Below are 115343 nucleotides of genomic sequence, written 5' to 3'. Positions count from 1 at the left end.
GTCACAAGTGCTGACCTCAGCTGCAAAAATAGCGGAAAGAGCCAGTGCCGAAATGCCAAAGGGCATCATTTCCTTCATCGCCTTGGGCAGAGCCAGTTCCTGGTTGGAAAGATCCGGAAACGCCGCAAAAGCGCACATGCCGATGAGCATCGGGAAAAAAGCAAAAAAGAGCTGCACAATTCCGTTAAGGAGCGTCCCCTTGCGGATGGCCGGTTCATCCTTGGCACTGTAAACCTTGCCAATAAGACCGGGGGAAATGCAAAAGGCCGGCGTCAGCATAAGGAAATAGCCCAAGATCGTTGAATTTCCCATCCCGTTCCAGGAAAAATAAGAAGCCGTTTTTGCCGTATTGCCTAGGTTTGCCGCAATTTTTGTCTCCAGACCGTTCCAGCCGCCGACATAGTTTAACGCATAAGGTGCAGCCACAATAAAGCCCACGAGGATCACGGCAAGTTCAATGATGTTCACCACAGCAGCCGATTTCAGGCCCCCCGATGAAAAATAAAGGGTCACCACAATCGCCGCCATCATGATGCCATAAAGTTTCGGCATACCTGCGACCACATTAAGGATCCAAGCAATGCCCAACAGCTGCCCCGAAAAAAGGGCCAAGGTCCCGATGGCCATCATGGTCGATGTCACGCCGCGAAAAGCATGGGAATAGCGATGATCCAAATAGTCGCCCATGGTAAAAAGATTATATCTTTTCGCCACGCGCCACACGGCAGGGCCGACCACATAAGCAAGGATGAGGGACCCCAACCCGCTGCAGCCAATCCACCACCAGCTCGATACACCATGCCGGTAGGCAAGCCCCGTCACGCCCACCGTCGAACCAGCGCCGATGTTGGCCGCAATGAGTGTCGTAAAGAGCAGCTTCCAGGAAAAGCTCCGGCCGCCGACAAAAAAGTCCGATGCCCCCTTGACGTGCTTTCCAATACCGTAGCCGAGCAGAATCAAGAAAAGAGCATAACCAACAATGACAACAAGATAGGAGTTCACAACGTCACCTTCCCGAGGTAAATTCATACTGCATACAATTTTACTGTACTTACTGCAACTTGTAAAGTTAGGTTGTCCTTTTAGCGCCTCAAACGGCTTAACCTTCCTCTTACCCATCCCAACCCTTCCCTTTTCCTTTCGCCGAAGATGCGCTACAATAGAGAAAATACCTGGGTTTCATGCCCTAAAGGAGGAGTTTCCATGACCGTCCTGCATTATATCCATCATGCGGCCTTTAGCCTCAACGATGGCAAGACAACATTGCTTTTTGACCCCTATCTTGAAAATAATCCCGAAGGCTTATCGTCTGGTGACCTCAAAGCCGATTATATCTTTATCAGCCACTTCCACGGCGACCACGTAGGAGAAGCCTATGCCATTGCCAAAAGAACGGAGGCGCTAATCATCACGACTGCTGAAATCGCAAACGACGCCAAAGCCCATGGCCTTAACGCCCACGCCATGCATATCGGCGGCAGCCATGAATTCCCTTTTGGCAAAGTCAAACTCACCTTGGCCTTCCATGGCAGCGGCATTGCAGGCGGCCACGCCTGCGGCTTCATCGTCCACTTTGACGGCAGCGTCTTTTATTTTGCCGGTGACACAGGGCTTTTTGCGGATATGGAACTCATCGGCAAACGCAATGCCATCGACTACGCCTTCCTCCCCATTGGCGATAACTTCACCATGGGCCCTGATGACGCCGCCTATGCCGCCGGGCTCCTTAAGGCCAAGACCGTCATCCCCATCCACTACAACACGTGGCCCCTCATCGATCAGGATCCAGAAGAATTCAAGAACGTTGTGGAGAAGGAGACAAGTTCGAAGGTATTAATTGTTCCTTGTGGCACTAGAGTAGACTTGTAGGTTATTGCTCAGCGCATAATCGCTCCGGTAAAGCGGTTGTGAGCAAAAAAACTGTGACGCTTTGATGCTAAAACCTGTAATGCCGCCCAAACCGCCCCTTGCGGGGAACAGATCCGAAAGAATTCGCCAGAAAACATGTACCTGCGCCCTTCCGCTAAAATTTAAAGGCCCTGACCCGAACCTGCGTCTACGTTCGGGTTAGGGCTTCTCTTATGATTTTTTGCCCTGGAGCTCGATTTCTTTGATATCGACCAGCCTTACCAAAGCGGGGATATCCACCAAGCAGGCCTGGTGGGTGGTAGATGAGGAGGGGTGTTTTTTGTCAGGCGTCTTCGAATCAGCGAGTGCGAGAAACATTTTTCGATGGGTCAAAGCCTCTAATCATAAGATGCTGTCAAAGCGATTCATCTGCTGGACCGTTTAATCGAAAAATCAATTCGGCGCCCTCCCGTAGGGCGGTTTGACGCCGTGCGTTCAGCCTCTTAAGACCTTCATAGGCAGCTGTAAGGCGCACCTATTTTCCACCACAACTTCCCTCCATTGCCTTATTTTTTTTTCGGATGCCATGGAGGGACGTCTGTTCGTACGATGTTTCGTTCCTGATTGGGAATAGCTATCGTCTAGGCGCCTTCATGCCTCCTCTTATTCTTCGCTGAATATTCTTACATTTTATTTAATTTTATTATGATAAACTTATCATATATAGGTAGATGACTGTTTATAATAATATATAAAAATTGTAGATAACAGCACTTACCATAAAATATAATGATCTATATCACTCTGGTGAGAAAGAGGAGAAAACCATGAAAAACTCACTTAAACGCACTACTTTACTCGTCACCTTAGCCTTAATGTCTTCAGCGTTAGCGCGGCCCGTCATTTCTATGACAGCCATACCGCCATCAACGGCGTCATGCCACGCTACAGGGAAAAAGGCAGCACCGACAGGAAGAGCTTTTCTGAGCCGGAAAGCAGCATTACCTTGGATTGGTCCAATCGGGGAACAGATACAGGGCTTCCTCGCCCTACCGGTATTTCACTAATTTTTAACACACCGGAAATCACAGCTAAAAAAATTACGGTCATTGCCAACCAAAAAGGAAACCAGTGGAACGATAAAGGCATCATTTATGACCAGAAAGATGTTTCACACGGCAAAATCACTGCAGCGGGAATCATTTTCGTTGAAACCTATGATGACTGCATCTACATGAACTCTCCCGCCCACACAGTAGATATTACAGGCTTCAAAAAGCTCATTTTCAAATCGGCAGGAACGCCGCTTAAAGGCAGTTCCGGTTACGCCATCATGAACAATGGAATCGATAACTACCTCAATATCATTGGCAGTGAAAATAGCGAAATTGAAATGACCAACACGGAGCAAAGAGCCGTTATTGCCGATAACAGCAGTACAGCGAGGTCCACGAAAACGACCCCCACAGCAAACGCCATCCATCTTCATGCCAATGCTTCTTCTTACGCTATTGTACAGACGAAAGCGCACCATTCCTTTACAGGCGGCCAGATTGAAATCAACGGCATCGATAAAACAATCATCACAAATGAAAAAGATGGCGGGACCGCTGTTAGCGCCCAGGCGTCAGGGGAAGGAAAAGGTCTCATTGAAATTAATAAAAAGACCTCTGGCGTCGTTGAAATCACAGGTGCTGTCACTGCCAGCAACGGTACGGCCGATATTGATTTTGCCGGGGACCCATCCTTCCTTAAAGGCAACATGACGTCTTCTGGTGAAAAGGGAAAAATCTTGGCAGACTTCAAGGACGCTGATTCCCAGATGACCGGGGATATGAAGACGAGCAGTACAGCAGCCATCGATGCCACATTCTCCGGTGAAAATGCCGTCTTAACAGGCAATATCAATACGATGGAAACAAGTTATCAGTGGGGATATGGCTATGTGCCTAACCGGTCGACCGTAACGGTCACCTTCTCCGGCAAGAACGCTTCCTTTGCAGGAAATATTGATACGACACAAACGTCTAGAACCGGTACCTGGGGAAATTATGTTGATTCCCCCAATCATAGTACTGTTACGGCCAGTTTTTCGGGCCTTGGCGCTTCTTTTACTGGCGACCTTGCCTCGGCCGGTACGAGCAAAGCCAATATCGCCCTTACAAAATCAGGGTCTCTGGAAAGGCAAAGCTACAACGACGGAAGACGCCACGACGGCACCGGGAGTTCCTTTATAGTCCAGCCCACGGACATTGCCTCCGTCGACGCCATGAAATTCGGTGATAAGCTCTACTTTGCTCAGGTAAAAGAAAGGGCTGCCGCTTTCAAAGTAGATCATGACATCAAGCTCCAAAACAAAAACAGCCTCTTTGACAACACCCTTTCCATCAATAAAGAAAGGGATACAGAAAAGGCCGACTATGAAGACTGGTTCATCACCCCTGTCGGTGACGGCAAGACGCCGAACTCGAACGCCTTTACGCCCGGTTCCGCCCACCATGCCGCCATCTCCATTTGGCGTGAATCAGATACGCTTTTGAAACGCTTGGGCGAGCTCCGCTACAACCAGGAAGACCAAGGCCTCTGGGCACGCTACATCAATAGCAAGCTTACTTGGGACGGAAAAATAACTTTGATACGACCATGAAGACCCTGCAAGTGGGATATGATAAAAAAGACACGGGCACGAAATGCGACTGGTACTACGGCGGTGCCATTGAGCACACCTGAGGCAGCAGTGAATACGCAGGCAACGGGGACGGCAATCAGCACCTCACCAACATGGCCTTTTACGCAACACAGATTGGTAATAAAGGACACTACCTTGACCTTGTCACCAAAGTAGGCTACCTCAGCTCCAACTATCAGACGACCTACGGCGACAGCGCTGACTTTGACAACTGGGCTTTCAGTGCCGGTGCTGAATATGGCCGCAAGAAAGCCCTGGGAAATGAATGGTTCGTCGAACCTCAGGCCCAGCTCACCTACTACTTCCTCAAAGGCGACAACTATACGACGAAAAACGGCGCCACCGTAAACCAAGACAACACGGATAACCTCGTTGGCCGCCTCGGTGCCGTCCTTACCAAGGAATACGACAAAGAAACAAAGAATCCGAAACGCTTCTACGTCAAAGCCTCTGTCCAGCACGACTTTCTGGGAGGCAGAAGCCAGCATCTCCAGCAAAACGGCATGTCCTACTATGACAGCAACGACTTTAGAGATACGTGGTACACCGTGGGGATCGGTACGAACGTCCATTCTGACGACAAATATGCCTTCTACTTCGACGCAGAAAAGAACTTTGGTGCCGACTTCAAATCAAAATACCGCGTGAAAGTGGGATTGAGATATGAGTTTTAAAGGCTGAAGGTGGGACGCTTTGAGGCTGCAAAACTAGTCTCAAAGCGCATCGCTGAGGCGGTTATGAATTTTGAGTAAGACATACGGCCGTTTCTGCCAAAATCATTTATTTCTAGACCCAGATCTGATAAGAATATGACTAAAAGATAATATGGAAAAATGAGGAAAAACCTTAACCCGAATTTGCGAATTGATTCAGGTTAAAGCTTGATTTATATGCGGTTGGGTAGGGTTGATGCAGAGGCTTGAATCTAAAGAAACGAAGGAAAAAAATAACACCAGCAGCACAAAATCCTTGGTAGTAGAAAAAAGATTTGTCCTTAAAAGCCAAAACGAGCAATCTGCAAGGAGAAGGCAACCCACCAGCTCTTTTTCCTTAGGGCTCAATGCTTTGCCGGCTCTAAGGCGTAACGAAGAAGGCAGAAGACCTGAAATCAAAAGATTTGATTGCCTCATTTATCGTGAAATTTTCGGCGACTTTTTTAAGCGTCCAATCACGATCTTTCACTTTTCTATTCCAAGGTACAGGGAGCTTACGAATCATTTGGCGATGAACGTACCGCCTTGGTAAGAAAAATTGACTCTACGAGTCAAGTTCTAAGAAAAAAGACCGTAAGGGAAAAGATTACCACAGCCTAAACTTAAGTACGAGTTCAGGCTACGGCAGTTAGATTGCGTCCATTTGACGCATGCACCTTCAGCTTATCGGTAAGCAGCGTTTTTAGTTAGGAGTCTTACCTATGAAGTTATTGGAATCGATGCTGCTTGTCGAATCCTTAGACGAAACGCCTGGGGAAAAGATCTAAAAAACACAATAATCCAAAATTCCATAAGGAAACCTTGCCTTATGCTGCGCTTGCGTCGGCATGATAAGGGAAAAAGTACCTCCAGTTGGCTGAGATGATACGGTCATAACGGATACTTTTGCTTTTTTGTTTGAAGGTAAATGGCAATCAGGCGCCAGCTAGGTGCGTTTTTCTTTTTTTCTAGTCCCTGCTGCATTTTTCGGCGTCCACGGCAAGGACAAACATGAGGACGTAGAGGGCGTCAGCAGGGGTTGCTACATCAAGGACATAGGCATCGGTGAAATTGAGCAGTTCTTTACTGATGCTTGCAATACGGTTCCCTTTTCTATCGCGAATGGTGTAGTCCCATTCAAAGATATTGCCTTTTGCTTTCCAGCCCAAAAAATCAAGGGAGTAGCTTGGCGAAAAGAGGCTGAAGTTCTTTTTAACGCTGCCCAAGTGGCGACCGTCTGCAAATAGTTCAAATTTGGGCAGGAATGTGACTATCTTTTCTTTGACTTTACCCACTTCTTCTCCAAAGGCGTCGTAAATCTTAAGACAGTGACCCCAGGATAACTGGCCCCTTACGACAAAAAGGGTTTCTCCCTTTTCGTTATAGATGTCATAGCTATCGAGCCAGGAAAAGATGCGCTGACGGAACAGTAGTTTCATGGGGTTCTCCTTCTAATAATCAGATTGCATGTACGAGTTCACGGATTTCATCAAGTTTTTGTTCGCTCTCGGGATTTTGGGAATGAAAGTCCAGGAGCTTGGCATAGTTTCCTTCCTCCCAGGCAATCTTCCGGCTGATGGGAAAGTTCAGGTCAAAATAAAAACACAGGGCCCCGACGTAAAAGTCCATAAAAGTCGCTTTGCTTTGCGTCTTGACAAGGCGCCTTGCCCTCGCCTGCGCCATGACGGAGTCGGAGATGGACTGCTTTTCAAGGTCCGACCAGTCGACGTTCCAAACGTTGATGTTCTTTTCCCTGTACATGACATAGACGCGAAAGATATCAAGCTTGTCGGCGTCCCGGATGAGGCGGGCAAAATGAAGTTCCCGTTTGGATAAATCCCCTCTCACTTCATAGACGTTATGTTCCCCAATGGCAGCCCGGATGACGTCATTTTCCTCAGAGGACGCAATAAAATCCTTGATATGGCCTTCCTCAAAAAGAACATGGACGCCGTATTTCGCATGATCCATGGAACGATAATCGAAAAATGTCTGGTAGCGCCGCAGCTGTTCAAAGCGGCCAATATCATGAAGGATGCCAATGAGCCAGGCCAAATCAATGTCCTCTTTTTCCATGGAAAGGCTTTGGGCAATCCGTTCAGAAAGCGCTGCCACGCGCAGGGAATGGGCATATTTGAGGTTCACCCCCGGCCCAATGCCGCAAAATCCATCCACATAGGATTTAAAGGTATCCAGGATGTTTTTTCTTAAGATTTCCATCGTCATACTCCTATTAGGTTGGGGCACGCCCCCACTCTTGTAGTATACCCGTTTTCATGGATTTGAGCAAAAAAGAACCCCCAAAGCAGTTAGGGCTCTGGAGGAATTGCGTAATCAGCCGGGAAGGTGATCAATGATGAGCATCATGACGGGCGCCACGCCGGCAAAAAGGAGGGTACTAAAGGCAACGAGACTGGTTGCATAATGAACGTCGCCCTTCCCTTCATGGGCAAGGACGGGCAGGACCGTAAGTGCGGGAACGGCGGACTGCATGATAAAGGTGCCTTTTTCTGTCGCGTCAAGGGTCACACCGCCCTGTGCGGTAGCCATCAGGACAAGAATCATGGCAAAGGGCGCAACGGCAAACTTTCCCACAAGGGCAAGGGCCGTATCCCGATCCATCCGCAGGGAAGCAAGTCCTGCATGATAAAGGACGATGCCGATATAAAGAAGCGCCAAGGGCGTCACAAGACTGCCCAGATACTGGGTGGTCGTCAGCACCGCAACAGGTATCCCAACATTCCCAAGGATGAGCAAAAGGGCTGCAAAAAACGCCAATAGTGGCGGAGATAGGACCTGTTTCAAGGTGCTTTTAGGATTCCTCTCCTGAAGGCTTCCTGCCTCCGTGGGGTCTCCTGTAATGAGGAAGGAGCCAAAGGCCCATGTCGATAAGGTATTAAGGACGTAATACGCAAGAAAGGTGCTTTCCCCTTGAGGGCCAAATAAAGCAAGGTTCAGGGGCATACCAATGAAAATGGTATTGGCATTAGCAAAGGTATTGATGAAGGTGCCCCGCCTGCCATGCCGCACCTTAAAGAGCCGGCACAAAAGGAATCCCGCCGCGTAACTGAGGAGGATCGCGGCTCCGCCGAGCACCAGACCGCCGCCAAAAGAAGCAAGTTTTGACGCGTCAAGCTGACGGATGACGGAGGTAAAGATGGATGCTGGCAGGGCAATCTTCATGATAAGCCTTGAAAGCTCCGCCGAAAAGGAGGTGCTGAACCAATGAGCGCCTTGGAGCTTGTAGCCAATCCCGATGATGGCAAAGATGGGGAATATACTTAGTAGGACTTCCATGAAAATTTGCAGCATTTTCCCCACCTCTTTTCTGATTATTTATATTGCGGTTCCCATTTATAGGCCTTAATGCACGCGTCAGGATCATTGACTTCATTCCGGTTGAGGCCTTCCTTTTTAGCTTCCGCCGCCACAGCGGCCGCCACGGTTTCAGAAAAACGGTCCAATTGGGTCACCGGCGGAAGGACGGCTGCACCCGGTTTGGTCGGATCGACAATGCCGCCAATGGAATGGGCTGCAACAGAAATCATGCGGTCTGTCAAAAGCTTTGCCCCGGACGCAATGACGCCAAGACCAAGGCCCGGATAGATGAGGGCGTTATTAGCCTGCCCGATTTCGTACGTCACGCCCTTATATTCCACCGGCTTGGAAGGAATCCCCGTAGCGACAAGGGCACGGCCTTCGGTCCAGGCAATGAGGTCACTGGCCCTAGCTTCGGCAAGTTCCGTCGGGTTGCTAAGCGGAAAGATGATGGGCCGCTTCGTATGGGAAGCCATTTCCTTGACAATCGTTTCTGTAAAGGCCCCTGATTGTGTCGATGTCCCAACAAGGATAGTCGGATGAATGACTTTTACTGCGGCTTCTAAGGTCGTCAGATGAGACGCATCGGCAAATTCACTGCGTTTCCGGGCAAAGGGCTTTTGCTCTGGTGTCAGGTCATCCATATCTTCAAAAAGCAGGCCCTGCCGATCAACAAGGTAGAATTTCTGACGGGCTTCCTTTTCCGTAAGACCCTGGTCGAGCATTTCCTGGTAAATCCGATGGGCAATGCCGCAGCCGGCCGTCCCAGCGCCAAAGCACAGATAGGTCTGGTCCTTGAGGGCCTCACCGGAAATCCGGAGGGCGCCCAAGATACCGGCAAGGGAAATAATGCCGGTTCCTTCAATGTCGTCATTAAAGACGGGATAGCGATCCACATATCGGTTCAGGATCTTGGCAGCATGTGACCGTCCAAAATCTTCAAAGTGCAGATAAAGGTGCGGGAACATCCCTTCCACAAGGGCAACAAAGCGATCAACAAAATCATCATAGGCGGTGCCGGTGACGCGTTTTTCGTGAAGTCCTAGGTAGAGTGGATCTTGAAGGAGGCTTTCCCGATTGGTTCCGGCATCGAGGACAACGGGCAGGACGCGGGCTGGATCAAGACCGGCCGCGGCTGTATAGACCATGAGCTTTCCCACGGAAATACTCACGCCATTGGTGCCCCAGTCCCCAATACCGAGGATGGCTTCCGCGTCCGTGACGACAATAAGGTCAATGTCACGGCCTTCCGCGGCATTTCGGATTGCCGTTTCCATCTGTTCTGGATGGACAATGGAAAGATAGGCCGCGTTTTGCGGCGTTACAAAAAATTCACTGTATCCGCGGATGCTTTCAGCAATGCCCGGATCATAGACAATGGGCATGAATTCCGCAATATGCTCTTTAAAGACACGGAAGAACAAGGTCCGATTACGGCTGAATATATTCATCAGATAATGCCGTTTTTCCGTCACATTCGGCTTTTTTTCGACATTGGCATACACCTGACTAGCCTGTTCTTCCAGGGACTGGACGGTTGGAGGGAGGATACCTACCAGCCCGTACTGCTCGCGTTCGGTTTCTGTAAAGGCCGTTCCTTTGTTAAGAAATGGATCGTTTAATAAGGCATATCCTTTTTTCATGTTATCCTCTCCTTTTCCGTTTCCCTTCTCTTTTAAACTACTTCAATAAAGAAAATGACCCATACCAAAACTCATATACGGGAAAGTAAGTCCAAGGCGGGCCTATCTTCCAAGAGCTTCCGCCATGAGGGAAAACGCCTTTCAGGATGTTTCCCTCATGGCGGAAGCTCTTCCCTTATGGGGATGAGATCCTTTCCTTATTTTTATATTATATCAAAAGAAACTTTTTTGATGAAGTCTCATTCTGACACCTCTTCTCTTTCAAATTGACATATCCTCTAGCTTTCAATCTATGATATAGTTGGAAGTAGTCTGATCACAATCAGATTCGCTTTATTGACCGATCAGGAGGAAAGCCCTATGGTGACTTATGATTATTACCGCATCTTCTATTACGCCGCCCTTTTCAAAAGTTTTTCCAAAGCGGCGGAAGTCCTTACCAGCAATCAACCCAATATTGCCCGAACCATTACCCGCCTGGAAAGTGAACTGAGCTGCAAACTCTTCATCCGCTCCCATCGCGGGGTCACACTGACGCCAGAAGGAGAAGCCCTCTTCAAGCATGTAGCCATTGCCTGTGAACAGCTTGACCTGGGAAGAGAAGTCATTTCTGAAATGCGAGGACTCAAGACGGGCATCGTTTCCATCGGAGCCAGTGAAACGGCCCTGCGCCTTTTTCTCTTGGACCGCATCGTATCATTCCACAAGGCCTATCCCGGCGTCCATCTCAAGATCCGCAACAGCCAAACGCCCGATACCCTTGAAGCCCTTGAGTGCGGACAAGTGGAAATGGCGATCATTTCCGCTCCTTTCAAGATTGGGAAGGAATACCACGATGAGACCATCTATCAGTTTGAGGATATCCTGATTGCAAGCGCTGAGGCGCTGCCGGTTGTAAAGAACATTCATTCCCTCAAGGATCTTGCCGCGCTCCCCCTCATTTCTCTGCCAAGAAACAGCAGCAGCTATGAATTTTATGTGTCCTATTTCTTTAAAGAGCAGCTGAAATACCAACCCATGATTGAAACAGAAACGGCCGACCAGGTTCTGTCCCTTGTGGAACATAATCTGGGCGTTGGCTTTTTCCCGGCCTCTGCGGCGCAGGAATTCATTGATGCCGGCCGGATTGTCAAGGTTCCGCTTGACCTATCCCCCATCCTGCGTAAAACGCATCTTGTCTATCACCCGCAACGGGTTCGGGGTCTTGCCGCCTTAAAAGCCATCGAATTCATCACAAACCCGGCCACCTTTTAAAAGCCGTGGGAAAGGGAAAAATCCTCGCGGTTTTCTCGTTTTCCCAATTTAAAAAACAGCCCACACCAGGATGATCTGGCAATGGGCTGTTTCTTTTTTCGTAAAGGGCTCACTTTTTTTCACGGGGACAGGAAATATCGACGAGCATTTCAATCATATGGTGAAGAAGACGGGAAGCCTCTCCGTCTGCCGCCGTATAATACATTTCCTTACCGACGCGACGGCTTTTGATGAGCCCCTGCGCTTTAAGGACTTTTAAATGATGGGAAAGGGCCGGACTGCTCATCCCCATCAGGGCAGACAGGTTGATGACACATTCTTCATAGTGGCAAAGAAGCCAAAAGAGTTTCAGCCTTTTGGGATCCGACACACTGTGAAAGATTTCCGATACAGCGGAAAAGTCGCCGTCCTTGGGCATATCTTCAAGAACATAGCTTGGGTTCTTCCCATGCTGATGCGGCAGTTGGACCATCAGCATCGCTCCTTTCGATGTTCACACATAAATCAGCGGTTGTTGGGGATGATTTCCAGCCAATAATGGTCGGGGTCTTCGATAAAATAGATGCCCATCTGCGGGTTTTCGAAACAGATGCAGCCCATTTCCTCATGTTTCTTGTGGAAGGCTTCAAAATCATCCACGCCAAAGGCGAGATGGAATTCATTATCTCCCAGATTATAGGGTTCTTTGCGGTCCTTGAGATACGTCAGTTCCAATTCATGGCTCGTTTGTCCATCTGTCAGGTAAACAAGGATGAAGCCCGGCGTTTCAAGGCGGCGTTTTTCCGTAAGACCCAGGGCCTCCTTGTAAAAAGCAAGGCTCTTATCAAGATCAAGGACGTTAAAGTTATTATGCAGAAATTTTGCTTTCATGGAAGTCACTCCTTATTTTGCCTTCAATTTAGGATAGAGGTTCGTCAGGGAACCAATAAGAATCAGCCCTACGCCAACAAGCATATTGGGCATCACAGTTTCCCCTAGGAACATGGCAGCAAAGAAAGTCGCAAGAATCGGTTTGATGAAAAAGGCCAAAGAAGCCGTCAAGGGATTCGTCAGCTCGATGGCCATAAAATACGAAGCGTAGCCTGCCCCAGTGACAGCAAAGGCAATGTAGCAAAGGGCAGGAAGGTGTGACGGAGTAAGCGTTTCAAGAAGCGGGACGTCAGCAAAGACGGAAAGACCGGCAGAAGTCAATAGATGGCCTATAGGCGCAGTACGTCCCAAAAGGACAAGGACAAGCAGTTCTGCCGCGCCAAAGATAAAGGAATAGCTCGTTACCGTCACTCCGCCCAGTCGCTGGCAGGCCGGCCGCCCCATTACGCTGTAGAGGCCAAAGGTGACAGCGGCGAGCATGATGAGGATGACGCTGAGATAAGTCCCACGAAAATGAAAGGGATTGACGATGGAAAGGGTACCCACGGCACAGAGGACAAGGGATGATATGACATAGCGGTCAATGGTCTCGTGGAGAAGAAAATGGGCCCACACGGCCACAAAAATAGGGTTGCAGCTAAAAAGGACCCCACTGACAGCGGCTTTTCCATAAACCACGGCCAGCTGATAAAAGATCATACTCACAAAAACACCAATAAAGCCGGCTTTGGCAAAGAAAAGGTAATCCTTTTTGGTAAGCACGGCACCGTGCGTTTTTAGGGCTGCCCGGGCAAGGGGCAGGAGCATGAAGCCGCCAATGAAAAAGCGCAGCACGGTGATTTGGATGGGATGGAAAAGGCTGCCAAAAAATTTCAGGGCCGTCTCCATAGTTCCAAACAAAAAAGCCGTGGTAAGGATGAAGAGATATCCTTTGTTCACGATGGCCTCCCCTTTCTATATGTCTTCGCCGATGATCATGACTTCCGGTTCGAGGCGGACGCCGCTTTTGGCAAAGACCTTGTCCTCTATGGATCTCATGAGCAGCAAGGTATCGCTGGCCGTTGCCTTCCCGCAATTGATGACAAAGCCAGCGTGCTTTGGGGAAACCATGGCATCCCCCACACGCATACCCTTGAGTCCTGCCTCGTCGATAAGGGCCGCTGCATAGTGTCCAAAGGGCCTTTTGAAGGTGCTACCGGCACTGGGGTAGTCAAGAGGCTGTTTGGTACGGCGCCGCCGGGAAAAGTCCGCCATCTTCGCTTCAATGATCTGCTGCTCTTCTGGCTTTAGGACAAAGGAAACGGACAGGACGACTAGATCCTGATCCTGCAGCGCACTATGACGGTAGGAGAAATTAAGGTCCTTTTGGGTAAGCCTTACGATTTCCCCGGTTCCATTGAGAGCCGTCACGCTTTTGACGACATGCCCCATATCACCATCATAGGCGCCGGCATTCATGATGACGGCACCGCCGAGACTGCCGGGGATGCCAACAGCAAATTCAAGGCCAGAAAGGCCTGATTCCGCGGCAAAGCGGGCGGCTTGGGCAAGGGATACGCCGGCACCGGCTTCCATCGTGACGCCGCAGGCAGACAGTCCCTTCAAGTGATTGCCGAGCTTGATGACAAGACCCCGAATCCCGCCATCCCGGACAAGGAGATTGGAGCCGTTTCCCAAGATAAAGGTCGGAACAGCGTATTTTTTTGCTTCCTTGAGGAGCCCTTGGAGCTCGTCCACGCTTTCCGGCGCCACCAACAAATCGGCAGGGCCGCCAATGTGAAAGGAAGTATACTGGGCCATGGGGACCTTTTCCCCATAGCGATTTGGGAAGTGTTCCCGTACATAGGCTAGGAGCGCTTCGATGTTCATCATTCCACGGCTTCCTTAATGGTATCCCCCAAAGTCTTGGACAGATCCCCGATCATCATCTGAAACCGGATATAGTTTTGGATATACTCATTGGCTACAGGGTTCAGCTGAAGGACTTCATAAAGTTTCTGCATCTTTTTCACCGCTTCTTCGTCCGGTTTCTTGCCCTGGTACTGGAGCAGTTCAAGCTGGGACTTTTGCTGCAGGAAATCCTTGACCATGGCTTCTGCGTCTTTATCGGCGGATAGTTTCTTTTTGGCTTCCTGGATCTTGGTGAATTCGTGGGTTTCTTTGATGCCTTCACAAAGTTTATTCATTTCATCGTATACGTTCATGGATGATTCCTCCCTACTATATGCTTATCTTGTTATTTTATCATAGTTTTCAGCCGCTTCCAATAACAGGAAAGGCACGCAAAAAATCGGCCCGGACTTCATATCCTGACCGATCTTGCTGATTCTTATCTTTTTTGAAGAAGCCTTGCGTATTCCTTTTTGAGGACGGCGAAGGTCTCATCACTGATATCATGCTCCATCTTACAGGCGTCCTCGGTCGCGTGTTTTTCAGAAACACCGAGTGCCATCAGGACATGGGAGATGACTTGATGCCGTTCATAAATCTTTTCGGCAATATCCCGACCTTCTTCCGTCAGATTGATGAAGCCTTGATCGTCCATGGAGACCAGCCCATCTTCGCGGTACTTTTTCATGGCAACGCTGATGGTGGGTTTGGAAAACCCCATTTCATTGGCAATATCGATGGAGCGCACAAGACCGAGGCGATTTTTGAGGACCAGGATGGTCTCCAGGTACATTTCACCTGATTCGTGTAATTCCATAAGCTTTCACCTTTTTTCGGCCGCATTTACGGCATTTAATAATCATATGTACTTTATTTTACTACAAATCCTCAAGGGATGCAAACAAGTAGAGATTCCTGCTATAAAGATAGGGTAACAGCATCGAAAAAAGAAGCTGCGAGGTTGTCGCAGCTTCTATCAGTCAAGGCATCATTCAACTGTAACGGATTTTGCCAAATTTCTCGGTTTATCCACATCGCATCCACGGGCAAGAGCTGCATAGTAAGCAAGGAGCTGCAGGGGGATAACGGCGAGGATCGGCGCCAGTTCCTGATCTGCTCTTGGGATGGTAATCACGCTGTTGGCGTGCTTTGCCAGCTCCGTATCACCATCCATGCCAATGCCGATGACGATGGCACCGCGGCTCTTGACTTCCTGCAGGTTGCTGATGGTCTTTTCGTAGACATGCGCCTGGGTAGCAAGAACAATAACAGGTACCCCCTCTTCAATCAGGGCAAGGGTCCCGTGCTTTAGTTCACCTGCCGCATAGGCTTCTGCATGGATATAGGAAATCTCCTTGAGTTTCAGGGCGCCTTCAAGGGCGACGGCATAATCAAGGGAGCGGCCCAAGAAGAACGCGTCTTCACAGTTGCCATAGTTAGTGGCAAAAACCTTGATGGGATCTACGTGATCCAAAATCACATGCATCTGTTCCGGAATGGTCCGTACCCCATCGATGAGTTCTTTGATGCGTTCCGGCGTCAAAGTTCTCGTAAGCTGGGAAATATACAGGGAAAGGAGCAGCATGACAATAAGCTGCGTCGTATAGGCTTTCGTTGAAGCCACGGCGATTTCCGGACCGGCATAGGTATAGACGACCTGATCTGCTTCGCGGGCAATAGAAGAACCTACTACGTTCGTAACGGCCATGGTCTTGGCCCCGCGCCGTTTGGCTTCTTTGAGGGCTTCCAGAGTATCGCTGGTTTCACCGGACTGACTGACGACAATGAGCAGGCAGTCTTCCCCGATGATAGGGTCACGATAGCGGAACTCGCTGGCAATGTCGACTTCCACAGGAATGCGAGCCATCTTTTCGATGTAGTACTTACCGACCAGACCGGCGTGATAAGCCGTTCCGCAGGCGACGATGAAGATTTTCTTAAACTTCTTGAATTCTTCCGGCGTCCAGGAAAGTTCCGGCAGGACAATCTTTGTTCCATCTTCGCTGATGCGGCCCCGCAGGGTATCCTGGACAGATTTGGGCTGTTCATAGATTTCCTTCAGCATGAAGTGCTCAAACCCGCCCTTTTCTGCAGCTTCGGCGTCCCAAGTAACACGGAAGACCTTTTTATCAATAGTGTGACCTTCAAGATCCTTGACAACCACGCTGTCAGCTTTGACGATAGCCATTTCCCCATCGGAAAGGATATACGTATCCCGCGTCTTGCTGATGATGGCCGGAATATCGGAGGCAATATAGTTTTCCCCTTTACCAAGGCCAATAACAAGGGGATTGTTCTTTTTGGCACAGATAATCTCGTCCGGTTCCTTGGCGCACAGGAAGACCAAGGAGTAGGAACCTTGGATGATATGAAGGACCTTGCGCACGGTCTCTTCAAAGTTGCCATTATACTGGTCCGCCATAAGATGGGCGACCACTTCTGTGTCAGTTTCGGATTTGAATTGATGGCCCTTCTTCAAAAGATCCAGTTTGAGGGGCATGTAATTTTCGATGATGCCATTATGGACAACCGCAAATTCACCGCTGTCATCCGTATGGGGATGGGCATTGACGTCGGACGGTTTTCCGTGAGTGGCCCAGCGCGTATGGCCAATGCCGACCACTCCTTCCGGTTCATGGCCGATGAGTTTTTGACGCAGGGCATCAAGACGGCCCACACATTTTTCCACATCGATCTTACCGTCATGATAAACGGCGATACCGCTGGAATCATACCCGCGATATTCCAATTTACTCAGTCCATCAATCAAAAACGGGGCAGCCTGATGGCGCCCAATATATCCAACAATTCCGCACATAGCTTGTGCCTCCTCATGAAGTGATTTGCCGTCTGCCCCAGACTCTCTGTTCTTCCCGTTACCGGAAAGGTTTGTCATCTGTTTACGGTTGCAGCACACCGAGAGGTATCCGCTGACGGTTCGATAAGCCTCTTCCTCGTCTGCCTATCAGGATAGGCACTTGCGCTCTAGGCCTTGCAATCCCTTTAAAGGGCCCTCCCTGCCCTTTTGGTGTCCCGGCTCGGCACGCAGGAACACTTGTTGCTTTAGCTCCCTAATCATACTATGTTTGGGGTGGGACGTCAAGCGTCCCTTTTCCTATAACTCAGCCCGAAAATCGAACTGAATTGATGCAGAACGCGAAGCCGGAGCCAAACCGCCTCCCCATCACTCGTAGGCACCGAATTGATTTTTCGACCGAAGAACCATCAAAAAGGGTTCCTCATTTTACGTAAACCAAGAGGCAGTGAAGATGAATTCTCATCTTCACTGCCTCTTGCTGTTTCAAGTCCCGTTCTATTTCAGATTATAGAATACGGCTTTGCCGTTATACTGGGCTGCCGCGCCAAGGTCTTCCTCAATGCGCAGGAGCTGGTTATATTTAGCGACACGGTCCGTACGGCACGGAGCCCCGGACTTGATCTGACCGGCGTTGGTGCCAACAACGACATCAGCAATGGTCGTATCTTCCGTTTCCCCGCTGCGGTGGGAAACAATGGCCGTATAGCCAGCGCGTTTTGCCATTTCAATGGCGGAAAGGGTTTCTGTCAAGGTCCCAATCTGGTTCAGTTTGATCAGAATGGCGTTAGCTACCCCCATTTCAATCCCTTTGGCAAGGCGTTCCACATTCGTGACAAAAAGGTCATCGCCCACGATCTGGACTTTCTTGCCCAGGCGATCCGTAAGAAGCTTCCAGCCATCCCAATCATCTTCACCAAGGCCATCTTCGATGGAGATGATGGGGTATTTTTCGCAAAGGGCTTCATACCAGTCAACCATCTCAGCGCTGGTCTTTGCCACACCTTCTCCTTTGAGGACGTATCTGCCATCTTCAAGAAGACCGGAAGCAGCCGTATCGATGGCAAGGACAACCTCCTTGCCCGGTTTGTAGCCGGCTTTTTTGATGGCGTCGACAATGACGGCAAGGGCTTCTTCGTTGCTGTCAAGGTTCGGGGCAAAACCGCCTTCATCACCCACAGCGGTTGCAAGGCCTTTTTCCTTGAGGACCGCTTTCAGGGCATGGTAGATTTCAGCGTTCATGCGCAGGGCTTCGGCAAAGTTCACGGCCCCAATCGGCATGACCATGAATTCCTGGATATCAACGTTGTTATCGGCATGGGCACCGCCATTAAGGATATTCATCATAGGAACAGGCAGTTCCTTGGCGTTGACACCGCCCAGGTATTGGTACAGGGGCAGGCCGGCGTCTTCGGCGGCTGCTTTGGCGCAGGCAAGGCTGACGCCCAGGATGGCATTGGCACCAAGTTTGCCTTTATTTTCGGTTCCATCAAGGCTCAGGAGCGCTTGGTCAATCTCGATTTGACGAGACGGTTCAAGGCCAATGAGGGCATCGCAGATGACGTCGTTGACGTTATCCACAGCCTTCAAGACGCCTTTACCGAGGTAACGGTTCTTATCCCCGTCACGCAGTTCCACGGCTTCATGAACACCTGTGGAAGCACCGCTCGGAACAGCAGCGCGGCCGATGATGCCGTTATCAAGGAGGACTTCCACTTCAACGGTGGGGTTGCCGCGGGAATCCAGGATTTCTCTTGCACAGATATTTTCAATAAGTCCCATTGTTATGCACCTCTTCTTTTTGCTGGGATCAGTCAGGATTTTTTACAAGCAGGCTGTGTCCTGTCATGGCTTCCGGTTTTTCAAGGCCCATGAGGGAAAGGAGGGTCGGCGCGATGTCCGACAGTCCGCCATCCATGACGGCCGTTCCCGCCTCGGCTCCAATGACCAGGAAAGGAACAGGGTTTGTCGTATGGGCCGTCATGGGCATGTGGCTTACAGGGTCCTCCATTTCTTCCAAGTTGCCATGGTCTGCCGTAATGCAGACGGCACCGCCTTTTTGAAGGATCTTGTCCACGAGGCCGCCGACACATTCATCTACGGCTTCCATTGCTGCTACGGCGGCTTTCATGACCCCCGTATGCCCCACCATGTCAGGGTTTGCAAAATTCAGTATGATGAGATCATAAAGGTCCTGATCCAATGCTTCCTGAAGTTTTTCCGTGACAATATAGGCACTCATCTCAGGCTGTAGGTCATAGGTCGCGACATGCGGCGACGGAACAAGGATGCGGTCTTCCCCAGGGAAAACTTCTTCCCGCCCACCATTGAAGAAAAACGTAACGTGGGCGTATTTTTCCGTTTCTGCAATATGTAGCTGGCGAAGGCCCTTTTTGGAAACCGTTTCTGCCAGCGTATCGGCAATATGTTCCGGTGGAAAAGCCACGGGAATGGGCAGCGTGGCATCGTATTCCGTCATGGACGCCACCGTCACAGGAAGCTCCCCGTCGCGGCGCGTCACTTCCGTAAAGGAAGGATCGGCAAAGGCACGGGTGATTTCCCGAGCCCTGTCGGGACGGAAGTTAAAGCACACAAGGCTATCGCCAGAAGCAATGGATCCTTCTTTTCCCAAGATGGAAAAAGGTTCGACAAATTCGTCGGTTACGCCCCGCTCATAAGCGGCTTGGAGCCCTTCCAAGGCGGACGGCGCCGTAAGGCTCTCCGCCCCGGTCATGGCATCATAGGCTTTTTGGATCCGTTCCCAGCGTTTATCGCGGTCCATGGCATAATAGCGTCCGCTCACGGTAGCAATCTTTCCAATGCCAATCTCCTTGATAGCATCCTGAAGGGCTTTCAGGTACGTACCGGCACTTTGGGGCGGCGTATCTCGCCCGTCCAGGAAGGCATGGATATACACTTCGGAAAGGCCTTCTTTTTTCGCTAAGCGCAGCAGGCCCAGCAGATGATCCATATGGCTGTGGACGCCGCCATCACTCAAAAGTCCCATGACATGGAACTTATGGCCTGTTTCCTTGGCTTTGTTCATGGCTTCAAGAAGCACGGTATTTTGCTCAAAGGATCCATCTTTGATGGCCCGAGTGATGCGCGTCAGGTTTTGATAGATAACGCGTCCGGAACCAATGGTCAGATGACCCACTTCAGAGTTTCCCATCTGCCCAGTCGGCAGGCCAACAGCTTCACCGCTTGGCTGGAGCTTACCATGGGGATAGCGATGGAAATAGAAATCCAGATGGGGTGTTTGGGCTTTGGTCGCCGCGTTCGTAGATGAAGGCGGTGCAATCCCCCACCCATCAAGGATCATAAGTACAACAGGTTTCTTCATGATGCGCCTCAAAACGTATTGCAGATGGCGGCAAAGGATTCAGCCGAGAGGCTGGCCCCGCCAACAAGAACGCCATCAATGCCAGGCTGATGGAAGGCATGCGCATTTTCGGCCGTTACGGAACCGCCATAAAGGACACGGACACGGCGGCTTGTTTCATGATTGAACCGTTCTTCAACGGCGCGGCGAATGATGGCACTGACAGCAAGAGCATCTTCTACGGATGCCGTCTTGCCCGTGCCAATGGCCCAGAGCGGTTCATAAGCAACGACGAGTCGGCGTGCCTCGTCGTCAGTCAAGACGGCAAGAACCGGTAGGAGCTGGCTTAAGATTGTACTTTCCGTACGGCCTTCCGTCCGTTCCTCTTCGTTCTCGCCAACGCAGAGAACAGGATCGAGACCATTTCGATAGCAGGCCTGGACCTTCTTGACCACAATCGCATCTGTATCCCCAAAGTAAGTTCTCCGTTCGGAATGGCCTACGATGGAATATTCGGAACCAATTTCGGCAATCATCGGGCCGGAAACTGCGCCAGTGAAAGCGCCTTGATCCATGTAGAACAGGTCCTGGGAACCATATCCCAGATGGGATCCTTCCACCGTTGCCGCTACAGATTCAAGAGCCGTAAAGGGCGGGAAAAGAACGATTTCACAATTTGCCTGTTCCGTGGTATGCATCAAGGTATGGGCCAATTCCATGGCCTCTTCCACGGTCTTATTACATTTCCAGTTTCCGGCCACCATAGGGTCCCGGAGATCATCCAAGGCAGCAACGCCAGGAAGCACCTTCCCTTCAAGATATTCAAGGGAAGCACCGCCGCCTGTCGACACATGCTTCATCCGGCTGTCAAGACCCATGTGCTTGACAGCAGCCGCACTGTCACCGCCGCCGACGATAGTGATGCCTTCGTTATCGGCCATAGCTTCGGCTACACGGCGCGTACCGGCAGCGAAAGGCGCCATTTCAAAGACACCCATCGGTCCGTTCCAGACGATGGTCTTGCAGTTCTTCAAGGTATCGGCATACAGCTGTGCTGTCTTGGGTCCAATATCAAGGGCCATCCATTCCGGATTGAGCTGATCCAAGGTCTGGGAAGCATGTTCACTGTCGGCCGAGAAAGAAGCCGCCATTTCAAGGTCAATCGGAAGCAGCATCTTCTTATTTTTTTCCTTGGCAAGGGCGATGAGCTCTTTGGCCACGTCAATGCTTTCTTTTTCGACAAGGGATTTTCCCAAGTCGTACCCTTGGGCAGCCAGGAAGGTATTGGCCATCCCGCCGCCAATAAGGATGATATCCGCTTTTTCAATAAGGCTGCGGATGACACCGATCTTATCTGCCACCTTAGCACCGCCGACGATGGCGGCAAAAGGACGGACCGGATGATCGACGGCATTGCCGAGGTACTTGATTTCTTTTTCCAGAAGGAAACCCGATACAGCCGGCAAATAGTGGGCAACCCCTTCTACGGAAGCGTGGGCCCGGTGGGACACACCAAAGCCGTTGTTGACATAAATGTCGGCTAAGGAAGCCAGGGATGCGGCAAAAGCCATATCGTTCTTTTCTTCTTCCGGATGGAACCGCAGGTTTTCCAGCATGAGGATTTCGCCGGGCTGCAGTTCACGGGCAGCTTCGGTTGCTTCGGGACCAATGCAGTCCGGAGCAAACTTCACTTCTTTTTTCATGACCTGGGACAGGTATTCCGCGCAGGGTTTGAGGCTCATGGACGGAACAACCTTCCCTTTTGGACGGCCCAGGTGCGCCATCAAGATGATGGCGGCCCCTTGGTCTAGGAGGTAGTTCAGCGTCGGCAGGGTAGCATCGATGCGAATGGTATCGGTGATTTCCCCCTTGTCATTCATAGGGACGTTATAGTCCACGCGGACGAGGACCTTTTTCCCTTTGACATTGATATCTCTTACGGTTTTCTTTTCCATGAAGGCATGCTCCTTTGATCTTAGAGGCCTTTTTCAGCAACAAAGAGGGCCAGTTCAACAAGGCGGTTGGAATAACCCCATTCGTTATCATACCAAGCAACGACTTTAGCCATCTTCGGGCCAACCATCATGGTGGAAAGGCCATCAACAATGGAGCTCAGCGGGCAGCCTTTATAGTCGCTGGAAACAAGGGGCAGTTCGCTGTAACCGAGGATGCCTTTCATGGTCGTTTCGGAAGCAACGCGCATAGCTTCGTTGATTTCTTCCTTCGTTGTTTCTTTCTTGAGGGTAACCACAAGATCGGTCAAAGAAACATCCGGAGTCGGGACGCGGACACTCATGCCGTTCAGTTTACCGGCAAGTTCCGGAAGGACAAGACCCGTAGCCTTGGCTGCACCAGTCGTGGTCGGAATGATGGAGCAGGCACCGGCACGAGCGCGTCTCAGGTCTTTATGGGCAGCATCAAGGATCTTCTGGTCATTCGTGTAGGAATGAACCGTCGTCATGAGGCCCGTTTCAATCCCGAAGTTGTCCAGAAGGACTTTAGTGAAAGGAGCCAGGCAGTTTGTCGTGCAGGAAGCATTGGAAATGATATTGTGTTTCTTTGGATCGTACATATCATCATTGACACCAAGCACGATGGTCAGGTCTTCGCCTTTAGCCGGAGCCGCGATAAGGACCTTTTTGGCCCCGTTATCCAGATGCGGCTGGACCTGTTCACGGTTCTTGAACTTCCCCGTCGTTTCAAGGACAACATCAACACCCAGTTCACCCCAAGGAATTTCCTTCGGTTCGGTGAAGCGGGTAAACTTGATGCGGCGATCGCCAACAATCATGACATCGCCGTCAACGCGGACATCCTCATCAAACGTCCCATGAAGGGTATCGTATTTGAGCAGATGAGCATAGGTGTCGATGCCGGAACGGGCGTTTACTGCAACAACTTCGACTTCCGGATTCTTCACAGCAATGCGGAGTGCACAGCGACCGATACGACCAAAACCATTGATACCAACTTTTACCATTTTACTACCTCCCAAAGATACCATTAGAAAATCATTTTGATTTTGCAAGCAACGTTAAGATTTCGCGGGCAGCGGCCTCGTCCGTAACCAGGATCTGGTCATGACCGCTGCGCAGGACGGACAAGATGGCGCGGCCTTTGGAAGCACCGCCGGCAATCCCCATGACCGTAGGGATTGTCGCAAGGTCATTGGCCATAAGGCCTAGGGAATCTGTACTGTAGACAACCTTCCCGTCAAGGTCGAAGTATTGTCCCAGGGCTTCCCCTTCAGCACCGGCTTCCTTGAGCTTTTGGATCAGCGTCTCCGAAACACCGCGCTTTTTGGCCATGACAAAGGCCTCACCCATACCATGAATCAGGATATCAGCACTTTTGATGGTGTTGATGACATGCTTGACACCGGCGTCCTCTTCAAGAATGCGGTCCAAGACGGATTCACTCACACTATCGGGCACGTAGAGCTGAAGGTACTTGGTCTTCAGTCTGCGTGCAAGAACCGTAGCAATCGTATTGGCCTGGAGCTCGATGCGATCCCCCAGCCCACCACGGGCCGGGACAATGGTCGCTTCCGGTTCCTTGCCATAGATGTTTTCTGCCATGGCCGCCACGGTCGTGCCGCCTGTCACTGCCACCGTATGAGGTTTCTTATCCGCGAGGAGACGAAGCAGGATTCCGGCGGCTACGCGGCCAATCTCCTGGACAACAACGGGATTATCATCCGCATTGCCAGGGATCACGTAAACCTTTCGGAGCTTCAGTTTCTGGACGAGGATTGCTTCCAAGGAAGATAGATTCTGGAGACGATTGACATAGTCCCGCAGTTCCTGCAAAAGATGGTTGCCTTCTTCGGTGAGCGTCATGCCCGTCAGGCCAAACTCCAAGAGCCCAGCTTCTTTTAGGAAATCGACATGGCTTCGCAGTACCCGCTCGCTCAGCGAGAGTTTGCGTGCGAGGCTCCTCCGTCCAATGGGCTGATCATGACTGATCTGACGCAGGATGCTATAGCGTTCCGTGAGCAGCTGGACCATTTCTGGAACAAGTTTGTTTTGTAGGTTGATTACCTTACCCAAATCAATGCTTTCCATTTTGTCCCACGTGGTACGTTTTGCGTCCCACCCTCCTCGTAAAAAAATAGCAACGATGGCTACTCGTATTATACCATATTGTGAAGAAGATGGGGAACATTTTTGTTTTTGTGCGGTAGAAAAATGGACGGAGGAATAGGAAACAAACGGTTTTGGACGTTTCTAGGTTGAAAGGGATTTGACCGTGGCGCATGGCGCCAAACCGTCTGCCTATCGGCCATGGACGCCGAATTGATTTTTCGATTACACGGTCCTGCAAGCAGCTAGGAAACAAGCTGCTTCCTGCGCAGCGGTTTTGGCCCATCGAAAAATGTTCCTTGCTCTAGCTCGTAATGAGACGTCGGGCCCCTTTTATTTTTACTCGGAGCAAAAATCGCTCCGCTTCGATGGAGCTACGCGTCATCATTGGCCTTTAAAAGATTGATTTGATGCCAATGATGGCATGCTCCGCCGCAAGAAGGTGCGTACCACAATCTCATTTTTAAGATGTCCGAAAAAATGCTTTCGGCGGGCGAGCCACTTCTTGGAATTTTTTCGGTTTTTAGAGGAAACATGATTCGCCTGAGGCCCATATCGTCCCCATCTGCGTTGTCTAAAAGACGTAATAACGGGAAATTCCGCCGTCGTCGGTAGAAGCGGAGGCTCCTGGCAACTGAACCCATCTGAGCTAAATTCGCAAAAAACAAATAGAAGAAAGACCGGAAGGGATAAGACAACAGAGCATGACCTAAACCGAAGGTAAGCGCAGGTTCGAGTGAGGACTCTTAGTGTCTATTTGGCTTTTGCGGGTGGTTAATCTTTTGATTAGAAAGAACACGATACCTCCCGGAACAACCTGTGTTCGCTTTTTTCCTCTGAGCTCGACTCTACGAGTCGAGCTCAGAGGGCATAAAACCACAAGGCAAAGGGATGGTAAGGCAAGCTGAAAAAGGATGGCAAAAACCTTGTTTAAGAGTGCTATCGATTACGGCTGGCTTGTCCACGACCAATAAATAGGCCCTGGCTTCGCAGCTCTTTCTAGACAGCATGCTGCTTTTCTTTATGACCAACGATGATGGTACCGGACAGGTCACCTAAGCAATTGATCATGGTCATGCCCATGTCATTAAAAGCATGGACGCCAGCAACAAGGCCTACGATTTCAAGTGGAAAGCCCAGGCTCTCCAATAAAATCGCCAGGATGACGAGCATGCCGCTCGGTACTGCACCGCTCCCCGTTGTTAGGATCAGGCCAATTACAAGGACTTTGAGCATCAGACCAACGTCGACCGATACACCAATAGCCTGAGCAGTCATAATGAAAACCGTGGTCAGACACACGCAGGTCCCGTCTTTATTGATTTGGGCACCCAGCGGAATAGTAAAGGAGTAGACCTTTTTCGGGGCGCCCAAGCTTTCGGCGCATTCCATGTTGATTGGAATGGAACTGGTGCTCGAACAGGTGCTGAAAGCCGTAACCATGATACGTGAGGCCTTGCGGAAAAATTCACCTGGCCGAATGCCCGTAAAAACAAAGACCATGAGGGCATAGAGGCAGCACATGATGAAGATTCCCAAATAGACGCTGCCAATGTATTTGGCAAGTGTTCCAAAGATAGCACTGCCGTATTTACCCACAGATTGGGCAACAAGGGCAAAAATTCCGTAAGGCGCAAGGATCATGATGATATGGACAAGCTGGTTCATCAGATCCGACAGGTCTTGAAAGAGCGTTGTCAGGCGTTTTCTTGGAGCGTCAGGCATCATAAGAAGGGACACGCCCGTAACTGCACTGACAATAACAACCTGGTCAAATCGGCCTTCCATCATGGCTTTAAAAATGTTGCTTGGCACGAGGGCAAGGAGCGTTGAACCAATGGTGGGGATTTCCCCAACGACGCCTTTGTAGGTGCCCGTCAAAGGTAGATTTATTCCCGGTTTGATGAGGGTCGCAATGCCAAAACCAACGATCATGGCGGCGGCACTTGTAAGGATATAGTAGAGGATGATCCGTATGCCAATCCGGCCAAAGGATTCCGGGTTATCTAGGTTTGAGATTCCCGCAATGAGGTTTACGATGACAAGCGGCATGGCAATACATTTGAGACAGGTCAGGAAAAACTTGCCAAGGGGAGCAAAAAGTTCTGTCCCCGCCCCCATGAGCCAGCCAGCAAAAATCCCTGCAAGCATCCCCGCAATCATCTTATAGATGAGCGGAATGGACTGGTATTTTTTCCACATCATCAATCATCCTTCCCTTTATGAATTTTACAAAATGTTCATATTAAGTTTTTTCATTATATCACGAAATAGGGAGGAAAGGACTATGCAAGGATTTCATGAATGAAAAAGTGCCTTTGAGGAAAATCTATGGATTGGAAGGGATGGCAATAAAGGTATGCTGCATCGTAACATATTGCGGTACACAATTTCATCGTCGTTGGTGGAAGCGGAAGTTCCTGGCAACTGAACCCATCTGCGCCAAATTCGCAAAAAGCAAATAGAAGAAAGACCGGAAGAGATAAGACAACAAAGCAAGCCCTAAACCGAACGTAAGCGCAGGTTCGGTTTAGAGCTATCATCTTATATTCGGTTTCTGTAAAAGGGCAGTCTTCTGGAATATTCGTATTTCCTTTTGTGCTCGATAAAACGCATCATTCTGATAGACCATGAGCCCCTTGTGCACTCCAATCTTTTCTAGAGCAAAGGGCTCACATTCTCAATCAAACAGGTTGTTATCATAACAGCCCTATATGCCGCTTTATTTTTCCACGTCCATTTTGTCTTTGAGAAAAGTACCTGTTTCAAGTTCCTGAAAAGCAGTGAGCAGGCCTTCACGAGTATCCATGACAATGGGGCCGCCCCAATGGATGGGGTCATCAAGTTCCAGGGAACTCATGAACATGAATTCCACAGGATCCTTCCCAGCCGTGATGGTGACTGTATCGCCTTCCGTAAAGCGAACGGCAGTCTTTTCAGGAATAACATTTCCGGCTACAATGACTTCACCTTGAAGGGTAAAGCCCATTGCTGCCCGCTCCCTGTCAACTTTCCAAGTCAAAGATGCCCCTGGGTCCAGATGGATATCGTAGTAGTCAAGAGGCAGATGATGTGATTGATAGCCCTGGGTTCCCTCGTAGTTTCCCATGAGGACGCGGACTTTGCCATGAATAAGAGGGACTTCCGGGATTTCATTCTTTTTGATGGCCTTGTAACTCGGCTTTGTCATTTTATCCTTGGCCGGAAGGTTCAGCCAAAGCTGAAGGCCGCACATCCGCGGTGACGCGGGGATGGTTTCTTCGTGAAGGATGCCCGATCCAGCGGACATGTACTGCACTTCCCCATCCTGAACGATATCTTCAAAGCCCATGCTGTCCTTGTGCCGCATGTTCCCATGAGCCACGAAGGTGATGGTCTCGATGCCGCGGTGGGGATGCATGGGAAAGCCAGCCACATAATCCTCGGGGTTTGTTGAGTCAAACGAGTCCAGCATGAGGAAAGGATTGAATGCCTTTACCGTCGTATTGCCGAGCACCCGCACGAGATGAACGCCGCCCCCATCAATGGCGTGGAATCCTTTAACCTGTGTTTCTATTTTTCTTTCCATTATTCATTCCTCCTTAATCCAGTTCCAGCAGGGAAAGGAGCCGAAGCACGGCTTTTCTTTCCTCATGGTTCCATTTTCCAAAAATCGCGTCGAGCATCGCTTCATTTTCTGGATAGACTTTGGCAATGAGAGCGCGGCCCTTATCGGTCAGCGTCATAATGGTCCGGCGCCTATCCTTGGGGTCTGTTGTCCCTACTATAAGCCCCTGCTGCTTGAGATGCCGTGTCACCACGGGAATGGTCCCATCTGTTGACAGAACGCTTTCTTTCAGTTCTCCCACGGATAGGTCCCCTTTATGGTAAAGAGCCTCGAGCACGGCAAACTGAGGTAAGGTTAGCCCGTATTTACGGGCAATGGCCGCCGTCCGCCTATCCAATTCATTGACAATTCGATGCATGGCAATCAGTTCCACTTGTTTTTTCATAGGGCTCCCCCGCTTTTACCTCTAGTTAGTTATATTATACTCTAGTTAGATGATTTGTCAACTTTTCCCCTGGATTCGCGTCCGGGCAGAAAAAAACAGCCCCTTTCTTCATGAAAAGAGCTGGAACAGATGCTCATCTAAAATAGGTCACAATGCCATAAACGACAAGGAACCCGACGATACAGGGCAGGATATATTTAAAGTACCATTGGAATTTTCTAGCTACAGAAAGTCCCTGCCCTTCGTTTGCTTCTTCGATAAAGCGGTCGAACCCCCACCCCAACTTCCAAGTACAGAAAAGGGTAATGATAAAGGAACCTACAGGAAGACAAATATTGCTGACAAAGAAGTCTTCCATGTCCATGACCGTATTGCCAGGCCGCAGGGGCTGGAAAGAAGCCCATAGGTTAAAGCCCAGGGCGCAGGGAATGGAACCGATGGCAATGATAATTCCATTTACAAGCCCCGCCGCCTTCCGGCTCGCACCTTTAAGGTCAATGGCAAAGGCCTGAAGATTTTCGAAAACGCCAATCATGGTCGAAAGGGCGGCAAAGGACAGGAAGATGAAAAAGAGCGATCCCCAGACCACACCGCCGGCCATGGAACTAAAAACTCGCGGCAAAGTAAGGAAAATCAGCTTGGGACCTGCGTCTGGTGCAATGCCGTAGGCAAAACAGGCAGGGAAAATAATGAGGCCTGCTGTAATGGCAACAAAGGTATCAAGGGCCGTCACGGTGACGGCTTCTCCCATAAGGCGCTTATCTTTATCAATGTAGCTGCCAAAAATTTCCATTCCGCCCATGCCGATGCTGAGGGTAAAGAAGCTCTGGTTGAGGGCTGCATAGACCGCGTTCCAGATGCCGTCCTTTTCCATATTAGCAAGATTGGGTTTGAGATAGAAGGAAATGCCTTCCATGGCACCGGGAAGGAGCAGGCTCCGGATACCCAGAATGACCATAAGAGCCAGAAGGGCCATCATCATGAACTTGGTTATGCTTTCAACGCCTTTTTTGAGTCCCATACTGCAGATGACGGCCGTGAGGACAACCACGACGAGCATGACCGATACGAGAATCCGCGGGGACCCCATCATCCCGCCGTAGATGGCCTCAACCTGAGCCGTATCAAGTCCCAGGAAGGTGCCTTTCATCATGAGATAAGCGTAGTAAAAGATCCACGCCGAAACCACGGAATAATACATGAGCAGGACATAGTTGCCTGCCATGGATAGATATCCCATGAGGTGCCAGTGACTGCCTTTCGGTTCAAGCAGGCGGTACGCCGGCAGGATACTGCGCTTTGTGGCCCGCCCCATGGCGTATTCCATGGTCATGATGGGAATTCCCAAGATGGCAAGGAAAAGCACATAGACGAGAACGAAGAAGCCGCCTCCATACTGTCCTGTAATGTAAGGGAAACGCCACACATTGCCAACGCCAATGGCGCATCCTGCACTCAGTAAAATAAAGCCAAGCCGTGATCCAAGAGTTTCTCTTTCCTTCATAACTGCTGCCCTCCTACAATACTGCTGAATCAGTCTCTTAGTGCAATTTTTTCCACAATCATGCTTTCAAGTATAACGGATTGTACGGGAGAAAGCAAAACTTTTCCGTTTTTTGGGAGTCCGTTCCGCCCCATTTGAACCGTTTTCGTAAAAGACGTGAGAAAACTGTAAAATCACGGTAAATCGCTTGCTATTTATTTTGCTGTGAATGATAATAAAAACAAAATCACAAAGGAGGGTCAATATGAGAGATCTTGAAATCATTCGTTCCAAACATGGCTTTATCAGCGATATGGATGGTGTCATTTACCAAGGTTCCCAGCTTCTTCCTGGTGTCAAGGAATTTGTGGACTGGCTCAGGAAGGAAAAAAAGCAGTTTCTCTTCCTCACCAACTCCAGCGAACGCACACCTCTTGAACTCCACAAAAAGCTCCTTGCCATGGGGATTGACATCGATGAATCCCACTTTTACACAAGCGCCCTGGCAACAGCTCAATTCCTAAAGACACAGGCACCCGGTTCCAGCGCTTATATCATCGGTGCCCACGGACTCATGAACGCGCTCTACGATGCAGGGATCCCCTTTAATGATGTGAACCCTGATTATGTCGTTGTGGGTGAAACGACAGGGTATAATTATGAAATGATCATTAAGGCAACGCAGCTCATCAATCAAGGAGCCAAGCTCATTGCCACAAACTCCGATCTTACGGGGCCCAGCGACCGAGGCATCATCCCCGCCTGCCGCGCCCTCGTTGCCCCGATTGAACTAGCAACCGGGGTAGCTGCCTACTTCATCGGCAAGCCAAATCCTCTTATGATGCGGACAGGTCTAAAAAAATTGGGGGTCCATTCCGGAGATGCCGTCATGATTGGTGACCGCATGGATACGGACATCATCGCCGGTGTAGAAACAGGGATGGAAACGGCACTCGTCCTTTCAGGCGTGACAACGCGGAGCACAATGAAGCACTACTCCTACCAGCCCCATTATGTCCTTAATGGAATTGGGGACATCGTCCCCAAAAAATGAAAAAGAAACCTGCAGAAAAGGAGGACTCCTCTTGCTGCAGGTTTTCTATTTGCGGGGAAATTATTTGGCAGCAGCCAGCGCTTTTTCCACAGCTTCGCAGATGACTTCATACGTATCGCCGGGATGCGCCTCGTAACTCTTATCGTGATCCACAAAAAGGGTCGGTACATAGTAATACGCACCGGCATAAGGTTTTACTTTGTCGGCTTCACTTGTTTCATCGACAAGTTCCACCTGGACATCTCGATAGGCTGCCTCTTTCTGAAGGGCTGCCAGTGCCTTTTTGGCATTAGCGCAGTAGGGACAGCCCGGCATGACGATCATTGTTACTTTTTTCATGGAAATTCCTCCTTTTACCAAGCGGCGACAGTGCCGTCCGCCCGGGGTTCTGTGGCTCCAGCAAGGGACCCGTTTTTTTGACGCATGATCATTTGACCTCGGCCAAAGCTGGTAAAATCCTCTTTGACCGTCACTTCATGGCCGCGGCGTCTCAGGTCTTCAATCACAGCAGGGCCAAAGCCCGGCTCAATTTCAATCTTTTTGTCGCCCATCCACTGCCAGCGCGGTGCATCAAGGGCTTCCTGCTCATTAAGGCCAAAATCGATATAGTTCATCATGACCTGGAGATGACCCTGGGGCTGCATATAGCCGCCCATGACGCCGAAAGGGCCAAGGGGTTCTCCCTGTTTCATGAGGAAACCAGGGATAATGGTGTGGTAAGGCTTTTTACCCGGTACGAGGACATTGGCCGCCTTCTCATCAAGACGGAAGGAACTTGCACGATCGTTAAAGGAAATGCCATACCCAGGAATGACGATTCCGCTGCCAAAGCCACGGAAGTTGCTCTGAATAAAGGACACCATATTACCTTCCCCATCGGCCGCGCAGAGATAGACTGTACCGCCGCAGTCCGGATCGATGGCGCGCGGCATTTCGGCGTCTTCCGTAAGACCTTGGACACGACGATCAGCATAAGCATCGCTTAAAAGATCGTTCACGTCCACTTTCATGTAACGGGGATCGGTAATATATTCCATACCGTCCACAAAAGCACGCTTCATGGCTTCAATGGCATAATGAACGCTCCGCGGCTCCGCCCGGTTCTTGATGGGAAGACGGCTTGCAAGGGCAAGGGCCATGAGGGCCACAATGCCATGCCCATTGGGCGGGATTTCGCAGATTTCAAAGCCGTGATAAGAACGGGATACAGGCGTCACCCATTCCGCTTCATAGGTAGCCAGGTCTTCTGCGCGAAGATAGCCGCCCGTCTTTTTGGAAAAGTCATCGATAGCCCGAGCAATCTCACCGCGGTAATAGCTTTCGCAGTGGCTTTCAGCAAGAAGGCGCAGGGTCTTTGCGTGATCTTGAAGGCGGACCAAATCGCCAGGGCCAGGGGCCCCGTTCTTGAAGAAAGTTTCAAACAGCGGGGCAAACACTTCGTCCTTCTTTAAAGGCGCAAAGGTTTGGACGCTCCGGTTCCAGAGGAGACTTGTCACAGGCTGGACAGGATACCCTTCTTCGGCGTAGGACAGCGCCGGCTCGAAAAGACGCTTGAAGGGCAGCCTGCCAAAACGACGATGTAGGACGGACCATGCTGAAACAGCACCTGGAACGGTCACGGAAGCCCAGCCCCGCTCCGGCATAGCAGCAACGCCTTTTTCGCGCATGGCCTCAAGCGTCAGTGCCTGGGGCGCCCATCCGCTGCCATTAAGGCCAAAAAGCTGATGATCTTTTGCGCTCCAATAAAGAGCAAAAGCGTCACTTCCCAGGCCGTTACTCGTTGGTTCAAGAACGGTCATGGCAATCGCCGTGGCGATAATGGCATCGGCCGCGTTCCCGCCCTGTTTCAGCATGGCAAGACCCGCCTGCGCCGCAAGGGTTTGGCTGGTAGCCACCATGCCGCGTCTGCCGTAGGTCACGCTGCGGCGCGAAGGATAAGGATGCCTTATTTGCGAAAAGTCCATGAAAGGACCTCCTTTACGTATCATGAAGCAAGTCCATGGAATCTGACAGCACATTCTTGCTCTTCATTATATCATGAAGGACACTGGAAAACACAGCATCTTCATCAAGATTCATTTTTTTCGATTTCCTTGTTCACGCATAGCTAAAAAGGTCGAAGAAACGCCTTTTTTCAACGAGTTCAATTGTCAAATTTATTACATCTTTTACTTTTATCTCTTGAGCTCTCCCTTTTGTCATTGTGTCTCCCTAGGCGCTTTGCTATAATAAAAAGCAAGGAAGCACCCATAGAATTTTCTTAAGCTTTCCGTGGAGCAAACTTGAACGAGGGGGGTCCTTATGTATTTACGGAGATTATCTCAACCTGCAAAGGAAGTTTTTATTGATATTGCCAAATATTTGTGCAATGCCGATGGAATTGTCGATAAGCGGGAAGAAAAACTGCTCGCAGCCTATGGCGAGGAACTGCAGATGACCATTTCCCTTGACGCGCCTCAGAAATCCCTGGAAGCCCTAGCGACGGACCTCAATGCCGCAACGGACCGCATTCAAAAACGTATTGTTGTCTTCGAACTGATGGGGCTTGCCCTTGTGGATGGAACCTATGCCGATGAAGAAAAGGCCTTCTTCAAGCTTCTTGGCGAAAAACTCGACCTGCGCCCCACCTTCACGGAGCGGTGTGAAGCCTCCATTCGGGAGTATATGGCCGTGCAGAAAGAGATTGATGAAGTCATTTTTGGGTAAGGAAATAACTATCCACCCGCATAGCGGGTGGTTTTTCATTTTCGGGCATAGCCATCATATTACTGGCGACGTACAAGTACGTTAAAAAATTGGCCTATCAGCCATGCACGGGGTTACTTGCTATCCGTAAACGGGTCTCGTGAATCGAATATACTCAGTTGATTCCCTTCCCGGTCGCGTTTTAGCGGATTGGCTATATCATGTTTTATTGCAGTAGTGTTTTTACCTATTGTATCGACAGCGTATCCCTTGCACCAAAATTCGCGATTTCGGTAGGCAAATTTCATATTTCCAAACTGCTGGAAAATCAACAAAAGACGAAACGCTAATTTTTGGTGGGATACTTACCAACAGATGTACATGATCAGGGCAAATTTCACCTTCAAGAATTTCTACGCCCTTCCATTCACAAAGCTGTCGCTAGATGTCTCTTATTGCTAACCGTTTTTTCTCATAGAAAACTTTTCTACGATACTTTGGTGCAAACACAATATGATACTTACAATTCCACTTTGTGTGTACTAAACTATGAACGACATGACTCTGCCCACTTGGCATGGCAGTGCACCTCCTAATGTTTTACTTTGCTTGACTGACAGGTCGACTGCATGGTACTTCATTAGGAGGTCTTTTATAGCTATAGGCTTTCCGGAACCACGCCACTATGGCGCGGTTTTCAAAAGATACAAGAAAACACTTCCCGCAAGAGCGGGGGTGTTTTTTTAAGATAAAAAGCTCGTTCAAAGACGACTCACCGAAACGCCCTGATAGGACGCTTGCTTTCCCCTTTATAAAAAACTGCAGATTGGGAATTGATCGGTGAAAAACAGTAAGGCATAAGACCCGTAAGGTATGATTCCAAAAGTAACCCCTGCCCCGAACGCAGTCACTGGTTCGGGACAGGGCTCTTCGTTTTTATTTGGGTTCTGAAAAAAAGATCTTTTTATAGAAAGATAACAATAGCACCCGGAACAATCCGCTTTCGCGATTTCCCTTTGAGATCGACTCGTAGTGTCGATTCGCCTTTACCTAGGCAAAACACGGAGGCAAAAGATTATAACCCAAAAGATCGTGAGAAATAACCCCAAACGAATATAAACAAGGATCCCGTTTAGGGTTCTTAACGTTTATGTGAGTTCTGAAAAAAGGATTGTCTTTTGAAAATATAGAAACCACGATAGTGCTTGGAACGACCCGTGTTCGTATTTTCCCTTTGTACTCGATGCGCAACATCGATCCGCTTTTGCAAAGGAGGGGACCGAAACCGGTAAATTTCTACAAGCATTTATCATGATCATTTCCCGATTTTGGTGGTGGATGAGAAGCAAAGCGCCGTTTCCCTGCAAACGGTAGTGAGGAACCTTCGCCCGGAGTTTCGAAGGACGCTTTTGATGCGTCATCGTAAGTCCGAGAAAAATGTTTGAGAGCAAATCATTTCGGGCCCCTTCCCCCGCAAGGGGGCGGTTTAGGTCCGCGCCTCATCCCGTATTATTACTCGGAGCAAAAATCGATCCGATTCGAAGCAAGTACTTCCTACTATGCTTGATTCTTTATTTTATGGATGCAATGGAGGCACAGTATTCTGGAATTTGAGCCCGATTTTTGCGCTCCCCCATCAATCTATTTCAAACTCAGCATCACCACCGTCCCTACAATACACACAACGCCCAAATAGTCCGGCAGGGCAAGGAAGGTTCCTAAAAAGGCGACAGAAAACAAGACGGAACAAAGAGGTTCACTGCAGCTGATGAGAGATGCCTTGACGGGGCCAATGACCTTGAGGCCGTTAAAGTACATGAGAAATGGCACAACCGTCCCAAAGACAATGATATAGCCCATGGCTCCTATGCTAAAAAACGTCCAGCTTTCCACCCCGGAATGAAAGGGATTGCATAAAGGAAGAAGGATGAATCCTGAAAGGAGCTGCCCCCACCCCATCAGGTAAGGACTGCTGTATTCTTTAAGGATATGCGCTGGCGCCACCGTGTAAAGGGTCATGGCAATGGCAGACAAAATGGACCAAAAAAGAGCAGCCGGCGAAATGACAAGGCTAGTCGGGTTGCCATGGGTGGAAACAAGAAAGACACCCATAAGAGCCGTAAAGATTCCCACGGCTTCCTTTTTTTCCACAGGTCGATGCTGCATCAGCACTTGCTGGAGCACGACAAAGACAGGCGCTGTGTAAATGAGGACCGTTGCTGTAGGAGCGTTTGAGAGCTTGATGGCATAATAAAAACCATACTGGGACCCCAGAAGGCCCAAGGTAAAAAAGAGCATTTCCCAAAGGGTTTGCCGCTGAGCGCGAAAAATAGCAAATAGCGGTTCCTTTCCCCTTTGGACTATTACCATCATGTACATGAGACCGGCAAGGATCTGCCGCACAGCAATCAGCCAAGTCGAATCAATCTGCGTGTGTTCAAACAGATACTGGCCGCACACGCCAGAGATGCCCCACATGCCTGTCGATAAAAGGACAATGAGGGTTCCCATGGTTTGGGTCATTTTTTTCTCCTATTTTTCATGATGGTGCCCCGTCAACCAGTTCCGCCGGCCTTGCCTTTTCTGCTGAAAGGCTGCGGCAAAAGTCCTTGACTTCATCCATGCGGAGCACGCCGTAGGCAAATCCTTTCTTTACAAGTTCCTCGGGCAAATATTCATCATATTTATCAAATAAAGGGACCTCGTTTGGGTACACCAGATCCATCGGATTATTGAGCTTTTCCCCCTCTTCCCGCAGGACGGCATAAAAGGTAGGCGCATCCGCTTCCATGGTAAACTGCATGAAAAAGGGCCGGAAGGGGTCCAAATTCTTTAGGCCAAGCTTATCTCCGCATTTAAGGCGCAGGAAACGCTCCATGGCAAGAAATCCATAGGTCCCAAGCCAGGGAATGAAGCACCACATCTTGCCGCCCAAAAAAATCAGATTCTCATCAGCAGCACCGCTTTGGGTTGCCGTGCAGCGCGCCTGCGTAAGGCGGCTGACAGCATTTTTCATGAGATAGGGATAAAGGGTATCTTCCCGCAGGACCTGGCGCATCCGTTTCAGGACCTTTGTATGAAGGTCACCTGGGCATTCACCAAAGTAAGCCGGTACTTTGCCCTTTACCATTTCACAGTAGATCAGATGCCGTTTGCGGTCCACTTCAAGGACGCGCCATACATGGCCGGCTAGGGCAATCTTTTCACCCGGCGGCGGGGGTGCAACAACCGTACCCAGTTCCTGGGATTCGCTGCGGACAGTATATTCCTCGCTTTCCTGAAAGACGCCATAGAACTTAAAGGAATTGATGACCCGCTCCCCCGCAAGACCGACAATGAGGCCGCCTTTTTCCGTCAACTGGATGTGGTCCGTTTGGATAAGATGATGCAGGAGGACGCGGTAGTCATCAGGGGTGATGCGGTGAAAATAATTGAGTGTCAGTACGCGGGAGGCAAGCTCAGCAGGGCTCATCTCCCCGCAGGAAGCAAGGACACTCATGGTCTGGTGATAAAGAAGGCTGAAAGGCAGCCGGTCAAGCCGCGGCGGTTCCACCCAGCGCTCTTCCAGGTAAAGCTGGATTAAGGCACAGGCTTGAAGGAGCTTCCAAGGGATGGTCGCTGGCAGCAGGGCCCGGATTTCCGGTTCGTCTTCCCTGATGACATACCACATTTCCTGCGGCAGGGCGCGCCGTCCTGTGCGTCCCATACGCTGCAGGAAGCTCGAGACCGTCCAGGGCGCGTCGATTTGGAAGGCTCGTTCCAGACGACCAATGTCGATTCCTAGTTCAAGGGTCGACGTCGTAACCGTCGTTAAGGGTTTGCTTTCATCCTTCATAAGCATTTCCGCCGTTTCCCGGTAACTTGCGCTGAGATTTCCGTGGTGGATCAGGAAGCGGTCCGCCTCATGGTTCAATTCGCAGTATTGGCGCAGGCTTGTCGTCACTCCTTCACACTCTTCGCGGGAATTGACAAAAACAAGGCACTTCTTTCCCCGCGTATGTTCAAAGATGTAACCAAGACCGGGATCCGCCTCACGAGGAGCCGTATCGGTCTTTTCATCGAGAACGGGCAGGGCTTTGATATCGGTCCGCCCTTCCCCGGCCTGGGTATCCTTGACATAAAAATGCTCAAGGGAAAGACGCCAGCGGCTTCCTTTTGACTGTATACGGGGAATGATGGTGCGCCGCCCCGTGCCGAGGGACAAAAAAGCCCCTGTTCGTTCAGGGTCCCCCATCGTAGCTGACAGCCCAATGCGGCGGGGATTGACGCCAGCAAGGCGGCTGACTCGCTCGATAAGGCACAAGGTCTGTCCGCCCCTGTCACCGCGCAGCAGGGAATGGACCTCATCAATGACAACAAAGCGCAAATCCCCAAAGAGCCTAGGAACGGCCATATGCTTATGAAGCAGAATGGCTTCCAGGGATTCCGGGGTCAACTGCAGGATGCCCGACGGATGGCGCATGAGCTTTGCTTTGTGAGACTGGGAAACATCACCATGCCAGTGCCAGATAGGGATATTCCCATCGGAACAAAGGTCTGTCAGGCGCTGGAATTGATCATTGATGAGGGCTTTTAACGGTCCGATGTAGATACAGCCCACAGACTTGGGCGGATTGGCATCAAAAAGGCTCAGGATGGGAAAAAAGGCGGCTTCCGTCTTGCCTGACGCCGTCGATGCCGTGAGGAGCAGGTTATCATCGGTATGGAAGATGGCGTCCCCTGCGGCCACTTGGATGGGGCGCAGTTCGTCCCAGCCATTTCGATAGATGAAATCCTGCACAAAAGGAGCATATTCATCAAAAATAGACAAAATCAGGATCCTTTCCTGTCAACAAACAGCAACCGAGTCAAAGCGTAAATTCGGCGAACTTTCCGTCGGGCGTTTCCTCACTTTTGGCATAGACAAACTCACCGCTTTGGAGGAAATCACCGATTGTCTTATCCGGGTGCTGGTAGACAAGATCAAGGAGCTCGATAAAATCACGGATGATTTCCCGGGGCGTAATATGCGAATCGGCCCCGACGCGGGCAAATTCCTGACGAATGAAAGAAATGCGGTCTTCCTGGGTCACTTTATTGTCATATTCATAGAGCAAGCCGTGGATCTCCGTCAGTTTTTCCGTCAAGATGAGCAGTTCTTCCGGCGTCAGGGGCTGAAGGTAGATCACGGGTGCCAGCAGGTCTTTGTAGTCACCGCTGAAATGCCCTGCCGCCAAGCGAGAACGCAGCGCTTCATAGCTATAGACGCCGCGGCGCGGATCTTCCATGCATTGAGGCGTACCGCTGAGAATGATGCCTAGGTAGTGGGCCTTTCCCTGCATGGTATCGTTGAACATGGTAAGGATCTTCTCATAGTTATATTGACGGGAAATGGCATTGGGAATCTTATAGATATTGACCAGTTCATCGATCAGGATAAAAAAGCCGGCATAACCAGCCTGTTTCAGGAAATAGGCAAAGATTTTAAGGTATTCATACCAGTCATCATCGGTGATGATGATATTGACGCCGAGTTCTTTCCTGGCCTCTGTCTTTGTCTCGTATTCCCCGCGGAACCATTTGATGACAAGGGCCTTTTGGGCATCATCACCGCTGCGGTAGGCCTCGTAGTAAAGACTCAGGAGACGGGCAAAATCAAAACCGTGGACCATGTCCCCCAGGGAATATAGGACCTTGCGGATCTTTTTTTCCACAGCGTCAATAAGGGCCCCATCCCCCATGGCAAGGCCGGTTTCTTCCATGGTCAGGGCCTGGACACGGTCAATCCAGCGGTCGAGGATGAGCGTAAGGGCACCCCCTTCGGGGCGGGTCTTGGTCGACATGTTGCGCACGAGTTCACGGTACGTGGCAAGCCCCTGCCCATGGGTTCCTTGAAGCCGCCGTTCCGGTGACAGGTCCCCATCCACCACGACAAAGTTCTTTTCAAGGATATAGTTGCGTATGGTTTGGAGCAGGAAGCTTTTGCCGCTTCCGTAGCGCCCTACGACAAAACGGAAGGAGGCGCCGCCTTCTTCAATCACGGAGACATCGTGGAGCAGCGCGTCAATCTCGTTCTTACGCCCCACAGTAATATAAGGCAGGCCAATGCGGGGCACGACACCGCCCTTTAAGGAACTGATGAGGGTCCGGGCAATTCTTTTTGGGATTTTGATCACAGTAGGACTCCTTTCAGGTCATCGACGTAATCGGCAAGGATCATCGGCCCTCCGTCATCAGCAAGGACCGTATCCATAAATTCATCATAAAGTTTCTCGTTGACCCGGTCAATCATGAGGGAAACCATCATGCCAGGAGGAAGCGTTTCCTTATAGGATGCATGCGTAAGCAGTGCCCTAAGAAAAGCAGCTTCCGCCTCCGTAAGGCCATAGGGAAGTGCCTTCTTTTCCACCACGGGCACTCTGTGAGGGGGCGGTATCTGGGCTGTACTTTTTTCTTTTTCCAAGAAGGCGAGCTGAGGTCCTTGCTCAGAGGCCTTTTCAGCAACCCGCGTCAAAGCGGGTTCCTTCCTTTCTTCCTTGGACAACTCCCGAAGGCTTTCTTCCCGCGTTTCCTCTTCTGTCATGAGCTTATCCCGCGTTTGTGCGGCATCCTTGCGGATTAAGCCCAATTTACTCAAATCGAAGGACACTTCCTGCCGTGCCTTACGTGCGGCTTCTTCCTGAAAATGGGCCACAATGGCATCCACACTTTTCACCAGCCATTTAGGCGGCGTTTCAAGCGGCTGGAGGGGCGGCTCTTCCATGAGCTTTCGATAATGGACCTCGGCCATGCGCAGATAGGATCCCAGTCTCCGCCTATGCTTATTATCCGCCGTTCGGTACCATAGGGTCCAGATTTCCCCATCAGTCTTTACATATGCATACTGATCGAATCGATAAATCAGTTTTTTTCGTTCCCGGCGTTCAGGAAGAAAATAAGCCGTTTCAAAAAGGTCGAGCCAGCGATAGGTTTCACTGGCAAGGCACGTATCCATGAATCCCATCTGTCGATGGTCCTTGAAATAGGCCACAATCTTTTGATAGATCAGGGCAATGAAGCGTTCATAATGCAGAGGATCTTTATGATAGAGAAGGGATTTCTTAAGGTTGTAATTGGAATGTCTAGAAAGGACCTCAACGGTCTCATGATGATGAAGGACTAGGTCTTCCGTTTCCAGATACGTAAGGTCCTTACCAAGGGCCATGAGACTCTGCACGACGGGCGGGAGTTTTTCGGGCGTCACCCCATAATAGACCATGAAATGAAAGAGCCACTCATTCAGACGCATAATAAGGGTCGGTTCCTTCGGCCCATAGTCGTCCCGCAGCTTTAGGAGCCGTTCGTATCCCTCCTCCGGCGATTTGACACCAATAAGATTGATCAGTTCATTGGCATAAAGGATGTAAAAGGTGAGGTTTGATGGTTCCACCTGTCCCCGACGAACCCGCGTACGCCAGCCAAAGTAGCCCCGCAGCTCGCTGTCACTGAGCGCCGAATAAGATGGATAATAGTGAAGGCAAGGGCCAGTGTGAACCGTTTCATCGCTATAGTTTTCCGCGGCTTTTCCCTGTAGGACAAAAAGTTCGGAAGGGCTATACTTGTTGCGTGCCTGCCATTGGTATTCCCGAAGCTTTTGCAGTGCGGCAGGAAGCGGTTCCTGCCACTTCCTGCGCCTGATGCTTTCCCGGCCATATTCCACATCGGGCAGATGGAGCAGCTTCCGCAGCTCATCAATGGTCCTGGACCCCATTGTCACCCCTCCTATCCTAAACATGTATTCACTTTCATTATAGTGCAAGTTGGTGAAAAAGCAATGCTTTGTCCTTCATTTTACCAAAGAAAGGAAGGTCGATACAACTTGACTTTCAAAAATCTCGTGGGAAGGGACAAAAGACGACAAAAAAACAAGACCTGCAGCGCACATTCCATACGTACAGATCCTGTCGCTTGTCCATGTCTATGCGTTGCGTCCCTTTTTTACGGCTGCCCAAACAGCAAGAGGAAACGGCCCTACTCCCACTTGCCCCAATGGACCCGGAAAGGTCTCACGTCAGCCAATTTTCTTGGACGAATGGGATGGAGCGGATATCCCAAGGAAAGGATGGCTTCAACCTCAAGCCCATCCGGAAAATGGAGCAGTTCCTGCAGATCCTTATTCGACGTAAGGGGATTTCCATCAGAGCCTATTTTTTCGGAGACCATATGCCTTACCTGCACCCAACAGCTGCCAATTCCCAGTTCCCGGGCCTCAAGCATCATCGCGAGCATAGCAAGGGACGCGTCTTCCACCCAAGCATGGGATTCAAGGCGCCCCAATACAACGACAGCCGCCGTCGCTTGTGTAAGCATTTCCCCAAAGCGAGGCTTGCAGCGGGCCATTTGGGAAATGAGGCTCCGGTCCTCGACGACTAAAAATTCTGTACTGTGAAGGTTCTTGCTGCTCGGCGTCATGAGTCCGGCGGCAACAATCTGTTGGAGCTTATTGCGCTCGATGGGTTCTTCCGTATACTGACGCACGCTGCGGCGGGCCGATAAAAGATCAAAAAAGTTCATGGGAAATTTCTCCTTTCGGACAGTCCATAGGGGTGAATCAAAAGAGGATGTTTTTAGGGGCAGCTGGTGCGCAATTGGTGCGCAAGCTTTGCTTGATGGTACGGACTCATGTAAACATATGTGGAAATGATAAAAGACTGAAACACCGCACCAGTCCTTATTCAAAGACTCATGCGGTGTTATTTGAATTTATGCGGAAAGCGTCCGCATATCTCATTTTTAATTGGCGGAGAGGGTGGGATTCGAACCCACGGTCCCTCGCAGGATCGCCAGTTTTCAAGACTGGTGCCTTAAACCACTCGGCCACCTCTCCATAACAAATGAAGTATATCGGAATGGAACGCTCTTGTCAAGATGGGGCATTTTTTCATACCCATCTAGTAACAAGCCGCGCAATATAGTATAATAAGAATGTTAAGTAGACGGTAGTGACCGAATAAAGGGAAGTTGAGGAATTGTCATGAATGTTGTCGACCTGCTCATGCAGCGTTCGTCCCTTGCGGATGAACAATATTTGGAGCTTCTGCGCTCCCAGGATCCTTCGCTGCGCAATAAGCTTTTTGCGGCCGCGCAGGAAGCGGTGAATTATCTGTTTCATCGCCGGATCTATATGCAGGGCGTTCTGGAGTTCACCAATCACTGCCCGCGAAACTGCTTTTATTGTGACCTCCGAGAAGAAAACAGGGATAAAAAAAGATTCCGTCTCAATTCAGAGGAAATCCGCGGCGCCCTGAAAGAAGGGTATGAACTCGGTCTGCGCTCATTCATCCTGGAATCAGGGGAAGATCATTACTATACAGATATGATCATGGGCAACCTCATCTCAACGCTCAAAGGGGAGTTTCCGGACTGTGCGCTGGGCCTTTCCATTGGTGAGCGAAGCCGCCTATCTTACAGCCGAATGAAAAAATCCGGTGCCGATCGGTATCTCCTGCGTTTTGAAACGGCAGATCCCCTGCACTTTTCAAGACTCCATCCCCCGTCGGATTCCCTATCAACCAAAATAGACTGCCTAAACGACCTTAAGCTCCTTGGCTATGAGCTTGATACAGGATTCCTTGTCGGGGCTCCTTATGAGATGGCGGAGTATCTTGCCCGTGACCTTACCATGCTCCAGGAAATCAATCCCGATACAATCAGCCTATCTCCTTTTGTTCCAAGGGAAGGAACGAGTTTCCGTCATCAGCTGCCGTGTAACCTGGAAACCTTCCTGCGCCTCACGGCCATCCTGCGCGTGATGTTCCCTAAGGCCAATATCGCCGCCTCTCCCCTTGTTAACAGCATCCATGTCCAAGGACAAGTCATGGCGATTTACTCCGGGGCCAATGTACTTCGTGTCCCCCTCTTCCCGCCGCCCGTGCCTGGCGTCACAAGGCGCAGTGGAGGTGTTTCCCTCCTGCGCCGTCTCCAGTCCCTTTATGCGAGCCTTTCTAGCCATAACTATGAAATGGTCGTAGACCGCGGCGACTCCCTCAGGTTTCTGGAACGCCATCCTAAAGCACCTGCTCAAAAAAACTAATTGGACTTCATTTCAATGGAGTCAGCCCGTCTTTGATTGTTCAAAGACGGGCTCATTTTATAAAACAAACGTTTTCTATCGCTCACGATACCTAAGCTCCAGCCAAAGACTCTTTTCACTATCCAAATAATCTTTTCCCTGCTTCTTCTTTTTTAAGAAAACAGGCATTCGCAGCAAGGATTTTGTTATAATAGACAAAGTACCCAACTTTGCGGAAAGGAACGATGTTACAATGATTCTCATCACATGTGTCGACGATGCAGGCGGCCTGCTCTTTAACAACCGCCGTCAAAGTCAGGACCGGATCCTTAGGAAGGAAATCCTTGCCCAGGTATCGGGTCAAAAACTTTGGATGGACGCCTATACGGCAGCCCTCTTTGAAGGAGAAAATGCTTCTATCGAAGTGGCTGAAGATTTTCTTCAAAAAGCAGGTCCTAAGGAATATGCCCTTCTTGAAGACCGGGAAGCGGCCCCTTACCTGGACCGGATTGAAAAAATTGTGCTCTATCACTGGAACCGGTCCTATCCAGGTGATTTTTTCTTTGATATCGATGTAACAAAGGCCTGGCACTGCGTCTTTACAAGGAGTTTTGCCGGTTCTTCCCATGACAAGATTACAGAAGAGGTATACGAAAAATGAAAAAACTCATGAACTTCGCGGCATCCCTTTTACTTTCCCTCTCACTCATGGCAGCAGGCTGCGGCCAGTCCAAGGAAGCAGCATCCAGAAAGAGTGCGCCCGCCGCGGCGCCCGTCGCCACCCAAAAGGGATCAGCGGCACAAACCTCCTTTGATTTAGCAAGCATTCCTGATTTTTCCGGCAAACCTTATGTTGTCATCAATGACAATGTGCCGAGCTTTTCCGATAAGGACAAGGCTTCCACCAGTTCCTTTGAACACTACAGCAAGCTCGACAGTCTAGGGCGCTGCGGCGCAGCCTTTGCCAACGTAAGCCGTTCTACCATGCCGACTAAAAAACGAGGCGCCATCGGAAACATCAAACCCTCAGGCTGGCATACAGTCAAATATGAAGGCATTGACGGCAAATATCTATACAACCGCTGCCACTTGATTGGGTATCAGCTGACGGCAGAAAACGCCAATCCGCGCAATCTCATTACTGGGACACGATATCTTAACGTAACAGGGATGCTGCCCTTTGAAAACATGGTAGCCGACTATGTCAAAGAAACCAATCACCATGTACTCTATCGGGTCACCCCCATTTTTAAGGAGCGGGAACTTGTGGCGCGGGGTGTTCAGATGGAAGCCTACAGTGTCGAAGATAAAGGTGCTGGAGTCCAGTTCAATGTTTATGTATATAACAACCAGCCTGGAATCTCCATCAATTACGAGACCGGTCGGAGCAAAAAAGCATGAGGCTGCGTCGAAGCAAAAAATGCTCCGATTGAGAGAGCTGTAAGTTTAAAAGAAGAGAGCCAAACCCAGAATCACAATAATACCGCCACGTCCCGCCTTTTTCTTTTTCCTTTGTACTCGATGCGCAGCATCGAACCTATGGCGTCAATATCAAGAAACAATGAAAAATGGTCTGCAGTCACATACAGTGATTGCAGACCATTTTATGCTTTTATTTTTCAGCCGTTTGGTCTCGCACGATATCAAGGATGAGATTTCCGACATCCTCTTTTGACATAAGACCCGGTTCCTTGATGCTTCCATCGGGGAAAAGCAGCTTGACGATGTTTGTATCCGTGCTGAAACCAGCGCCTGGAGCCGTAACGTCATTTGCGACAATCATATCAAGGTGCTTTTTCTGCACTTTGGCGGCCGCGTTGGCAATAAGGTTCTGCGTTTCCGCGGCAAAGCCGACGAGGAACTGATGGGTCTTTTTTTCTCCTAACAGTTTCAGGATATCAGGGTTCTTATCAAGGTCGATGGTGAGGCTTTCCTCATTTTTCTTGATCTTTTGCGCGGCTTTTTCATGGGGCCGGTAATCGGCAACAGCAGCAGCCTTGATCACGGCATCCACCGAATCATAGACGGTGAGGCAGGCATCCAGCATCTCCTGGGTCGATTCCACGGGAATCAGTGTTACATTTCGCGGGGCCGCAAGGGCCGTCGGTCCTGAGACAAGGATCACATCGGCGCCGCGGCGCGCTGCATCGCAAGCAATGGCGTAGCCCATCTTGCCGCTTGACCGGTTGCCGATGAAACGCACCGGATCAATGGCTTCCCGGGTTCCTCCCGCCGTCACGAGGATGCGGCGTCCCCGAAGGTCACCATCCCGTTTTGCAAAAAAGACATCAAGATAGGCTTTGATGTCTTCCGGTTCAGGAAGGCGTCCAGCCCCGTTGATGCCGCAGGCCAGGTAGCCCGCTCCACTCGGCATGATAAGAATGCCATCCCTGCGCAGCGTTTCCAGGTTGCGCACGACAGCGGGGTTATTGAGCATATTCGTGTTCATGGCCGGACAGATGATCTTGGGCTTATCGCAAGCCATAAGCGTCGTCGACAGAAGGTCATCGGCAATGCCGCCAGCCATCTTGCCAATGATATTGGCCGTAGCCGGTGCCACAACCATAAGGTCACACCAACGGCCCAAGGCCACATGCTCCACATTGAATTCATCATTGCCACGCCACATATCATAGGCAACAGGCGCGCCGCTGATTTCCTTAAATAACAGAGGGGACACAAGCTTTGTGGCGGCCTCCGACATTACGACACGGACCTCTGCCCCGGCCTGGACGAGACGGCTGACAAGGGTGACCACCTTATAGCAGGCAATTCCACCGGTCACACCGATTGCAATCTTTTTGCCCTCTAACACAGTGGACTCCTTTTATTTCTTGGTGTTCGACTTGGGTTCCGCCGTTACAAGCCCCTGGGCAATTTCTTCCATAGCGATGGAAACGGGCTTATTGGATTTGCTTTCCACCAGGGCCGGTGCATGGTCAACAAGCTGGCGAGCCCGTTTGGCAGCCATAATGACAAGGCCATATTTGGAACCTACTTTTTCAGCCAGATAATCAATGGACGGATCGATCATAGTCATGATAACAACACTCCTTTAGTCTTGTTCAGTCGTCTTTTGTTGGCAGATTTCATCAACAATGTAGTAGGTGCGTCCCACTTTGAGATGTTCCACATCGATGATTTTGCTGACCTTGTCCGTGGCTCTTTCCACTTCATCGTTGACGACAATGTAATCATACTTCGAAGCATAGGCTAGTTCCGATGTCGCTGCGCTGAGTCGGCGCTTGATGACATCAACCGCATCAGTCCCGCGTTTATAAATGCGCTTACTGAGTTCATCAAGGGATGGCGGGACGATGAAAACAAACACCCCGTCAGGGTAGCTCTTTTTGACCTGCAACGCGCCTTGGGGATCGATTTCAAGGACGACGTCAAGGCCTTCGTTCAGCTTATCAAGCACGTACTGACGCGGGGTCCCGTAATAGTTTCCATAAACGGAAGCATGTTCCAAAAGGCCGCCATTTTTGATCATTTCCTCAAATTCCTCACGGGTCTTGAAGAAATAGTTCTTGCCGTCCACTTCTCCCTTGCGGGGTTCACGGGTCGTGCAGGAAACGGAATAGGCCATGTGGTCCCGTTTCTCAAGGAGCCGTCCGCAGATGGTTCCTTTGCCGGCACCGCTCGGTCCAGAAAGGACAAGTAAGATTCCCTGTGGTTTATTCATGGTCTCCTCCTTCTCCAGCTTCGTCGTCAACGTCATCGTCAACGGCAAACCGGTTGGCAATGGTCTCTGGCTGCAGGGCCGAAAGGACCAAATGGCCGCTGTCCATGATGAGGACGGAACGGGTCCGGCGCCCATAGGTTGCATCAATGACGACACCCTTGTCGCGGCCATCCTGGATGATCCGCTTGATAGGCGCCGATTCCGGGCCGATGATGGTAACGACCCGTTGGGCCGATACAATATTGCCAAATCCGATATTGATCAGTTTGATGTCCATTTCCTACTCCTTGCCACTATTGAATATTTTGGATCTGTTCCCGGACCTTTTCAATCTCACCCTTCATTTCAACGACAGTCTGGGTCATCGTCGAATCACTGCATTTGGAGGCAATGGTGTTGGCTTCACGATTAAATTCCTGTACCAGGAAGTCCATACGCCGACCGACAGGATGATCTTCCTGGAGCATCTGGCGGAACTGCTTGATATGACTGTGGAGACGGACCATCTCCTCTGTCGTGTTCACCTTATCCGCATAAAGAGCAACTTCCTGGATGAGACGTGACTCATCCAGGTCCCCGGCTCCATGGGCACGAAGGGCCTCAAGAAGCCGCTCTTCAAGGCGCTTTTCATAATCCTTGACCGCTTCAGGGGCGCGTTCTTCCAGGAAGGAAAGCTTTTCTTCGATAAGGTCTACGCGGCGCGCCACATCTTGGGAGATGTTGCGGCCTTCTTCCTCCCTCATCGCGTCCAAATGGCGCAGTCCCGTCTGGACGGCACCCAGCATATGGGGCCAGAGCGTTTCAAGATCGATCTTTGCCTCTCCGGGGATGACCACATCGGGGCACTTTGCCACAAAAAGAACCTCCCGCCCCTCATCAACCGCGCCTTCATGAGCGCCCAAAAGGGCTGAAAGTTCCTTCAAACCATCATGATAAGCCTTTGCAAGGCCTTTGTCAATTGTAATCTGACGGCCTTCCGTTCCCGTATAGGCTGCATTGACAAAAACGTCCATATGTCCCCGGCTCACATCATCCAAGATCACCTTGCGCATCCGGTTTTCAAGGGGTGCCAAGAAGCGCGGCATGCGGATGGACAGTTCCGCATAACGGTGATTCACGGTCTTGATTTCAAAGGTAAAGGAAAACGAATCATCCTGATAATCGCCACGTCCGTAGCCGGTCATACTCTTTAACAACGTAGGGCCCCCTTAGTTTACTTTGTCAAGTTTCAGCACGTACTCCCGCGTTCCACCGACCTCATCAGTTACAGCAAGGACCATGGTCCGCTTGGGATCGAGCTTCTTGAGGTCAAAATAGATATAGTACTGATCATCCCAGACATTGACCGTGACGACGCCGCCCGCGGCGGCACTGTTCACCTTCATCTTGCGCCGAGCCGCATGGTTGAGATTCGTGTAATAGGGTTCCACCACATTGGTGCCCTGATACATCTTGACCTTGAGGAATTTCGGTTCAAGCTTGGTCGTCGTACTGATTGTGACACCGAGGGCAAGCACACCGTCATAGGCCTTGGCCACCTTCATGCCCCGGCTGATTGTGGGAGTTCCCCCATTTTCCGCAAGACTCTTGGCATCGATGGCTGCCATAAGATAAGGCGTGTACATAACCGTTTTTTCCCCGACGCCATAACGGTTCGTCTGCTTACGGTCGTAGACGGTCCAAGGCGCTACCAGTTCAAGGTCTGACGCTCCTTTGCGCTGGGATCCGTAAAGCTGGGCAGCAGCAATATTGTTTTCCGTAAGGGGGAGCATGGCGTAAGCCGATTGGGTCAGTGTCAGAAGGGCAACAAGCAGCAATCCTGTTTTTTTCATTCCATAATCTCCTTTGCGGTTTGACCAGAAAGAATCCACATATTATACTGTGTGAAGTGCCGTCTAGCATCTTACGATTGCAGACCACGCATAATGTATCCATATATTATATAAAAAAACGGGAAATCGTGCAAATATAAGCCAAAAGGAGGCTTTTTCATGAACCTCGAAGGCATGACCTTACGCGTTCTTACTAAAGAGCTGCGGGACCATCTGGAAAACGGCAGGATTTATAAGATTTTCATGCCGAGCCGCAATTCCCTGCTCCTTCAGATTACGCTCCAAACCCATACCGAAAACCTGCTCATTGATCTATCCGGGGATTCCCCCCTCGTGACACTTCCCGAGCGTCTTCCTGAACGGCCAGATAGGCCGCCCAGTTTCTGCATGCTCCTTCGTAAACACCTTGAAGAAGGCCGCATTACGTCCATCACGCAGCTGGGCCTTGACCGCGTTCTTGTCATAGGCATCGATCTGATTGGCCGGGAACGCAAGATCATCACAAAAAAACTGATTCTTGAACTGACAGGAAAAAACAGCAACATCATCTTTGTTGATGAAACAGGGCTCATCGTCGACGCTCTCCGCCACATTGGAAAGAAAGAAAGCCGCGTGCGCCAGATCTTGCCAAATAAGCCCTATGAAGCGCCGCCCCTTGGGGAAGGCATTTCCTTTCTTGAAGGTGACCCCCATGCCATCAGGGAGGCTTGTGTGGCAAGCGGGAAAGATAGTCTCACCGCCGCCCTCATTGCGGTAACTGTCGGCATCGGAAAAGAATCCGCCCAGGAGACCGTCTACCGTGCAGGCTTTGACAAGGCACCGGCCCTATTTTCCCTAAAGGAAGCAGCGGCCCTTGAAAAAGCCATCTTCTCCATCCAAGAAGAGGTAAAAGCCCATCTGACAGGGGAAATCCAGACCGTCATGGCCCAAATCGATGGGCGCAACCGGATGAAGCACCTAACTGCCTATGAGGCCCATGTAGGGGAAAAGATGACAGCCCGTTCCTTTCCTTCCCTCTTAGCCGCCCTGCTGTATAGCGCCAGCCTCGTTCCCATCCAGATTCCCGAAAAGGACACACTGCAAAAGCTCGTCCTCAGCCACATGGCAAAAACCAAGAAAAAACAGAAGGCCCTAGAAAAAGATCTCCTGCGGGCCGAAGACGCCGATACTCAAAAGATCATGGCCGATACACTTATGGCTTATGGAACTGCCATAAAGAAGGGGGAACAGGCAGCAACGCTCCAAAACATCTATACCAATGAACCCCTTACCATTGCGCTCCAGCCCCAGCTGACGGCCATAGAAAATGCCCAGGCCTACTACAAACGCTATAACAAGTATAAACGGGCAGTGAGCGAGATTCATACCCAGCAAGCTGAAACGGATAGTCTCCTTGCCTATCTGGAAAGTCTTGACGCGTCCCTGGATACAGCCATCACCAAAGGGGATGTTTCAGAAATCAAGGAAGAAATCATTGCCCTTGGCCTCCTTCCCAAGCCCCGTAAAAAGATGGCGGTCCAGTCCAAATCAGTTCCGCTTAAAGTCGTTCTTTCGGAAGACACCCTCCTTTATGTGGGAAAAAACAACAAGCAGAATGACTATGTCACCTTCAAACTAGGACGCGCCCATGATCTTTGGTTCCATGCCAAGAACATTCCGGGCTCCCATGTCATTCTGAAAACGACCCTTCCAAGCCCCAGGGAAGAAGATATCCTGCGGGCTGCTCAAATCGCCGCTTACTACAGCAAAGGACGCTTTTCCAGCCGCGTTTCCATCGACTGCACGCAGCGCCGCTATGTAAAAAAGCCAAACGGAGCCAAGCCGGGCTTTGTCATTTTCACCAACCAAAAAACCATCAACGCGGAGCCAAAAAAAGAACCGTGACCCAATGAAATGTACCCTCTTTACTAGACACCCAGTAAGGAGGGTACATTTGCGTTATACGACTGAATTTAAGCTGATGTGTGTAGAACTTTATCGTCAAGGTAAGTGGGTAAAAACACCTAAAGGAATTAAAACAGCAAATTTCCGTAACAAGATTCGTACTTGGAATCGTATCGAACAGGCTGGCGGACCGGGAGCATTGTGTCACAAAGCACATTACAAGGCATGGTCCCCAGAGGAGAAACTTGAATTGGTTTCACAAGTAAATGCCGGACAGTCAATGATGGCTGTCGCCTGTCAATATGGTATGAGCTATGGTCTTTTGTACCAATGGGTTCGTAAATACAGAGAAGAGGGGTATAATGGGCTCGTAAGTAAAAAGAAAGGTCATCATAGAAAGGGTCAGACCATGAAAAGAAATACGAAGAGCCCCAAACCATTAAATGAAAGTGAACGGGAAGAATTAATTCGTCTGCGCGCAGAGAATGCCTACATAAAAGCGGAGAATGCTGTAATAAAAAAACAAATCGCCTTGAGACGACAAAAATGGGCTGCGCAGCTCAAGGCGAAAAAGCAGCAGTCATCCAGGAACTCCGCCAGGAAGGACACCCGTTAAAGTACCTGTTAAAATTCTCGGGATTAGCGAAGTCGACCTACTACTATGAATTGAAGCGTACCGATCGTGTAGAAGAAAGAAACAAATCAATTACGGAAACAATCTGTCACATATTCGAGGAAAATAAGCAGAGATATGGTGTTCGGCGCGTTTGTCACGAGCTGGTGAACCGCGGCTTCCATATCAATCACAAACGGGTGCAGCGTATCATGCATGACCTGAAGCTGTTTGGCAAGCGTCCGAAAGAAAAGTACCATTCGTATAAAGGAGAAGTCGGAAAAGTGGCCGGCAACATCATCCAGAGAAACTTTAAAGCGGACAGGCCACTGCAGAAATGGACAACGGATGTAACACAGTTTCATTTCTCATGGGGAAAATGCTACCTTTCCCCTATCCTGGATATGAATACGAACGAAATCATCTCCTATGATTTAGCGATGATTCCTAATCTTAACCAAATCAAAAGGATGCTGAACCGAGCTTTTAATAAATTCAGGAATTTACAGGGGTTAATTATGCACTCGGATCAGGGATGGCAGTATCAGCATGAATTTTACAGAAGTGAATTGAAAAAGCATGGAATTATACAGTCAATGTCGCGTAAGGGCAACTGCTATGACAACAGTATTATGGAAATCTTTTTTGGTCGGATGAAAAATGAAATGTATTACGGAAGCGAAAAAGAATACACTTCGTTCAAGGTATTTGCTAAAGCAGTGAAAGAATACATTCACGATTTCAACAAGGAAAGGATTCAGAAAAAAACAAAATGGATGCCTCCCGAAATATATCGGGAAACATCCACTAATGCCATTTAACTAATTTATATGCGTCCAGTTTTTGGGGTACACATCACAAAGGTCCGGTTCTTTTTACTTTTTTATTTGACGGCAAAATGGTAGACAAGTTCATTAAAAGGCGTCTTGGCCGTCTTCTTTCCATAAAGGGCCGTAACCTCATAGTTTCCAGGCTGACTGAACGTCAGGAACAAAATGGTTTGACCCGGGGAACCACCGCGGCCCGTAGGGTTTTCCATGGGCAAATAGAAGGAATGCCCCATGTCGACAACGCCGCGACCTAGGTCCGCGCCTGTAAGGGTCCACTCAAGACCTAAGGACGGGTTGGCATCAAGATAGAGGGCAACAAGCTCGCCCGGCTTCACGGATAGGGTCTTTCCGGCTGCTTCCTTGGTCAGCTTGTAGCTCGTGAGAAGGCGCGCCCCGCCGCCAACGTTGATGGCCCCCGTAAGGTCAGCATAAGGAATCAGGTTCGTAAAGGGGCCTCCATCCGTACTTTCTGCCAGGATGCCCGTTTCCCCAAAGACATAATGCTTGCCGTCAAGGAGCCGCTCATAGTCTGCACTTTTTGTGTAGAGCAGGTCCTTTTCATCAAGGACGCTGCCAGCTTCCGTATCAATGGTGACACCGTCATAGACCGTACGCTGGCCTTCCGCTTTCAGAACAAAACTAACAAGGCTCGGACGGTTGAGAGTGATTTCATAGGAAAGGCGAGCACCTTCCCCAGCCTTTTTCTGCAGGGCTTCTGCCCGGGACCGCAGAATTCCATTCACATTATTTTGCAGATAAGTTTCCCGCAGCCCATCAATATAAGGGACCGATCCCCCCAAACGTGGATCTGCGACAACTGTCGTATGGCCAAAAGCAAAGCCTGCCGCTGGCGCTGCCAAGAGGGCTGCGCAGGAAAGGGCCAACATCCATTTCTTTCCAATCATAAGGTAACCTCCGCCTAAAAGATATAGGGTGTCCGGTAGGGGGTAAGGAGAGATTCATCCCGCCTGTAGCGCGTGCCTTCCCCCAGGGTCACAGACCGCCCTGCAGCCATTATACCATCAATTTGTGAATAATCTCCGACAATCAGTCGTTTCGGCGTAAAAAGAAGAACCTTTTTGAGTACGGCCCCCTGCCCGACAACAATATCAGAAAAGCTAAAGATGACCATGGGCCCTGTCAGTTGGACGCCGTCATTGAGAACTGCCCCATAGGGCGCTACTACAAGGGCCCTTCCTGTGACCGCCATGTTCGGGGGAATCCGAAGTGCTTTTTTGCGGGCCACATAAGCGTAGCCCCGAAGTGGCATCTGAAGGAACGGCCCTGTAGGGAAATCAGGTCCCTTCTTGCTGATTTCGTCAAAGTCGCCTTCCAGGAAGAGGGGAAAAGCCGCCGTGTAAGTCGTCTTTCCCGGTGCAAACAACGTTTGATAATGAGGGTGCATCCTTCCACCTGGGGGCGAAACTTCATAGCGCGAAGCGGACCGCAGGACCGCTTCGTCAGTGCTTTGAAGTTCCGTTTTTTCTTCCTTCACAAGCGCTTTTCCTACTTTGCGTGTTTTCACAACCAAGCGATACATAGGCTCTCTTCCGCTTTTTGGACCGCGCACAACAAGGCGATGGCCTTCTCGGGCAAAAGACTCTCCTTCCCTTGCCTTACAGAAGGAAAAGAAAAGGGCAGTGCGTTGCTCCGCTTGCCAAAGAAAGCGCTGCTTTTCGCATCTTGAATAAAGACTCCGGACAAGATTCATGATAAGGGACGCGGCCGCCACAATGAGAACAAGGATAACCCCCGTTACAACCCCCCTTCTTCTACCAAAGTCCATAGGCATAGACCTCCTTAAAGGGGCGCCTTGCCCCGTTTTTGACAAGGACAAAGGTACAGGAAACCGCAATCTGGTTACTTTCCTGTTTTTCAGCATGAAAATCAAGGATCCGTAAATGAGGCCCCGTGAGCGGATTGATGCCAGGCGGCTTCATTCCTTCCTGGGCGCTGATGTAAAGGGTTTCCCTTCCAGATTGGGGCGAGGGCGCCGCATAGTACTGGATCGTTTGATACGGGGAACGGGTCCATAGCTCCAGCACATCGCCGGAGCTCCCTTTTTTGATGGAAACAGCAAGTGCTTCATAACGAAAATAATGTTCAAAGCGGCAGTCAAGATCCACCGCTGCCCGGCGCAGTTCCCAGCTGGATAGGAGCTTCGATGACAACGCGACAAATCGCCCGCCGGCCCTTGCGCAAAGGCTGATGAGGAGTGCGAAAAGAAGGACGAACAGCATACATTCAAAGGCCACAAAGCCCTTATCTTTTTTCATAGCGTACCACGCGGGCAAGAAGCCGCCGACAAGGCCGTTCATAGATGGCTGCCTGCCGTTCCTTGATCTGGGGCAGTTCAGGAACGATTCGCTCTGTTTCCACCCACAGATAGGGATCCAAAAGGGGAGCCTTCTGACCTGTAGCGGCAAAATGACGCAGGACCTTTTGAGCGTAGGCCCGGGCCTCCCAAGTACGCGTCCACCATAATCCGAGAGAAAAGGCCTCCAGGATGAAAAAACACAAAAGGGACATGAGCCATGTGGCAAATAAATAATCGATGAGGACGAATCCTCGAGCCTTAGGGCAGGTGCGCAGCATAGGTCAGCCGCCCCCTTACTGGTTCAAAAGTGAATTCCCGTTTTTCCGTTCTATTATTTGTTTCAAGGAAAATGGTCTCCATCCCGCCTTTAAGGGCACCGCTCGTTGTAAAGACAAGCTGCCGTGGCCCGCTGATGGTAATGGAAGGCGCCTCAAGGTCAAAGGAAAGGGGCCATTCCCTAAGCTTTTCATGCCTGACACAGATGCCCTTTGGCCCTACGTCCGCCCTATAGACGGGACGATTCTCAAGGAGGGCCCCATCCTGGGCCGCGGCAATGACGCTGGCTGCCTCGTAGGTCCAGAGGGCAAGGCGGGAATAATCCTGTTCATGTTGGATGGTCCTCAATAGGGGCAGGGAAAAGACGAGGAAACAGGTCAGAAAGCTGATTCCGACCAGCATGTCCCCTATGAGAAAACCAGCGCGCTTACGCATCAGTGCCGCCATGACCGCCCTTCTTTCCTAATTCACTGCTGCGCACCGTTTCGCCGCTGCTCAAGGTGCCAGAAAAAACGCATCCGGTTCCCCCGTTTTCTGCGCTTTCAAGGGTAATCCCCCCATAGTCCTTATCCGGGGCATACTTTCCCTTGACAAGCTCGTCAACGGACTGAGGAGCCATGCCCTTTTCCATTTCATAGACCTTCGCCGCACTGTCAAGTGTGGTCAAATTCATGACCAGCTGCGTATCGTGGGATTTATTCATGGCACTTTTGATGGAAGGAATCAAGGCTGCTGCCATAACGCCCAAGATGGCAAGGACAATGAGGATTTCAAGGAGGGTAAAGCCTTTTTTCTTTTTTATTTGGGATCCTTTGTCTTGCTTCATAATGATTTGATGACAACTGATATTCTTTAGCATGGTTCATTTCTCCTTTTTGTACTATATAGCTGTAGGCAGCCCATTCATAAGGCCCATTAGGGGGGACATGACCCCATAGAGGATAAGGACACTGACACCGGCCATAAAAACCAAAAGGATTGGTTCCATCAGACGCTTGACTGTCTTTAGGGTCAAGGTCAGTTCCTCCATCAAGAGGCTTGAAGCCTCGCTAAGCATTTGCGGAAGGCGCCCGCTTTCTTCCCCCATGCTAAGAAGTTCCCTCGTCAGGGGTGAGATCAAAAGCGGCGCCGTAAGGGCCGCTTCCGAAAATGAATCACCGCTCGTCACTGCACGCAGGAGCTTTTGTCCTTCAAGACGCAACGGTCCTTTGGGCAAAAGGTTCCGTGCTTCTTCCAAGGCTTCATGGAGGGAAAGGTCGCTTTCAAGCAGAAGGGCCAATAATCCCACGAAGCGAACTTCCCAAAAGCGGCCATAAGCCCTCTGGCAGGGGGGAATGACAAGAAAAAGGCGAAGCCTGTAAGGGCGAATCCCATGGTGAAAAATAACAAGTCCCAACATGACAAAGACCAGTACCAAAGGATGATCTGTCAGGGTCCTCCGTAAGATCATCATCAGCGACAGCCCGGTAGGAACAGAAAGATTGAGCTCTCCATAAAGACCAACAAATAGGGGCAGGATGGCGATGATGAAATAAAGGACGACGAGACCGCCTAGCCCCAGGACCAAGAGGGGATAAAAAAGGGCTCCCATCATTTCCTTCCAAAGCTCCCGTTTGCGGCGATAGGAATCAGATAGACGCAGACACAAAACGGAGGTCCTGCCGCTTTTTTCTCCCGCTTCCAAAAGGACTGGAGCCAAGGCCCCAATCGCCTGTTCGTACCGCAAAAGGGCCTTTGATAAGGATCTTCCCTTCTTCAGTTCCTCGCCGATTCGCCGACAGAGGAAGGCTACTTTCGCATTTCCCCGCAGTCCCATGATGTCCAAGGCTCGCAAGATGGGAATCTCACTTTTAAGCAGGATACCCAGTTCCTTGAAGAGCCGTTCCCGCTCTCCATCTGAAAAATGCTGCCTCGTTCCTTTCACTGAAAACCAATCTTCCTTAAGGGAGAGTATGCGGTCATGTTCCCCCTTAAGGACCTGTAAGGCTTCGCCTTTATGCTCCGCCAAAAGGACGCCGCTCATGATCGCCCCCTTTCCTGTCCGTACTTTGTAGCGGTATCGTTTCATGAGTCATTCCTCCTTTGCTCGTCTTCTTTATTCAAGATGGAGCCATTCATTCCTTGTTACCCCAGATAAATGTGCGTTTTCACGCTGCAACTGGAAAATAAAAGGACCGTCTTGACCTGCGCTGCTGTGCTAAAGCAAAAGGGATGGCAGGTTAGTCATCAAGACCCTAGGAAAAGTGCCGCGAAAATAATAGAACCCTGGACCCTTGCGAAGGAAGAAAAAAACTTTTACCGCAAAGGCGCACCTGTTCGGGCAAAAGGAAAAGAGCCATGAAGCATCTTGCTTCACAGCTCTTCCTCGGTTTCAGTAATTATTTTTTGTCGTCCATCTTGCTCAGCATGCCTTGGATTTCCTGCATAAAACTATTTACATCAGCAAATTGACGATAGACAGAAGCAAAGCGGACATAGGCAATCTGGTCAATCTTTTCCAGTGCCTTCATGACGGTTTCGCCAATGAGGGTCGATTTGACCTCACTTTCGCCCAAAGCCCTCAGGTCCCGTTCAATACCAGACGCGATGGACTGGATCTGTTCATAGGAGAAAGGTCTTTTTTCGAAAGCTTTCAGCAAGCCGTTGGTCAATTTTTGGCTGTCAAACAGTTCCCGGCGGCCATCTTTTTTGATGACCAGGAGCGGCGTTTCCTCGTATTTTTCGTAAGTCGTGAAACGGCGCCCACATTCCGGGCACTCCCGACGGCGTCTGATTGAAGTCCCGTTATCAACGGAACGGGAGTCAATGACACGGCTGTCAGCATAGGAACAGAATGGACATTTCATAAGCGTTACCTCAAAAGGATTCCTTATTTATTGCGGATCCAGGGCGGAATCTCCGAGCTCGGAGCGCCGAAGGAGCCAACCTTGCCAGCAGCTTCTTTTTCAGCAGCCTTGGTAAAACGGCTCTGCGGGGTTTCCGGTTTGGTGAAAGGAGCCGGTTTCGGAGCCTTGATGGAACCGCCATTGGTGTCATCAATCCCCGTGGCGATGACAGTGACACGGATGGTGTCACCCATGTTTTCGTCGATGGAAGCTCCAAAGATGATGGTGGCATCCGGATCAACGGCATCGGTGATGATTTTGCTGGCTTCGTTGACATCGATCAAGGACAGGTTCGGGCCGCCCGTGATGTTAAGGAGCACCCCTTTGGCACCGGAAATGGTACTGTCAAGCAGCGGGCTCTTGATGGCCGCTTCTGCAGCAGCGGCAGCGCCTTCTTCCCCATTGGAAGAGCCAATACCCATCATAGCAGAACCAGCATTGGACATAATGGTCTTCACATCATTGAAGTCAACGTTGATCAGACCAGGCACGCTGATGAGGTCACTAATGCCCTGGACACCCTGACGCAGGACGTCATCGGCAATCTTGAATGCATCAACCATGCTCGTACGGCGGTCCACAACTTGGAGAAGACGGTCGTTCGGGATGGTAATGAGGGCGTCAACCTTGCTCTTGAGGTTGGCAATGCCCTGTTCGGCAACATTATAGCGGCGGCGGCCTTCGAAAGTGAACGGTTTGGTGACAACACCAACAGTCAGGGCGCCAGCCTGTTTTGCGCATTCAGCCACGATGTGGGCAGCCCCCGTGCCAGTACCACCGCCCATGCCGGCCGTAACAAAGACCATATCCGAACCTTTGAGGAGATCTGCCAGCTGGTCCTTATTTTCTTGGGCCGCTTTCTCACCGACTTCCGGATCGGCACCTGCGCCGAGTCCTCTCGTTACTTCTTCACCAATCTGGATCTTGGTGGGGGCCTTGCTGGTCATCAGTGCCTGTGCATCGCAGTTTACAGCCACGAATTCAACACCTTGCAGACCCGTATCGATCATGCGGTTTACGGCGTTGTTTCCGCCACCACCGACACCGATAACTTTGATTTTTTCCAGCGGCTGTTGCCCAGCCTGTTGCTTTTCCGCTTCAAACATCTCCATGGTCCTCCTCACATCGATTATCTGAATAGATTTAGATTGTAATCTTAAAAATATCCTGTACTATAGTATACCATTTGGCGCGCTTTATTTCACGCACTTTTACAAGAAAATTCAAGAAACCTTTCGCTTTTTGAGTTCTTTATTGGGAACCCCGATCTGAACTCCTACTTTTTCATGAATAGCCGGCGGATAATGGCAATGTTATTGAAGATCCGGAGGCCAAAGGCTAAAACGGCTACATAATAAAGGTCAATGCCTAATCTCATGCCAAAATAGCAGAGAAAAACAGCGAAAAGACCGTTTGCAAAAAAGCCACTAATGAAGACACTGCTGTCATAGGTTCCTTCTTTTACGGCACGAAGTCCGCCAAAACCAGCGTCAAGGGACGCCATAAAGGCAACGGCAACAAGCTTGCTGTAGACCTGGGGAAAGACCGGCAGGTAAGCACCCAGTGCAATACCTAGAGCTAGACCAAAGATGGCATAGACCATATCACTTCTCCTCCTTTGGTTTGGCAAACTCATAATGGCGGGTCCCTTCAAAGGCGGGAACCGTCACTTGGTCCTTTTTGATCACATCGACCGTAATCCCCCAGAACTTCAGCGTCTCGACCACACCGCCGCGCAGGCGCAGGGCACTTTCAAGTCGTTTGGGGTCGCCAATGGCACGGACCACATAAGGCGGTGAAAACCGTGTGTTGTTGACGGAAACGGTCGGTCCAGCACAGCGCACTTCCGAAATATCGAGGATGCGCTGATCGTTCAGGGAAATGGCTTCCGCGCCAGCTGCCCGCAATTCATTGAGGATACGCAGGAGGTCATCATCGTGGATGATGTAAAGGTTTGGGTCTTCCCCCTGTTTGGCCGGCACTTTGCTGTCATCCAAGGTCACTTCGACGCCGGGTCCCTGCATGGTCACTTCCCCTGCCCGCATCTTCATGGCAAAGGTTTCCTTGGGATCGCTGTTGCCTGCACCGGTTTCTTCCAGTTTCTTGACCCGTTCCTGAAGGGCCGTCTTTTCCTTTTCCGAAGTCTTGAGTTTCTCTACCAAATCCTCGGCCCGTTGCTGGTTGATATTATGGCTCCGCTGCATTTCGGCACTGCGAAACTGCGTGGAGACCATGATTCCGAGCACAAGGAAAACGAGAAACATGAAGAACTTCTCTTTTTTATCTTTATAAGCCATTAGAGCGTTCTCCTTCTACTCGAGCTTGACATAAGGCTGTTCATACGTAATATCGATATATTTACCCTTGAATTTCCGGTTCCCCATTTCCCGGCAGAGCATCACAAAGGTATCGATCTTTTTGTTGGCATTTTCCGCATCGCCAACGATAATGGGAAGGCTCCGGCGCAGATGGATAGTGATCTGCTTCCGCCCATCCATGGAAACTTCCGTAATCTGGTCCTGAATGGAAGGTTCCAAGCGGCCCAAAAACTGCAAGAGCCCCCTTACATCCTCATCTTCGATTTCGTCTCCTTCCATGAGGTTACCCCCATGATAGCCTGTCAATAGCGGTGCTGTCGCGTCAGGGATGCTGCTATGGACGGCAAGGACGTGTCCTGAATAGGAAACCTTAGCAAACTGCGGACCATCACATTCCACGTACAGGCCGGGCAGCCGTTCCGTGATATGGATATCAAAATACGTAGGAAAGGCAAAGGAAATGCTCGCTTTTTCAATGCGTACATCCTTTTCAAGATTCTGGATCAGCTGCTTTCGGTCAATATCAAGGACATTGATAGGTTCCCACAGGCCGCCTTCTTCCAAGACTTCTTCCCGCGTGACATAGGTGGCCCCTATGATGCGGATTTTCCCAATATGAAGACCCGGACGATGGATCAGGAACCAAAAGAGTCCAAAGGCAACCAAGAAGGCAAGGAGCGCGCTCACCACACGGGGGGAAGGACTGGGGAGCATGAGGGACGGCCTGAAATGCCAGTGTTTCTTTCGTTTTTTACCGGTCCGTCTTTCCCCAGCCTCCTTTCCTTTCCCTTTTTCATGAGGGGCAGGCGGCACGGGCGGGCGAAAAGGCTGCCGATTCCACTTTGGCGGTTCCATAGCAATTAGCCCAAATGAGCCGTCTCAAGGATCTTTTCACACAGATCCGGGAAAGACAGACCCATGGCCTTTGCTGCTTTTGGCACAAGGCTCGTTGCCGTCATGCCAGGAATGGTATTTACTTCAAGGCAGATGAAGTTGCCTTCTGCGTCAACCATTTCATCAACGCGGGCGACCCCACTGCAGCCAAGGGCCTTATAGGCCTTGACGGCTTCTTCTTGGAGCGCCTTTGTCAGGCATTCATCAAAAGGTGCTGGGCAGGTGTAGGTCGTGGCTCCCTTAGTATATTTATTGTGGTAGTCATAAAAGTCGACATGGGGCTCAATGAGGACAAGGGGCATCGCAATCGGGTTTCCACTGCTATCCATCATGACGCCCGCGGCCACTTCCTTACCCGTAAAGAAAGCTTCGGCAAGGACCAGTTTTCCATAGGAAAACGCTTCTTCAAGGGCCTTATCCAGGTCTTCTTCCTTTTTGACGATGGTCACGCCAATGCTCGAACCCTGTTCTGCCGGTTTGACGACGCAAGGAATTCCAAGCTTACGGATGATATCTTGTTTGGCCGTTTGTCTGTCTTTATCGGTTAGATAAAGGCAGTTAGCGGTCTTTACGCCGTTTGCTTCAAACATTCGCTTGGTGTAGAACTTATTCATGGCAATGGCGCTTGAAAGAACGCCCGACCCTGTGTAAGGAACGCCAAGCATTTCAAGGACGGCCTGCAGCCTTCCATCTTCTCCATAAAGACCGTGGACGGCATTAAAAACGACTTTAACTCCTGCATCCTCAATCTGGGAGGGGAAAAGGGACGGATCAAGGTCGATGGGTACCGCGTCATAACCTTTTTCCTTTAACGCTTCCACAATGGCCGAGCCTGTATTCAGGGATACTTCCCGCTCCTTGCTGGGGCCGCCCATAACAACGCCAATTCGTTTTGTCTTCATCATGCTTTATGACTCCCTTCCAATGCTTCCACAAGGCTTGCGCCCAGCTGATTGATACTGCCGGCACCGATGGTCATGACAAGGTCACCGGCGGCTGCATGATCCACAAGGTAGTTTTTTATGGATTCAAAACCGCTCATATAGCTCACATCCTGCCCCGTCGTCCGTTGGATGGTCTCAGCCAGCATCTTGCCTGAAATGCCGGGAATGGGATCCTCACTGGCAGCATAGATATCCGTCACAATGAGTTCATCAGCCTCCTTGAAAGCAACGGCAAATTCGTCAAGCAGGAGCTGTGTCCGCGTGTAACGGTGGGGCTGGAAAACAACAATCAGCCGTTTGGGCTGCGTCTGGCGCGCAGCTTTTAGCGTAACCTTGATTTCCGTAGGATGATGGGCATAATCATCGACGACCCAGATGCCGCGTACCCGTCCCTTGGTCTCAAAGCGCCGTTTAGCTCCCGTAAACTTTTCGAGGCTCCTAGAAATTTCTTCCACGGAAAGACCCAGTTCACGAGCCGCTGCCAAAGCGCCCAAGGCATTGAGGACATTATGCCGGCCCGGCACGATCAGATGGCCTTTTCCGATCTTTTTACCGCGGAAAAGGATATCATAGTGGGTGCCATCCTTACCATATTCGATATTTTCGGCGCGGTAGTCCGCATCCTTTGCGTCGATGCCATAGCTGATGACCTCGGTCGTGGTCTTTTCCCCGACGCGGCGCACCTTTTCATTATCATAGCAAAGAATGGCCTTGCCTTGTTCCTTGACTTGATCGACAAACTGCTGGAAGGCTTCCTGGATCTTTTCTTCCGTTCCATAATGGTCCAGATGGTCATTTTCAATATTTGTAATGACAGCCAAATAAGGACGGAACTTAAGGAAGGACCCATCGCTTTCGTCAGCTTCTGCTACGACATAATCGCTTTTGCCATTGACGGAGTTGGTTCCTAGATTATTGACCACGCCACCTACGACGACAGTCGGATCGATGCCGTTATCACAGGTAATAAGGCTCAGCATAGAACTTGTCGTTGTTTTTCCATGGGCACCGGCTACAGCAATGCCTTTATGCTTATTCATGAGATAAGCCAGGACGTCACTGCGATGAATGACAGGAACACCGCGCTTGTGAGCTTCCACCAGCTCTGGATTGTCTGGATGGATGGCCGTTGAAACGACAATGACCTCGGCTCGCTCAATCTGACAGGCAGCATGGCCGATAAAGACAAGGGCACCTTCTTTTGCGAGCTTGGTCGCCATGTCTCCCGGTTTTGCATCGGACCCAGAGACATGGAACCCGCGTTTAATGAGGACATTGGCAAGGGCACTCATGCCGGCGCCGCCAATGCCGATAAAATGAATGTTTTTGATCTGATCCAAATCGATCACGCTGTTATCCCTCCCTACCCTCACCGGTCATGGCAAGGGCTTCTGCGGCAATACGGTCCGCCGCATCCTTCTGTCCTGCTTTCAGGGCCCCCCGATGCATCATGTTCAAAAGATCGGGGTCCTTCAAAAGCCGTTCCATCACGTTATACAAAGTCTCTCCCGTAAGCTCCCTATCGAGAATAACTTCGGCTGCTCCCTGAGCCTTGAGGGCCCGGGCATTGTACTCCTGATGGTTCGCCGTTGCATAGGGATATGGAACAAGGATGGACGGGATGCCACGCGCCATGAGTTCCGCAAGGCCAATGGCCCCAGCCCGTGAAACCGCAAGATCGGCAACAGAAAGTGCAAGGGGCATTTCATGGAGATAATTCACAATGTGAAGATTGTCAGCCCCTTCAAGAAAGCTTCCCAAAGCCTCCAAATGGGCCTTGTAGCCTAAATCTCCCGTCGCGTGGAGAATCTGGATTCTTCGGTTTCCAGCAAGTTTCTTTTCCACATAGACCATACTTTCATTGATGGTCCGCGCTCCCCTTGACCCGCCAAAGACGAGGAGGGTCTTTTTCATGGGATCAAGGCCGAGCTTCTTATACCCTTCCTGCCGATCTGCTTCCGTGACATCTCGGCGAACTGGATTGCCTGTAACAATCATCTTAGCATGAGTGGAAAAATATTTTTCCGCATCCTTGTAACCCAAAAAGACCTTATCCACAAAATGGGAAAGGATCTTATTGGTCACGCCGGGCATGGCATTTTGTTCCTGGATTGCCGTAGGTACCCGTTTCATGGCGCCCCAAAAAAGGACAGGCCCGCAAACATAGCCGCCCGTGCCTATAACAAGATCAGGTTCGATTCGGTTCACCAGGTTGTAGGCGTCGCTCATTCCGCTGACCAGAGCCGCCGCGCTTTTGAGCGTTCCCACACCCAGATGGCGTTCAAACCCGGCGACGCGGATAAATTCCAACGGATATCCATATCGGGGAACAATATCCCTTTCGAGTCCCTTACGCGTCCCGACAAAGGTGATTTCCGCATCAGGGACCTTGTGCCGAATGGCATCAGCAATGGTCAGGGCCGGGTAGATATGGCCGCCCGTACCACCGCCAGCAATGAGGACCTTCATTATGCTTCCTCCCCTGCTTCCTTTTTGAGTGTATGGACAATGGACTTAAAGACACGTCCCCGTTCCGGGAAGTTTGCAAACATATCATAGGAAGAGCAGGCCGGCGACAGGAGCACAACTTGAGGTGGTTTGGCCATATCGTACGCTAGGCGCACAGCGTCTTCAAAGGAGCCATCACACATGACGATGTTCTTGACACCATTTTTTTTGGCCGCTTTTAAAAAACGCTGGCGAGCCTCTCCCAAAAGGATCAAGGCATCTGTTTTCCTAGCCGTCACCTGCATGAATTCCGTAAGGTCCGTCATCTTGTCATGACCACCGGCAATAAGGATCACATGCCCTTCCTTGAAGGCTTCAAGGGCCTTCACAGCAGAATCAGTATTCGTTGCCTTGGAGTCGTTATAATACGGCACGCCCTTGATAGTCGTCACATATTCAAGACGGTGCTCCACCCCTTCAAAGGCTTTCAGGACCTTTTCCATATTTTCTACGGTGACGCCAGCAAAGTGGCAGCAAAGGATGGCTGCAAGAACGTTTTGCTCATTATGGGCGCCAAAAATTTTCAGATCGGACACCTTGCAGACCACATGCTTCGAGCCATCGACATCAAAGACAAAGTTTCCCTCTTCGATCCAGGCTCCCTTTTCAAGTTTTTCTTCGGTGCTGAAGAAAAAGACACGGCTTGCCGCGCGGGATGCAAGCTTACGATCAGGTTCATTGTCATAATTCAAGACCAGCACATCCTCTGCCGTTTGATGGGCAAAAATCTGAGCCTTGGCGTTGATGTAGTTTTCCATGTTGCCGTGCCGTTCAAAATGGTCAGGCGTGATATTGACGATACAGGCAATCTGCGGATGGAAGGTCGTCATTCCCTCGAGCTGGAAACTTGACAATTCAGCCGCCACATAGGATTCCGGTCCCATGTGTTCCAATTCCTTGGAAAGGGCATAGCCGATATTGCCGGCAACCGTCGTCGGAACCGGCAGCGTTGCAAGCATCCGAGAAACAAGGGTCGTTGTTGTCGTCTTGCCGTTCGTTCCCGTAATGCCCACCCAGTGGCCTTTATAGAGGCGGCTTGCATATTCTGCTTCACCAATGATTTCGAGTTTCTCCTCGCGGGCTTTTTTTACGACATCTGTCGTAAAGGGGATCCCTGGGGAAATGATGAAAAGCTTGCTCTTTTTCAGATAGGGTCGGGGGTCTTCGGAAAAGACGATTTCCCCACCCCGTTTTTTCATATCCTCACGAAACGTTTGTTCCAAATCCTTTTGTTCATCATTATATAAAATTACTTTTTCGCCCTGGTCGAGTAGGACCTGGGACACGCCCTGGCCGCTGATGCCAGCGCCATAAACGAATACGAAATCATGTTGTGCCAAGATAGACGCCCCCTAGTTAAAATCGGTTTGTATAGATAAAAAATCCCACAAGGGAAAGAAGTAAGCTCAGCATACTGAACCGAGCAACGACCTTCGTTTCCTTCCAGCCGCCCAGCTCAAAATGGTGATGGATCGGTGTCATGCGAAAGACACGTTTACCGCCCGTCAGCTTAAAGTACGTTACCTGGATGATGACGGACAGGGTTTCCAAGACATAGACGCCGCCAATGATCACAAGCAGCAGTTCCGTATGGGACCCAATGGCCGCCGCGGCAACCGCTCCGCCAAGGGCAAGGGAACCGGTATCGCCCATGAAAACCTTGGCCGGATGATGATTATAGACCAAAAAGCCAAGGCAGCTGCCTACAATGGAAAGACTGAACAAGCTGATGGAACGCTCGCCAGCCAAAAAGCCAATGGCCGAATAGGCCAGCATCACAAAGACGGTTACGCTGGCAGCAAGGCCGTCAAGGCCATCGGTCAGGTTTACGGCATTGGTGGTTCCTACAAGGAGCAGCAGGATAAAAAGAGCATACCCAGCCGTGCCAAGGTTGACGGTCACATTAAGGATGGGAATCCAAAGACGGGTACTTAGTACGTCACCGGGTAAAAATAGGTAGATACCAGCAACAAGGATCTGCAGGGCCATCTTCTGTTTGGACGTAAGCCCCAAATTGCGTTTAAAGAAAATCTTGAGGCCATCGTCAATAAATCCGATGAGTCCGTACCCCACAAAAAGCCAAAGGGCAAGGTACATGGTCCGGTCATGACCGTTCCATAAAAGGTTTGCTGCAATGACGGCCAGAATCATCATGATTCCACCCATGGTGGGCGTACCGCCTTTCTTGAGATGCTCCTTCGGGCCACATTCCCTGATGCTCTGTCCAAAATGCCATTTATGCAGTTCCGGAATCAGGAATTTTCCAATGAAAACGGTCAATGCAAACGCTGTCGCAAACTGCCAAAAGAACGTGATATTCATTTCTGGAGGCCTTCCTTCCCAAAAGCAAGGTCCGCAACCGTGTCAACTTCCATGGAATGGGAACCTTTAAGGAGGATCACGTCTCCAGTCTTCACAAGGTCCTTCAAGAGGGACGCAGCTTCAATTTTATCAGATGCATAATGGGCGGAAACGCCGGCCTTTTTTGCTTCCTCATAAATAAAGCGGGCCTCTTTCCCGTAGCAAATGACTTCCTCGATTCCATAGACTGCCGTCCAGTGTCCTACTTTGCGGTGGCTTTCTTCGCTGACGCTCCCCAGTTCGAGCATATCGGCAAGGACGGCAATCTCTCTGCCATAGCCTTGGTTCTTCACCACTTCTTGAAGCGTTTCAAAAGCCACGGCCACGGAAGCGGGACTGGCGTTATAGGCATCATTGATGATGGTCTTATCGCCAAGGCGCAGGAATTCCTGCCGTTTCCCTGTCATCTTGATGTTTTGCAGGGATTCCGCAATGGCCGTATCAGGTACACCGTAAAGTTCCGCCATGGTGATGGACGCAAGAGCATTCATGACATTGTGGCGTCCCAGCATGGGCAGGGCCACCTTCTGCTTAGCGCCAGTGATCTTGCTTTCATAGGTAAAGCAGGTCACAAGGCCAATGGTCGTAATATCCCGTGCCCTTACATCACAGTCATGGTCGATGCCATAGGTCCGCACCGAGGCCCCGGTCCTCATGACAGACACGCGGGGGTCATCGGCATTGAGCACGGCCCAGTTGTCTTTCGTAAAGTCTTCCAGAATCTCACTTTTTGCCTTTGCAATGTTTTCCAAAGAGCCAAGAAGTTCCAAATGGGTTTCCCCCACATTGGTTATGATGGCGGCGTCAGGATAGGCAATCTGCTTCATCTCACGAATCTGTCCAAGACCGCGCATTCCCATTTCGACAACTGCTACTTCCGTATTGTCCTTGATGCGCAGGAGCGTCATAGGAAGGCCAATTTCGTTATTGAAGTTTGCCTGCGTCTTAACGACGTTGTAACGGGCAGCAAGAGCCGCTGCCGTCATATCCTTCGTACTCGTCTTTCCGTTCGACCCGGTAATGGCAATGACCTTGAGGTTCTTCTTGGAAAGTCGGTACGCTGAGGCAATCTCCTGATAGGCCTTAAGTGTGTCAGGCACGAGGATGCATTTTTGCGGCGCCACACCCGGATTATGATCTACGAGAGCGGCTGTAGCTCCTTTTTCAAGGGCGGCTGCCACATAATCATGACCATCAAACTTTTCACCCCGGAGTGCTACAAAGAGCGTCCCCGGCCCTATGCTTCTGGAATCAGTGGAAACATCAATAAAATCTACACTGTCAGGAAGAAGCGTCTTTGCCTGCGTTGCTTTTTTTATGAGATCGATTTTGATCATGCTCTGTTTCCCTTCCGGAAGAAGTCGCGAACAACTTCCCCATCATCAAAATGAATGGTCCGGTCCTTGAGGATCTGGTAGTTCTCATGACCTTTTCCGGCAATCATTATAACATCTTCCGGGCGTGCATGGGAGATAGCAAATTGAATTGCTTCCCGACGGTCGGAAATAGTATAGATTTCTTTATGCTGCGGATTGTCTGAAAAACCCGTCTCGATATCGCGAATGATGGTGTCCGGATCTTCACTGCGCGGGTTGTCGCTCGTAACAACAAGGATATCAGCAAGCTCCAGAGCCAGCTTTCCCATGATGGGACGCTTTTTGGCATCCCGGTCACCGCCGCAGCCGAAGACGGCCCACAATCTGCCCTTGGTGATCTGTCTTGCAGTCCTTAGGACATTGTCCAGACCGTCCGGCGTATGGGCATAGTCCACGATAACCGTAAAGGGCTGGCCTGCATCGATGAGCTGAAAGCGACCGGGCACACCGGCAAAATTGTCGAGGCCGCGGACAATATCATCATGCTTGAGGCCTTCCGCTAACGCAGCGCAGACCGCGGTCATGACGTTATAAACATTGAATTCCCCTGTAATGTGAAGCCTTAAGTCCATATTCCCTTCCGGCGTATGAAGGGACAGTTCCATATGTTTGGCCCCGACATGGAAGCGGATGGGATACACATCGTTGGTCCGTGCTTTGCCATAGGTCATGACCTTTGTCTTCACGCGGTTCATGATCAGTGGGCTGGACGCGTCATCCATGTTGAAGATGGCCGTCTTTCCCTTTTTGCGGCCTTCATGGAGATGGGTAAAGAGCAGTGCCTTGGCCTCACGGTAATTTTCCATGGTCTTGTGGAAATCAAGATGGTCCTGGGTAATGTTTGTAAGGGCCGCCGTATCATATTCGATGCCGGCGACACGATTCAGGGCCAAGGCGTGGCTTGACACTTCCATTACGACATAATCACAGCCTGCATCTGCCATGCGGCAAAGGGTCCGCTGCAGATCCACCACGTCGGGCGTTGTATTGTGACTTGCTTCCACCTCATCGCCGATCATGATATTGATGGTTCCAATGAGTCCTACTTTATGGCCCGTATTAGTGAGCAAGGTTCGCAGGATATTGGTAGTTGTTGTCTTGCCGTTGGTCCCTGTAATGCCAATCATGCGCATCTTCTGAGCAGGATAATCATAAAACCACGGAGCAAGTTCCGTCATGGTTTCCTGTGTACTCTTCACACGGATCATGACAAGTCCCGGTACAGGCGGCACGTCCTTTTCCACAAGGACTGCCTCCGCCCCTAAGCTTGCTGCTTTTTCGATATAGGCATGACCATCTGTATGGACGCCAACAAGACAAATGAAGAGACTGCCCTTGCCTGCCGTCCGTGAATCAATCGTAAGGTCCGTAATGATTTTGTTTTTTGGGTCGCCTGTCACGGTACATCCCTTAATATGGGAAATCACGTCTTGAAGCGTTCTTTCCATAATAATTCCTCCTCAATGGTTACAAAATCGCTGCCACGTAAAAAGAGCAGCCAATGGTGGCTGCCTTTTTTCAGGATAAGCCCAATACAGCACGCCAAAGGAACCCTATTTTATTGGGGGCACGTTAATATTGACGTAGATATTTTCTCTCGCTGTATTGAGGCCTAATTTTTTACTGGCAATCGAAGCAATGCGGTTGGGGCTCTTGAGCCGGCTCACATCAATCCGAAGGGTTACATTCTTGTCGATGAGCGCCGCTTCCTGCTTCTTCATCTGGATCAGGTTATAGGATTGATCCATGACAACTTTTGCAAGAAAGGTATTGGCAGCTACTAATATTAACATGATTACGATAGAAAGTACAAATTTCTTGCTAGCAGCGGAAGCCACCTTGGACCGAGTTCGGCTTTTTTTGGCAGGCTCGTAGAAAGGTACCTCGTAAAGCGGTTCCTCTTGTGCTGCCGTATTTCCATAGTTATAAGCCGTATGATAGGCAAAGGTCCCATAGACCTTGTGTTTATTTTTAAGCATGGCAATATCCCCTACTACTGATTCATTCATCCAGCGAGTACTCTCTCCCCGCTTTTCTTACGCATCAGGAATGGTCCTTTATAAGGTAAGGATCCTATATCTTGATGGCTCCGCGGAGCCGTGCGCTCCGAGCGCGAGGATTATCCTCCAATTCCGTTTCCGACGGAATAAATTCCTTCAGCTTCTTTAGTTCTGGTTTGTGCCCGCACACACAAACGGGCAGTTCCGGCGGACAGATGCATCCTTTGGCCATTCGTTTGAAACTTTGCTTGATGATGCGGTCTTCCAAAGAATGAAAGGTAATGACGCCAATGCGTCCCCCTTTTTTAAGGTGTTTGACAGCCGTTTCCATTGTCGTATCAAGGATCTTCAGTTCATCATTGACTTCGATCCGAATCGCCTGAAAAGTCCGTTTGGCGGGGTGAGGTCCATCTTGACGGGCCTTTTTCGGAATGGCGGCCTTGATTACTGAAACAAGATCGCTTGTTGTGCGCAGCGGCTTTTCCTTTCGTTTTTCCACAATAAACTGGGCGATACGACGGCTCCAGCGTTCTTCCCCATACTTATAGATCAGGTCTGCCAAGTCTTCTTCCTTGTATGTATTCACCACGTCAGCAGCCGTCAGTTTTCCCTCCTGGTCCATCCTCATATCAAGAGGACCATCATGCATATAGGAAAACCCCCGTTCCGGCGTATCCAGCTGATAAGAAGAAACGCCGAGGTCAAAAAAGATGCCGTCCACTTCCTGTAGATTCAGTCCCTCAAGGATGGTTCCCAGGTTTCGGAAATTGGAATGAACAATCTTGACCTTGCACGCAGCATCCTCAAGACGTTTTGAGGCAGCCATAATGGCGTCTTCATCCTGATCGATGCCAATAAGGAGACCTTCCGGGTCCAATTTTTCAGCTATAGCATGGGAATGACCAGCACCGCCCAACGTGCAGTCGACGTAAATCCCTTTGGGATCGGTGACAATCCAGTCAACGCTTTCCCTTAGGAGCACACTTTTGTGTACAAAGTTCACCGTCATCCCTCTTTTCAGTCACTAAATTTCAAGATCTTCCACGATGGCGGCAACATCGCTTTCCACTTCACTGCTATAAGCTTCATACCGCTTGGTATCCCAGATTTCCGCCTTGGTCCCCGTACCGATAATGGTCGCCAAGCCCTCGATCTGGGCAAATTTGCGAAGCGTTTGCGGCAGAAGGATGCGGCCCTGTTTATCCGGTTCCACTTCCATGGAATTGCCAAAAAGGAAGCGGGAAACATCACGGGCTTTTTTCTTGGGGAGCGTCTGCTGAGCAAAGCTCTGCTGCAGACGATCCCAGGCATCCATGGGATAGACATCGATACAGCCATCGACTCCTTTGGTGATGACAAACGTCTTACCCAATTCACTCCGGAGTTTGGCAGGAACAAAAAGACGGCCTTTGGCGTCTACACTATGTTCATATTCACCCATGAGCATGGCCGCAATTCCCACCTTTCTTTCCGAAATTCACCACTTTCCACCACTTTTCCCCATTATAAAGCACAATATCCAAAAAATCAATTCAATTAGGAGCGAAAAAGCCTGATTTTACCTAGGGTTTTCCCATGTGGGGGAAATCAAATTGGACAGCCAAAGAAGCAAAGAAACAAAAGCACAAGGTATTGTGGTTGGTATGAAAACAGGTACAATACCTTGTATGTTTGGTGGTTTCTATGAAATTTTTATATCACTTTATTTAGATATATGAAATTTTAACAAAAAGCCTCTATTTTACCCTACCTAGGTATGGAACTTGTATTCTTTCCCTTCCATCTTTTTGGGAAGTATTGCATTCTTTGTACCTCTCCGATATAATGACTAGGATAAAAGAACAAGGAGGTTATCCTACCATGGAAAAAGTCACTGCAGATTCCCCGATTATCCTCACGGTGCAGCAGCATCCGGAGATCATCGAAATCTTCATGCAATATGGCCTCGGCTGTGTCGGCTGCATGGCCGCCAACTTTGAAACCATCGGCCAGGGCGCAGCTGCCCACGGGCTGGACGTCGATGCCCTCATTGCAGACATCAACGACTGCATCGCTGCTGCTGAAGGAGACAAGGAATAAGAAAATCGAGAGGAGTGATTTCTAAATAGAAATCACTCCTCTCACACCACCGTGCGTACCGTTCAAAGCGCGGCGGTTTCCTCGTTTTCACATACTTATTTGTAATAGCTCGTCATGGATATATAACCAGGGCGGGCTATTTTTTTGTTCGTAAGGACCGAGCTCAGCATAAGCGCCGCTCTCCATGGTCCTTTTCGGCAATTTACCAGTTCATGCACTTTCCATTCTGGAATCGCGCAGTGGCGTATCATGCGGCACCTTGTTCGCACCTTCTTCCACTGTTTCCAGTCGATTGCCCAGGATTTTCCGCCGTATCCATGTGTCTACTTCCGTGAGCAGCTGTTTCATGTCTGCCAGCTTGAAATCATTGATCCATCCTTAGATGAACTGTTTCAGCCTGATGGACCTATCCTCATTCGAAGTTGGTTTGTTGCTGTCTAGAATGGCCCTCACCTTCTCCTTCATCTTTGCTGAGGATTTTGCATGCAAACGAAAACGACGTTTCCCTTTCTGCCTGTAGAATCTACTCGGAGCAAAAATCGCTCCGATTCGATGCAGTTGCGTGTCATCATTGGCTTTAAAAAGATATATCTGATGCCAATGATGACATGTCCCGTCGCAAGAAGGTACGTACCACAATCTCATTTCTAAGACGTCCGAAAAAATGGAGCCCTTGGGCGGGCCGCTCCTTGGATTTTTTTCGGATGATGTAGGAAACCTTTTTCGCCTCCGGTCCCTATCGGTCCATCTGCGTTGCCAGCCCAAAGAATAAGCCTCAAACCGAATGCATGTCTTGATTCAGTTTGAGGCTTTCCCTCTTTTATTCTCCTTTAGGTTTGATGCAGAATGCATCGAACCGTCCCTGTCGGGTCTTTTGCCTTACGCCGGTGCCAAGCGATTTTCTTCTACTTCCCAATCTTTTCAAACCGATATTTTTGCCTTACGTCAGGATACTTGACATGGTCCACTTCACTCATGAACATGTCGAGGGGGCGGCAGTAGATGCCGCCATCGCCATAAAGTGCTTTATAGACGCAGTACTGTTCCCGTGTTTCTGAATGGATGACGGGACAGGCAATGATTTCATAGCGTTTATTTTTAAAATGAAGCCAAGTTTCCCCAGCTTTAGGCAGTGCTCTTTCCATGGCTCTTTCCTCCTTTTTCCATTGTAACACAGCAAATAGATGCAAAAAAAGCCCCTGCTCTCTATGAAATGGAGCAAGGGCTTCATTTTTTATCAGGTAATCGGGGCCGGATTAAAGATACATAGGTCGTTATGGAAGCCATACTGGTCGGAATAGGGGATTTTCGTCCCGCTTGCTACATCCAGGATATAATTGAAGATTTCCGTTCCGACTTCAGGAATGGTCTTCTCTCCCGTCGCAACGCCGCCAGCCGAGATATCGATGAGGTCAAACCAGTTGTCCTTCATTTCATTGCGGCTGCAGACTTTGATGACAGGAGCGATGGCAAGGCCATAAGGGGTGCCGCGGCCCGTCATGAAGACCTGCAGCCCAATGCCGCTTGCCAGCTGGCTCGGCCCGCAGACAATGTCACTTGCCGGGGTAGCGGCATAGATGAGTCCATGTTTGGTCGGTTTTTCAGCCGGCGACAGGACTTCCACAATGGGGCTTGTACCGCTTTTGGCGATGGAACCCATGGCTTTTTCCACGATATTGGCAAGGCCGCCTTTTTTATTGCCTGGCGTCGGGTTGGCATCGCGATCAACGCCGCCTTCAGCCAGATAATCATCATACCATTTCATTTCGGCAGCCAGTTTGTCCCTCACTTCCTTATTGACGCAGCGGGCGGCCAGCATATGGACACCGTCACGCACTTCCGTAACTTCGCTGAACATGACCGTGGCGCCGCCCTTAACAAGCATATCAGCAGCATACCCGGCACTGGGATTTGCCGTAAGGCCGGAGAAGGCGTCACTGCCGCCACACTGCATACCTACAACCAGTTCCGATAAAGGCAGGACTTCACGGTGCCGCTGATTGAGGCGCTGCAGTTTCCGTTCCGCCATTTCCATCAAGGCTTTCATCATGGCGTCATGCCCCTTGCAGTCCTGCAGGGTGAGACAGTTTTCAGCATTGATTTCATTCTCTTCAAGAAGCCGGTCATAGGTCAGTTTTTCGCAGCCCAGACCAACCAGCATGATTTCTCCACCAAAGTTCGGGTGACGGATAAGGTTCCTCACAGCACGAATGGGAATGACGGCAAGGGGGGCGTTGATAGCAACCCCACAGCCATAAGGATGGTTCACGGCAACAACGTCGTCAACGTGAGGGTATTTGGGCAAAAGTTCCTGTTTAATCTTCTGAACGGCTACGTTGACCACACCGGCAGCGCACTGGACAGTCGTCACAATACCGAGGATATTGCGCGTACCGGCAGGCCCGACGGTATTTTTATAACCCATCCATGTCGTGCGTGGCGGCGTGGGGAGTTCCTCCATCGGCACAATATGGGTCCCATATTCCATATGTTCTACGGAAGGACTTTGGGGCAGATTCAGCATATGTTCATTGATCCAGCTGCCGCAGGCAATGTCATCCTTGGCATAACCGAGGACAACCCCGTAGCGGATAATTTCACCCCCTTTGGGTATATCCACAAGGGCCACCTTATGGGCCTGTGGAATGGGGTCACGGGTAACAACACCGGGCATGACTTCAACGCCCGTTTCCAGGTCATGGACGGCAATGGCAACATTATCGCGGTCCTTGACACGAATGACAAGAGGAGCTGTCATAAATAAACCTCCCTTTTTCCTTGGACAGGCTGCGCGGCAGCCCGTCATCTCTCTTGACTTCATTATAATTCAAGTTGTCGGACGATTACAATCACCCAGTATCTTCTAGTTTTTTAGTACTTTACTTAATTTAATTAAGTGATTTATGATATTTTCGTGATTTTATCACGATAATATCAATGAGCTGATTTTCCACGGTTCCCTTTTATTTTATGTTAACCATAATTATTTAACCGTTGACTCTCGTTTTTCTTTTTCGTTATACTGATACCTGTACAATTAAGGGAGGTTATGAGACCATGTCAGATCAAACGATCAAAACCATGACACAATCCATCATCGATGGCTATCGCCTCAAGAAAGACGAAGCCTTTGTTCAGGATATGCTGACCTTGCCGCTTGCAGCACTTCAAGAAGGTGCCGGCGCCCTACAGCGCCATTTTTGCGGCAACCATGTTGATTTCTGCACCATCATCAATGCTCGAAGCGGACGCTGCGGCGAAAACTGCAAATACTGCGCCCAAGCTGCCTGCCATCACACAAGCTGTGAAGAATACGATTTTCTTGACGAAAAGACCATCATGGAAACGGCCAAAATGGACCAGGACGCCGGTGCCAACCGCTTTGCCATGGTCACGAGCGGCCGCGCCCTCACGGGAAAGGATTTCGATAAAGCGCTTTCCATCTACAAGGCCATGAAAAAAGACCTGACGATTGACCTCTGCGCATCCCATGGCATCTTAAGCGAAGACCAGCTGCGCCGCCTTTTTGCTTCCGGCGTCACAAGCTACCATCATAACATTGAAACCAGCCGCCGCTTTTTCCCTCATATCTGCACGAGCCATACCTTCGATGACCGCATCCGCACCATCAAGGCCGCCCAGCGCGCGGGCTTCTGTGTTTGCTCCGGCGGCATCATCGGCATGGGAGAAACTTGGCAGGACCGCATCGATATGGCCTTTACCCTTCAAGAGCTCGGCATCGAGTCCATCCCCATCAATGCCCTTATGGCCATTCCCGGAACAGGGATGGAAGGCCGCCCTTCCCTTCCTGCCGAAGACATCCTGCGGACCATCGCCCTCTTCCGTTTCATTAACCCGACGGCAAACATCCGTCTTGCCGCAGGCCGGAAGCTGCTTCCTGATAACGGGGAATCGGCCCTGCTTCACGGTGCATCTGCTTCCATTACGGGAAATATGCTTACCACAAGCGGTACAACCATCAAAGAAGACATGGAAATGATTGCCCGCCTTGGCCTAGTCAACCACTGATCACATCATCCAAAAACAAAAAACTCCGTCCCCGAAGGGCGGAGTTTTTTTGTTTTTGGTGAGCTTATTTTGCCATGAGCTGGGCCACTATGGCTTCCAGCTTGGCGATTTTTTCATTTTGCGCTTTCATGGCTTTATCCTGACTTGCCACAAGCGTCTGGAGGTTTGTAATGGTCTTTTGGAGATTTCCCTTTGTCACGGAGGATTCCTTGCCAAGCTTGAAGCTTGCACCCAGACCAACCATGTTTTCACCGTTGCCAAAGGTACCGCTGATGTTTACCATACTCTTTTCATCGGGGCGATAAAAGGCACCGACAGCCAGGGCATTGGCATTGCGATAGTTCCCAAAGCCAGTGGAGAAACTCCACTTGTCGTCAGGATCAAAATCAAGGGGATGAAGGTTTGCCAAGGCCGCTGCACCGGCACCGACACGATTGATTTTCGTATCAAGGCGGCTGATGCGTCCATTCATGCCTTGCTGGACGCTCCACAGCTGGCCGCCGTTCACGGCATCCTTGGAGCCTTCATAGACATCCCCGTCGGCGATATTGGTGATCTTCGTATTGTTCATGTCGATGCCGCCCTCGTTGATGGTCGGGCCGCCGTTATTGATGGTGATGCTGCTTACGCTAAGGTCCTTGCTGAGGGCAACCTTCACATCACTGCCACTGACGCTGGTCTTGATGTTTTCGCCATCGCCCTTGATGCCAAGCTGATTGTCCTTATTGTCCCCAAGGCTTGTCGTATTGCCGTCATCGGCCGTAAGTTTCGTTTCGATGACAGCCGCCTTGCCTGTGTCCGAAGTCGTGCCACTGTCCGTGTTGGTCGTATCCCCCGTGTTCGTCGCATCCTTATACGTCACTTCATCCGAGCCAGAGTTCTCGAAGTTCGTGCTGATTGTCCAGGAGCCGTCGGTACCCTTGACGAGCTTGATGCCGTCGCCGGCAATGAGGTTTGCTGAACCGCCGGCGCTGCCTGCCACCTGTTTCAGCTGGGCCACATTGACCGCATCCGTATCATTGATGCCGGCAGCGACATTCGTAATGCGGCGCGTATCCGTGCCGCTGACACCAACAGACACAGCAGCTAGGGTCGGACGCCAAATATAGCTTGTGTCGGTGGAGTTTGTCTTCGTCGCCGGATTATACCCGGACTGATCCAATCCCGATTCCGAGTCATTCAAAATGGATCCGGCACCCAGAGCCACGCCGCCTTCAGCCTGTACGTTCGCATTGTAGCCAAGGATGGTGGCCTTCGAAGCGGTCAGTTCCATTTCGCTTTCGGCAGAGCCGAGAATCACGGAGTTCTTAACATTTGTCAATTTCCGGTTGTCGCCTATAAGCTGGACCGTACTCGAATCACTGATTGTATTCTTGTACCCGATGGACGTCACATGATCAACATTTTTTGCCGTCACATCAAACCCATTGATCATGTTGAATTCACTTACATCGCTCTGTGTACCAGTAAGCGTGGTATTGACGCCAATCATCATCGAATGCTTTGCGTAATCTGCCGTGTTGCCGCCGCCAATGGCAAGAACCGCTCCACCAGCATCGCTATTTTTTACCGCAGTGGCAAGTTTATCCAACAGGTCGTCTGCCGAATCAGCGCCAGTATTTCCACTAAAGTTGATGTAACTATTGGAATTCGTAATCTTGTTTCCCGCCCCGTAAATGAGTGCCCCATTCGCGTTTTCTGCAATGTTGGCAACGCCGACCATCGTATTGGCAATGCCACTATAGCCGCCATTTCCTTTGGAACGGTTCTGGTTCAAGGACCCAATGAGGACGGACCCCATGTTCTGCGAACCGTAAGAAAGGCTATTAAACCCACCGCTGCCATCAAAGTCTCCGGTATTGATGGAATAGGCACCGACGATGGTCGCCATCATACCTTTGTTGTATGAGTTCGTACCGATGGTCGTCATGTCAATGATATTCGCCGATGTCTTATCAACAGTCGTTCCAGCCATAGTCATCCCCTGCATAGTATGACTGCCGATTTCCACAGAACCCGTACGGGCATAGGCATTGGTGCCGATTGCAATGCCGCCGGGAAGTCGATCTAGTGCATCCGTTCCCTCTTTGGGATCATACTTGTAACTAAAAAAACCACTACTCGTCTTTATCCAAGAATCCTTGTTAAAGCTGAATTCGTATTCCTGCTGTCCCGTTCCGTTGAGGACGTAGGCATTTCGACCGATAGCGATACTGGTTAGGGAATATCCATTGGATTTTACCTGGGCATAATCACCAATCGCTATAGAAGATTTTCCATCGGCGAACGAACTTCTGCCCAACGCCACGGTTCCCTCTGAATTAGCCGTTGAACTAGCACCCAGCGAAACACTGCCGATTCCTATGGCTCGGGACAACGCACCAAAAGCGGCAGCGTTTTCTGCCGTTGCATTTGCGCCATTTCCCACAGCCAAGGCACTTGAAGCACTTGCTTTCGCTTGGTAGCCTTCTGCTACCGAATTAACCCCAGATGCAGTGGCACCGTTTCCTTCTGCTACCGAATTAGCCCCGGACGCAGCGGCACCGTTGCCAATCGCCGTACTTCCCTTTCCCGTCGCTTTCGCAGTTTTTCCAACTGCTGTATCCGTAGCATCCGTTGCTTGTGAATTGGTTCCTTGGGCAACTCCATTTCCGGTACCGGTCGCCGTGTCAGCGGCATAAGCCGTACCAGCAAAAACCATGGCAAGCACGGCAGCGGCGAGCGTTCCCTTGGTTAAAAGGTTCTTGTGTTGTTTCATTGTCATGACTCCTCTCACTGAAAAATGCCCCTTTTGTTGGTCCCATCGGCAGAAATACAAACCGCTTCACGATTTACAGCACAAAAGACCGTATGGATGATAGTCCCTGGATCATTTGGTCCTGAAATTCCATTCATATGGCCGTGGTGATAAATGGTAAGTATGGGTAACCCTTTTCCCCAGTGCTTCATGGTAAAGCCCTTCCCCCATCCGGAGTATGTTTTTTATACCGCTCTCCAAAGCGGCATTCTCACGAACAAGCCATTGTTTTTTATTGATAATTTTAAATGGCTATCGTTTCTTTTTCTCAAAAGAGGCCTTTCTTTAATTGATAGTATATATTAACTTTATGATTTTGTAAATATTACGGATAATTTTAGATTAATCACGGTTAAATTTTATTTTAAATTATATTTATATTTTATATTATATCAATTTGTTTATCACTATTTATTTAAGCTTTTGCGATATTTAATATCATATTTCAGCAAAAAGTTATTCTTAGCTAAAAAAGTAAAGCTGCCTGCGATTCATTGACAGAAAAAGTGTTCCCCGATATGATAGGATGTATCATACATAATGAGTAGGAAAGAAGGATGCACAATGGCTCCCAACAGCCCCTTTGACGAACTGGTGAACCGACACGGAACAAGCTGCCTCAAATATGATTTTGGTCTTGCCCGAAAAGGCCGTACGGACCTTCTTCCCATGTGGGTTGCTGATATGGATTTTGCTCTCCCAAAGGATATCCTCGCTGATTTTCACGCCCGTATCGATCACGGAATCTTTGGTTATACCGACCCTGACGCGGACTACTACAAAGCCTTGGATGGCTGGTTTTCCCGCCACCACGGGTACCACATCAAACCTGAATGGGTGACAGTGGGCTGCGGCGTCGTCTATGGTCTTGCTACAGCCGTCAAGGCCTTTACACGCCCAAATGACGCGATTTTGATTCAGCAGCCGGTCTACTACCCTTTTCGTGAAGTCATTGAAGATAATGGCCGCGTCTTTGTCAATAGCCAGCTTCGTAATGAAGGAGGCCGCTATACGATTGACTTTGACGATGTAGAAAAAAAGATGATCGCCCACAACGTGAAAGCCCTGCTCCTTTGCAGTCCCCATAATCCTGTGGGACGCGTCTGGTCACGAAAAGAGCTGGAACGCCTAGGAGACCTTTGCCTTACCCACCATGTCATCATCCTCTGCGACGAGATCCACTGCGATTTTGTCTATGCGCCCCATCACTTCACAAGTTTCCTGACCCTTGATGAAAAATATCGCAGGAACCTCGCCGTCTTTACATCGCCCAGCAAAACATTCAACGTTGCAGGCTTCCAACCGGGAAATATCATCATCCCTGATGAAACACTCCGCCAAGCGTATCGCCGGGCCAATGCCGCGTCTGGCTACAGTCAGGGCAGCATCATGGGGCAGATTGCCGTAAAAAGCTGCTACACCAAAGGGGACGCCTGGGTAAAGGAACTTGTAGCCTACATCAAGGGCAATATCGACTGGACGAGGGACTTTGTCAAGAAGAACCTTCCTCAAGCAGTCATGACCGATCCCGAAGGCACCTATCTGGTATGGATTGACTTTTCCGGATATGGTCTTTCGAATGAAGGCTTGGAAGAAGCCGTTACGGATAAAGCCAAACTCTGGCTTGACTCGGGAAAGATCTTCGGGCCGGAAACCGCCCAATTCGAGCGCTTCAATATGGCGGCACCGAGGGCTGTGATTGAGGAGGCCTTTGGGAGATTAAAGAAGGCACTGGAAAATTAAATAAAAGGTCAGTCCAAAAATCGGGCTACCCTTTTATTTAATATGCTCTTAATCGGGCGGCCCAAATACACCGATTGATGTTATGATTCCAAAAGACCGCAAGAGACAATCTCTAAGGGTGCGGACCCAAACCGCCCTTCGGAACCGGAGGCCGAATTGATTTTTCAATAACACGGTTCTGCGGTCTGCCTGATATGGTAAATGGTCTGCCTACAGAGAGCCTTGAACCATCGAAAAATGCTCCTTGCTCCCGCTCATATTGTAATGTCGGGGCACCCCCTTCCCACCCGCTTGATGGTCCCCCGCCCCGGCAAAGGGACGGATTGCTGCTGCGCGACCATCGTGTTGTCGGGGGTACGTTTCTTGTCCCTGCAGAAAAAAGAGAGGCCAGTGACGAGTTAGCCCATCCCCCATCATCACAGAAAAAGGCCGCACAGAAATGATTCCATCATTTCTGTGCGGCCTTTTTCTTTTTCTCTTACAGCTTAAAATCGATAACAGCGGAGACGCCGACGCCTTCGACGCGATTCACGTTTGTAATATTGATGTTGTCAATGGGGATGAGGCCTTTGATACGGGCAATCTTACTGAATTTGAATTCAAGCTGGCCCACGGCTTTTACCTTATCCACTTGGGCTTTTGGCCCCACGACCTGGACAGCACCGATGTAGCCGCCCGTCCCCATACTGAGGATGGGCACGACCTTTGTTGCATAGTCCGTACTGACTTCATTTTGGGAAAAAATCTTGTTAATGAAGGTATTGATTTCTCCGCCAAACTGATTGACGAGGTAGCTGATACCGCCGAGTTTCAGAACGGATCCAAAATCAAAAGCCTGAGCCGTCATCACCCCACCGCCAAAGCCAAAAAGGGATGCGGCAAGAACACCTGCAATAAACTGTTTCTTGATCATATTTTGTCCTCCTGCTTCCTGGCAGATATGTTTTCTCTATTGTACCCAAAAGAATTGGACAATGTGTGACAAAAAGAAAAACTGCAAGGAGAGACAATCCCCCTACAGTTCTTTTTTGAAATAGACGGTCACATGCTTTTTCCCAGCAAGCTGTTTTTCTCCCACTTCCGTAAAGCCAAGGTGCCGGTACATCGCCGCAAGCCAAGGATGACTCTTGGCCGTACCAAGGGTCACGGCAGGTGCATGAAGCAGCTTGGTCAAGATTTCTATTTCTACGTAATGAAGGAGTTTAGTGGCGTTTCCTTGATGCGCCTTATCGGGATCCGTAATGAAGTGTCCGATATGGGGCACACCAAAGGGGCCAGGATGGTGCCCCCAAGGCATCCGCAGGGAAATGGCACTCACGAGCTTATGGTCCACAAAAAGACCAAAGGTCGGCTCTTCCTGGAGCCATTGTACGGCCTCTTCCCGCGTTTCATCCATGGCGTCAAAAGAAAGTGGATATGGCCGGTCAGTTGCGTAGCTGCGATGGAGGACGTCAAAATAAGCATCTCCATCGTCTTTAGTCAAGAGGCGGTATTCAACCATAAGGCAGCCTCCTTTTTGGGGTCCATTTCATCGCAGGAAAGGCATTGCGGAGCCAGGAACCGGCTAAGGAACTGACGGGTCCTTTTCTCCTTAGGATGGACGAGGACTTCCTGGGCACTCCCCCGCTCCACAATATAGCCATTTTCCATAAAGACAACTTGATCGGCCACTTCCCTGGCAAAGGCAATCTCGTGAGTCACAATAATCATGGTAATCTTTAATTTTGAGGCAATCTCTCGGATCACAGACAACACTTCTCCCACGATTTCAGGGTCCAGGGCGCTCGTTGGTTCATCAAACAAGATGACCTTAGGATTCATGGCAAGGGCCCGGGCAATGCCAACGCGCTGCTGCTGACCGCCTGAAAGCTGGATGGGATAGGCATTCAGATATTCTGCCATGCCGACCTGCTGCAGGCAGGCAATGGCTTTTTCACGGGCTTCCTTTTTGGCCATTTTCTGGACCGTCACAAGCCCTTCCATCACATTTTGAAGAACGGTCATATTGGAAAAAAGATTGTAGAGCTGAAAAACCATGGCCGTATTGCGGCGGACATGAAGGATTTCCTTTTTGCTGGCGCGTTTCATATCAATGATGGGTTCCTCATCAAGCTGAAGCGTCCCTTTATCAGCGGGTCCCAAAAAATTAATGGTTCTCAAAAAGGTCGTTTTCCCACTCCCAGAAGGGCCTATGATGACTGTCACACTGCCCGTTGGCACCTCAAGGCTGACATCTTTTAGGACCGGGCGTTTCCCATAGCTTTTTTCAACGTGCTCAATGCGGATCATGCTAGATTCCCCTTTCTAAACCGATTGCTTCTAACTTCCATCTTCCCAAAAATAAATTCAAATCCGACGCCCATAAGCCAATAAAGGATTGCTACCGCCATATAGGCTTCAAAGTAGCGCATACTGTCTTCGCTGAACAATTTGGCTGCACCAAAAAGCTCAACTACGGTAATGACAAAGACGATACTTGTACTTTTCATAGTCGAAAGAAACTGATTGGCAAACATGGGCAGGGCCACCGTTACTGCTTGAGGGAAAATGACCCGAAAAAAAGCCTGAAGTCCTGTCATTCCAATGGATTTGGCGGCTTCTTTCTGACCTTCCGGTACTGCTTCATAGGCAGCTCGAAAAATCTCCGTTAAATACGCCCCGGTATGGAGGGTGAGCCCCACGACAGCTACTTGGAGGGCTGTTACTTTTTCCACGGGAAAATGAAATACGCCTTCTTGGTCCATGGCCATAACAAAAATGGGCAGTCCATAATAGACAAGATAGAGCAGGACCATATTCGGCAAGCTACGGCAGATGAGGACATAAAGGGCGGCCAGTTTCTTAAAAAGAGGGACTCTGCGGATTTCAAGAAAAGCGCAGAAAAGGGCCCAGAAAGTGCCTAGACAAACACTGCTGACAGTCAGTCCCAAAGTCACCTTGAGATAGGGAAAAATGTAGACGAGGCCTGAGACAATATAGGATGGATCAAAAAAAGCTGTACTATTCATATTCTCCTCCTATCACGGTCAAGGTGTCTTCTGAAATCCGAAAATGATGTTCAAGGGCCCGTCCCAATAAGGTAAGGGCAAAGATCATCGCCCCATAAAGGATGGCGACATCCACGTATAGTTCCAGATACCGCTGGGAATTTCCGCCCATGAGTTCAGCTTGGCGCATAACATCAACAATGCCTACATTAAAGATCAAGGCCGTGCCTTTAAGGGTGCTGATGACCTCATTCACAAGAGGCGGGATGGAAAGCACAAAAGCCTGAGGAAGGACGATGCGCCGATAAATCTGGGCATCGGTCATTCCTAAACTGGCAGCGGCCTCTTTTTCTCCCGGCTGGATGGCCGCTAAGCTCCCACGCAGGATTTCCGCCCCATAGCCAGCAACGTGGAGTGCAAAGATCACCAAAACAAAGAGCAAGGGCGGCAGGTCCGACACATCCACGCCTGCACCTGAAAGAAGCTGGGGAACACCAAAATAGACAACAAAGAGTTGGACGATAAAGGGAGTACTGCGGATAAAGGAAATAAAGATTCGATAGCCCCCACTTACTATGCGCGATCCCTGATCCTTCCATACGGCCAGAAGGGCTGCCAAAATAAGTCCTGGGACAACGGATAGGAGCGTCACAAAGAGCGTTACGGAAAGGTAGCCGGCCAGTTTGGGCAGCGAGGCAAGCATATAGGCTGAACTGAAATAACTTCCCATTTTTGTTTCACTCCTTTCCTTGGTTCTTTATTTTGGCTGGACGGTGTAGTCCTTGCCAAGGTACTGTTCGGAGAGCTTTTTCAAGGTTCCGTCTGCCTGCATTTCTTTTAGCACCTTATCAATCTTTTGGATGACGGATTCAAACTTAGGATCCTTACGGAACATGAAATAGGTCGGAACAGACTGGAAGACGGGGCCAACAGAAACAACAGGGAGATTCTTGTCCTTTCGGGCCGCAGCCACGACATATTCATATTCTCCTGCGGCATCTGCCCGTCCTGTTGCAACAAGATTCAGGTTTTCTGCAGATCCCTTATCACTGTAAATGGCCTCAATGGCATTGCCATTTTTCTTATTGAGATCGTTGATGAGATCGCGGAACTCAGAATTTGCCGTAAGGGCAACCTTCTTTCCCTTGAGGTCGTCGAGACTCTTGATGTCCGTACGGCCTTCTTTGACAACAAGTTTCCGAGCCGTGTAGTTATTGGGCACATTCGTATAAACGTACTTTCCTTCGCGAGCCGGATTGCGCCGCATTTGGTTGGCGATGGCATCAACTTGTTTGGAGTTCATGGCAACAATGGCAGCATCGACGGCCATTGCCTTGAATTCAAAATGCAGACTCGGATCACGGCGTTCCACTTCCTTAAGGATTTCCACATCATAACCGGTGAGGTTTCCCTTATCGTCCGTATAGGTGAACGGTTTCGCCGTTCCACGGGTGGCCACCACAATCTTTTGAGCCTCTTTATGGGGGACATTCCCTTCTTTTTTATCATTTCCGCAGCCGGCCAAGGCAACGACAGCAGCGACAACGGTCAAAACAGCCGTCCATTTTTTCACGCGGTTTATCTTCATCATACTTCCTCCCCTGATTCTACACTTAGGAGCGGCCAAAGTGACTCCATGGTCCCCTTGGGCCAATTCCTCGTTTGTTCCATAACTTTTCCGGCCCAGTTTTCATCCTTTGAAAGGGCTAATTTTTCAAATAGGTCTTCCTCTGTAAAGGGTCGATTGGGCGACCCTGGCGGTGCGGATTCCTCTGCCGTGATGACCTTTCCCGATCTTGTCTGGACTGTTACAACAATCCTGCGCACACTTTTGGGGACACGCGGCAAATCACGGCTCCGCTGCATTCTGGGTAAGGCTTTTGTAAAGCTTTCCGGTACCTTTTCCAGATCAAAGAATCGGTCTTCTACGCACCCTTGGGTCAGAACCTGATAAGCGACGTATTCCATGGAAAACTTCCCTTCCATTCCCGTTAGAGGCGCCTCATAGCGAAGGGCTTTATCTGCGCCAGGCGGAAAATGAAAAACAATTTTTTGCAGGTCATCGAGCCGAATACCCTGCTGCCATAGCTTCTTACAAGCAGCTTCCCCACCAATGGCGGCACTGCAGTAAGGATGGGTCTTCATCCATAACCCGGGATCGAGGATCTGCCCTTTATTGAGCCAGTTAGACTCAAAAAATTCAGCACTACCCGTTGGTGCTGAAAAGGTTTTCAGCCATCCCGTTTGGGAATTGAAGGGTGTTTTCCTAGCGGACAGCCCGACAGCGGTTACAAGGTCAAAGGCAAAGACCGCGTTTCTTGCAGCAAAGCCTGAATGAAGGGGTTTTCCATCACTGCCGGCCTGCATCCCCAGACCGCCGGACTGACTGCCGCAGAGGGATAAGAGCTGCGCCGTTTTAGACTCGTCAAGTTGGGCCCATTTAGCTAGGGCGCAGGCGCCGCCCAAAGGGCCCAAGGTTCCTGTGGAATGCCACCCCTGCCATTTATGTTCGGGATTGACAAGACTTCCCAATAGGCCTTCCAATTCAGCGCCCACAACATAGGCGGTCAAGAAGTCTTTGACTGACTGCCGCGGCGCCATAACAGAAAGGAGGACGGAAAAAAGAACGGTACTGAAATGACCGGCAATATTTGATTGGGCATCATCAAGGTCAAGATAATGGGAAGCAAACCCGTTATAAAAGGCCGCAAAAATGGGGTAGCTGGTTCCCTTCTGTCCCACCATAAGACCCTTACCGGCAAACCCCTGGGCCCAGTGTGCCACCGCCTTGACTTTCTGCCTCCCTACCGCCCGATAAAGGGAAGCAAGGTAGTCCAAGAACGCTCTTCTTGCTTCCAGCAAAAGATCGTCCCGATGGGTCAGATCTGTTTCCTTGATGAGCCGGACAATGGTTCCCGTAATGTCATCCATGGTTTCCACCCCTGCCGCTTTTATTTAGCGAATTTTGCCGCCCGGTCATTAGGCTCTTCCCAAATTGACATATCCGGGCCTTTAGGCACAATGCGCGGAAAATCTTCAAAAGGCGTGTGATCTACATAATAAAAACGCTTGCGCATGGAGTCAAAATCCGTATTCTTTCCAAAGGCCGGATGGGAATAAAGATCCTTTGCATAATTCCAAAGATTGGGATAATCCACGAGCCGTTTTTTGTTCACATAATATTTTTGATAGAACACAAGATCGAAACGGGCAAGGGTCACGTAAAGCCGAATATCCGGATCGGTAATGGTATCGCCAAATAGGTAGCGCCGTGAACTAAGACGTTTTTCCAGCCAGTCCAGACGGTCAAAGACTTTATTGTAGTAGAATTCATAATCCTTCTGACTGGTAACAAGGGCTGCCAGGTTGACTGCAAGATTGACGTCAGCATAGATGATGTCATTGAGGGCATCAATATCATCACGCAGGGCTTCTGGATAAAGATCCGGTGCGTCAGGACGGAAGTATTTTTTCCAGGCCGTTTCCAGCTCCGTCGTAAGGTCGTGGTAGTCGTTATTGACAACAGCGCCCGTTGTGACATCAACAATAGCAGGAACGGTGCTGCGCTGATCATAATGAGGATTGCCTTTTCGATAGCATTCCCCCAGGGAATGAACCTTCAAAACAGGGTCAACGCCGTCGGGATCAAGGGTGAAGAACCAATCACCAACAACACCGGCAGGACGCAGGGGATCGACAACCCCCTTGGAAATCACTTGATCAAGACCTAACAGATCGATGGCAATGGCAATCCTATGAGCCCACGGACAATGGCGGGACCAAATGAGACGATACCGTCCCGCTTCCACAGGAAGGAAACCCGGTCCTTCACCAAAGGGCGTCGTAAACTGCGGTTCCTCGTCGTCAGCATATTTTTGGCGACGATTGAAGTTGGAATGGTCCTGTCCATCATATTCCTTTTGAATCGTATGAGCCCGGGGATTACTGGAATGAAACTCGGAAAAATCAATGGGCATGGGTTCATGGCTTTTTTTACCGTAACCTTTTTCCATTCTGCTGCGATTTCAGGATCTTTTGCAAAACTCATCTTATCCGCTCCTTTAATTCCTATATATTTTCTATGTTTTTGGTTATGCCCTATATCATAGCACTTTAGTCTAATTTGTCAATCAAATTTTTTCATAAACTATATTCTTATTATTAATAATCTTAATGATATGATTATAAAGCCGTTTATTGGGATGGCTTGAGATAAACCGTGTTTCTATGCGCTTTATCGCACAAAAAAAGCTTTTCGCATCAGCCAATCAAACTGCCTCTGCGAAAAGCCAACAAATAAAGCATTGATTTCTTATCCTACTGCAAAACTAGTAATTTGCAAGATCCATCTCATGAAAAATCTCCCCGTCAAGGGTTTTCCACGTGACTTTGCTGTCCTTTATGACGAGGTAGCTATGGGGCGAATTCTCTTTGGGTAAGGTCACGGACCCAGGATTGAGAACCCAGTGATCTGTCCCAAAGGGCGTCCAACTAGGCACATGGGTATGGCCATGGAGCAGGATATCACCTGGGCCCAAGGGCGGCAAGGCACTCAGATTATAATGATGGCCATGGGTCACAAAATAGGTCCGTTCCCCTACCATCATGAGGGCATAATCCGCCATGATAGGGAAAGCAAGGACCATTTGATCAACTTCACTGTCGCAATTGCCCCGTACAGCCGATATGGGGCAAGGCGCGTTCGTAAGTAGCGCAATGACTTCCTTAGGGGCATAGCCTTTGGGAAGATCATTGCGGGCCCCATGGTATAGCAGGTCCCCCAACAGAAGCATTCGTTCCGCCTTTTCCCGTGCGGCTGCTGCCATGAGTTTTTTCGTGTAAAAACCCGAACCATGAAGGTCAGACGCTACGATAATCTTCTTCATCCTTCTTCCTCCTCCAGATAATAACGGATCTCGTCGAGGCAGCGAGGAAAGAGCACAATTTCTTCATAGTCAGAAACGATGAATTCCTGCCGGCCCATGCGCTGACACATGGATTCCAAAGGATCATAATAGCCGCTTACATTGTAGATGAGGCAGGGCGCGGTGCACTTTTTGAGGCGTCTTAGGCTCATGATTTCAGAGATCTCTTCCAAGGTTCCTGGCCCGCCGGGAAGGGCAATGAAGGCTTCGCCCAGGTCGATCATCCGTCTTTTGCGATCTTCCATGGTTTTCACCGTATAAAGCTTTGTGAGCCGGTCATGGACCTTATCCGGGGTCTTCAAAAATTCCGGGATGACCCCAATGACGGGACCTCCCTCGGCAAGCACCGCGTCCGCTACGGCACCCATAAGGCCAATCTTGCCACCTCCATAGATGAGGGTATGGCCATTTGTGCCAATCCAGTGTCCCAGTTCTTTGGCTTTTTCTTGGTAAATGGGATCCGCACCAAACTGGGATCCACAGTAGACGGTGATATTCATAGAAAACTCCTTTGGATAATTGAGGAAAAGGACCCACTCCGCAAGGGGCGTGGATCCAAAGTAATCAGAGAATGCTTAGTTCTGAGTTAAGAAGGTCGGTGACGAACATGTGACCAGGAGCATGCGTAATCATAAACTCAGGTTTTACGGCCATGGCGACGGCTTGAGGCGTTACGCCGCAGGCCCAGAATACAGGAATTTCCCCAGGACCAATGGTGCTTGGTTCCCCAAAATCAGGATGATTGATGTCCTTGATCCCGATGGCGGCAGGGTCCCCCATATGAATGGGAGCGCCATGGACGTTGGGCATACGGCTTGTGACCTGGACGGCACGGATGGCGTCCTTCATCTTCATAGGGCGCATAGAAACAACAGTTGGTCCATGGAAGACGCCGGCGGGGATGCATTCGCGGTTCGTAATATACATGGGAACGTTGTGCCCTTCCGTGATGTGGCGTACTTCAAGGCCCGCGTCAAGGAGCGGTCCTTCAAAGGAAAAGCTGCAGCCGAGAAGAAAGGCGACAAGGTCATCACGCCAATATTGTTCAAGGGTGGCCACTTCTTCTGCCATCTCGCCGTGACGATAGATGCGGTATTTGGGAATGTCATAGCGCAGGTCGGCACCGGGCGCGGCAAGGCGCGGCTCGGGGTTTCCCACTTCCGTTACATCAAGGATGGGGCAAGGTTTGGGATTGCGTGTTGCAAAAAGGAGAAAATCAAAGGCCAGGTCCTTGGGCAAAATGACGAGGTTTGCTTGAGCGTAGCCATTGCAAACGCCAGAAGTCTGACCTGTAAAGCGGCCGGAACGAACAAGCTCACGAAAAGCGGTCGGTTTCATGGTACTGCAGTCCATTGTCATGCCTCCTTTTGCCGTCTAAGCGGCATCCTTGTAAAATATACTTATGCTCCTTTCACTATACCCTATCTTGATGGCTTTGTGAACTCTTTTTTCAGCGGCAAAGGCCGCCGCCCGTAGGCAGCGGCCTTCATTTCAGGAAATGAGTGCGTTCCACTGACGGGCAGGACCCGTCATGCCAGATTTTTTTGAGGAAAAGGAACCTGTTGCTAGAAAGACCATAACGAGGTCCCAGGTACGAAACATCTTTTCTTCTGCCATTTTAATCATGAAGAATCCCTCCCTTTCAGATTGGTTCAAATGAGCTGGGAAGATCAGTTTCCCTTCAAGAAACGGATTTTGATTATTCCTTTCTTGAATGTTTTTCATTATACGCTCCTTTTCGTTCACGTAAAGGCCTTCACAAATCCTTCACAATTTCAATTTGCAAGTTCATTTATATTGTAATTAATTTTACTTAATCTCGAAAAACTTATCACATTTCACCAATTTCTTGAGTTTATTTTCATTTAACCGTTCTATTTTATCAGTAAAAATCCACACGAGATAGGATTTCCTTTTCTCATGTGGAGGGCAATATTTTTTAGGATCTGTATTTTTCTGAACAACAAGCATCCTCAGGCAACGGTCATGGTCACATCCCCTTTGCGTCTTTGAAGGCGCCCCATCTTGTGATAGAGGTAGAACCAGTAGCTTGAAAGGACGGTAAGAAGGATAACCCAGGAAATGGGCCAAGACAAATAAACAAGGGAAACAGGGCAGTTCGGGGCGCCGAGGTAGGCAATCCAGCCCAGGCGGAAGACGCAGGTCGCAAAAAGGTTCACGACCATGGGAGCAACGGAAATCCCGAAGCCGCGGATACTGCCAACGAGGACGTCTGCAATGCCAAAAACAAAATAAGGGGCGGTCACCCACAAAAGCCGTTCTACACCATAAGCGATGACATCAGGGTTGCTGTTAAAAAGGCCAATCATTTCCGGTGCCCAGAGCCGCGCGGCAATGGCCTCCATGATGCCTACACAGGTCACAAGGCTGACACAGATTGTAACAACCCGTTTCACGCGCTCCCATTTACCGGCGCCCAGGTTTTGTCCCACAAAGGTCATGCTCGCCTGATGGAAGGCATTCATGAGGATATACATGACGTTTTCAATGTTGGCCGCGGCGCCGCAAGCTGCTACGACCAGACTGCCATAAGTATTGATAGCGCCTTGGATGACGACGTTGGAAAGACTGAAAAGACAGGCCTGGATGCCCGCAGGAACACCGATACGGCAAAGGTCATAAAGGGCGTTGCGATGGATGGCAAGGCGCCGAACGTCAAAACGCCAGGGCCCTGTTTCCTTGCTAAGGCAGCGAAGGACCAAGAAGGCACTGAGGGCCTCACTAATGATGGTCGCAAGAGCTACACCGGCCACATCAAGCTTCAGGAAAATGACAAAGATGAGGTTCAGCACCACATTCGTCACGCCACTAATGATGAGGAAGAAAAGCGGCCGCTCCGTATCACCAATGGCGCGCAGCGCTGCCGTCCCATAGTTATAGGCCATGAGAAAGAGGGTTCCTGAAAAATAGATACGCATATAAAGGAGCGCTTTATCATAGACATCCGGCGGTGTACTCATCCAGTGCAAGACGTAAGGAATGAAGATGATGGCAACGCTCCCCATGATAAGACCGCCTACAAGGGCAACGGTCATCGCCGTATGAAGGGCATGGGAAATTTCCCGGTCCTTATCTCCGGCGCCAACATAGTTGGCAATGAGGACATTGACGCCAACGGAAATCCCAACCAGCATGTTGATGAAGAGAAAGATGGTTGATGTCGAACTGCCAACGGCAGCAAGGCTGCTATAGCCCGCAAACTGACCGACCACAATGACATCGGCCGCGTTAAAGGCAACCTGCAGAAGGCTTGTCAGCATGACGGGCACACTGAAAAGAAGAATTTTCCCAAGCAGAGGTCCGTGCGTCATATCAAGATTGCGTCTTTTTCTCACAGCCATGTTCCTCCAAGCTTCCATGATTTCCTTATTCTACCATATTGTGTGATTTATTTGTAAACAATTTATGGGGTAAATTGGGCGAAAAGTCGGGTGATGGAGCCTAAGCGGTTAACTAAGGCGCTGCTAGGGCAGCTTGGCTAAAGCGGGCGATATGAAATGAAAGATGACCCTTGGCTAAGACGATTCGCCTGGCTTAGGAGGCTAGGAGGCTGAAAATCGGAGGGGAAAAGACCGTAAGACGTGCATCGAACCTAAAGAAAAAAAATATAAAGAAAGCCTCAAACCGAATCAAGACACGAATTCGGTTTGAGACCTTCTTGTTGGACCAGCAATATTTTTATTTTTAATTAACCTAAAGATGTTTTACAGCATGAAATTAGGAAGCAATTTCTTCTTATTAGCTCTATCTGGTTCTATCTTTTTCCTTAGAGACGGCATATGCTGTTCTTCCTTACCAGGGTGGGAGACCATGAAAGGGTTCATGAATTGAACCCCTTCATGGAGCGATTTTGGTAAGACGTCTACACACGAGAAGGAGCAAGGGGCATTTTTCGATGATTCAAGGCTGTCCGTAGGCACAAGCTCTGCTGGCCAGGCAGACCGCAAAACCGTGTTATCGAAAAATATATTCGGCGCCCTCTCTTGAAGAGGGATGGTTTGGCGCCGTGCGTTGGGCCTTTCAGCTAGTTATCACAGGCAGCTTTAGCCTTCCTGCTTGCAGGTTTAGGCGTCTGCATCAATCCCCTATCACTTTCATTTCTTAACGGTCAAGGTATGGCCGTTTTTATGGATGGTGCCGTGATTGACAAGCTGCGTCACAACGGAGTCTTCTGTCAGGTCCCACACGGCGCCTTTTTCAACGGTCACAGAAAGGGTGCCGTCCGCTTTTGACGCCGCACGATTTTCTTCAATTTGGGTCGAACCCGTAAAAGTGCTTCCCGCCCCCAAAGTGAGGTCCAGTTTGGAAATGGTATCGGTCACAATGCGGCCGGAAAGAGTCTGGTCCTTGGTCGTAATGACAGCATCTCCTCCATTGACACCAGCTTTCCCCCAGCCCCTCGAGGCGCTGTTACCCGAGACACGGATAAGGGCTTTTTGGGCCTCCTCCTGCTTAATGTCCACATGGTCCAGGAAAATACGGCATTTCGTGTTGGTTACATAAATGACATCGCCTTTATGAACCATAAGGGATCCCCCGACCATGGAAAAAGTACTCTTGCCTTCTTCCGCATCGCCGCTCATGGATTGATAGATCATGATTCCCTGCGTATTTTCTTCTTGGATTGTTTTAGGGCCCATCAGGCGCGATTCATCCATGGCGCCTTCCAAACTGCAGTCCGTAAGGGAAATACTATTTTTGCCTTCAATAACGGCCCCTTCAGAATGGGCCGCACGCAAAGCCGCTCCTGTTACGGCAATATCTGCTGTGGAGTAGATGGCCGGGGATCCATGTCCCTTGGTCTCAAACGTGCCGCCAGTAACGCGGACCGTTCCGCCCCCTCGGTCGGAACGAATGGCCGCAGCGGAATCTCCCTCTGTCAAGACCTTTACGTCAACGGCCTTCATGCTGGCTCCGCCTGTTGTCTGAAGACCGCCGGAATTGCGTCCTGTCGTATGGATGGTGACATTTTGTGCCGATACTTTCGTACCTTTGCCGTAGCTAAAAAGGGCGTTGCCATTGGGTGCGTTTGACGTAATGGCTGTATCTTCCACAGTAAGCGCTGCCCCATCCGTTGCCAAAACAGCTGCATTCATGCCGTAGAAGTCGCCGCCTTCCGTAGAAGACGAAGTGCCGCCCAATTTTTCGATTTTGCTGCTTTTTAGCGTGACTGTGGCACCTTTGACGCGCAGGGCATTTTCATTGCTCCCTGTGGAGGTATAGGTCTTTTCCGTAAGGGTTTGCGCCTTAGTTACGGTCACATTCGCAGTTCCCTGCATCACCGTTTGCGGTGGATTGAAGCCGCCCATTCCCCCTTGCGGCGGCATTCCTTGCGGGGGCATTCCATCCGGCGGAGGACTAGGCGGCAGTGGCTGTGAAGAGGCACTGGAAACACGCAGGTCCGTACTTGCCGCTTCACACGCAGCATAAAAAGATGTCCCTAGGGGACTCATAAGAAGGGCCGCCAATACGGCCGCTGTCATTTTTTTCATGGCAATCACCTCGGATTCTATCATAAGGGAATGAAGTGAAGGCGGGATGAAGAACCTTTTTTAGTCAGAGCAAAAATCGCTCTGATTTGTTGAACATACGTGAACCCTTTGCTATAGGACATATTGATCTGAGGCAAGGGGCTCATGGCCTATCGTACAATGGGCCATCTCACGTTTGGGGACAGTTGGTGCCTGGGTGCTTTTCCTCCTAACCACGTGTCGTCACTTCCAGCGCCCAGCTTATCAGGCAAGAGGCTTTTTCAGCCTATGGACCTATACGCAGCCAGCAGCGTTGTCGCCCACAACCTCAATCTCCTCGCTATACACAAATCGTATGCCGTCGTCGATGAAGCCGGGTGCTCTTAGCCGCTGACCACGTCTATGCCCTATTTAAAAAAAGCAAATGGAAATAAAAAATCGTGAGGAAAAAAGCGCAGTCTACGTAACATAAATCACGCCGAGTTAATACAGGGTAGCAAGCGGTCCAGCTGTCACGAGCCTACGGCTCTAGCTATCAAGCTAAAACTTAATTCGCCCTCAAACATGTTCATCGTCATTCCGCTTCGCTCCAAAAGCATCCTTCGAAACTCCGGGCGAATCTGCCTTGTTCCCGCTCGCAAGGAAACGTCGGGCAAAAACCAGTCTCATCATCCACCACCATAAAGGAGGTCATGTCATGATCCCACTTGATGGTTCCCCGCCTTGGTAAGGCGGATTGATGCTGCGCACCGAGCGCTAAGGCAAAACACGTAGGAAAAATGACCAAATGCCGCAATAACTTTTATCGTGCACGTCCCTTGTTAGCACAAAAGAAAATCGTACCGCGATTGTGAAACAATTCCTACGTGTTTTCTGTACTTTTTTAAGAACCCCATGTGCCACCTCTTCCCATTTTTCCAAAAAAAAGCCGTGAAAAAATGAACAAATCATTTTTCACAGCCTCTCCCCATCCCTTATTCTCCAAGGGAACGTCCCATGTCATAGGCTTTTTTTAGGGCCGGGTGACCTTTAATGTCGCCGACACGCGTTACGCCGCCCGCAAAGACGGTGCCTGTAAGGTGCGCTTTGGGAAAGCATTCAATCCAGCCTTCCAGACTTGTGATGGATCTTGACGGCGTCTTTGCTCCCTCTTCCGCAGCGCTTGCAAGAAAATAAATGTCACGGAACTTGTAATCTGACGCAAATAACGGATTGGCCCGGTCAAGAAGGGTCTTTAGCTGACCTGTCAGGCCATAGTAGTAGACAGGAGAAGCAAAGACAATCACATCACTTGCTTTCATTTCTGCCGTAATGGCTTCCGCATCATCATGAAGGATGCAGTGCCGCGTTTCCTGACAGGAAAGACAGCCTTGGCAAAATGCCAGTTGCTTTCCGGCAAGGCTCACTTTTTCCACCTGATATCCCGCTTCTTCCGCGCCTTTTTGAAAGGCATCACAAAGCGTTTCAGAATTTCCCCCTTTGCGAAGGGAACTTGAAATGATGAGGACTTTTTTCGTCATAAGGGCATGCTTCCTTTCTTCTTTTCTTTCAGTATAACGAGAAAGGGACATCCCTTCCAATACTTATGATGTAGGGAATTCCATGCGTAAAAGCTATGATATTTTTTATCAGAACCAAAATCGCTCCGATTCGACGAAAAATGCACGAAAAAGCTCATGCTGCTAAAGCCATAAAGGCACTGCTTTGATGCCGTGAAGCTGGGATGCTGTGAGGCTAAAAGACCAGAAGGGACAACACCGTAAGGCCCTAACGACAGTGTGAAAGCTGTGTTATCAGGAGTATGTTCTGCAAGACGACATCCAAAAGGAGCCGATAAGAATCACTTCTTATCGGCCCCGTGCCTTTTGCTATTTCTTATTTAAAGGTTGCGTCGGCATAAGCCTTCAGTTCGTCCCTAAAGGCTGGATGAGCGACGGAAATCATGGCATAGGCCCTTTCTTTCAAGGTAAGGCCTGTGAGATGGGCCACGCCGTATTCGGTAGCGACATTTTGGATGAGGCCGCGCGGTGCGGAAATGGTACTTCCGGCAGGAATGGAAGCAAGAATATTGGAATGAAGCTGCCCTTTCTTATCTTTGCGGGCCGAATTGATGCAGATATAACCCGCCCCGCCCGGAGAAAGGAAAGCCCCTTCGAGAAAGTCCAGCTGGCCGCCCGTACCGGAAAGCTGGCGGATTCCGACAGATTCAGCATTTTCCTGTCCCATGAGGTCAAGCTGGACACCGCCATTGATACTAATGAAGTTTGACAGTTTTTCCATGTTGCGCGGGTTGTGGATATAGTCCACATCGGCAGGATAGAAAAGATCCGGGCGATCGTTCAGCCACTGATAAAGTTCCGCACTGCCGCTTGCAAGGTTCCATGCGGCAAGACCGGTATTGATTTCCTTCCTGCGACCCGTCAGTTTCCCGGCTTGATAGAGCATCAGGAAGGCATCGCTGATGGTTCCCGTATGGCAGCCCAGATCTTCCTTATCGGATTTTGCGAGCATCTCGGCAATGGTAAAGGGAACCGTTCCCACACCAAGGGACAAGGTGGCGCCATTTGGGATTTCATTGACGACATATTCAGCAATCTTGATGTCCGCTTCCGACGGTGTACGGTACTTGTTGGCAGCAAGCGATGCGTGTTCCCCTTCGACGATGAGATCAGCGTCGTCAAGGCTCACGCGGTGAGAACCATCAACACCCTGAAGAGTCGGCATGTGTTCATTGACTTCAAATATGACGGTCCGGGCTTTTTTCATGATGGTCTTCCAGGCATAGCTGGCAAGACCCAATCCGCAGCAGCCATTTTCATCAGGCTTGGAGACCGGAATGCAGGCGACGTCAACGGTTAGGTATTCACGGTACATCTGCGGCAAAAGGCGAAGCAACATGGGAGCAAAATGGATCTGTCCAGCTGAGAAGTACTTGCGTTCCGCGTTTCCCAAATGCCAGCTGTAGTAATCAAAGCTTTCGTGGTCCGGGTCGCATTCAACGACGGCAATGGATGGCCGGTAGACAAGACCGCCGCGGATCTTGACATCCGTTACGGCCCCCTTTCTTTTAGCAAGGGCGGCATCCATCAGTTCCGGGAAGCCGGAGCCAAAACCAAAATCAACCCAGTCGCCGCTTTTAATGGCTTCTGCCGCTTTGTCAGCGGTCACAACTTTACTGCGATATTTTTCAAGCATAACGATACTCCTTTCAGGAAGTGAATTTACCTTCTTTCATGGATCCATTCAGGATGCCAACGGTCTTCGGCGCTCCGCGTCTTTTGAGGGTGCCCCAAAGCAAAAAGGGCAAAGGCCTCTTCCTTAACAGGAAGGCCAAGGAGTTTTTTTACGGCAAGGGCTCGCTCGCGTCTTGGATAAACGCCCATCAATGTTCCGCCAAGCCCCAGTTCTGCGGTCTTGAGCCAGAGGTTTTCCGCGGCACAGGAGGCATCGATGGGAGCAAATTCAGAAACGATGCAGTCAGTCACATAGGTGATGACAATAAGGACCGGGGCCTTTGCGCCAAATGCCGCGTAGGGGCTGGTATCACAAAGCGCCTGTTGAAGCTTTTTGTCATAAATGACGTAAAAGCGCCAAGGCTGCTGGTTGCACGCCGAAGGCGCCAGCATGGCGGCGCGAAGAAGTGCCATCACCTGACTTTTGGCCACAGGTTCGTCCGTAAATGCCCGGACACTGGTCCGACTCTCAAAAATGTCCATCAAGGTCTCCTTTTTGCTTTTCCCAGATACGCCGCAACTCTAGACAGCATGCTGCCTAGAGTTGCGTGTAAAGAAGGGTTTCAGACGGTCCAAGGATAAGAGGGGGATGGCTTAGACCGTCAGATGGAAGGAAAAACCTGCAATATCACCATCAAGGTAGATAAAGGTAATCTTTCCTTCTTCATTTCTTCGAATGGTATTTTCTTTGAAGGTGATGCCTTTAGAGGCGAGGTCTTTCATGGCCGCCTCAACATCATCGGTCTGGAGAGCAATGTGCCCGTGCGTTCCGATCTGGTTATGCTTCATCACTTCAAAAGCCGTGGAAACAAAGGTATGGGTATCGTTTTCGTGGCCGGTTTCCATGTTGAAGAGATGGCACAAAAGACTGACAAGCTTTTTGGCCTCGGCCTCATTTTCACAATTGATGCCAACATGTTTCAGTCGATAGGTTACTGCCATGGTGGGCATTCCTCCTCATTTGAGCATAGTCATTGGGCCTTGTCATGACAAGGGACTCCCCTATTGTACCATAGGCCGTAAGGAAAGTCCCTGATCAAAATCAATCATGGGTATGGAGGATGGCTCCTTTATCCGCAGAAGATACAAGGGCTGAGTATTTCTTAAGGAGCGGAGACGTTGCCTTCACAACAGGGGTAAAGTGTTTACGCCGCGCGGCCAGTTCCTCGTCAGAAAGATCCACAGTCAGTGAGCGGTTCGGGATATCGATGTGAATGATATCGCCGTCTTCAATAAGGCCAATGGGACCGCCAGCGGCCGCTTCCGGAGAAATATGACCAATGCAGGGCCCACGGGTCGACCCGGAAAAACGCCCGTCTGTAATAAGGGCCGTGCTTTCATCCATGCCGCGTCCCACAAGAAGGGCCGTGACAAGGAACATTTCCCGCATGCCAGGGCCGCCTTTCGGGCCTTCATAGCGCAGGACAATGACTTCGCCAGCATGGATTTCGCCGTTTTCAATGGCCGTAATGGAGTCTTCCATGCTGTTAAAGACGCGGGCCTTGCCCGTGAACTGGTGCATGGACGGTTTGACACCACTGGCCTTGACGACAGCGCCATCAGGAGCCAGGTTGCCATGGAGGATAGCAATGCCGCCCTGCTTGTTTTTCGGTGCCGACCGAGGATAAATGACATCATTTTCCACAAGGGGTTGGGCTTCCAGCACTTCCTTGATGGAGTGACCCGTGACCGTGATCTGGGAATCATCAATCTTATCCTGGATGGCCTTTAGGACGGCAGGAATACCGCCGTTATCATGGAGCACATCCACAGCATAGGCGCCGGACGGACGCAGGTTGCACAGATAGGGTACCTGCCGGCTGATCCGGTCAAAGTCATCAAGGGTGATGTCCGCATGGGCTTCATGGGAAATGGCCATCAGATGCAGGACGGAGTTTGTAGAAGCGCCAAGGGCCATGACAGCCTTGATGCCATTGAGGAAAGCTTCTTTGGTAAGGATCTTATCCGTGGAAAGGCCTTCTTTAACCATCTTTACGATGCGTTTGCCGCTGGCACGGGCAAGGCGCCGTTTTTCCGACGCGACAGCCGGGCAAGTACCCATAAAGGGCAGGGTGAGGCCCAGGACTTCGGCCAAGGCACTCATGGTATTGGCCGTCCCGAACATGGAGCAGGAACCCACCGTCGGAAGCGATGCCATTTCCATCTTGCGAAGTTCATCATAGGTCATCTTGCCGACCTGATATTCACCGACAAATTCGCGCAGGTTGCTCAGGCAGATATTGGTCCTGCCATTGCATTTACCGGCAATCATAGGGCCGCCCGTTACGACAATAGCCGGGATGGACAAGCGGGCTGCCGCCATCATCATCCCCGGTACAATCTTGTCGCAGCTGGCGATGAGCACGACACCGTCAAGCTGGTTGCCTTCGACAACAGCTTCTACGGAGTCGGCAATGATCTCACGGCTCGGCAGGGAGTAGCGCATACCGCAGTGGCCTTGGCAGAGGCCATCGCAAAGGGCAATGGTGTCGAATTCGCGGGGAATCCCGCCGCCTTCAAGGATACCATCGCTTACATCCCGGGCCAGTTCACGGAGATGGATATGGCCAGGGACGAGTTCACTAAAGGAGTTAGCAATCCCAATCATGGGTTTGCGGAAATCATCTTCCTCGAGACCCATGCTGTAAAGCAGTGCCCGGTTTCCGCTGCGCCCCACTCCATTGACAAGGATACCGCTTCGCTCGTCCTTGTAACGCAATTCTTCTTTGTCACTCATGGGGAATCCCTCTTTCTAAGGAAAGGCGCATGCCCTTCCTCTTCCTTTTCTAATTGCTCGATCGCCGCTTGTTTGATCAGCGATTACAGTTCAAGGCCTCGCTTGAAGGCCTTTTGGTTCGATTCTACCACTTTCTTCTTGCCGCCGAAACGGTCTTCGATAGCTTTAAGGCAGCCTTCAGCACCCAAAAGTCCCGTCTTTTTGCTCATGGTTCCCAGGGCAACGAAATTGGCGCTTTGGATACTGCCAAGGGCAATGGCTTCACTGCGATACGGAAAACCGATATGTTCACCTTTGGCGCCCGCCTTTGGCGTAACTTCCTCGCTGTCATAAAAGACGATTGTGTCATCACGGAAAGCGTCAACATAACGGTCGTAGGCAACCTGGGCCAGGCAGAGGATGATATCCGGGGAAGCAACATTCGGATAGCCGATTTCCCCATCGCTTATGATGACATCCGTTTTCGTGAAGGTTCCGCGAGCTTCGGAACCATAGGACGCCGACATAGTTGCGTTCAGGTTTTCTTCATAAAGGGAAGCTGCAAGACCCATGACTTCGCCAACAGAAACAACCCCTTGTCCGCCGACACCACTCAAAACGATTTCTTTTTTCATCTTCAATCCTCAACTTTCTGGGCTTCAATGATCCGGGCATATTCCGTATAGTAATCATCCCGCGGTTCGTTCTTCAGGCAGCCCACAACGAGTTTCCCTTTCAGCTCTTCCGGAGACAGTTTCGCCGCCTGGCTGACGGTGACGCTCTGCTCGTTCATGAGCTTGAGCATGCGGGAAGCTTCACCTAGTTTATTGAATTTCCCATAGTGGGTCGGGCAGGCACTCATGACTTCAATGAGGGAGAACCCTTTGACCTGCATTCCTTCCTTGATGAGCTTGCGGATCATGAGGGGGTTATAGGCCGTGGCACGGCCAACGTAGCTGGCTCCTGCGGCAATGGCAAGCTGGCAGATATCAAAAGCCTGTTCAACATGGCCATAAGGAGAGGTCTGGGTAATGCTGTGGGTCGGCGTCGTGGCGGAATACTGGCCGCCGGTCTGGCCATAGTTATAGTTATTGGAAATGATGGCCGTCACATTGATGTTGCGGCGGGCCGCATGGATGAGGTGGTTGCCGCCGATGGTCGTGCCGTCGCCGTCACCCATGGTGACAAGGACATTGAGGTTCGGATTGCCAAGGGCAACCCCGGTTGCGGCCGCAAGGGCACGGCCGTGCGTCACGTGCATGCAGTTGATGTCCAGGTAGTCATCAACACGGCCAAAGCAGCCAATCCCGCTGACAAGGGCCATGTCGTGCTTATCCACTTCCAGTTCAGCCATGACAGCGGCAATGGACTGGAGCACAATGCCGTGGCTGCAGCCGGCGCACCAGGTCTGCGGCAATTTATCAAAGAGCATATAATCCTTGTAGGACTTCATTATTCCCGACCTCCTTTAACAGCGCTTACAACTTCCTCCGGGGTGATGAGGACGCCATCGGTGCGGTTTGCTTGAACAACCCTGGCACCATAGTCATTGTATTTGCGGACTTCACCAGCCAGCTGACCCATGTTGAGTTCGGCAACGACAACGGTCTTTGCCTGCTGAAGGGCTTTGCGGATGGCTTTTTCCGGCATGGGCCACACGGTTACAAGCTGCAGCATCCCTGCTTTGACGCCTTCCTTACGGAGCAGATCGACGGCTGTACGGGAGCTGCGGACAGAGCAGCCAAAGGAGATGATGACCGTATCTGCATCTTCCATCTGATATTCACGGGTGATGGTGATATCATCAGTATGATTTTCAATCTTATCAATGAGATAATGGGTTACGCGGTTAATATTTTCCGGCGTCGGTCTGAATTCACCTTTTTCATCATGGGTGGAACCCGTCGTTCTCATAAGGAGGTCTCGGTCTCCGGCACCAACCATGGGAGCGGGCACATCGGAGGAATAGTCATAGGGATGGAAGTCTTTTTGAGCCGTTCCCTTTGCAGGCGCTTTGCGGTCAATGATTTCTTCCGGTTCCGGTTTGCGGATGCGGACCGTTTCACGGAGGTGGCCAATGACTTCATCAGCCAAGAAAATGACCGGCGTGCGATATTTCTCAGCAAGGTTGAACGCCGTAATGGAAAGATCATAGCAATCCTGGACGGAAGACGGAGCCAGGGCAATGATGCTGTGATCCCCATGGGTCCCATAGCGGGCCTGCATGAGGTCCCCTTGGGCCGGTTTCGTGGCAGCCCCCGTCGAAGGACCGCTGCGCTGTACATCATAAACGACGCAGGGCAGTTCACTCATGACAGCAAGGCCGAGGTTTTCCTGCATCAGGGAGAAGCCAGGACCGCTGGTTGCCGTAAAGGCTTTCTTCCCAGCAAGGGAAGCCCCGCACAGGGCAGCCATGGAGCTGATTTCATCTTCCATTTGGATATAGACACCGCCGTGACGGGGCAGTTCCTTGGCAGCTCCCTTAGCGACTTCCGAACTCGGGGAAATCGGATAGCCCGCATAGAAACGAGCACCGGCAGCGATGGCGCCGGCCACCATGGCATCATTGCCTTCCATAAATTTCTTGACAGTTTTTCCCATTTACTTTCCCTCCACATCAATAGCAAAGTCCGGGCAACGCATGGCGCACATCTTGCAGCCAATGCATACGTCAGCACGCGCGGCAACAGGCGGTTTGCCTACTTCCTGATCAAAGACCTGTTTCGGACACAGGGCAGAGCAGATTCCGCATTGCTTGCAGAACTTTGTGTTGATCTTGATGAGAAACTTTCCTTCCATGGTCATCCCTCCATACAGATTGTCCCCCTAGAGGACAGTTAACAGCACCCCAGCCCTCAGCGGGTCGGATGATTGATGATATAAAGCGGCTCTTTACCAGAAAAGAGATCATCAATGGCATGAGCACAATTCATGGCAACCGCAGTAACAGCTTCTTCACTAAGGGCCGCTGTATGCGGCGTCCCGATGAAGTTTGGCAGTGCAAAAAGTGGATTGTCCGGCGTCGGCGGTTCCGTTTCAAAAACGTCTCCGGCCGCGGCTCCGATCCGTCCCTCCTGCAAAGCCTGATAGACAGCTTTTTCATCCCAGATGGCACCGCGGGAAACATTCAGGAGTATACCGCCGCGTTTCATATGGGAAATACTCTCTTCATTTAGGATATGGAACGTTCCCTTGTTAAGGGGCAGATGGGGCGATACCACATCGCTGCGCTCCATCAGGTCGTCCAAGGTGTTCGTAAATTCGATCCAATCCGGGAACTTCGACTGGTCCACAAATTTATCATAGACAAGGATCTTCATCTGAAACCCAAAATGAGCAATCTTGACGGCCTCCATACCAATGGGCCCAATGCCAATAGAACCAAAGACCTTGCCGCGGGCTTCGTGAGTTTCTACACGGTCACGGCTCTTCCAATCCCCTTTGCGAACTTCCCGGTCAAGCTGTGAAATCTGGCGCAGGGCAGCGAGCATGAGCGTAATGGCATGCTCAGCCACGGAATAGGTGTTGCACCCACGGGCGAGCGTCACGGTAACGCCTTTTTTGTCGCAGGCCTCAAGATTGATGTTTTCGTAGCCAATGCCGTAACGGGCAATGATCTTGAGGTTCCTAGCGGCTTCAATGACAGCAGGTGTATATTTTTCCGTACGGGCAATGACGGCATCAACGTCGCTGATTGCCTTTTTCATGGTTTCTTCATCCGTGCCTTGAAGTTCGACGAGTTCATAGCCTTTATCCGTAAGGAACGTACGCGCCGACTCTTTCAGGGCTTTTGGAATCAAGATCTTATACATGGATAAATCGCCTCCCCTGTCTTACAGGAAAGGGAAAAGCAAATGCTTTTCCCTTGATTTGACTTACAGAAAGAACTGGATGACGAGCAGCTCTACAAGCCCCACACCCGCCATGATCATGGAAACAGCCGTTTTGCAGGCAAGCTGTTCCTTAAGGTCAGAAACACCAAACATCCCGTTCCATACCCAGAATCCGGAATCCGTAAAATAGCCGAAGGAAATGGCACCGACGCAACAGCTCATGGCCATAAGCAGCGGGCTGATGGTCAGCTGGCCCATAAGCGGCATGGTCAGCGAAGCCGCCGTGACGATGGCAACCGTGGCAGAGCCCAGGACAATTCGCATCAGGGCTGCAATGCAAAAGGGAATGAGGACAGCCGGAATGGGAAGTCCCACAACCATCTTACCGAGGACACTGCCAATACCAGAAGCACGGACAACATAGCCCAGGGAGCCGCCCACACCCGTAATGAGCATGATGAGCCCTGTATCCTTGATGCCTTCATTCATGATATCAAGGACTTCCTTGGTCTTTCGCTCCGGCATCAATCCATAGATGGCGATCAGGCAGCCAATCATCAGCGCCACGATAGGACTCCCAAATAGAGCCAGGGCCGGATAATAAGCAGCTGCCTTATCGACGCCAGCAAGGTCAAGAACGGTCTTTAAGAGGATCAGGAAGAGTGGAACCACAATCGGCGCTGCGGAAATCCAGAAACCGGGCAGGTCGTCCCGATTCAGGAACTGGTCCAAAAGATCCGTTGATGCCCGTTTCACGTCGCCATCTTTACTGGGGCGAACATATTCATCGTCCTCATTGACGACTTGATAGATTTTCTTTCCAATCCACATGCAATACGGTACGACCACAATCAGCATGGGAATCGTCAAGAGCGCACCGCCGGCAATCATCTGACCAACGTCAACGCCAAGCATGCCCGCCGCCGTCAAAGGTCCTGGGGTGGGCGGTACAAGGACGTGGGTCAGCTGGAGCCCGCAGGCAAGGGCTAGTCCCAAGCCGATGACGGATTTGCCCGTCACCTTGGAAATGGCCTTGCAGAGCGGGCAGAGCATAACGACAGCCGAGTCAGCAAAAACTGGAATGGAAACCACCCAGCCCGTTACGCCTAGGGCCCATTCTTCATTGCCCTTGCCTACGGCCTTGATGAAGCTTACAGCAAGACGTTCGGCTGCGCCGGATTTTTCCAGAATGGCGCCCATCATGACGCCAAGGCCAATGATGATGCCCGTGCTTGACAGGGTGTTGCCAAAGCCCGTGGTAATGGCATTGATGACACCAACGATGGTCTTTCCATCAGCTGCTTTGACGGTCACGATCGGCATGCCGCCGATAATGCCTGTAATCAGGGCAGCTAAGAGCATTGCAATGAAACTATGGACCTTGGTTTTGGCAACCAAGATGATCATGGTTATGATGCCAAGGCTTAAGCCCAGGAGCATCCGTGTAGATTCTGCCATTTTTTGAAACTCCCTCACATATTTTCTTTTTTACTTGGATGAAACGGGAAAGGCCTCACTCCTTTCCCGTTCGACTTGCCGCCTCACCTCGGCAGGTCTTTTTTAATCAGCGAACAAGGCACGGAGACTTGGCATCAAATTTCCAGCCCGGAATCAGGTACTGCATGGTGATGGCGTCATTGCGAGCGCCCAAGCAATGTTTCTTGTAAAGTTCATGGGCTTTCATCACCTGGTCACGGTCGATTTCAACGCCCAGGCCCGGTTTATCCGGAACCTTGATCCCGCCGTTCGCAATCTTGAGCGGCTCCTTGGTCAAGCGTTCACGACCTTCCTGCCAGATCCAGTGCGTATCCAGGGCATTGTATTCACCCGGTACGGCAGCACCGACATGGACGCACATGGCAAGGGAAATATCGAAGTGGTTGTTGGAGTGGCTGCCCCAGGTATAGCCGAATTCGTGGCACATTTGGGCCACACGGACGGAACCATTCATGGTCCAGAAATGGGGATCAGCAAGGATAATGTCGACCGCTTGGCTTTCCAGGGAGTGACCGACTTGACGCCAATCCGTAGCAATCATGTTCGTTGCCGTCGGAAAACCAGTGCGGCGGCGGAATTCGCTCATGATTTCGCGGCCGGAATAACCGTCTTCGGCTCCGCAGGGATCTTCACAGTAGGTCAATATGCCGTGCATATCCGCTACATAGCGGACGGCATCATCAAGATGCCAAGCGCCGTTGGGATCAAGGTCCATACGGGCATCAGGGAAAGCCTTCTTCATGGCTTTGATGACTTTCATCTCTTCGTCACCGCGCAGGACTCCGCCTTTTAGTTTGAAATCCTTGAAACCATATTTATCCTTGGCGGCTTTGCACAAGGCCACAACATGTTCGGCATCGATGGCTTCTTCATTGCGGAGACGATACCATTCGCAGTCGGAATCTTCTTCGGACTGATAAGGCAGATCAGTTTTCTTACGGTCGCCAACAAAGAACAGGTAACCCAGGAAGCGGACAAAATCACGTTGCTGACCGGCGCCAAGAAGACGGCAGACCGGCATATCGAGTGCTTTGCCCAAAAGGTCAAGGCAAGGAGCCTCAATGGCCGTCAGGACGTGGACACCTGTACGAAGGTCGAAGGTCTGGGCGCCGCGTTCATCCTTTTCACCGCTCTTATCAAGTTCAGCCTGGACCTTAAGAAGCGTATTGCGGTAATCCGAGACTTTCGTCCCTACAACAATATCGCTCACATTTTCAAGGGCTGTCGTGATCTTGGGCCCTCCCGGAACTTCCCCTACCCCTGTATTGCCTTCGCTGTCCGTCAGAATTACGATGTTGCGGGTAAAGTATGGGGCATGACCTCCGCTGAGATTGAGCAGCATGCTGTCGTGACCGGCAACAGGATATACTTCCATTTTGGTAATCACAGGAACCATTACGCTTTTTCCTCCTTCGTGTTATGCACCTTGTTACAGATGCCCATCCTGAAATAAGTGTTTTCAGTTATTTTAGAATCTTTTTAAGATTCTCTCGTTGACTTTATTGTACGGTCCATGGTACTATAATTCAAATTGTTTGTTTTTAGAATTATTCTAAGAAATTCTAATTAAAAGTTAACCTAATTTCCAAAAAAGAGCCTACCCTGCATGAAACGATACATGTCGGCAGCTCTCCCCTTTTTAAAGGCGGGCATACGTGCCCAAGGAGGCATCCATGGACCTAAAACAGATTGAATACATTGTCAAGATTGCAGAAACGGGGAATATCACACGGGCAGCCGAGCAACTTTTTGTGACCCAGTCCGCCCTCAACCAGCAGCTTCTCAAACTGGAAAATGCCTTGGGCATCAAGCTGTTTTACCGCAGAAAGCACGACCTTACGCCAACGGATGCAGGAAAGGTCTATCTAAAATATGGCCGGCAGATGCTCATTGAAAAAAGGGAAGCCTACAACATCATCAACGACCTTGCTCAAGACAACTTAGGCCATCTTTCCTTTACCTTTTCTCGGGAGCGCGGCCTTGATATGTTTGTTGCCACATACCCTGCCTTCCACCGTCAGTTTCCCGGCATCATCGTGGAGCCTCACGAAATGCGCGTCCATAACCAGCAGCTCCAGATTGCCCAAGGCTATGTTGACCTGGGACTTGTCACGCTTTCGGAGCAGCAGAAACTGGCCGATCTGCAGTATGACCACATCCGCTATGAGCCCCTGCTCCTGTGCCTGCCGCGGAAGCATCCCCTGGCCAAGGACGCGGCGCCTGTAGGGACCTATTTGGAAGACCTTCCCTATATGGACCTATCAGCAATCAAGGAGCTGCCCTTTGTGCTCATCTACAAGGAATCGACCATGCGAAGCCTCATCAACCGGATCCTCGGGGCAGCTAAGATCCGTCCCTATGTCCTTTTTGAATCAGGCAGCATCCGCGCCCTGTTAAAGATCGTGGCAAGCGGTCTTGCCTGTACCATCACCTCGGCGGGCTATATCCGCGGCAAGGACGATGTGGCGTTTTACCGAATTCCCGGCGATCCCTTGTGGGAAATGTGTACGGTCCACAAAAAAGATACCTACGTCAGCAAGGCCATGGCCTGCTATAAAGAGCTGATTGTTAGGTATTTCACTGAAAAAGACCCGCTCCTGACAAATCAAAAGTAAAAAAAAAACGCTCCTTGTGAAATGTACCCTCCTTACTGGGTGTCCAGTAAAGAGGGTACATTTCAGTGGAGCGGGCATTTTATGTTGTCCTTATTTTTGGGAAGCAGCGATCAACGCCTTAAAGAAAGCAAGACAGATGTCAACATCAGCATAGCCTTTCGGGTCCTTATGGTTCAGGACAACTTGCTTGATGTCATTTTCCGGATGGAATTGAAGCCCAACTGCAAATTTGCGATGAGGATCTTCAACGCCCTCGACAAGGCTCAGTCCCTGATCGGTATATTCTGCCGTCTGGATGAGACCCGTTCCTGCAACGGAAAGGATATTCTGATGATGCCAAGAAGAAACCTTGTCAAACGTATCGTCCCCTACAATGCTGCGTAACTTGCTGTTCACGGGCAGGATACGGATTGCATGATGGGTATAGTCGCGATTGGGCGTTCCCGGTGCCATGCGATGGATTTCCTTATAGGCCTTGACGCCCTGTGTCTTGTAATAATCAGGAATATCCTGAATGAAGGTGACGCCGTACACAATGCCCATCATCTGTTCGCTGCGGCATACGTTAAGAACGGGAATATCATGACGGCGGCAGTAATCCTGCAGTGCGTAGTCAGAAATATCCCGGGCCGCATTGATTGTTTCACCGTGATTTTTTTCTGTCTCTGGTACTTTGTACAGGGAGGGACTGATGTCTTCCCCACCCGTTCCAAATACACCATCGATTCCCTGCATCACAGTCTGGATATTGGTCCGTTCGAATCCATCATGGCGAATTTTATCAGCATACGCCTGTTTCAGCATCCCAGAAGGTTCCACATAGGCCTTGTCCACCGTTCCATCGGCGGCATAGGTGACGTCCGTGCTTTTGATCTGATCTAGTTCGACAGGAATCCCACCGGCCATTGTAATGATCTTTTTGAAAGCCTCATATGATTTTGCCTGTTTAGGACTTTTCCAGGAAATTCCAATGACCGGTTTCCCGCCCACCATGGCCTGGGCTTCCTGCCCATAGCCCAGGCAAATTCCTACCGTAAGAATCGCCGCAGATAAAACATGACTCCATTTTTTCATCTTTTCCTACTCCTTTCTGTATTCCGTTTAAGTAACTCATTTCAGTGTATCAAGACGCTAAAAAGAAGTCAAAAAAAAGGACAGCTTTGAATCAATCTGCATCGATTCTTGAAATCATTTCATCGATTCACTGGCTTCTAAGGTTAATACCCACGGCTGAAGGTACCTCTTACCCCCCCATTCATCGTCCCTTTGTTTCAGTAAAAGAAAAGGATATAATCGACGAAATGATGGTTACGTCCTTTATCATACGTTTTTCGATCCTTAAGAGAGGTATATGAAGTATATGAAGCCGCAATCCCTACGCTGCTTCTTGGCGGCTACCCGAGAAGAAAACATAACCAAAGCAGCATCATTCCATCATCTGACGAGCTTACCTTATCAAGGCCCCTTCTGGAACTGGAACACGAACTGGGGAAGCGCTTTTTCCGCGCGGCAAAAAAAGGCCTGATCCTCACCGAAGCACGCCGGCTCCTACAGCCCCGCGCGAAGAAATCCTTTCTCTCGTGGGCCGAACGAAAGAAGAAATGATAAAGGGAATGGTAATCAGCGGGGACATTTATCTTGCGGCTGGTGCGATATCGCCATTATAATGACAGAACTGCAATAGACCTATCCCCGACTCCGTCTTAGAACCAATTCGGGAAGTCCCCTCTTTATCCTCAAGTCGCTTGATAAAGAAAAAAGAAAACCCTGTCCTTATAAGGACAGGGAAACGTTTTTAGCGGCCTTTTCTCGATTGAGCCAAGACCTGCATCTTTTCTTCGTAGTAGGCTGGCGTCATATCCATGAAGTGAGGATGCGGATTTTCAAAGCGCTGTTCTTCCTCCCAGATTTCTTCGGTCAGCTGATGCCGCACATACTCACGGATTGCGTCAAGGCTTGGTGTTTGATAGATTACCTTGCCGTCACGGACAACGGGAACCTTGAGGGCTTTGGCCGTGCAGTTTGTATAGTGACGGAGACGCCAAGGTTCCTTGGGATCGACATAGCGGAAGGGCGCCGAAAGGTCAACCGTTTCACCCTCGCAGGCAATGAGATCACAAAGGGCCTTGCCATTGCTGTTGTAGATACGGTACAAGTCCTTCCGGCCAGGATTCGTAATCTTTTCAATGGATTCAGAAACCTTGATGCGCGGCGTCCAGGTCTTGTCTTGGTTTTCGACAGCAACCAGCTTATAAACCGCACCGAAGACCGGATCGCTTTTAGCAGTAATGAGGCGTTCACCAACGCCAAAGGAATCGATGCGTCCTCCCTGATCAAGGATGGACCGAATGGTATATTCATCAAGGCTGTTTGAAGCCACAATTTGACAGTCATGGAGCCCTTCATCATCAAGGATCTTGCGGACCCGTTTGGAAAGGTAAGCCAGGTCCCCAGAATCAATGCGCACGCCTTTGAGCCGTTTGCCCATGGGATGAAGGATTTCCTTTGCCGTCCGGATAGCATTGGGCAGACCGGAATGGATGACGTCATACGTATCAATGAGAAGGACCACATTATCCGGGTAGATCTCCGCATATTTTTTGAAGGCTTCAAATTCGTCATCAAAGTACATCACCCAGCTGTGGGCCATGGTACCGCCTACGGGAATACCAAATTCCTTGCCTGCAAGGACGGTTGCGGTCCCATTGGCCCCACCAATATAAGCGGCACGGGCTCCATAGACAGCTGCATCCATGTTGTGGGCCCGGCGTGCACCAAAGTCAGATACAACGCGGCCCTGGGCCGCGCGGACAATCCGGTTCGTCTTTGTCGCAATGAGGGACTGATGATTGATTTCCGCAAGGATAGCGGTTTCAAGCAGCTGGGCATCGAGCATGGGCGCGGTAACCGTCAGGATGGGTTCATGGGGATACATGACGGTTCCTTCGGGCAGGGCATCGATATCGCCATGGAAATGATAGCTTTCAAGATAGGTCAGGAATTCTTCGCTAAACAGATGGAGGCTGCGGAAATAAGCTACGTCACTCTTTGAGAAATGGAAATTCTTCACCAGTTCGAGCACTTGTTCCAGGCCAGCAAAGATGGCATAGCCGCCATTATCAGGATTGTTTCGATAAAAGACATCGAAAGTGACTTTCTTTATCTTGTCCAGACCATCACTAAAATAGCCATTTGCCATGGTCATTTCATAAAGATCCATAACAAGGGACAAATTTCGTTCATCTGATTGCATTGGTGCATACCCTCCCAAGGTTTTGGCCCACGAAGGGGAATTCCTTGTGGGCCTCTGATAATGCGCCGCTTGTCTTGGGGGCGGGAAGAAGCGTCCCCTCTCAGCCTGTGGGCCATTCCGTTCTCATGACAAGCGTCAATATGTTTCATTTTATCATGTTGCATAGAAAAAGTCATGGCAATTATCTGAAAAACTGCACGTCTGACAAGTCAGTGCCCTTTTGTTTCAGGGAGCCGAATCATTTGTGTCTTTTTATCGTAAAGGGTCCGCGCTCCTGCATAAAGGGAGGCAAAACTTGTCAAGGTAACGACGGAAGCAATGGCAATCATGATGGAGATCTGGTAGAGAATGGCCAAAAGCGGAGGCGCCCCAGCAAGGATCTGCCCGGTCATCATGCCCGGCAGGGACACGATGCCCATGCCCACCATGGAGTTCAGCGTCGGAACCATGGCCGTTTCAAGGGCCCTGATGACAAATGGCTGGAGAATGTCTCCACTATCCGCGCCTAGGCAGGTCAAGGCTTCCATACGGGCCTGCTGCCCCACCAGGGTCTCCCGAAAGGTCTTGATGCCTAGGGAAACGCTGTTCATGGCATTGCCGAGGAGCATGCCGCCCAAAGGGATGACATACTGCGGGTCAAAAAAAGGTCTTCTTGCGACAGCCATGACAAAGAAGGCTAAAATGGAAAACCCGCCTAGAGTCATGGATAGACCAATCACAAAACGGAAAGAAGGAGAAAGGCCCGGATTTTTGGATAGGACGCGGTGGATGGAAAAAGCCATCATGACAAATAAATAAAGACCGGTCCATAACGAGTTGGGTCTATCAAAAAGATAGGTCAGGACCCATCCTGAAAGGATGAGCTGGATGGTCATCTTCGCGCTTGCCGTAAGAAGCAGGCCTGTCTTTTCAATGCGGCACCGCTTCATAATAAAAAGAATCAAAAGGAGCAAGAGATAAACCGTCGAAAATTGCAGAAACTGCATCAGGAACAGGTTCATTTTTCATGGCCTCCTGCTAGAAAAATCGTGGCATCAGCAAATTCATGCGTGAGGTGGGTATCATGGCACACACATAAGAGGGTCCTTCCCGTCTGATGGCTTTCTTCCTTTAAGGAATGAAACAGGGTTCGCGCTGTATCTTCATCAAGGGACGCAGTGGGTTCATCCAGCAGCAGAACATCAGGGGAAAAAGAAAGAAAAAGGGCAAGATAAGCGCGCTGCCGTTCCCCGCCAGAAAGACTGCGGCAGTCAGTTTCGATGGAAATAGGAAGGGCGGCCCGCCGAAGGGCTTCCCGCATCTGATCCAGATAAGGCGGCTTTTCACGCAGGACCCCATAATACGCTTCAAAGTTTTCCTTGATGATCCCTTCAAATAAAAAAGGTTCCTGAGGTACACGAAGTACTTTTTTCCGATAGCTGAGGATGTCATAGCTGGCAAGCGGCCTTCCCTCATAACGGACGGTTCCTTTATCTGGCAGGAGGGTGCCGTTAAGGAGCCGCAGATAGGTACTTTTGCCGCAGCCGCTGGGTCCGATGAGGAAGGTCATGGACCCTCGTTCAATCTTGATTTCCGGGTACACGATCCTTCCCAAAGCTGTCATTTGATCATCAGAATATAAAATTGGATTGCTCATTGCTGTCATCCCCTTTTATGCCCTTTTAATAGATCCTTTTTTCTGCAAGTGAGCACGAAAATAGGAAGAACCGTCATACGGGCATCTTTTCTTCTTCTTCCACTTCTTTGATCCGGTCCATGGCCTCTTCCTCTTCTGTTCCGCCATACCGGTCGGAAAGATGGACAAGGATCATGGCAATGACAAGAAGGGCATACCCATAAAAGGCTCCATAGACGCCTTCCCGCAGGACAGCAAATCCGGCTGCCAGGCAGCCAGCCATAAAGGAAAGGATGGTCCCTGTATAGAGAATGGCCTTGTGGAAATATTTCCAGTCCTTCGTCATAAAAAACTGGGTCCAAGCAAGTACGGACTGCTTCGTGTTATTTGAAAGAAAGATGGTCGCACTGGCATAGCCCTGGGCTTCGGAAAAAGTTCCCCATTGAAAACTGGCCGCAAAAATCATGGGATAGATGGTCATAATGGGGTCCCAAGTAAGAGGCATGAGCGCTACGAGGGTTATGGCAACGGCATTGACGCAGATGACGATTTTGCGCATATCTTTTTGGATTTTCTGGGAAAGCAGGAAAGAAACCACAACCCCAGCGGCAAACATGATGAGGGCCCCTACCCTTGTCATGACGGAGAAAAAATCACCGCCCAAAAAATCTTCCGTAATGCTCATGAGGTTCCCCGTCTGGGCATTGACAAAATTCCGGGCATGGAGCACTACGGAATACATCCCGCCAAAGCCAGCATAGCAGGCCATGAGCCAGTGAATGATTTCATCATAATGGGTGGCAAAATAGCCGCCTGTGTTCTTATTGGGTTTCATTGGCGTTTCGTAAGCTCCTTTTGAAAATCTTCTTTGATCCGGTCCATGAGATCCTTGCCGCAAATGAGGTCATAAGCCGTTCCTGCAAGAATCTTGGCACCATATAGGATGGCGGCATGGCCCATGTCATCCTTGCCATGATCCAAATATTCCTGGGAATGGGCTGCCGCGCCTTCCGGAACGAACTTGATGCGGGCGCAGGCGCCGGGCATACGGTGAAGGACATTGCCAAAATCCGTGGAACCTGTCTTTTCGCGAGGCGGTGCAATCCCTGGAGCGCCGCAGGCCTTGGCATTTTCCATGATGACGGCATTGAGGGTTGGTGCAGGCAGTTTATCGTCAAAAGAAGGACGGTCAACCATAGTAACCGTTACACCAGCCATAAGGGCCGCGCCCTTTAGGATATCGCGAACGCGGCTTACAACTTCATCAAGGGCTTCCCGAGAATAAGAGCGAAGGCAGAAGGATCCGACTGCTGTATCGGGAACGATATTATTGGGACCGGGCAAGGTTTCAATGGTATAGTGCATGCGGACATCGTCAGGCACATGTTCGCGCAGATATTCGATTCCGTTAAAGGCAAGAAGCAGGGCGTCCAGTGCCGACCGCCCTTTGTGGGGCGCAATGGCCGCATGGGAGGATTTGCCATGGAAGGTGGCAAGGATCTCACTGAGGGCAAGGCTCTTGACATCAGTTTGGGTGTAAGGACCGCCATGCATCATGAGTGCGACATCGATATCCTGGAAAAGACCGGCTTCAAGCATATTGATCTTGCCGCCAAAGCTTTCTTCAGCTGGCGTTCCGTAAATGACAAGCTGGTAGGGACGGTCAGTGAGGATTTCTTTCAAGGCATGGGCTGCTCCAATCACGGCCGGTCCTTGGAGATGATGGCCGCAGCCGTGACCAAAATCCTTAAGTGCGTCATATTCGCATAATAGGCCAATGGATGGCCCGCCTTCCTCATGTTGGTACCGTGCACGAAAGGCGGTTGGAAGTCCGCCCACGCCAAGTTCCACTGCAAACCCCATTTCCTTAAAAAGGTCCGTCAGCAGCGAAGCTGCATGGACCTCCTTTCCTTCCCATTCAGGGTGGTCATAAATGTCGTCAGCCGTCGAAATAAGTACCCCTTTTTGTTCATCAATGAGGTGCCAAAGGGCTTCTTTTTGTGTATCCAATGGAAAATCCCCCTCTTTTCCTTGTTACTTCTTTCCTAAGTATAGAAAGGCTGCTTCCGCTTGTCAAACCCTCAAAAAAAAAGGTTCTTTGTCAAATTTTGGGGTGCTAAAGTGTCTATGCACTCCTGG

The 115343-nt window shown here is 50.2% G+C and carries 109 protein-coding genes, 1 tRNA gene and 2 pseudogenes (1 of these 112 running past the window's edge); 19 read left to right on the top strand and 93 right to left on the bottom strand.

The window, feature by feature from the left end; all coding sequences use genetic code 11:
* Nucleotides 1-1002: the 5' portion of a sodium:solute symporter family protein gene (locus tag DW817_RS05355; RefSeq protein ID WP_120111372.1), read on the bottom strand. Its footprint begins 420 nt before the window's first position; only the first 1002 of its 1422 coding nucleotides appear in the window; it begins with the start codon at nucleotides 1000-1002; its stop codon lies beyond the left edge, outside the window.
* A 201-nt stretch (nucleotides 1003-1203) separates the two neighbouring features.
* Between DW817_RS05355 and DW817_RS05350 the strand changes: the two genes are divergently transcribed.
* The 4 genes and pseudogenes from DW817_RS05350 (at nucleotide 1204) to DW817_RS10615 (ending at nucleotide 5782) form a co-directional block, all read left to right on the top strand.
* Entirely contained in the window at nucleotides 1204-1869 is a 666-nt protein-coding gene (locus DW817_RS05350) for a metal-dependent hydrolase (RefSeq protein WP_016459489.1), read from the top strand.
* 985 nt (nucleotides 1870-2854) lie between these two features.
* On the top strand, nucleotides 2855-4495 hold the full coding sequence (locus tag DW817_RS05345; protein WP_243634072.1) for a hypothetical protein: 1641 nt from the start codon (nucleotides 2855-2857) through the stop codon (nucleotides 4493-4495).
* A 107-nt stretch (nucleotides 4496-4602) separates the two neighbouring features.
* Nucleotides 4603-5211: pseudogene (locus DW817_RS05340) on the top strand (autotransporter outer membrane beta-barrel domain-containing protein); the annotation flags it as partial.
* Between the two features lie 235 nt (nucleotides 5212-5446).
* Nucleotides 5447-5782, top strand: a complete 336-nt coding sequence (locus tag DW817_RS10615) for a hypothetical protein (protein WP_026385511.1) — start codon at nucleotides 5447-5449, stop codon at nucleotides 5780-5782.
* A gap of 415 nt (nucleotides 5783-6197) precedes the next feature.
* Here DW817_RS10615 and DW817_RS05335 read toward each other — a convergent pair whose 3' ends face one another.
* From DW817_RS05335 to DW817_RS05320, 4 genes are all read right to left on the bottom strand, one after another.
* On the bottom strand, nucleotides 6198-6668 hold the full coding sequence (locus tag DW817_RS05335; protein WP_009016336.1) for an LURP-one-related/scramblase family protein: 471 nt from the start codon (nucleotides 6666-6668) through the stop codon (nucleotides 6198-6200).
* Nucleotides 6669-6687: 19 nt separating this feature from the next.
* Nucleotides 6688-7449 (bottom strand): HD domain-containing protein, encoded by a 762-nt coding sequence (locus tag DW817_RS05330; RefSeq protein ID WP_016459487.1) that lies wholly within the window; start codon nucleotides 7447-7449, stop codon nucleotides 6688-6690.
* Nucleotides 7450-7563: 114 nt separating this feature from the next.
* Entirely contained in the window at nucleotides 7564-8541 is a 978-nt protein-coding gene (locus DW817_RS05325; protein ID WP_243634071.1) for an AEC family transporter, read from the bottom strand.
* A 20-nt stretch (nucleotides 8542-8561) separates the two neighbouring features.
* A complete protein-coding gene (locus DW817_RS05320) occupies nucleotides 8562-10190 on the bottom strand; it encodes a malolactic enzyme (protein ID WP_009016339.1) in 1629 nt (542 codons plus the stop codon).
* A gap of 360 nt (nucleotides 10191-10550) precedes the next feature.
* Here DW817_RS05320 and DW817_RS05315 point away from each other — a divergent pair, with 360 nt between their 5' ends.
* Nucleotides 10551-11444 carry a LysR family transcriptional regulator gene (locus DW817_RS05315; protein WP_009016340.1) on the top strand — a complete coding sequence of 298 codons (894 nt, stop codon included), beginning with the start codon at nucleotides 10551-10553 and terminating at the stop codon, nucleotides 11442-11444.
* 109 nt (nucleotides 11445-11553) lie between these two features.
* On the opposite strand, the gene DW817_RS05310 is transcribed toward DW817_RS05315, so the two are convergent.
* The 16 genes from DW817_RS05310 to DW817_RS05235 form a co-directional block, all read right to left on the bottom strand.
* Entirely contained in the window at nucleotides 11554-11916 is a 363-nt protein-coding gene (locus tag DW817_RS05310; RefSeq protein ID WP_009016341.1) for a helix-turn-helix transcriptional regulator, read from the bottom strand.
* A 32-nt stretch (nucleotides 11917-11948) separates the two neighbouring features.
* On the bottom strand, nucleotides 11949-12314 hold the full coding sequence (locus tag DW817_RS05305; RefSeq protein WP_014128667.1) for a VOC family protein: 366 nt from the start codon (nucleotides 12312-12314) through the stop codon (nucleotides 11949-11951).
* 12 nt (nucleotides 12315-12326) lie between these two features.
* Nucleotides 12327-13253, bottom strand: a complete 927-nt coding sequence (locus DW817_RS05300) for a DMT family transporter (RefSeq protein WP_120111361.1) — start codon at nucleotides 13251-13253, stop codon at nucleotides 12327-12329.
* Between the two features lie 15 nt (nucleotides 13254-13268).
* A complete protein-coding gene (gene murB, locus DW817_RS05295) occupies nucleotides 13269-14186 on the bottom strand; it encodes a UDP-N-acetylmuramate dehydrogenase (RefSeq protein ID WP_120111358.1) in 918 nt (305 codons plus the stop codon).
* Nucleotides 14183-14518, bottom strand: coding sequence for a YlbF family regulator (locus DW817_RS05290; protein WP_009015809.1), 336 nt, complete (start codon nucleotides 14516-14518; stop codon nucleotides 14183-14185). Before DW817_RS05290 ends, murB begins: the two co-directional genes overlap by 4 nt.
* A gap of 125 nt (nucleotides 14519-14643) precedes the next feature.
* Nucleotides 14644-15021 carry a metal-dependent transcriptional regulator gene (locus DW817_RS05285; protein WP_009015810.1) on the bottom strand — a complete coding sequence of 126 codons (378 nt, stop codon included), beginning with the start codon at nucleotides 15019-15021 and terminating at the stop codon, nucleotides 14644-14646.
* Between the two features lie 171 nt (nucleotides 15022-15192).
* Complete coding sequence (gene glmS, locus DW817_RS05280; protein ID WP_120111354.1) at nucleotides 15193-17022, bottom strand: glutamine--fructose-6-phosphate transaminase (isomerizing); 1830 nt, start codon at nucleotides 17020-17022, stop codon at nucleotides 15193-15195.
* A 495-nt stretch (nucleotides 17023-17517) separates the two neighbouring features.
* Entirely contained in the window at nucleotides 17518-18801 is a 1284-nt protein-coding gene (gene eno / locus DW817_RS05275) for a phosphopyruvate hydratase (protein WP_120111351.1), read from the bottom strand.
* A 28-nt stretch (nucleotides 18802-18829) separates the two neighbouring features.
* Nucleotides 18830-20362 (bottom strand): 2,3-bisphosphoglycerate-independent phosphoglycerate mutase, encoded by a 1533-nt coding sequence (gene gpmI / locus DW817_RS05270; protein WP_120111348.1) that lies wholly within the window; start codon nucleotides 20360-20362, stop codon nucleotides 18830-18832.
* Nucleotides 20363-20370: 8 nt separating this feature from the next.
* Nucleotides 20371-22296, bottom strand: a complete 1926-nt coding sequence (tpiA, locus tag DW817_RS05265; RefSeq protein ID WP_009015814.1) for a triose-phosphate isomerase — start codon at nucleotides 22294-22296, stop codon at nucleotides 20371-20373.
* A gap of 20 nt (nucleotides 22297-22316) precedes the next feature.
* Nucleotides 22317-23321 (bottom strand): type I glyceraldehyde-3-phosphate dehydrogenase, encoded by a 1005-nt coding sequence (gap, locus tag DW817_RS05260; protein WP_009015815.1) that lies wholly within the window; start codon nucleotides 23319-23321, stop codon nucleotides 22317-22319.
* Nucleotides 23322-23352: 31 nt separating this feature from the next.
* On the bottom strand, nucleotides 23353-24405 hold the full coding sequence (locus DW817_RS05255) for a sugar-binding transcriptional regulator (protein WP_009015816.1): 1053 nt from the start codon (nucleotides 24403-24405) through the stop codon (nucleotides 23353-23355).
* Nucleotides 24406-25422: 1017 nt separating this feature from the next.
* The gene (locus DW817_RS05250) at nucleotides 25423-26628 is read right to left on the bottom strand and encodes a dicarboxylate/amino acid:cation symporter (protein WP_120111345.1); all 1206 of its coding nucleotides are present in this window, start codon (nucleotides 26626-26628) and stop codon (nucleotides 25423-25425) included.
* Nucleotides 26629-27145: 517 nt separating this feature from the next.
* Nucleotides 27146-27991 (bottom strand): pirin family protein, encoded by an 846-nt coding sequence (locus DW817_RS05245; RefSeq protein ID WP_009015818.1) that lies wholly within the window; start codon nucleotides 27989-27991, stop codon nucleotides 27146-27148.
* Between the two features lie 13 nt (nucleotides 27992-28004).
* A complete protein-coding gene (locus DW817_RS05240) occupies nucleotides 28005-28415 on the bottom strand; it encodes a MarR family winged helix-turn-helix transcriptional regulator (protein ID WP_120111342.1) in 411 nt (136 codons plus the stop codon).
* Nucleotides 28416-28548: 133 nt separating this feature from the next.
* Nucleotides 28549-29919, bottom strand: a complete 1371-nt coding sequence (locus tag DW817_RS05235) for a sodium-dependent transporter (protein ID WP_016459482.1) — start codon at nucleotides 29917-29919, stop codon at nucleotides 28549-28551.
* Between the two features lie 244 nt (nucleotides 29920-30163).
* On the opposite strand from DW817_RS05235, the gene DW817_RS05230 reads away from it, so the two are divergent.
* Complete coding sequence (locus tag DW817_RS05230) at nucleotides 30164-30952, top strand: HAD-IIA family hydrolase (protein WP_014128671.1); 789 nt, start codon at nucleotides 30164-30166, stop codon at nucleotides 30950-30952.
* Nucleotides 30953-31012: 60 nt separating this feature from the next.
* Here DW817_RS05230 and DW817_RS05225 read toward each other — a convergent pair whose 3' ends face one another.
* Entirely contained in the window at nucleotides 31013-31291 is a 279-nt protein-coding gene (locus DW817_RS05225; RefSeq protein WP_021736490.1) for a glutaredoxin domain-containing protein, read from the bottom strand.
* 14 nt (nucleotides 31292-31305) lie between these two features.
* Nucleotides 31306-32916: a gamma-glutamyltransferase family protein gene (locus DW817_RS05220; RefSeq protein ID WP_120111338.1), complete on the bottom strand. Its 1611-nt coding sequence runs from the start codon at nucleotides 32914-32916 to the stop codon at nucleotides 31306-31308.
* Between the two features lie 337 nt (nucleotides 32917-33253).
* Between DW817_RS05220 and DW817_RS05215 the strand changes: the two genes are divergently transcribed.
* A complete protein-coding gene (locus tag DW817_RS05215) occupies nucleotides 33254-33658 on the top strand; it encodes a hypothetical protein (RefSeq protein WP_120111335.1) in 405 nt (134 codons plus the stop codon).
* 113 nt (nucleotides 33659-33771) lie between these two features.
* Here DW817_RS05215 and tnpA read toward each other — a convergent pair.
* The 7 genes and pseudogenes from tnpA to DW817_RS05180 all read right to left on the bottom strand — a co-directional run bounded on the left by tnpA (nucleotide 33772) and on the right by DW817_RS05180 (nucleotide 42482).
* Nucleotides 33772-34216: pseudogene (gene tnpA / locus DW817_RS05210) on the bottom strand (IS200/IS605 family transposase).
* 1062 nt (nucleotides 34217-35278) lie between these two features.
* Nucleotides 35279-36160 (bottom strand): DMT family transporter, encoded by an 882-nt coding sequence (locus DW817_RS05205; RefSeq protein ID WP_021736509.1) that lies wholly within the window; start codon nucleotides 36158-36160, stop codon nucleotides 35279-35281.
* A 16-nt stretch (nucleotides 36161-36176) separates the two neighbouring features.
* On the bottom strand, nucleotides 36177-38447 hold the full coding sequence (locus tag DW817_RS05200) for a DEAD/DEAH box helicase (protein WP_009015827.1): 2271 nt from the start codon (nucleotides 38445-38447) through the stop codon (nucleotides 36177-36179).
* A gap of 37 nt (nucleotides 38448-38484) precedes the next feature.
* Nucleotides 38485-39792: an ATP-binding protein gene (locus DW817_RS05195; protein WP_009015828.1), complete on the bottom strand. Its 1308-nt coding sequence runs from the start codon at nucleotides 39790-39792 to the stop codon at nucleotides 38485-38487.
* Nucleotides 39789-41366 carry a TerB N-terminal domain-containing protein gene (locus DW817_RS05190; protein ID WP_009015829.1) on the bottom strand — a complete coding sequence of 526 codons (1578 nt, stop codon included), beginning with the start codon at nucleotides 41364-41366 and terminating at the stop codon, nucleotides 39789-39791. Before DW817_RS05190 ends, DW817_RS05195 begins: the two co-directional genes overlap by 4 nt.
* Before the next feature lie 260 nt (nucleotides 41367-41626).
* On the bottom strand, nucleotides 41627-42169 hold the full coding sequence (locus DW817_RS05185; RefSeq protein WP_009015830.1) for a nitroreductase family protein: 543 nt from the start codon (nucleotides 42167-42169) through the stop codon (nucleotides 41627-41629).
* Between the two features lie 224 nt (nucleotides 42170-42393).
* Nucleotides 42394-42482: transfer RNA gene (locus DW817_RS05180), tRNA-Ser, on the bottom strand.
* A gap of 147 nt (nucleotides 42483-42629) precedes the next feature.
* Between DW817_RS05180 and hydE the strand changes: the two genes are divergently transcribed.
* The 3 genes from hydE to DW817_RS05165 all read left to right on the top strand — a co-directional run bounded on the left by hydE (nucleotide 42630) and on the right by DW817_RS05165 (nucleotide 45068).
* Nucleotides 42630-43688: a [FeFe] hydrogenase H-cluster radical SAM maturase HydE gene (gene hydE / locus DW817_RS05175; protein WP_120111332.1), complete on the top strand. Its 1059-nt coding sequence runs from the start codon at nucleotides 42630-42632 to the stop codon at nucleotides 43686-43688.
* Nucleotides 43689-43920: 232 nt separating this feature from the next.
* On the top strand, nucleotides 43921-44328 hold the full coding sequence (locus DW817_RS05170; RefSeq protein WP_009015832.1) for a hypothetical protein: 408 nt from the start codon (nucleotides 43921-43923) through the stop codon (nucleotides 44326-44328).
* On the top strand, nucleotides 44325-45068 hold the full coding sequence (locus DW817_RS05165) for a DNA/RNA non-specific endonuclease (protein WP_021736488.1): 744 nt from the start codon (nucleotides 44325-44327) through the stop codon (nucleotides 45066-45068). The genes DW817_RS05170 and DW817_RS05165 overlap by 4 nt, the downstream gene beginning before the upstream one ends.
* A 211-nt stretch (nucleotides 45069-45279) precedes the next feature.
* Here DW817_RS05165 and coaBC read toward each other — a convergent pair whose 3' ends face one another.
* From coaBC to DW817_RS05135, 6 genes are read right to left on the bottom strand one after another with little or no spacing between them, the layout of a single operon-like run.
* Nucleotides 45280-46482 (bottom strand): bifunctional phosphopantothenoylcysteine decarboxylase/phosphopantothenate--cysteine ligase CoaBC, encoded by a 1203-nt coding sequence (gene coaBC, locus DW817_RS05160; protein WP_120111328.1) that lies wholly within the window; start codon nucleotides 46480-46482, stop codon nucleotides 45280-45282.
* A 12-nt stretch (nucleotides 46483-46494) separates the two neighbouring features.
* Nucleotides 46495-46701 (bottom strand): DNA-directed RNA polymerase subunit omega, encoded by a 207-nt coding sequence (gene rpoZ / locus DW817_RS05155; protein ID WP_014128678.1) that lies wholly within the window; start codon nucleotides 46699-46701, stop codon nucleotides 46495-46497.
* 21 nt (nucleotides 46702-46722) lie between these two features.
* The gene (gmk, locus tag DW817_RS05150; RefSeq protein ID WP_009016426.1) at nucleotides 46723-47352 is read right to left on the bottom strand and encodes a guanylate kinase; all 630 of its coding nucleotides are present in this window, start codon (nucleotides 47350-47352) and stop codon (nucleotides 46723-46725) included.
* Nucleotides 47345-47629 carry an extracellular matrix/biofilm regulator RemA gene (gene remA, locus DW817_RS05145; protein WP_009016427.1) on the bottom strand — a complete coding sequence of 95 codons (285 nt, stop codon included), beginning with the start codon at nucleotides 47627-47629 and terminating at the stop codon, nucleotides 47345-47347. The genes gmk and remA overlap by 8 nt, the downstream gene beginning before the upstream one ends.
* Nucleotides 47630-47645: 16 nt before the next feature.
* Nucleotides 47646-48548 (bottom strand): YicC/YloC family endoribonuclease, encoded by a 903-nt coding sequence (locus DW817_RS05140; protein WP_016459478.1) that lies wholly within the window; start codon nucleotides 48546-48548, stop codon nucleotides 47646-47648.
* A gap of 12 nt (nucleotides 48549-48560) precedes the next feature.
* Nucleotides 48561-49184: a hypothetical protein gene (locus DW817_RS05135; RefSeq protein WP_016459477.1), complete on the bottom strand. Its 624-nt coding sequence runs from the start codon at nucleotides 49182-49184 to the stop codon at nucleotides 48561-48563.
* Between the two features lie 159 nt (nucleotides 49185-49343).
* On the opposite strand from DW817_RS05135, the gene DW817_RS05130 reads away from it, so the two are divergent.
* Genes DW817_RS05130 through DW817_RS05120 form a run of 3 tightly spaced genes read left to right on the top strand, consistent with a single transcriptional unit; the run spans nucleotide 49344 to nucleotide 52502 of the window.
* Nucleotides 49344-51068, top strand: a complete 1725-nt coding sequence (locus tag DW817_RS05130) for an NFACT family protein (protein WP_009016430.1) — start codon at nucleotides 49344-49346, stop codon at nucleotides 51066-51068.
* A 49-nt stretch (nucleotides 51069-51117) separates the two neighbouring features.
* On the top strand, nucleotides 51118-51684 hold the full coding sequence (locus DW817_RS05125) for a helix-turn-helix domain-containing protein (protein ID WP_120111324.1): 567 nt from the start codon (nucleotides 51118-51120) through the stop codon (nucleotides 51682-51684).
* A complete protein-coding gene (locus tag DW817_RS05120) occupies nucleotides 51615-52502 on the top strand; it encodes an IS3 family transposase (protein WP_120111320.1) in 888 nt (295 codons plus the stop codon). Before DW817_RS05125 ends, DW817_RS05120 begins: the two co-directional genes overlap by 70 nt.
* A gap of 62 nt (nucleotides 52503-52564) precedes the next feature.
* Here DW817_RS05120 and DW817_RS05115 read toward each other — a convergent pair whose 3' ends face one another.
* From DW817_RS05115 to mraZ, 22 genes are all read right to left on the bottom strand, one after another.
* On the bottom strand, nucleotides 52565-53416 hold the full coding sequence (locus DW817_RS05115) for a protease inhibitor I42 family protein (RefSeq protein ID WP_009016444.1): 852 nt from the start codon (nucleotides 53414-53416) through the stop codon (nucleotides 52565-52567).
* Nucleotides 53417-53430: 14 nt separating this feature from the next.
* Nucleotides 53431-54297 (bottom strand): hypothetical protein, encoded by an 867-nt coding sequence (locus tag DW817_RS05110; RefSeq protein ID WP_243634070.1) that lies wholly within the window; start codon nucleotides 54295-54297, stop codon nucleotides 53431-53433.
* Nucleotides 54284-54787 carry a hypothetical protein gene (locus DW817_RS05105; protein WP_014128681.1) on the bottom strand — a complete coding sequence of 168 codons (504 nt, stop codon included), beginning with the start codon at nucleotides 54785-54787 and terminating at the stop codon, nucleotides 54284-54286. The genes DW817_RS05110 and DW817_RS05105 overlap by 14 nt, the downstream gene beginning before the upstream one ends.
* The gene (locus DW817_RS05100) at nucleotides 54774-55106 is read right to left on the bottom strand and encodes a hypothetical protein (RefSeq protein WP_009016441.1); all 333 of its coding nucleotides are present in this window, start codon (nucleotides 55104-55106) and stop codon (nucleotides 54774-54776) included. Before DW817_RS05100 ends, DW817_RS05105 begins: the two co-directional genes overlap by 14 nt.
* Nucleotides 55087-55551, bottom strand: a complete 465-nt coding sequence (locus DW817_RS05095; RefSeq protein ID WP_009016440.1) for a hypothetical protein — start codon at nucleotides 55549-55551, stop codon at nucleotides 55087-55089. Before DW817_RS05095 ends, DW817_RS05100 begins: the two co-directional genes overlap by 20 nt.
* Complete coding sequence (locus tag DW817_RS05090) at nucleotides 55532-55963, bottom strand: type II secretion system protein (protein ID WP_009016439.1); 432 nt, start codon at nucleotides 55961-55963, stop codon at nucleotides 55532-55534. The genes DW817_RS05095 and DW817_RS05090 overlap by 20 nt, the downstream gene beginning before the upstream one ends.
* Nucleotides 55964-55984: 21 nt before the next feature.
* A complete protein-coding gene (locus tag DW817_RS05085) occupies nucleotides 55985-57172 on the bottom strand; it encodes a type II secretion system F family protein (RefSeq protein WP_009016438.1) in 1188 nt (395 codons plus the stop codon).
* A 310-nt stretch (nucleotides 57173-57482) separates the two neighbouring features.
* Nucleotides 57483-57950: a transcriptional regulator NrdR gene (gene nrdR, locus DW817_RS05075; RefSeq protein ID WP_009016211.1), complete on the bottom strand. Its 468-nt coding sequence runs from the start codon at nucleotides 57948-57950 to the stop codon at nucleotides 57483-57485.
* 23 nt (nucleotides 57951-57973) lie between these two features.
* Nucleotides 57974-59095 carry a cell division protein FtsZ gene (gene ftsZ, locus DW817_RS05070; RefSeq protein WP_009016210.1) on the bottom strand — a complete coding sequence of 374 codons (1122 nt, stop codon included), beginning with the start codon at nucleotides 59093-59095 and terminating at the stop codon, nucleotides 57974-57976.
* Nucleotides 59096-59265: 170 nt separating this feature from the next.
* A complete protein-coding gene (locus DW817_RS05065; protein WP_009016209.1) occupies nucleotides 59266-59592 on the bottom strand; it encodes a small basic family protein in 327 nt (108 codons plus the stop codon).
* A 1-nt stretch (nucleotide 59593) separates the two neighbouring features.
* Nucleotides 59594-60286 (bottom strand): DUF881 domain-containing protein, encoded by a 693-nt coding sequence (locus DW817_RS05060; RefSeq protein WP_009016208.1) that lies wholly within the window; start codon nucleotides 60284-60286, stop codon nucleotides 59594-59596.
* A 15-nt stretch (nucleotides 60287-60301) separates the two neighbouring features.
* A complete protein-coding gene (locus DW817_RS05055) occupies nucleotides 60302-61162 on the bottom strand; it encodes a cell division protein FtsQ/DivIB (protein ID WP_120111309.1) in 861 nt (286 codons plus the stop codon).
* A 5-nt stretch (nucleotides 61163-61167) separates the two neighbouring features.
* Nucleotides 61168-62106: a D-alanine--D-alanine ligase gene (locus DW817_RS05050; protein WP_009016206.1), complete on the bottom strand. Its 939-nt coding sequence runs from the start codon at nucleotides 62104-62106 to the stop codon at nucleotides 61168-61170.
* Nucleotides 62103-63494, bottom strand: coding sequence for a UDP-N-acetylmuramate--L-alanine ligase (gene murC, locus DW817_RS05045; protein ID WP_021736486.1), 1392 nt, complete (start codon nucleotides 63492-63494; stop codon nucleotides 62103-62105). The genes DW817_RS05050 and murC overlap by 4 nt, the downstream gene beginning before the upstream one ends.
* Before the next feature lie 4 nt (nucleotides 63495-63498).
* Entirely contained in the window at nucleotides 63499-64614 is a 1116-nt protein-coding gene (gene murG, locus DW817_RS05040) for an undecaprenyldiphospho-muramoylpentapeptide beta-N-acetylglucosaminyltransferase (protein WP_009016204.1), read from the bottom strand.
* Nucleotides 64614-65993: a UDP-N-acetylmuramoyl-L-alanine--D-glutamate ligase gene (gene murD / locus DW817_RS05035; RefSeq protein WP_120111305.1), complete on the bottom strand. Its 1380-nt coding sequence runs from the start codon at nucleotides 65991-65993 to the stop codon at nucleotides 64614-64616. The genes murG and murD overlap by 1 nt, the downstream gene beginning before the upstream one ends.
* 16 nt (nucleotides 65994-66009) lie before the next feature.
* Entirely contained in the window at nucleotides 66010-66975 is a 966-nt protein-coding gene (mraY, locus tag DW817_RS05030; protein WP_009016202.1) for a phospho-N-acetylmuramoyl-pentapeptide-transferase, read from the bottom strand.
* A complete protein-coding gene (gene murF, locus DW817_RS05025) occupies nucleotides 66972-68351 on the bottom strand; it encodes a UDP-N-acetylmuramoyl-tripeptide--D-alanyl-D-alanine ligase (protein WP_120111301.1) in 1380 nt (459 codons plus the stop codon). The genes mraY and murF overlap by 4 nt, the downstream gene beginning before the upstream one ends.
* Nucleotides 68348-69838 carry a UDP-N-acetylmuramoyl-L-alanyl-D-glutamate--2,6-diaminopimelate ligase gene (locus DW817_RS05020; protein WP_009016201.1) on the bottom strand — a complete coding sequence of 497 codons (1491 nt, stop codon included), beginning with the start codon at nucleotides 69836-69838 and terminating at the stop codon, nucleotides 68348-68350. The genes murF and DW817_RS05020 overlap by 4 nt, the downstream gene beginning before the upstream one ends.
* Before the next feature lie 105 nt (nucleotides 69839-69943).
* On the bottom strand, nucleotides 69944-70369 hold the full coding sequence (locus tag DW817_RS05015; RefSeq protein WP_016459468.1) for a cell division protein FtsL: 426 nt from the start codon (nucleotides 70367-70369) through the stop codon (nucleotides 69944-69946).
* Between the two features lie 94 nt (nucleotides 70370-70463).
* Nucleotides 70464-71393 (bottom strand): 16S rRNA (cytosine(1402)-N(4))-methyltransferase RsmH, encoded by a 930-nt coding sequence (gene rsmH, locus DW817_RS05010; RefSeq protein ID WP_367401159.1) that lies wholly within the window; start codon nucleotides 71391-71393, stop codon nucleotides 70464-70466.
* Nucleotides 71394-71414: 21 nt separating this feature from the next.
* Nucleotides 71415-71837: a division/cell wall cluster transcriptional repressor MraZ gene (gene mraZ, locus DW817_RS05005; RefSeq protein ID WP_016459466.1), complete on the bottom strand. Its 423-nt coding sequence runs from the start codon at nucleotides 71835-71837 to the stop codon at nucleotides 71415-71417.
* Nucleotides 71838-71967: 130 nt separating this feature from the next.
* On the opposite strand from mraZ, the gene DW817_RS10610 reads away from it, so the two are divergent.
* The 3 genes from DW817_RS10610 to DW817_RS10605 all read left to right on the top strand — a co-directional run bounded on the left by DW817_RS10610 (nucleotide 71968) and on the right by DW817_RS10605 (nucleotide 72910).
* Complete coding sequence (locus DW817_RS10610) at nucleotides 71968-72108, top strand: hypothetical protein (RefSeq protein ID WP_155883600.1); 141 nt, start codon at nucleotides 71968-71970, stop codon at nucleotides 72106-72108.
* A 142-nt stretch (nucleotides 72109-72250) separates the two neighbouring features.
* Nucleotides 72251-72469, top strand: coding sequence for a DUF1858 domain-containing protein (locus tag DW817_RS05000; RefSeq protein WP_021736499.1), 219 nt, complete (start codon nucleotides 72251-72253; stop codon nucleotides 72467-72469).
* A gap of 249 nt (nucleotides 72470-72718) precedes the next feature.
* Complete coding sequence (locus tag DW817_RS10605; RefSeq protein WP_165851870.1) at nucleotides 72719-72910, top strand: hypothetical protein; 192 nt, start codon at nucleotides 72719-72721, stop codon at nucleotides 72908-72910.
* Nucleotides 72911-73374: 464 nt separating this feature from the next.
* Here the strand turns inward: DW817_RS10605 and DW817_RS04990 are convergent, their stop codons facing one another.
* Nucleotides 73375-73614: a DUF1653 domain-containing protein gene (locus DW817_RS04990; protein WP_016459465.1), complete on the bottom strand. Its 240-nt coding sequence runs from the start codon at nucleotides 73612-73614 to the stop codon at nucleotides 73375-73377.
* Nucleotides 73615-73706: 92 nt separating this feature from the next.
* Complete coding sequence (gene garD / locus DW817_RS04985; protein ID WP_120111293.1) at nucleotides 73707-75227, bottom strand: galactarate dehydratase; 1521 nt, start codon at nucleotides 75225-75227, stop codon at nucleotides 73707-73709.
* A 299-nt stretch (nucleotides 75228-75526) separates the two neighbouring features.
* Here garD and bioB point away from each other — a divergent pair, with 299 nt between their 5' ends.
* Nucleotides 75527-76498, top strand: a complete 972-nt coding sequence (gene bioB, locus DW817_RS04980) for a biotin synthase BioB (protein WP_120111289.1) — start codon at nucleotides 75527-75529, stop codon at nucleotides 76496-76498.
* Nucleotides 76499-76562: 64 nt separating this feature from the next.
* On the opposite strand, the gene DW817_RS04975 is transcribed toward bioB, so the two are convergent.
* A complete protein-coding gene (locus DW817_RS04975) occupies nucleotides 76563-79256 on the bottom strand; it encodes a YadA-like family protein (RefSeq protein ID WP_243634069.1) in 2694 nt (897 codons plus the stop codon).
* A gap of 603 nt (nucleotides 79257-79859) precedes the next feature.
* Here DW817_RS04975 and DW817_RS04970 point away from each other — a divergent pair.
* Entirely contained in the window at nucleotides 79860-81038 is a 1179-nt protein-coding gene (locus DW817_RS04970) for a MalY/PatB family protein (protein ID WP_120111282.1), read from the top strand.
* 478 nt (nucleotides 81039-81516) lie between these two features.
* On the opposite strand, the gene DW817_RS04965 is transcribed toward DW817_RS04970, so the two are convergent.
* From DW817_RS04965 to DW817_RS04840, 26 genes are all read right to left on the bottom strand, one after another.
* On the bottom strand, nucleotides 81517-81951 hold the full coding sequence (locus DW817_RS04965) for a hypothetical protein (RefSeq protein ID WP_009015201.1): 435 nt from the start codon (nucleotides 81949-81951) through the stop codon (nucleotides 81517-81519).
* Nucleotides 81952-82053: 102 nt separating this feature from the next.
* Entirely contained in the window at nucleotides 82054-82539 is a 486-nt protein-coding gene (locus tag DW817_RS04960) for a GNAT family N-acetyltransferase (RefSeq protein ID WP_120111403.1), read from the bottom strand.
* Nucleotides 82518-83327 (bottom strand): amino acid ABC transporter ATP-binding protein, encoded by an 810-nt coding sequence (locus DW817_RS04955; protein ID WP_009015203.1) that lies wholly within the window; start codon nucleotides 83325-83327, stop codon nucleotides 82518-82520. Before DW817_RS04955 ends, DW817_RS04960 begins: the two co-directional genes overlap by 22 nt.
* Entirely contained in the window at nucleotides 83324-84046 is a 723-nt protein-coding gene (locus tag DW817_RS04950; protein WP_120111279.1) for an amino acid ABC transporter permease, read from the bottom strand. Before DW817_RS04950 ends, DW817_RS04955 begins: the two co-directional genes overlap by 4 nt.
* Nucleotides 84039-84755, bottom strand: coding sequence for an amino acid ABC transporter permease (locus tag DW817_RS04945; protein WP_026385385.1), 717 nt, complete (start codon nucleotides 84753-84755; stop codon nucleotides 84039-84041). The genes DW817_RS04950 and DW817_RS04945 overlap by 8 nt, the downstream gene beginning before the upstream one ends.
* A 27-nt stretch (nucleotides 84756-84782) precedes the next feature.
* Nucleotides 84783-85616 carry a transporter substrate-binding domain-containing protein gene (locus DW817_RS04940; RefSeq protein WP_243634068.1) on the bottom strand — a complete coding sequence of 278 codons (834 nt, stop codon included), beginning with the start codon at nucleotides 85614-85616 and terminating at the stop codon, nucleotides 84783-84785.
* Entirely contained in the window at nucleotides 85613-86956 is a 1344-nt protein-coding gene (locus DW817_RS04935) for an MmgE/PrpD family protein (protein WP_120111273.1), read from the bottom strand. Before DW817_RS04935 ends, DW817_RS04940 begins: the two co-directional genes overlap by 4 nt.
* A 20-nt stretch (nucleotides 86957-86976) precedes the next feature.
* A complete protein-coding gene (locus DW817_RS04930) occupies nucleotides 86977-88002 on the bottom strand; it encodes a glutathione S-transferase family protein (RefSeq protein WP_371414502.1) in 1026 nt (341 codons plus the stop codon).
* Nucleotides 88003-88353: 351 nt separating this feature from the next.
* Nucleotides 88354-88911, bottom strand: coding sequence for a phosphodiesterase (yfcE, locus tag DW817_RS04925; protein ID WP_120111265.1), 558 nt, complete (start codon nucleotides 88909-88911; stop codon nucleotides 88354-88356).
* Nucleotides 88908-89450: a TIGR00730 family Rossman fold protein gene (locus DW817_RS04920; protein ID WP_009015210.1), complete on the bottom strand. Its 543-nt coding sequence runs from the start codon at nucleotides 89448-89450 to the stop codon at nucleotides 88908-88910. Before DW817_RS04920 ends, yfcE begins: the two co-directional genes overlap by 4 nt.
* 64 nt (nucleotides 89451-89514) lie before the next feature.
* Nucleotides 89515-90303 (bottom strand): putative hydro-lyase, encoded by a 789-nt coding sequence (locus DW817_RS04915; protein ID WP_016459460.1) that lies wholly within the window; start codon nucleotides 90301-90303, stop codon nucleotides 89515-89517.
* 138 nt (nucleotides 90304-90441) lie between these two features.
* Nucleotides 90442-90576 carry a hypothetical protein gene (locus DW817_RS10940; protein ID WP_021736494.1) on the bottom strand — a complete coding sequence of 45 codons (135 nt, stop codon included), beginning with the start codon at nucleotides 90574-90576 and terminating at the stop codon, nucleotides 90442-90444.
* A gap of 347 nt (nucleotides 90577-90923) precedes the next feature.
* Nucleotides 90924-92312 (bottom strand): MATE family efflux transporter, encoded by a 1389-nt coding sequence (locus DW817_RS04905; RefSeq protein ID WP_009015213.1) that lies wholly within the window; start codon nucleotides 92310-92312, stop codon nucleotides 90924-90926.
* Nucleotides 92313-93065: 753 nt separating this feature from the next.
* Nucleotides 93066-94463, bottom strand: coding sequence for a hypothetical protein (locus tag DW817_RS04900; RefSeq protein ID WP_120111261.1), 1398 nt, complete (start codon nucleotides 94461-94463; stop codon nucleotides 93066-93068).
* A gap of 953 nt (nucleotides 94464-95416) precedes the next feature.
* Nucleotides 95417-95962: a flavodoxin family protein gene (locus tag DW817_RS04895; protein WP_009015215.1), complete on the bottom strand. Its 546-nt coding sequence runs from the start codon at nucleotides 95960-95962 to the stop codon at nucleotides 95417-95419.
* Nucleotides 95963-96317: 355 nt separating this feature from the next.
* Nucleotides 96318-97637 (bottom strand): acetyl-CoA hydrolase/transferase family protein, encoded by a 1320-nt coding sequence (locus DW817_RS04890; protein ID WP_120111258.1) that lies wholly within the window; start codon nucleotides 97635-97637, stop codon nucleotides 96318-96320.
* A 26-nt stretch (nucleotides 97638-97663) separates the two neighbouring features.
* Nucleotides 97664-98158 carry a nitroreductase family protein gene (locus tag DW817_RS04885; protein WP_120111255.1) on the bottom strand — a complete coding sequence of 165 codons (495 nt, stop codon included), beginning with the start codon at nucleotides 98156-98158 and terminating at the stop codon, nucleotides 97664-97666.
* Between the two features lie 111 nt (nucleotides 98159-98269).
* A complete protein-coding gene (locus tag DW817_RS04880; protein ID WP_016459454.1) occupies nucleotides 98270-98617 on the bottom strand; it encodes a VOC family protein in 348 nt (115 codons plus the stop codon).
* Between the two features lie 100 nt (nucleotides 98618-98717).
* Complete coding sequence (gene ilvD, locus DW817_RS04875; RefSeq protein WP_014128704.1) at nucleotides 98718-100412, bottom strand: dihydroxy-acid dehydratase; 1695 nt, start codon at nucleotides 100410-100412, stop codon at nucleotides 98718-98720.
* Nucleotides 100413-100495: 83 nt separating this feature from the next.
* Nucleotides 100496-101026 (bottom strand): 2-oxoacid:acceptor oxidoreductase family protein, encoded by a 531-nt coding sequence (locus DW817_RS04870; RefSeq protein WP_016459453.1) that lies wholly within the window; start codon nucleotides 101024-101026, stop codon nucleotides 100496-100498.
* Between the two features lie 2 nt (nucleotides 101027-101028).
* Nucleotides 101029-101844: a thiamine pyrophosphate-dependent enzyme gene (locus tag DW817_RS04865; RefSeq protein WP_009015221.1), complete on the bottom strand. Its 816-nt coding sequence runs from the start codon at nucleotides 101842-101844 to the stop codon at nucleotides 101029-101031.
* Entirely contained in the window at nucleotides 101844-102992 is a 1149-nt protein-coding gene (locus DW817_RS04860; RefSeq protein WP_009015222.1) for a 2-oxoacid:acceptor oxidoreductase subunit alpha, read from the bottom strand. Before DW817_RS04860 ends, DW817_RS04865 begins: the two co-directional genes overlap by 1 nt.
* Nucleotides 102993-103196 (bottom strand): ferredoxin family protein, encoded by a 204-nt coding sequence (locus DW817_RS04855; RefSeq protein WP_026385389.1) that lies wholly within the window; start codon nucleotides 103194-103196, stop codon nucleotides 102993-102995.
* 50 nt (nucleotides 103197-103246) lie between these two features.
* Nucleotides 103247-104203 (bottom strand): hydroxyacid dehydrogenase, encoded by a 957-nt coding sequence (locus DW817_RS04850; protein WP_120111251.1) that lies wholly within the window; start codon nucleotides 104201-104203, stop codon nucleotides 103247-103249.
* Nucleotides 104204-104266: 63 nt separating this feature from the next.
* The gene (locus DW817_RS04845; protein ID WP_009015225.1) at nucleotides 104267-105682 is read right to left on the bottom strand and encodes a GntP family permease; all 1416 of its coding nucleotides are present in this window, start codon (nucleotides 105680-105682) and stop codon (nucleotides 104267-104269) included.
* A 106-nt stretch (nucleotides 105683-105788) separates the two neighbouring features.
* Nucleotides 105789-107117, bottom strand: coding sequence for an enolase C-terminal domain-like protein (locus DW817_RS04840; protein ID WP_021736956.1), 1329 nt, complete (start codon nucleotides 107115-107117; stop codon nucleotides 105789-105791).
* Nucleotides 107118-107394: 277 nt separating this feature from the next.
* Between DW817_RS04840 and DW817_RS04835 the strand changes: the two genes are divergently transcribed.
* A complete protein-coding gene (locus tag DW817_RS04835) occupies nucleotides 107395-108336 on the top strand; it encodes a LysR family transcriptional regulator (RefSeq protein ID WP_009015227.1) in 942 nt (313 codons plus the stop codon).
* A 90-nt stretch (nucleotides 108337-108426) separates the two neighbouring features.
* Here the strand turns inward: DW817_RS04835 and DW817_RS04830 are convergent, their stop codons facing one another.
* From DW817_RS04830 to DW817_RS04805, 6 genes are all read right to left on the bottom strand, one after another.
* Entirely contained in the window at nucleotides 108427-109410 is a 984-nt protein-coding gene (locus tag DW817_RS04830; RefSeq protein WP_009015228.1) for a gamma-glutamyl-gamma-aminobutyrate hydrolase family protein, read from the bottom strand.
* 721 nt (nucleotides 109411-110131) lie between these two features.
* The gene (locus DW817_RS04825) at nucleotides 110132-111589 is read right to left on the bottom strand and encodes a nicotinate phosphoribosyltransferase (RefSeq protein ID WP_120111247.1); all 1458 of its coding nucleotides are present in this window, start codon (nucleotides 111587-111589) and stop codon (nucleotides 110132-110134) included.
* A 209-nt stretch (nucleotides 111590-111798) separates the two neighbouring features.
* The gene (locus tag DW817_RS04820) at nucleotides 111799-112590 is read right to left on the bottom strand and encodes an ABC transporter permease (RefSeq protein ID WP_021736952.1); all 792 of its coding nucleotides are present in this window, start codon (nucleotides 112588-112590) and stop codon (nucleotides 111799-111801) included.
* The gene (locus DW817_RS04815; protein WP_120111244.1) at nucleotides 112587-113225 is read right to left on the bottom strand and encodes an ATP-binding cassette domain-containing protein; all 639 of its coding nucleotides are present in this window, start codon (nucleotides 113223-113225) and stop codon (nucleotides 112587-112589) included. Before DW817_RS04815 ends, DW817_RS04820 begins: the two co-directional genes overlap by 4 nt.
* A 73-nt stretch (nucleotides 113226-113298) precedes the next feature.
* A complete protein-coding gene (locus DW817_RS04810) occupies nucleotides 113299-114039 on the bottom strand; it encodes a YoaK family protein (protein ID WP_021736967.1) in 741 nt (246 codons plus the stop codon).
* Entirely contained in the window at nucleotides 114036-115214 is a 1179-nt protein-coding gene (locus DW817_RS04805) for a M20 family metallopeptidase (RefSeq protein ID WP_021736959.1), read from the bottom strand. Before DW817_RS04805 ends, DW817_RS04810 begins: the two co-directional genes overlap by 4 nt.
* Nucleotides 115215-115343 lie beyond the last annotated feature (129 nt).

It is taken from the genome of Acidaminococcus sp. AM33-14BH (assembly GCF_003603525.1).
GTDB classification, from domain to species: domain Bacteria; phylum Bacillota; class Negativicutes; order Acidaminococcales; family Acidaminococcaceae; genus Acidaminococcus; species Acidaminococcus intestini.
The sequence above is the reverse complement of the archived record's forward strand: the minus strand, read 5'-3'. Positions and strand labels throughout refer to the sequence as shown.

Bases quoted from the DNA above. Each gene is read 5' to 3' on its own strand.
- DW817_RS05350 (WP_016459489.1), top strand. From the start codon at position 1,204: ATGACCGTCCTGCATTATATCCATCATGCGGCCTTTAGCCTCAACGAT.
- DW817_RS10615 (WP_026385511.1), top strand. From the start codon at position 5,447: ATGCAGAGGCTTGAATCTAAAGAAACGAAGGAAAAAAATAACACCAGC.
- DW817_RS05335 (WP_009016336.1), bottom strand. From the start codon at position 6,668: ATGAAACTACTGTTCCGTCAGCGCATCTTTTCCTGGCTCGATAGCTAT.
- DW817_RS05330 (WP_016459487.1), bottom strand. From the start codon at position 7,449: ATGGAAATCTTAAGAAAAAACATCCTGGATACCTTTAAATCCTATGTG.
- DW817_RS05325 (WP_243634071.1), bottom strand. From the start codon at position 8,541: ATGCTGCAAATTTTCATGGAAGTCCTACTAAGTATATTCCCCATCTTT.
- DW817_RS05320 (WP_009016339.1), bottom strand. From the start codon at position 10,190: ATGAAAAAAGGATATGCCTTATTAAACGATCCATTTCTTAACAAAGGA.
- DW817_RS05315 (WP_009016340.1), top strand. From the start codon at position 10,551: ATGGTGACTTATGATTATTACCGCATCTTCTATTACGCCGCCCTTTTC.
- DW817_RS05310 (WP_009016341.1), bottom strand. From the start codon at position 11,916: ATGGTCCAACTGCCGCATCAGCATGGGAAGAACCCAAGCTATGTTCTT.
- DW817_RS05305 (WP_014128667.1), bottom strand. From the start codon at position 12,314: ATGAAAGCAAAATTTCTGCATAATAACTTTAACGTCCTTGATCTTGAT.
- murB (WP_120111358.1), bottom strand. From the start codon at position 14,186: ATGATGAACATCGAAGCGCTCCTAGCCTATGTACGGGAACACTTCCCA.
- DW817_RS05290 (WP_009015809.1), bottom strand. From the start codon at position 14,518: ATGAACGTATACGATGAAATGAATAAACTTTGTGAAGGCATCAAAGAA.
- DW817_RS05285 (WP_009015810.1), bottom strand. From the start codon at position 15,021: ATGGAATTACACGAATCAGGTGAAATGTACCTGGAGACCATCCTGGTC.
- glmS (WP_120111354.1), bottom strand. From the start codon at position 17,022: ATGTGCGGAATTGTTGGATATATTGGGCGCCATCAGGCTGCCCCGTTT.
- eno (WP_120111351.1), bottom strand. From the start codon at position 18,801: ATGGGACTTATTGAAAATATCTGTGCAAGAGAAATCCTGGATTCCCGC.
- gpmI (WP_120111348.1), bottom strand. From the start codon at position 20,362: ATGAAGAAACCTGTTGTACTTATGATCCTTGATGGGTGGGGGATTGCA.
- tpiA (WP_009015814.1), bottom strand. From the start codon at position 22,296: ATGGAAAAGAAAACCGTAAGAGATATCAATGTCAAAGGGAAAAAGGTC.
- gap (WP_009015815.1), bottom strand. From the start codon at position 23,321: ATGGTAAAAGTTGGTATCAATGGTTTTGGTCGTATCGGTCGCTGTGCA.
- DW817_RS05255 (WP_009015816.1), bottom strand. From the start codon at position 24,405: ATGGAAAGCATTGATTTGGGTAAGGTAATCAACCTACAAAACAAACTT.
- DW817_RS05250 (WP_120111345.1), bottom strand. From the start codon at position 26,628: ATGATGTGGAAAAAATACCAGTCCATTCCGCTCATCTATAAGATGATT.
- DW817_RS05245 (WP_009015818.1), bottom strand. From the start codon at position 27,991: ATGGAAAGAAAAATAGAAACACAGGTTAAAGGATTCCACGCCATTGAT.
- DW817_RS05240 (WP_120111342.1), bottom strand. From the start codon at position 28,415: ATGAAAAAACAAGTGGAACTGATTGCCATGCATCGAATTGTCAATGAA.
- DW817_RS05235 (WP_016459482.1), bottom strand. From the start codon at position 29,919: ATGAAGGAAAGAGAAACTCTTGGATCACGGCTTGGCTTTATTTTACTG.
- DW817_RS05230 (WP_014128671.1), top strand. From the start codon at position 30,164: ATGAGAGATCTTGAAATCATTCGTTCCAAACATGGCTTTATCAGCGAT.
- DW817_RS05225 (WP_021736490.1), bottom strand. From the start codon at position 31,291: ATGAAAAAAGTAACAATGATCGTCATGCCGGGCTGTCCCTACTGCGCT.
- DW817_RS05220 (WP_120111338.1), bottom strand. From the start codon at position 32,916: ATGGACTTTTCGCAAATAAGGCATCCTTATCCTTCGCGCCGCAGCGTG.
- DW817_RS05215 (WP_120111335.1), top strand. From the start codon at position 33,254: ATGTATTTACGGAGATTATCTCAACCTGCAAAGGAAGTTTTTATTGAT.
- DW817_RS05205 (WP_021736509.1), bottom strand. From the start codon at position 36,160: ATGACCCAAACCATGGGAACCCTCATTGTCCTTTTATCGACAGGCATG.
- DW817_RS05190 (WP_009015829.1), bottom strand. From the start codon at position 41,366: ATGGGGTCCAGGACCATTGATGAGCTGCGGAAGCTGCTCCATCTGCCC.
- DW817_RS05185 (WP_009015830.1), bottom strand. From the start codon at position 42,169: ATGAACTTTTTTGATCTTTTATCGGCCCGCCGCAGCGTGCGTCAGTAT.
- hydE (WP_120111332.1), top strand. From the start codon at position 42,630: ATGAATGTTGTCGACCTGCTCATGCAGCGTTCGTCCCTTGCGGATGAA.
- DW817_RS05170 (WP_009015832.1), top strand. From the start codon at position 43,921: ATGATTCTCATCACATGTGTCGACGATGCAGGCGGCCTGCTCTTTAAC.
- DW817_RS05165 (WP_021736488.1), top strand. From the start codon at position 44,325: ATGAAAAAACTCATGAACTTCGCGGCATCCCTTTTACTTTCCCTCTCA.
- rpoZ (WP_014128678.1), bottom strand. From the start codon at position 46,701: ATGATCGATCCGTCCATTGATTATCTGGCTGAAAAAGTAGGTTCCAAA.
- gmk (WP_009016426.1), bottom strand. From the start codon at position 47,352: ATGAATAAACCACAGGGAATCTTACTTGTCCTTTCTGGACCGAGCGGT.
- remA (WP_009016427.1), bottom strand. From the start codon at position 47,629: ATGGACATCAAACTGATCAATATCGGATTTGGCAATATTGTATCGGCC.
- DW817_RS05135 (WP_016459477.1), bottom strand. From the start codon at position 49,184: ATGAAAAAAACAGGATTGCTGCTTGTTGCCCTTCTGACACTGACCCAA.
- DW817_RS05130 (WP_009016430.1), top strand. From the start codon at position 49,344: ATGAACCTCGAAGGCATGACCTTACGCGTTCTTACTAAAGAGCTGCGG.
- DW817_RS05120 (WP_120111320.1), top strand. From the start codon at position 51,615: ATGGGCTGCGCAGCTCAAGGCGAAAAAGCAGCAGTCATCCAGGAACTC.
- DW817_RS05115 (WP_009016444.1), bottom strand. From the start codon at position 53,416: ATGATTGGAAAGAAATGGATGTTGGCCCTTTCCTGCGCAGCCCTCTTG.
- DW817_RS05110 (WP_243634070.1), bottom strand. From the start codon at position 54,297: ATGGACTTTGGTAGAAGAAGGGGGGTTGTAACGGGGGTTATCCTTGTT.
- DW817_RS05105 (WP_014128681.1), bottom strand. From the start codon at position 54,787: ATGAAAAAAGATAAGGGCTTTGTGGCCTTTGAATGTATGCTGTTCGTC.
- DW817_RS05100 (WP_009016441.1), bottom strand. From the start codon at position 55,106: ATGCTGCGCACCTGCCCTAAGGCTCGAGGATTCGTCCTCATCGATTAT.
- DW817_RS05095 (WP_009016440.1), bottom strand. From the start codon at position 55,551: ATGGCGGCACTGATGCGTAAGCGCGCTGGTTTTCTCATAGGGGACATG.
- DW817_RS05090 (WP_009016439.1), bottom strand. From the start codon at position 55,963: ATGCTAAAGAATATCAGTTGTCATCAAATCATTATGAAGCAAGACAAA.
- DW817_RS05085 (WP_009016438.1), bottom strand. From the start codon at position 57,172: ATGAAACGATACCGCTACAAAGTACGGACAGGAAAGGGGGCGATCATG.
- nrdR (WP_009016211.1), bottom strand. From the start codon at position 57,950: ATGAAATGTCCATTCTGTTCCTATGCTGACAGCCGTGTCATTGACTCC.
- ftsZ (WP_009016210.1), bottom strand. From the start codon at position 59,095: ATGTTTGAAGCGGAAAAGCAACAGGCTGGGCAACAGCCGCTGGAAAAA.
- DW817_RS05065 (WP_009016209.1), bottom strand. From the start codon at position 59,592: ATGGTCTATGCCATCTTTGGTCTAGCTCTAGGTATTGCACTGGGTGCT.
- DW817_RS05060 (WP_009016208.1), bottom strand. From the start codon at position 60,286: ATGGCTTATAAAGATAAAAAAGAGAAGTTCTTCATGTTTCTCGTTTTC.
- DW817_RS05055 (WP_120111309.1), bottom strand. From the start codon at position 61,162: ATGGAACCGCCAAAGTGGAATCGGCAGCCTTTTCGCCCGCCCGTGCCG.
- DW817_RS05050 (WP_009016206.1), bottom strand. From the start codon at position 62,106: ATGATGAAGACAAAACGAATTGGCGTTGTTATGGGCGGCCCCAGCAAG.
- murG (WP_009016204.1), bottom strand. From the start codon at position 64,614: ATGAAGGTCCTCATTGCTGGCGGTGGTACGGGCGGCCATATCTACCCG.
- mraY (WP_009016202.1), bottom strand. From the start codon at position 66,975: ATGAATATCACGTTCTTTTGGCAGTTTGCGACAGCGTTTGCATTGACC.
- murF (WP_120111301.1), bottom strand. From the start codon at position 68,351: ATGATCAAAATCGATCTCATAAAAAAAGCAACGCAGGCAAAGACGCTT.
- DW817_RS05020 (WP_009016201.1), bottom strand. From the start codon at position 69,838: ATGGAAAGAACGCTTCAAGACGTGATTTCCCATATTAAGGGATGTACC.
- DW817_RS05015 (WP_016459468.1), bottom strand. From the start codon at position 70,369: ATGCTTAAAAATAAACACAAGGTCTATGGGACCTTTGCCTATCATACG.
- mraZ (WP_016459466.1), bottom strand. From the start codon at position 71,837: ATGCTCATGGGTGAATATGAACATAGTGTAGACGCCAAAGGCCGTCTT.
- DW817_RS05000 (WP_021736499.1), top strand. From the start codon at position 72,251: ATGGAAAAAGTCACTGCAGATTCCCCGATTATCCTCACGGTGCAGCAG.
- DW817_RS10605 (WP_165851870.1), top strand. From the start codon at position 72,719: ATGCGGCACCTTGTTCGCACCTTCTTCCACTGTTTCCAGTCGATTGCC.
- DW817_RS04990 (WP_016459465.1), bottom strand. From the start codon at position 73,614: ATGGAAAGAGCACTGCCTAAAGCTGGGGAAACTTGGCTTCATTTTAAA.
- garD (WP_120111293.1), bottom strand. From the start codon at position 75,227: ATGACAGCTCCTCTTGTCATTCGTGTCAAGGACCGCGATAATGTTGCC.
- bioB (WP_120111289.1), top strand. From the start codon at position 75,527: ATGTCAGATCAAACGATCAAAACCATGACACAATCCATCATCGATGGC.
- DW817_RS04975 (WP_243634069.1), bottom strand. From the start codon at position 79,256: ATGAAACAACACAAGAACCTTTTAACCAAGGGAACGCTCGCCGCTGCC.
- DW817_RS04970 (WP_120111282.1), top strand. From the start codon at position 79,860: ATGGCTCCCAACAGCCCCTTTGACGAACTGGTGAACCGACACGGAACA.
- DW817_RS04965 (WP_009015201.1), bottom strand. From the start codon at position 81,951: ATGATCAAGAAACAGTTTATTGCAGGTGTTCTTGCCGCATCCCTTTTT.
- DW817_RS04960 (WP_120111403.1), bottom strand. From the start codon at position 82,539: ATGGTTGAATACCGCCTCTTGACTAAAGACGATGGAGATGCTTATTTT.
- DW817_RS04955 (WP_009015203.1), bottom strand. From the start codon at position 83,327: ATGATCCGCATTGAGCACGTTGAAAAAAGCTATGGGAAACGCCCGGTC.
- DW817_RS04950 (WP_120111279.1), bottom strand. From the start codon at position 84,046: ATGAATAGTACAGCTTTTTTTGATCCATCCTATATTGTCTCAGGCCTC.
- DW817_RS04945 (WP_026385385.1), bottom strand. From the start codon at position 84,755: ATGGGAAGTTATTTCAGTTCAGCCTATATGCTTGCCTCGCTGCCCAAA.
- DW817_RS04940 (WP_243634068.1), bottom strand. From the start codon at position 85,616: ATGATGAAGATAAACCGCGTGAAAAAATGGACGGCTGTTTTGACCGTT.
- DW817_RS04935 (WP_120111273.1), bottom strand. From the start codon at position 86,956: ATGGATGACATTACGGGAACCATTGTCCGGCTCATCAAGGAAACAGAT.
- DW817_RS04930 (WP_371414502.1), bottom strand. From the start codon at position 88,002: ATGCCCATTGATTTTTCCGAGTTTCATTCCAGTAATCCCCGGGCTCAT.
- yfcE (WP_120111265.1), bottom strand. From the start codon at position 88,911: ATGAAGAAGATTATCGTAGCGTCTGACCTTCATGGTTCGGGTTTTTAC.
- DW817_RS04920 (WP_009015210.1), bottom strand. From the start codon at position 89,450: ATGAATATCACCGTCTACTGTGGATCCCAGTTTGGTGCGGATCCCATT.
- DW817_RS04915 (WP_016459460.1), bottom strand. From the start codon at position 90,303: ATGGACTGCAGTACCATGAAACCGACCGCTTTTCGTGAGCTTGTTCGT.
- DW817_RS10940 (WP_021736494.1), bottom strand. From the start codon at position 90,576: ATGATTAAAATGGCAGAAGAAAAGATGTTTCGTACCTGGGACCTCGTT.
- DW817_RS04905 (WP_009015213.1), bottom strand. From the start codon at position 92,312: ATGGCTGTGAGAAAAAGACGCAATCTTGATATGACGCACGGACCTCTG.
- DW817_RS04900 (WP_120111261.1), bottom strand. From the start codon at position 94,463: ATGAAAAAAATGACAGCGGCCGTATTGGCGGCCCTTCTTATGAGTCCC.
- DW817_RS04895 (WP_009015215.1), bottom strand. From the start codon at position 95,962: ATGACGAAAAAAGTCCTCATCATTTCAAGTTCCCTTCGCAAAGGGGGA.
- DW817_RS04890 (WP_120111258.1), bottom strand. From the start codon at position 97,637: ATGCTTGAAAAATATCGCAGTAAAGTTGTGACCGCTGACAAAGCGGCA.
- DW817_RS04885 (WP_120111255.1), bottom strand. From the start codon at position 98,158: ATGGACATTTTTGAGAGTCGGACCAGTGTCCGGGCATTTACGGACGAA.
- DW817_RS04880 (WP_016459454.1), bottom strand. From the start codon at position 98,617: ATGGCAGTAACCTATCGACTGAAACATGTTGGCATCAATTGTGAAAAT.
- ilvD (WP_014128704.1), bottom strand. From the start codon at position 100,412: ATGAGTGACAAAGAAGAATTGCGTTACAAGGACGAGCGAAGCGGTATC.
- DW817_RS04870 (WP_016459453.1), bottom strand. From the start codon at position 101,026: ATGAAAAAAGAAATCGTTTTGAGTGGTGTCGGCGGACAAGGGGTTGTT.
- DW817_RS04865 (WP_009015221.1), bottom strand. From the start codon at position 101,844: ATGAAGTCCTACAAGGATTATATGCTCTTTGATAAATTGCCGCAGACC.
- DW817_RS04860 (WP_009015222.1), bottom strand. From the start codon at position 102,992: ATGGGAAAAACTGTCAAGAAATTTATGGAAGGCAATGATGCCATGGTG.
- DW817_RS04855 (WP_026385389.1), bottom strand. From the start codon at position 103,196: ATGACCATGGAAGGAAAGTTTCTCATCAAGATCAACACAAAGTTCTGC.
- DW817_RS04850 (WP_120111251.1), bottom strand. From the start codon at position 104,203: ATGTATAAGATCTTGATTCCAAAAGCCCTGAAAGAGTCGGCGCGTACG.
- DW817_RS04845 (WP_009015225.1), bottom strand. From the start codon at position 105,682: ATGGCAGAATCTACACGGATGCTCCTGGGCTTAAGCCTTGGCATCATA.
- DW817_RS04840 (WP_021736956.1), bottom strand. From the start codon at position 107,117: ATGGTTCCTGTGATTACCAAAATGGAAGTATATCCTGTTGCCGGTCAC.
- DW817_RS04835 (WP_009015227.1), top strand. From the start codon at position 107,395: ATGGACCTAAAACAGATTGAATACATTGTCAAGATTGCAGAAACGGGG.
- DW817_RS04830 (WP_009015228.1), bottom strand. From the start codon at position 109,410: ATGAAAAAATGGAGTCATGTTTTATCTGCGGCGATTCTTACGGTAGGA.
- DW817_RS04825 (WP_120111247.1), bottom strand. From the start codon at position 111,589: ATGCAATCAGATGAACGAAATTTGTCCCTTGTTATGGATCTTTATGAA.
- DW817_RS04820 (WP_021736952.1), bottom strand. From the start codon at position 112,590: ATGAACCTGTTCCTGATGCAGTTTCTGCAATTTTCGACGGTTTATCTC.
- DW817_RS04815 (WP_120111244.1), bottom strand. From the start codon at position 113,225: ATGAGCAATCCAATTTTATATTCTGATGATCAAATGACAGCTTTGGGA.
- DW817_RS04810 (WP_021736967.1), bottom strand. From the start codon at position 114,039: ATGAAACCCAATAAGAACACAGGCGGCTATTTTGCCACCCATTATGAT.